At 53.7% G+C, this 111999-nt stretch carries 128 protein-coding genes, 2 pseudogenes and 1 riboswitch (2 of these 131 running past the window's edge); of the genes and pseudogenes, 60 read left to right on the top strand and 70 right to left on the bottom strand.

What is annotated here, in order from left to right:
* Both dadX and O9K67_RS10675 read right to left on the bottom strand, forming a co-directional pair.
* Nucleotides 1-599: the 5' portion of a catabolic alanine racemase DadX gene (dadX, locus tag O9K67_RS10680; RefSeq protein ID WP_061496548.1), read on the bottom strand. It extends 472 nt beyond the left edge of the window; only the first 599 of its 1071 coding nucleotides appear in the window; its start codon is at nt 597-599; its stop codon lies off the left edge, out of view.
* A 14-nt stretch (nt 600-613) separates the two neighbouring features.
* Complete coding sequence (locus O9K67_RS10675; RefSeq protein ID WP_061496550.1) at nt 614-1912, bottom strand: D-amino acid dehydrogenase; 1299 nt, start codon at nt 1910-1912, stop codon at nt 614-616.
* A gap of 319 nt (nt 1913-2231) precedes the next feature.
* Between O9K67_RS10675 and O9K67_RS10670 the strand changes: the two genes are divergently transcribed.
* A complete protein-coding gene (locus O9K67_RS10670) occupies nt 2232-3764 on the top strand; it encodes a SpoVR family protein (RefSeq protein ID WP_061496551.1) in 1533 nt (510 codons plus the stop codon).
* Between the two features lie 39 nt (nt 3765-3803).
* Here the strand turns inward: O9K67_RS10670 and fadR are convergent, their stop codons facing one another.
* Nucleotides 3804-4523, bottom strand: a complete 720-nt coding sequence (gene fadR / locus O9K67_RS10665; RefSeq protein WP_061496553.1) for a fatty acid metabolism transcriptional regulator FadR — start codon at nt 4521-4523, stop codon at nt 3804-3806.
* A 333-nt stretch (nt 4524-4856) separates the two neighbouring features.
* Here fadR and dsbB point away from each other — a divergent pair, with 333 nt between their 5' ends.
* Together dsbB and O9K67_RS10655 are read left to right on the top strand one after the other, a co-directional pair.
* On the top strand, nt 4857-5387 hold the full coding sequence (dsbB, locus tag O9K67_RS10660) for a disulfide bond formation protein DsbB (protein WP_061496555.1): 531 nt from the start codon (nt 4857-4859) through the stop codon (nt 5385-5387).
* A 194-nt stretch (nt 5388-5581) separates the two neighbouring features.
* Nucleotides 5582-5869: a hypothetical protein gene (locus O9K67_RS10655; protein WP_061496557.1), complete on the top strand. Its 288-nt coding sequence runs from the start codon at nt 5582-5584 to the stop codon at nt 5867-5869.
* Between the two features lie 3 nt (nt 5870-5872).
* Here O9K67_RS10655 and O9K67_RS10650 read toward each other — a convergent pair whose 3' ends face one another.
* From O9K67_RS10650 to O9K67_RS10640, 3 genes are all read right to left on the bottom strand, one after another.
* Complete coding sequence (locus O9K67_RS10650; RefSeq protein WP_061500079.1) at nt 5873-6319, bottom strand: YcgN family cysteine cluster protein; 447 nt, start codon at nt 6317-6319, stop codon at nt 5873-5875.
* Nucleotides 6320-6412: 93 nt separating this feature from the next.
* Nucleotides 6413-7072: a fumarylacetoacetate hydrolase family protein gene (locus O9K67_RS10645; RefSeq protein WP_061496559.1), complete on the bottom strand. Its 660-nt coding sequence runs from the start codon at nt 7070-7072 to the stop codon at nt 6413-6415.
* A 147-nt stretch (nt 7073-7219) separates the two neighbouring features.
* Nucleotides 7220-7495, bottom strand: a complete 276-nt coding sequence (locus tag O9K67_RS10640) for a YcgL domain-containing protein (RefSeq protein WP_061496561.1) — start codon at nt 7493-7495, stop codon at nt 7220-7222.
* 123 nt (nt 7496-7618) lie between these two features.
* Between O9K67_RS10640 and minC the strand changes: the two genes are divergently transcribed.
* The 3 genes from minC to minE are packed head-to-tail and all read left to right on the top strand — an operon-like array spanning nt 7619 to nt 9416.
* Nucleotides 7619-8311, top strand: coding sequence for a septum site-determining protein MinC (gene minC / locus O9K67_RS10635; RefSeq protein WP_061496564.1), 693 nt, complete (start codon nt 7619-7621; stop codon nt 8309-8311).
* A gap of 22 nt (nt 8312-8333) precedes the next feature.
* Nucleotides 8334-9146 carry a septum site-determining protein MinD gene (minD, locus tag O9K67_RS10630; protein ID WP_061496565.1) on the top strand — a complete coding sequence of 271 codons (813 nt, stop codon included), beginning with the start codon at nt 8334-8336 and terminating at the stop codon, nt 9144-9146.
* A 3-nt stretch (nt 9147-9149) separates the two neighbouring features.
* A complete protein-coding gene (gene minE, locus O9K67_RS10625; protein WP_004384978.1) occupies nt 9150-9416 on the top strand; it encodes a cell division topological specificity factor MinE in 267 nt (88 codons plus the stop codon).
* An 88-nt stretch (nt 9417-9504) separates the two neighbouring features.
* Here minE and rnd read toward each other — a convergent pair whose 3' ends face one another.
* From rnd to O9K67_RS10600, 5 genes are all read right to left on the bottom strand, one after another.
* A complete protein-coding gene (gene rnd / locus O9K67_RS10620; protein WP_134318041.1) occupies nt 9505-10632 on the bottom strand; it encodes a ribonuclease D in 1128 nt (375 codons plus the stop codon).
* A 71-nt stretch (nt 10633-10703) separates the two neighbouring features.
* Nucleotides 10704-12389: a long-chain-fatty-acid--CoA ligase FadD gene (gene fadD, locus O9K67_RS10615; RefSeq protein WP_134318039.1), complete on the bottom strand. Its 1686-nt coding sequence runs from the start codon at nt 12387-12389 to the stop codon at nt 10704-10706.
* Between the two features lie 205 nt (nt 12390-12594).
* Nucleotides 12595-13182, bottom strand: coding sequence for a Slp family lipoprotein (locus O9K67_RS10610; protein WP_061496570.1), 588 nt, complete (start codon nt 13180-13182; stop codon nt 12595-12597).
* 36 nt (nt 13183-13218) lie between these two features.
* Complete coding sequence (tsaB, locus tag O9K67_RS10605; RefSeq protein ID WP_061496572.1) at nt 13219-13914, bottom strand: tRNA (adenosine(37)-N6)-threonylcarbamoyltransferase complex dimerization subunit type 1 TsaB; 696 nt, start codon at nt 13912-13914, stop codon at nt 13219-13221.
* A gap of 58 nt (nt 13915-13972) precedes the next feature.
* Nucleotides 13973-15883, bottom strand: a complete 1911-nt coding sequence (locus tag O9K67_RS10600; RefSeq protein ID WP_061496574.1) for an ATP-dependent DNA helicase — start codon at nt 15881-15883, stop codon at nt 13973-13975.
* Between the two features lie 112 nt (nt 15884-15995).
* Here O9K67_RS10600 and O9K67_RS10595 point away from each other — a divergent pair, with 112 nt between their 5' ends.
* Complete coding sequence (locus tag O9K67_RS10595; protein WP_061496576.1) at nt 15996-16340, top strand: RidA family protein; 345 nt, start codon at nt 15996-15998, stop codon at nt 16338-16340.
* Here O9K67_RS10595 and O9K67_RS10590 read toward each other — a convergent pair whose 3' ends face one another.
* Nucleotides 16341-16520: a YoaH family protein gene (locus O9K67_RS10590; RefSeq protein ID WP_061496578.1), complete on the bottom strand. Its 180-nt coding sequence runs from the start codon at nt 16518-16520 to the stop codon at nt 16341-16343.
* A gap of 84 nt (nt 16521-16604) precedes the next feature.
* On the opposite strand from O9K67_RS10590, the gene pabB reads away from it, so the two are divergent.
* The 4 genes from pabB (at nt 16605) to O9K67_RS10570 (ending at nt 21853) form a co-directional block, all read left to right on the top strand.
* Nucleotides 16605-17957 carry an aminodeoxychorismate synthase component 1 gene (gene pabB / locus O9K67_RS10585; protein ID WP_061496581.1) on the top strand — a complete coding sequence of 451 codons (1353 nt, stop codon included), beginning with the start codon at nt 16605-16607 and terminating at the stop codon, nt 17955-17957.
* A gap of 3 nt (nt 17958-17960) precedes the next feature.
* Nucleotides 17961-18539 (top strand): CoA pyrophosphatase, encoded by a 579-nt coding sequence (locus O9K67_RS10580; protein ID WP_061496583.1) that lies wholly within the window; start codon nt 17961-17963, stop codon nt 18537-18539.
* A 185-nt stretch (nt 18540-18724) separates the two neighbouring features.
* Entirely contained in the window at nt 18725-20089 is a 1365-nt protein-coding gene (gene sdaA, locus O9K67_RS10575) for an L-serine ammonia-lyase (RefSeq protein ID WP_061496586.1), read from the top strand.
* Between the two features lie 168 nt (nt 20090-20257).
* Nucleotides 20258-21853, top strand: a complete 1596-nt coding sequence (locus tag O9K67_RS10570) for an EAL domain-containing protein (protein WP_061496588.1) — start codon at nt 20258-20260, stop codon at nt 21851-21853.
* 3 nt (nt 21854-21856) lie between these two features.
* Here O9K67_RS10570 and yoaE read toward each other — a convergent pair whose 3' ends face one another.
* Complete coding sequence (yoaE, locus tag O9K67_RS10565) at nt 21857-23419, bottom strand: CNNM family cation transport protein YoaE (RefSeq protein WP_061496590.1); 1563 nt, start codon at nt 23417-23419, stop codon at nt 21857-21859.
* Nucleotides 23407-23520 carry a hypothetical protein gene (locus tag O9K67_RS24745; protein ID WP_408612870.1) on the bottom strand — a complete coding sequence of 38 codons (114 nt, stop codon included), beginning with the start codon at nt 23518-23520 and terminating at the stop codon, nt 23407-23409. Before O9K67_RS24745 ends, yoaE begins: the two co-directional genes overlap by 13 nt.
* A gap of 353 nt (nt 23521-23873) precedes the next feature.
* Here O9K67_RS24745 and manX point away from each other — a divergent pair, with 353 nt between their 5' ends.
* The 5 genes from manX (at nt 23874) to mntP (ending at nt 28027) form a co-directional block, all read left to right on the top strand.
* The gene (gene manX / locus O9K67_RS10560; protein WP_061496592.1) at nt 23874-24839 is read left to right on the top strand and encodes a PTS mannose transporter subunit IIAB; all 966 of its coding nucleotides are present in this window, start codon (nt 23874-23876) and stop codon (nt 24837-24839) included.
* Nucleotides 24840-24902: 63 nt separating this feature from the next.
* The gene (locus O9K67_RS10555) at nt 24903-25703 is read left to right on the top strand and encodes a PTS mannose/fructose/sorbose transporter subunit IIC (protein ID WP_061496594.1); all 801 of its coding nucleotides are present in this window, start codon (nt 24903-24905) and stop codon (nt 25701-25703) included.
* Nucleotides 25704-25715: 12 nt separating this feature from the next.
* Entirely contained in the window at nt 25716-26567 is an 852-nt protein-coding gene (locus tag O9K67_RS10550) for a PTS mannose transporter subunit IID (protein WP_061496596.1), read from the top strand.
* Nucleotides 26568-26624: 57 nt separating this feature from the next.
* A complete protein-coding gene (locus O9K67_RS10545) occupies nt 26625-27083 on the top strand; it encodes a DUF986 family protein (RefSeq protein ID WP_061496598.1) in 459 nt (152 codons plus the stop codon).
* Between the two features lie 196 nt (nt 27084-27279).
* Nucleotides 27280-27458, top strand: a riboswitch (yybP-ykoY riboswitch).
* Nucleotides 27459-27460: 2 nt separating this feature from the next.
* Nucleotides 27461-28027 (top strand): manganese efflux pump MntP, encoded by a 567-nt coding sequence (gene mntP / locus O9K67_RS10540; protein WP_061496600.1) that lies wholly within the window; start codon nt 27461-27463, stop codon nt 28025-28027.
* Here the strand turns inward: mntP and rlmA are convergent.
* The 6 genes and pseudogenes from rlmA to mgrB all read right to left on the bottom strand — a co-directional run bounded on the left by rlmA (nt 28024) and on the right by mgrB (nt 31380).
* The gene (rlmA, locus tag O9K67_RS10535; RefSeq protein WP_061496602.1) at nt 28024-28839 is read right to left on the bottom strand and encodes a 23S rRNA (guanine(745)-N(1))-methyltransferase; all 816 of its coding nucleotides are present in this window, start codon (nt 28837-28839) and stop codon (nt 28024-28026) included. The genes mntP and rlmA overlap by 4 nt on opposite strands.
* Before the next feature lie 144 nt (nt 28840-28983).
* Nucleotides 28984-29193: a transcription antiterminator/RNA stability regulator CspE gene (gene cspE / locus O9K67_RS10530; protein ID WP_001062678.1), complete on the bottom strand. Its 210-nt coding sequence runs from the start codon at nt 29191-29193 to the stop codon at nt 28984-28986.
* 12 nt (nt 29194-29205) lie between these two features.
* Nucleotides 29206-29347: pseudogene (locus O9K67_RS10525) on the bottom strand (DUF2627 domain-containing protein).
* 487 nt (nt 29348-29834) lie between these two features.
* On the bottom strand, nt 29835-30854 hold the full coding sequence (locus O9K67_RS10520; protein ID WP_061496604.1) for an MBL fold metallo-hydrolase: 1020 nt from the start codon (nt 30852-30854) through the stop codon (nt 29835-29837).
* 17 nt (nt 30855-30871) lie between these two features.
* The gene (locus O9K67_RS10515) at nt 30872-31162 is read right to left on the bottom strand and encodes a YebO family protein (RefSeq protein ID WP_061496607.1); all 291 of its coding nucleotides are present in this window, start codon (nt 31160-31162) and stop codon (nt 30872-30874) included.
* 74 nt (nt 31163-31236) lie between these two features.
* On the bottom strand, nt 31237-31380 hold the full coding sequence (mgrB, locus tag O9K67_RS10510; RefSeq protein WP_061496610.1) for a PhoP/PhoQ regulator MgrB: 144 nt from the start codon (nt 31378-31380) through the stop codon (nt 31237-31239).
* Between the two features lie 161 nt (nt 31381-31541).
* Between mgrB and O9K67_RS10505 the strand changes: the two genes are divergently transcribed.
* The gene (locus tag O9K67_RS10505; protein ID WP_061496613.1) at nt 31542-31781 is read left to right on the top strand and encodes a YobH family protein; all 240 of its coding nucleotides are present in this window, start codon (nt 31542-31544) and stop codon (nt 31779-31781) included.
* Nucleotides 31782-31820: 39 nt separating this feature from the next.
* On the opposite strand, the gene kdgR is transcribed toward O9K67_RS10505, so the two are convergent.
* The gene (gene kdgR, locus O9K67_RS10500; RefSeq protein ID WP_061496615.1) at nt 31821-32612 is read right to left on the bottom strand and encodes a DNA-binding transcriptional regulator KdgR; all 792 of its coding nucleotides are present in this window, start codon (nt 32610-32612) and stop codon (nt 31821-31823) included.
* Between the two features lie 177 nt (nt 32613-32789).
* Here kdgR and O9K67_RS10495 point away from each other — a divergent pair, with 177 nt between their 5' ends.
* Nucleotides 32790-34160, top strand: a complete 1371-nt coding sequence (locus O9K67_RS10495; protein WP_061496618.1) for an MFS transporter — start codon at nt 32790-32792, stop codon at nt 34158-34160.
* 45 nt (nt 34161-34205) lie between these two features.
* On the opposite strand, the gene htpX is transcribed toward O9K67_RS10495, so the two are convergent.
* The 4 genes from htpX to O9K67_RS10475 form a co-directional block, all read right to left on the bottom strand.
* Nucleotides 34206-35087, bottom strand: a complete 882-nt coding sequence (gene htpX, locus O9K67_RS10490) for a protease HtpX (RefSeq protein ID WP_061496621.1) — start codon at nt 35085-35087, stop codon at nt 34206-34208.
* Nucleotides 35088-35280: 193 nt separating this feature from the next.
* Complete coding sequence (gene prc / locus O9K67_RS10485; protein WP_061496625.1) at nt 35281-37329, bottom strand: carboxy terminal-processing peptidase; 2049 nt, start codon at nt 37327-37329, stop codon at nt 35281-35283.
* A 19-nt stretch (nt 37330-37348) separates the two neighbouring features.
* On the bottom strand, nt 37349-38035 hold the full coding sequence (gene proQ / locus O9K67_RS10480; protein ID WP_061496629.1) for an RNA chaperone ProQ: 687 nt from the start codon (nt 38033-38035) through the stop codon (nt 37349-37351).
* Nucleotides 38036-38131: 96 nt separating this feature from the next.
* A complete protein-coding gene (locus tag O9K67_RS10475) occupies nt 38132-38629 on the bottom strand; it encodes a GAF domain-containing protein (protein WP_061496631.1) in 498 nt (165 codons plus the stop codon).
* Between the two features lie 132 nt (nt 38630-38761).
* Between O9K67_RS10475 and yebS the strand changes: the two genes are divergently transcribed.
* The 5 genes from yebS to O9K67_RS10450 all read left to right on the top strand — a co-directional run bounded on the left by yebS (nt 38762) and on the right by O9K67_RS10450 (nt 44817).
* The gene (gene yebS / locus O9K67_RS10470; protein WP_061496633.1) at nt 38762-40045 is read left to right on the top strand and encodes a membrane integrity lipid transport subunit YebS; all 1284 of its coding nucleotides are present in this window, start codon (nt 38762-38764) and stop codon (nt 40043-40045) included.
* A complete protein-coding gene (locus tag O9K67_RS10465) occupies nt 40014-42647 on the top strand; it encodes a PqiB family protein (protein ID WP_061496636.1) in 2634 nt (877 codons plus the stop codon). The genes yebS and O9K67_RS10465 overlap by 32 nt, the downstream gene beginning before the upstream one ends.
* 78 nt (nt 42648-42725) lie before the next feature.
* Complete coding sequence (rsmF, locus tag O9K67_RS10460; protein ID WP_148654716.1) at nt 42726-44165, top strand: 16S rRNA (cytosine(1407)-C(5))-methyltransferase RsmF; 1440 nt, start codon at nt 42726-42728, stop codon at nt 44163-44165.
* Between the two features lie 115 nt (nt 44166-44280).
* On the top strand, nt 44281-44520 hold the full coding sequence (locus O9K67_RS10455) for a YebV family protein (RefSeq protein ID WP_061496641.1): 240 nt from the start codon (nt 44281-44283) through the stop codon (nt 44518-44520).
* A 105-nt stretch (nt 44521-44625) separates the two neighbouring features.
* Nucleotides 44626-44817: a YdfD/YebW family protein gene (locus O9K67_RS10450; protein ID WP_061496644.1), complete on the top strand. Its 192-nt coding sequence runs from the start codon at nt 44626-44628 to the stop codon at nt 44815-44817.
* On the opposite strand, the gene pphA is transcribed toward O9K67_RS10450, so the two are convergent.
* A complete protein-coding gene (gene pphA, locus O9K67_RS10445; protein WP_061496647.1) occupies nt 44818-45462 on the bottom strand; it encodes a protein-serine/threonine phosphatase in 645 nt (214 codons plus the stop codon).
* Between the two features lie 174 nt (nt 45463-45636).
* On the opposite strand from pphA, the gene O9K67_RS10440 reads away from it, so the two are divergent.
* Nucleotides 45637-46584 carry a VirK/YbjX family protein gene (locus O9K67_RS10440; protein ID WP_061496649.1) on the top strand — a complete coding sequence of 316 codons (948 nt, stop codon included), beginning with the start codon at nt 45637-45639 and terminating at the stop codon, nt 46582-46584.
* Between the two features lie 773 nt (nt 46585-47357).
* Here the strand turns inward: O9K67_RS10440 and O9K67_RS10435 are convergent.
* The 3 genes from O9K67_RS10435 to yobA are packed head-to-tail and all read right to left on the bottom strand — an operon-like array spanning nt 47358 to nt 48961.
* Entirely contained in the window at nt 47358-47696 is a 339-nt protein-coding gene (locus O9K67_RS10435; RefSeq protein WP_061496654.1) for a YebY family protein, read from the bottom strand.
* An 18-nt stretch (nt 47697-47714) separates the two neighbouring features.
* Nucleotides 47715-48584, bottom strand: coding sequence for a copper homeostasis membrane protein CopD (gene copD, locus O9K67_RS10430; protein WP_061496656.1), 870 nt, complete (start codon nt 48582-48584; stop codon nt 47715-47717).
* Nucleotides 48585-48586: 2 nt separating this feature from the next.
* On the bottom strand, nt 48587-48961 hold the full coding sequence (gene yobA / locus O9K67_RS10425; RefSeq protein WP_061496658.1) for a CopC domain-containing protein YobA: 375 nt from the start codon (nt 48959-48961) through the stop codon (nt 48587-48589).
* 137 nt (nt 48962-49098) lie between these two features.
* Between yobA and O9K67_RS10420 the strand changes: the two genes are divergently transcribed.
* Nucleotides 49099-49329 (top strand): DNA polymerase III subunit theta, encoded by a 231-nt coding sequence (locus O9K67_RS10420; RefSeq protein ID WP_061496660.1) that lies wholly within the window; start codon nt 49099-49101, stop codon nt 49327-49329.
* Between the two features lie 11 nt (nt 49330-49340).
* Nucleotides 49341-50003, top strand: coding sequence for an exodeoxyribonuclease X (exoX, locus tag O9K67_RS10415; protein WP_061496662.1), 663 nt, complete (start codon nt 49341-49343; stop codon nt 50001-50003).
* Here the strand turns inward: exoX and ptrB are convergent.
* The 4 genes from ptrB to O9K67_RS10395 form a co-directional block, all read right to left on the bottom strand.
* On the bottom strand, nt 49985-52060 hold the full coding sequence (ptrB, locus tag O9K67_RS10410) for an oligopeptidase B (protein ID WP_061496664.1): 2076 nt from the start codon (nt 52058-52060) through the stop codon (nt 49985-49987). The two genes, exoX and ptrB, sit on opposite strands and share 19 nt — an antisense overlap.
* A gap of 77 nt (nt 52061-52137) precedes the next feature.
* Nucleotides 52138-52800: a tellurite resistance TerB family protein gene (locus O9K67_RS10405; protein WP_061496667.1), complete on the bottom strand. Its 663-nt coding sequence runs from the start codon at nt 52798-52800 to the stop codon at nt 52138-52140.
* An 87-nt stretch (nt 52801-52887) separates the two neighbouring features.
* Complete coding sequence (gene yebF, locus O9K67_RS10400; RefSeq protein ID WP_061496668.1) at nt 52888-53241, bottom strand: protein YebF; 354 nt, start codon at nt 53239-53241, stop codon at nt 52888-52890.
* Between the two features lie 58 nt (nt 53242-53299).
* Nucleotides 53300-53641, bottom strand: coding sequence for a YebG family protein (locus O9K67_RS10395; protein WP_061496670.1), 342 nt, complete (start codon nt 53639-53641; stop codon nt 53300-53302).
* A gap of 132 nt (nt 53642-53773) precedes the next feature.
* Here O9K67_RS10395 and purT point away from each other — a divergent pair, with 132 nt between their 5' ends.
* Nucleotides 53774-54952, top strand: a complete 1179-nt coding sequence (purT, locus tag O9K67_RS10390; protein ID WP_061496672.1) for a formate-dependent phosphoribosylglycinamide formyltransferase — start codon at nt 53774-53776, stop codon at nt 54950-54952.
* A 65-nt stretch (nt 54953-55017) separates the two neighbouring features.
* On the opposite strand, the gene kdgA is transcribed toward purT, so the two are convergent.
* The 3 genes from kdgA to zwf all read right to left on the bottom strand — a co-directional run bounded on the left by kdgA (nt 55018) and on the right by zwf (nt 59217).
* A complete protein-coding gene (gene kdgA / locus O9K67_RS10385) occupies nt 55018-55659 on the bottom strand; it encodes a bifunctional 4-hydroxy-2-oxoglutarate aldolase/2-dehydro-3-deoxy-phosphogluconate aldolase (RefSeq protein WP_061496675.1) in 642 nt (213 codons plus the stop codon).
* Between the two features lie 37 nt (nt 55660-55696).
* Complete coding sequence (edd, locus tag O9K67_RS10380; RefSeq protein WP_061496679.1) at nt 55697-57508, bottom strand: phosphogluconate dehydratase; 1812 nt, start codon at nt 57506-57508, stop codon at nt 55697-55699.
* Between the two features lie 233 nt (nt 57509-57741).
* Nucleotides 57742-59217 (bottom strand): glucose-6-phosphate dehydrogenase, encoded by a 1476-nt coding sequence (zwf, locus tag O9K67_RS10375; protein ID WP_061496682.1) that lies wholly within the window; start codon nt 59215-59217, stop codon nt 57742-57744.
* Nucleotides 59218-59558: 341 nt separating this feature from the next.
* Here zwf and O9K67_RS10370 point away from each other — a divergent pair, with 341 nt between their 5' ends.
* Complete coding sequence (locus O9K67_RS10370; protein ID WP_061496684.1) at nt 59559-60428, top strand: MurR/RpiR family transcriptional regulator; 870 nt, start codon at nt 59559-59561, stop codon at nt 60426-60428.
* Between the two features lie 126 nt (nt 60429-60554).
* The gene (gene pyk / locus O9K67_RS10365; RefSeq protein ID WP_061496686.1) at nt 60555-61997 is read left to right on the top strand and encodes a pyruvate kinase; all 1443 of its coding nucleotides are present in this window, start codon (nt 60555-60557) and stop codon (nt 61995-61997) included.
* 52 nt (nt 61998-62049) lie between these two features.
* Here the strand turns inward: pyk and lpxM are convergent, their stop codons facing one another.
* The 3 genes from lpxM to znuA all read right to left on the bottom strand — a co-directional run bounded on the left by lpxM (nt 62050) and on the right by znuA (nt 65443).
* Entirely contained in the window at nt 62050-63021 is a 972-nt protein-coding gene (gene lpxM / locus O9K67_RS10360; protein WP_061496688.1) for a lauroyl-Kdo(2)-lipid IV(A) myristoyltransferase, read from the bottom strand.
* A 130-nt stretch (nt 63022-63151) separates the two neighbouring features.
* The gene (gene mepM, locus O9K67_RS10355; RefSeq protein ID WP_061496690.1) at nt 63152-64483 is read right to left on the bottom strand and encodes a murein DD-endopeptidase MepM; all 1332 of its coding nucleotides are present in this window, start codon (nt 64481-64483) and stop codon (nt 63152-63154) included.
* Between the two features lie 15 nt (nt 64484-64498).
* Nucleotides 64499-65443, bottom strand: coding sequence for a zinc ABC transporter substrate-binding protein ZnuA (gene znuA / locus O9K67_RS10350; protein ID WP_061496691.1), 945 nt, complete (start codon nt 65441-65443; stop codon nt 64499-64501).
* 78 nt (nt 65444-65521) lie between these two features.
* Here znuA and znuC point away from each other — a divergent pair, with 78 nt between their 5' ends.
* Both znuC and znuB read left to right on the top strand, forming a co-directional pair.
* Complete coding sequence (znuC, locus tag O9K67_RS10345) at nt 65522-66277, top strand: zinc ABC transporter ATP-binding protein ZnuC (protein ID WP_061496694.1); 756 nt, start codon at nt 65522-65524, stop codon at nt 66275-66277.
* On the top strand, nt 66274-67059 hold the full coding sequence (gene znuB, locus O9K67_RS10340) for a zinc ABC transporter permease subunit ZnuB (protein ID WP_061496696.1): 786 nt from the start codon (nt 66274-66276) through the stop codon (nt 67057-67059). Before znuC ends, znuB begins: the two co-directional genes overlap by 4 nt.
* Nucleotides 67060-67102: 43 nt before the next feature.
* Here the strand turns inward: znuB and ruvB are convergent, their stop codons facing one another.
* From ruvB to O9K67_RS10325, 3 genes are all read right to left on the bottom strand, one after another.
* Nucleotides 67103-68113 (bottom strand): Holliday junction branch migration DNA helicase RuvB, encoded by a 1011-nt coding sequence (gene ruvB / locus O9K67_RS10335; protein ID WP_061496699.1) that lies wholly within the window; start codon nt 68111-68113, stop codon nt 67103-67105.
* Nucleotides 68114-68121: 8 nt separating this feature from the next.
* Nucleotides 68122-68733 (bottom strand): Holliday junction branch migration protein RuvA, encoded by a 612-nt coding sequence (ruvA, locus tag O9K67_RS10330; RefSeq protein ID WP_061496701.1) that lies wholly within the window; start codon nt 68731-68733, stop codon nt 68122-68124.
* Between the two features lie 99 nt (nt 68734-68832).
* On the bottom strand, nt 68833-69714 hold the full coding sequence (locus tag O9K67_RS10325) for an SDR family oxidoreductase (RefSeq protein ID WP_061496703.1): 882 nt from the start codon (nt 69712-69714) through the stop codon (nt 68833-68835).
* Nucleotides 69715-69809: 95 nt separating this feature from the next.
* Between O9K67_RS10325 and O9K67_RS10320 the strand changes: the two genes are divergently transcribed.
* Entirely contained in the window at nt 69810-70628 is an 819-nt protein-coding gene (locus tag O9K67_RS10320) for a helix-turn-helix transcriptional regulator (protein WP_061496705.1), read from the top strand.
* Between the two features lie 25 nt (nt 70629-70653).
* Here the strand turns inward: O9K67_RS10320 and ruvC are convergent, their stop codons facing one another.
* From ruvC to aspS, 4 genes are read right to left on the bottom strand one after another with little or no spacing between them, the layout of a single operon-like run.
* Entirely contained in the window at nt 70654-71175 is a 522-nt protein-coding gene (ruvC, locus tag O9K67_RS10315; RefSeq protein ID WP_061496707.1) for a crossover junction endodeoxyribonuclease RuvC, read from the bottom strand.
* 34 nt (nt 71176-71209) lie between these two features.
* On the bottom strand, nt 71210-71950 hold the full coding sequence (locus O9K67_RS10310; protein ID WP_045511314.1) for a YebC/PmpR family DNA-binding transcriptional regulator: 741 nt from the start codon (nt 71948-71950) through the stop codon (nt 71210-71212).
* Nucleotides 71951-71976: 26 nt separating this feature from the next.
* Nucleotides 71977-72420 carry a dihydroneopterin triphosphate diphosphatase gene (nudB, locus tag O9K67_RS10305; protein ID WP_061496709.1) on the bottom strand — a complete coding sequence of 148 codons (444 nt, stop codon included), beginning with the start codon at nt 72418-72420 and terminating at the stop codon, nt 71977-71979.
* A 1-nt stretch (nt 72421) separates the two neighbouring features.
* On the bottom strand, nt 72422-74200 hold the full coding sequence (gene aspS, locus O9K67_RS10300) for an aspartate--tRNA ligase (protein ID WP_061496711.1): 1779 nt from the start codon (nt 74198-74200) through the stop codon (nt 72422-72424).
* Nucleotides 74201-74466: 266 nt separating this feature from the next.
* Between aspS and O9K67_RS10295 the strand changes: the two genes are divergently transcribed.
* Genes O9K67_RS10295 through cmoB form a run of 5 tightly spaced genes read left to right on the top strand, consistent with a single transcriptional unit; the run spans nt 74467 to nt 78043 of the window.
* Entirely contained in the window at nt 74467-75033 is a 567-nt protein-coding gene (locus O9K67_RS10295) for a hydrolase (RefSeq protein WP_061496713.1), read from the top strand.
* The gene (locus O9K67_RS10290; RefSeq protein WP_061496715.1) at nt 75030-75848 is read left to right on the top strand and encodes a DUF72 domain-containing protein; all 819 of its coding nucleotides are present in this window, start codon (nt 75030-75032) and stop codon (nt 75846-75848) included. Before O9K67_RS10295 ends, O9K67_RS10290 begins: the two co-directional genes overlap by 4 nt.
* Nucleotides 75849-75899: 51 nt before the next feature.
* Nucleotides 75900-76295, top strand: a complete 396-nt coding sequence (locus tag O9K67_RS10285) for an MAPEG family protein (RefSeq protein ID WP_061496717.1) — start codon at nt 75900-75902, stop codon at nt 76293-76295.
* 39 nt (nt 76296-76334) lie between these two features.
* On the top strand, nt 76335-77075 hold the full coding sequence (gene cmoA, locus O9K67_RS10280) for a carboxy-S-adenosyl-L-methionine synthase CmoA (protein ID WP_061496718.1): 741 nt from the start codon (nt 76335-76337) through the stop codon (nt 77073-77075).
* Nucleotides 77072-78043 (top strand): tRNA 5-methoxyuridine(34)/uridine 5-oxyacetic acid(34) synthase CmoB, encoded by a 972-nt coding sequence (gene cmoB / locus O9K67_RS10275; RefSeq protein WP_061496720.1) that lies wholly within the window; start codon nt 77072-77074, stop codon nt 78041-78043. The genes cmoA and cmoB overlap by 4 nt, the downstream gene beginning before the upstream one ends.
* 85 nt (nt 78044-78128) lie before the next feature.
* Here the strand turns inward: cmoB and cutC are convergent, their stop codons facing one another.
* The gene (gene cutC, locus O9K67_RS10270) at nt 78129-78872 is read right to left on the bottom strand and encodes a copper homeostasis protein CutC (protein WP_061496722.1); all 744 of its coding nucleotides are present in this window, start codon (nt 78870-78872) and stop codon (nt 78129-78131) included.
* A 77-nt stretch (nt 78873-78949) separates the two neighbouring features.
* Nucleotides 78950-79510, bottom strand: coding sequence for a VOC family protein (locus O9K67_RS10265; RefSeq protein WP_061496724.1), 561 nt, complete (start codon nt 79508-79510; stop codon nt 78950-78952).
* 146 nt (nt 79511-79656) lie between these two features.
* Between O9K67_RS10265 and argS the strand changes: the two genes are divergently transcribed.
* Entirely contained in the window at nt 79657-81390 is a 1734-nt protein-coding gene (gene argS / locus O9K67_RS10260) for an arginine--tRNA ligase (protein WP_061496726.1), read from the top strand.
* A 111-nt stretch (nt 81391-81501) separates the two neighbouring features.
* Here the strand turns inward: argS and bglB are convergent, their stop codons facing one another.
* The 19 genes and pseudogenes from bglB to O9K67_RS10165 form a co-directional block, all read right to left on the bottom strand.
* Nucleotides 81502-82641, bottom strand: coding sequence for a beta-galactosidase BglB (gene bglB / locus O9K67_RS10255; RefSeq protein ID WP_061496728.1), 1140 nt, complete (start codon nt 82639-82641; stop codon nt 81502-81504).
* A 10-nt stretch (nt 82642-82651) separates the two neighbouring features.
* On the bottom strand, nt 82652-84229 hold the full coding sequence (locus O9K67_RS10250; RefSeq protein WP_061496729.1) for an MFS transporter: 1578 nt from the start codon (nt 84227-84229) through the stop codon (nt 82652-82654).
* A 299-nt stretch (nt 84230-84528) separates the two neighbouring features.
* A complete protein-coding gene (gene flhE, locus O9K67_RS10245) occupies nt 84529-84939 on the bottom strand; it encodes a flagellar protein FlhE (protein ID WP_061496730.1) in 411 nt (136 codons plus the stop codon).
* Nucleotides 84939-87017, bottom strand: a complete 2079-nt coding sequence (flhA, locus tag O9K67_RS10240; RefSeq protein ID WP_061496731.1) for a flagellar biosynthesis protein FlhA — start codon at nt 87015-87017, stop codon at nt 84939-84941. The genes flhE and flhA overlap by 1 nt, the downstream gene beginning before the upstream one ends.
* Nucleotides 87010-87576, bottom strand: a pseudogene (locus O9K67_RS10235) (EscU/YscU/HrcU family type III secretion system export apparatus switch protein); the annotation flags it as partial. The pseudogene O9K67_RS10235 and the gene flhA, both read right to left, overlap by 8 nt.
* 155 nt (nt 87577-87731) lie before the next feature.
* Nucleotides 87732-88121, bottom strand: coding sequence for a Mor transcription activator family protein (locus O9K67_RS10230; RefSeq protein WP_061496732.1), 390 nt, complete (start codon nt 88119-88121; stop codon nt 87732-87734).
* Complete coding sequence (locus O9K67_RS10225) at nt 88118-88546, bottom strand: gp16 family protein (protein WP_061496734.1); 429 nt, start codon at nt 88544-88546, stop codon at nt 88118-88120. Before O9K67_RS10225 ends, O9K67_RS10230 begins: the two co-directional genes overlap by 4 nt.
* A complete protein-coding gene (locus O9K67_RS10220; RefSeq protein WP_071890037.1) occupies nt 88536-88751 on the bottom strand; it encodes a hypothetical protein in 216 nt (71 codons plus the stop codon). The genes O9K67_RS10225 and O9K67_RS10220 overlap by 11 nt, the downstream gene beginning before the upstream one ends.
* A complete protein-coding gene (locus tag O9K67_RS10215) occupies nt 88748-89434 on the bottom strand; it encodes a DUF2786 domain-containing protein (RefSeq protein WP_408612869.1) in 687 nt (228 codons plus the stop codon). Before O9K67_RS10215 ends, O9K67_RS10220 begins: the two co-directional genes overlap by 4 nt.
* Before the next feature lie 182 nt (nt 89435-89616).
* The gene (locus tag O9K67_RS10210) at nt 89617-89820 is read right to left on the bottom strand and encodes a hypothetical protein (RefSeq protein ID WP_061496738.1); all 204 of its coding nucleotides are present in this window, start codon (nt 89818-89820) and stop codon (nt 89617-89619) included.
* A complete protein-coding gene (locus O9K67_RS10205; RefSeq protein WP_061496740.1) occupies nt 89810-90022 on the bottom strand; it encodes a hypothetical protein in 213 nt (70 codons plus the stop codon). The genes O9K67_RS10210 and O9K67_RS10205 overlap by 11 nt, the downstream gene beginning before the upstream one ends.
* 78 nt (nt 90023-90100) lie before the next feature.
* Nucleotides 90101-90712: a DUF3164 family protein gene (locus O9K67_RS10200; RefSeq protein ID WP_061496742.1), complete on the bottom strand. Its 612-nt coding sequence runs from the start codon at nt 90710-90712 to the stop codon at nt 90101-90103.
* Between the two features lies 1 nt (nt 90713).
* A complete protein-coding gene (locus O9K67_RS10195; RefSeq protein WP_061496744.1) occupies nt 90714-90977 on the bottom strand; it encodes a hypothetical protein in 264 nt (87 codons plus the stop codon).
* Nucleotides 90978-91001: 24 nt separating this feature from the next.
* The gene (locus O9K67_RS10190; RefSeq protein ID WP_000835317.1) at nt 91002-91271 is read right to left on the bottom strand and encodes a hypothetical protein; all 270 of its coding nucleotides are present in this window, start codon (nt 91269-91271) and stop codon (nt 91002-91004) included.
* 2 nt (nt 91272-91273) lie between these two features.
* Nucleotides 91274-92440: an ExeA family protein gene (locus O9K67_RS10185; protein ID WP_061496746.1), complete on the bottom strand. Its 1167-nt coding sequence runs from the start codon at nt 92438-92440 to the stop codon at nt 91274-91276.
* A gap of 10 nt (nt 92441-92450) precedes the next feature.
* Nucleotides 92451-94220: a DDE-type integrase/transposase/recombinase gene (locus tag O9K67_RS10180; RefSeq protein WP_061496748.1), complete on the bottom strand. Its 1770-nt coding sequence runs from the start codon at nt 94218-94220 to the stop codon at nt 92451-92453.
* A 3-nt stretch (nt 94221-94223) separates the two neighbouring features.
* On the bottom strand, nt 94224-95132 hold the full coding sequence (locus O9K67_RS10175) for a DUF3102 domain-containing protein (protein ID WP_061496750.1): 909 nt from the start codon (nt 95130-95132) through the stop codon (nt 94224-94226).
* 9 nt (nt 95133-95141) lie between these two features.
* Nucleotides 95142-95447, bottom strand: coding sequence for a helix-turn-helix domain-containing protein (locus O9K67_RS10170; RefSeq protein ID WP_020803508.1), 306 nt, complete (start codon nt 95445-95447; stop codon nt 95142-95144).
* A 52-nt stretch (nt 95448-95499) separates the two neighbouring features.
* A complete protein-coding gene (locus tag O9K67_RS10165; RefSeq protein WP_045285382.1) occupies nt 95500-95688 on the bottom strand; it encodes a DNA-binding protein in 189 nt (62 codons plus the stop codon).
* Nucleotides 95689-95777: 89 nt separating this feature from the next.
* Here O9K67_RS10165 and O9K67_RS10160 point away from each other — a divergent pair, with 89 nt between their 5' ends.
* A complete protein-coding gene (locus tag O9K67_RS10160; RefSeq protein ID WP_054181123.1) occupies nt 95778-96143 on the top strand; it encodes a helix-turn-helix domain-containing protein in 366 nt (121 codons plus the stop codon).
* Nucleotides 96144-96263: 120 nt separating this feature from the next.
* Here O9K67_RS10160 and O9K67_RS10155 read toward each other — a convergent pair whose 3' ends face one another.
* Complete coding sequence (locus tag O9K67_RS10155) at nt 96264-96530, bottom strand: hypothetical protein (RefSeq protein WP_061496751.1); 267 nt, start codon at nt 96528-96530, stop codon at nt 96264-96266.
* Nucleotides 96531-96587: 57 nt separating this feature from the next.
* Nucleotides 96588-97358, bottom strand: a complete 771-nt coding sequence (locus tag O9K67_RS10150; RefSeq protein WP_061496753.1) for a DNA adenine methylase — start codon at nt 97356-97358, stop codon at nt 96588-96590.
* A gap of 249 nt (nt 97359-97607) precedes the next feature.
* Here O9K67_RS10150 and O9K67_RS10145 point away from each other — a divergent pair, with 249 nt between their 5' ends.
* Nucleotides 97608-98168, top strand: a complete 561-nt coding sequence (locus O9K67_RS10145) for a DUF2441 domain-containing protein (RefSeq protein WP_128299330.1) — start codon at nt 97608-97610, stop codon at nt 98166-98168.
* A 20-nt stretch (nt 98169-98188) separates the two neighbouring features.
* Here O9K67_RS10145 and O9K67_RS10140 read toward each other — a convergent pair whose 3' ends face one another.
* Nucleotides 98189-98530, bottom strand: coding sequence for a hypothetical protein (locus O9K67_RS10140; protein WP_148654717.1), 342 nt, complete (start codon nt 98528-98530; stop codon nt 98189-98191).
* A 94-nt stretch (nt 98531-98624) separates the two neighbouring features.
* Here O9K67_RS10140 and O9K67_RS10135 point away from each other — a divergent pair, with 94 nt between their 5' ends.
* The 20 genes from O9K67_RS10135 to O9K67_RS10040 form a co-directional block, all read left to right on the top strand.
* Nucleotides 98625-98975: a putative holin gene (locus tag O9K67_RS10135; RefSeq protein ID WP_054622930.1), complete on the top strand. Its 351-nt coding sequence runs from the start codon at nt 98625-98627 to the stop codon at nt 98973-98975.
* Nucleotides 98975-99712 carry a transglycosylase SLT domain-containing protein gene (locus O9K67_RS10130; protein ID WP_061496761.1) on the top strand — a complete coding sequence of 246 codons (738 nt, stop codon included), beginning with the start codon at nt 98975-98977 and terminating at the stop codon, nt 99710-99712. Before O9K67_RS10135 ends, O9K67_RS10130 begins: the two co-directional genes overlap by 1 nt.
* Nucleotides 99702-100355: a hypothetical protein gene (locus O9K67_RS10125; RefSeq protein WP_061496762.1), complete on the top strand. Its 654-nt coding sequence runs from the start codon at nt 99702-99704 to the stop codon at nt 100353-100355. Before O9K67_RS10130 ends, O9K67_RS10125 begins: the two co-directional genes overlap by 11 nt.
* On the top strand, nt 100352-100684 hold the full coding sequence (locus tag O9K67_RS10120) for a hypothetical protein (RefSeq protein WP_000175096.1): 333 nt from the start codon (nt 100352-100354) through the stop codon (nt 100682-100684). Before O9K67_RS10125 ends, O9K67_RS10120 begins: the two co-directional genes overlap by 4 nt.
* Nucleotides 100677-100988, top strand: coding sequence for a hypothetical protein (locus tag O9K67_RS10115; protein ID WP_061494381.1), 312 nt, complete (start codon nt 100677-100679; stop codon nt 100986-100988). The genes O9K67_RS10120 and O9K67_RS10115 overlap by 8 nt, the downstream gene beginning before the upstream one ends.
* On the top strand, nt 100988-101533 hold the full coding sequence (locus tag O9K67_RS10110) for a DUF3486 family protein (RefSeq protein WP_011410682.1): 546 nt from the start codon (nt 100988-100990) through the stop codon (nt 101531-101533). Before O9K67_RS10115 ends, O9K67_RS10110 begins: the two co-directional genes overlap by 1 nt.
* A complete protein-coding gene (locus O9K67_RS10105) occupies nt 101530-103053 on the top strand; it encodes a hypothetical protein (RefSeq protein ID WP_061494380.1) in 1524 nt (507 codons plus the stop codon). Before O9K67_RS10110 ends, O9K67_RS10105 begins: the two co-directional genes overlap by 4 nt.
* Nucleotides 103053-104549, top strand: coding sequence for a DUF935 domain-containing protein (locus O9K67_RS10100; protein WP_061494379.1), 1497 nt, complete (start codon nt 103053-103055; stop codon nt 104547-104549). Before O9K67_RS10105 ends, O9K67_RS10100 begins: the two co-directional genes overlap by 1 nt.
* A complete protein-coding gene (locus O9K67_RS10095) occupies nt 104530-105351 on the top strand; it encodes a phage head morphogenesis protein (protein WP_061494378.1) in 822 nt (273 codons plus the stop codon). Before O9K67_RS10100 ends, O9K67_RS10095 begins: the two co-directional genes overlap by 20 nt.
* A gap of 2 nt (nt 105352-105353) precedes the next feature.
* Nucleotides 105354-105812 carry a phage virion morphogenesis protein gene (locus tag O9K67_RS10090; protein ID WP_061494377.1) on the top strand — a complete coding sequence of 153 codons (459 nt, stop codon included), beginning with the start codon at nt 105354-105356 and terminating at the stop codon, nt 105810-105812.
* A 214-nt stretch (nt 105813-106026) separates the two neighbouring features.
* Nucleotides 106027-107124, top strand: a complete 1098-nt coding sequence (locus O9K67_RS10085) for a hypothetical protein (protein WP_032438842.1) — start codon at nt 106027-106029, stop codon at nt 107122-107124.
* 13 nt (nt 107125-107137) lie between these two features.
* Nucleotides 107138-108091 carry a hypothetical protein gene (locus O9K67_RS10080; RefSeq protein WP_061494376.1) on the top strand — a complete coding sequence of 318 codons (954 nt, stop codon included), beginning with the start codon at nt 107138-107140 and terminating at the stop codon, nt 108089-108091.
* Between the two features lie 10 nt (nt 108092-108101).
* Nucleotides 108102-108458, top strand: a complete 357-nt coding sequence (locus O9K67_RS10075) for a DUF2190 family protein (protein WP_055311821.1) — start codon at nt 108102-108104, stop codon at nt 108456-108458.
* A gap of 1 nt (nt 108459) precedes the next feature.
* Complete coding sequence (locus O9K67_RS10070) at nt 108460-108906, top strand: gp436 family protein (RefSeq protein ID WP_061494375.1); 447 nt, start codon at nt 108460-108462, stop codon at nt 108904-108906.
* A complete protein-coding gene (locus O9K67_RS10065) occupies nt 108906-109370 on the top strand; it encodes a Gp37 family protein (protein WP_023304058.1) in 465 nt (154 codons plus the stop codon). Before O9K67_RS10070 ends, O9K67_RS10065 begins: the two co-directional genes overlap by 1 nt.
* A gap of 45 nt (nt 109371-109415) precedes the next feature.
* Nucleotides 109416-109625, top strand: a complete 210-nt coding sequence (locus O9K67_RS10060; protein ID WP_271044667.1) for a hypothetical protein — start codon at nt 109416-109418, stop codon at nt 109623-109625.
* Nucleotides 109615-111042: a phage tail sheath subtilisin-like domain-containing protein gene (locus O9K67_RS10055; protein ID WP_061494373.1), complete on the top strand. Its 1428-nt coding sequence runs from the start codon at nt 109615-109617 to the stop codon at nt 111040-111042. Before O9K67_RS10060 ends, O9K67_RS10055 begins: the two co-directional genes overlap by 11 nt.
* Nucleotides 111039-111563, top strand: a complete 525-nt coding sequence (locus O9K67_RS10050; RefSeq protein ID WP_164965982.1) for a phage major tail tube protein — start codon at nt 111039-111041, stop codon at nt 111561-111563. Before O9K67_RS10055 ends, O9K67_RS10050 begins: the two co-directional genes overlap by 4 nt.
* A 50-nt stretch (nt 111564-111613) precedes the next feature.
* Nucleotides 111614-111847, top strand: coding sequence for a hypothetical protein (locus tag O9K67_RS10045; protein ID WP_290428372.1), 234 nt, complete (start codon nt 111614-111616; stop codon nt 111845-111847).
* Nucleotides 111848-111945: 98 nt separating this feature from the next.
* On the top strand, nt 111946-111999 hold the beginning of the coding sequence (locus O9K67_RS10040) for a phage tail assembly protein (RefSeq protein ID WP_000084225.1). It continues 261 nt past the right edge of the window; only the first 54 of its 315 coding nucleotides appear in the window; it begins with the start codon at nt 111946-111948; the stop codon falls past the right edge of the window.

Raw genomic sequence — 111999 nt, 5'->3', positions numbered from 1 at the left:
TCCGGGTGCCAGAGCGTGGCGGCCGAGTTTGCCAGCGAGCGCGGTGCAGCAATGCCTTCAGCCGCCTGCGCAATACGCGCCATCGGCGCGATAATGCCCTGCGGGTGTTCCGCCGCCGCAAAATGGGACATCAGCGTGATCTCACCCACGTTTGCCAACCCACGCAACTGCTGCCAGACGCCATGCACACGCTCGGGCAGAAAACCAAGGCGGTTCATTCCACTGTTAATTTTCAGGTAGATATCCAGCGGCGCTTGCAGGCGGGCAGTTTGCAATGCGTTAATTTGCCAGTTGCTGTGCAGGCTGGTGGTCAGACGGTATTTGTCAAAGAGCGGCAGCTCATCCGCATGGAAAAATCCCTCCAGCATCAGAATCGGCCCTTTCCAACCGCGTTCACGCAGCAGGATGGCTTCTTCCAGATTCAGCATGGCAAAGCCATCTGTGGTATGGAGTGCGCGCCAGACACGATCGATACCGTGCCCGTACGCGTTTGCCTTAACAACCGACCAGATTTTTGCGGATGGCGCTGCGCGGCGAACAACCTGCAAGTTATTGGCCAGCGCCTGTAAATCCAGGGTGGCCAGAACCGGACGAGACATCACTATTCCTTATATCAGTTATGAACGCCGTGTAAGTGCTGCGCACGCGCAGGTGTAAAACCCGGCAGATAGCGCGCCACACCAAGATCATCAGACGGAATCGCGGGTGTCGTGCCGGAAATCAGATCGCTTATCAACTGACCGGAACCGCAGGCCATTGTCCAGCCCAGCGTACCGTGTCCGGTATTGAGCCACAGATTTTTAAACGGAGTACGCCCGACAACAGGTGTGCCGTCCGGCGTCATAGGACGCAAACCCGTCCAGAAGGTAGCCTGCTCAACGTGGCCACCGCGTGGAAACAGGTCACGTACCACCATCTCCAGTGTTTCACGACGCGGCTTCAGCAGTTCGGTGTTATAACCCACAATTTCCGCCATTCCGCCGACGCGGATGCGTTGGTCAAAACGGGTAATGGCAATTTTGTAAGTCTCATCGAGAATGGTCGATACCGGTGCGCCATCTTCTTGTGCAATCGGGATAGTCAAAGAGTAGCCTTTCAGCGGATAGACCGGAATATCAACAATCCCTTTCAGTAAACCGGTGGACCAGGATCCAAACGCCATCACGTAGGCATCGGCTTTGATCACCTCGTCGCCGCATTTCACGCCGTAGATTTTCTCCCCTTCATACAGCAGGCGATCCACCGGTGTGTTAAAGCGGAACACCACTCCTGCCTGAGCGGCCATCTGCGCCAGATGTTGGGTAAAGAGCTGGCAGTCGCCAGTTTCATCATTGGGCAAGCGCAGCCCACCCGTCAGTTTCCCCGCCACTTCCGCCAACGCAGGTTCAACCTCCGCCAGACGTGCCGCCTCCAGCAATTGGTAGGGCACACCGGCATCCTGCAAAACAGCGATATCGCGGGTCGCATTTTCATACTGTTCAGCAGTGCGAAACAGTTGCAATGTACCGCCCTGCCGCCCTTCGTACTGAATCCCGGTGGTTTCCCGTAGCAGTTTCAGACAGTCGCGACTGTATTCCGCCAGACGCACCATACGTCCTTTGTTTTCCATGTAGTGGCGAGTGTCGCAGTTACGCAACATTTGCCACATCCATTTTAACTGTGATGATGTGCCGTCCAGACTGATGGCCAGCGGCGCATGACGCTGAAACATCCATTTTATGGCTTTCAGCGGCACGCCAGGCGCAGCCCAGGGCGCGGCATAGCCGGGTGAAATTTGCCCTGCATTCGCGGCGCTGGTCTCCTGCGCAGGGCCAGGCTGCCGATCTATCACCGTCACGTCATGACCCGCCTGACGCAGATACCATGCGCTGGTGACGCCCACGACGCCGCTTCCTAAGACAACAACTTGCATATCCCTCTCCCATGAGTAAAGCACAATCATCTAATTACAAATTGATAACCCAGATGAAAATATTATTCAACATATGCCTTTTTTATGGTGACACCCCTCACAGGTTCGCCCTATTACAAGGGTTGAACGTATTTAGCATCTCCTGCTGAACGCCTTTTAAGCACAGAATAAAAAACTACAAAATAGTCTTTCTACGTCACCTCAAGAAGAAAAAATCGCGAAGAAAAACCTATGGCTTAGCCACATATTTTATTGCGTGTTCTATGCTTGAAATGAGACGCTCCATACAGAGAGTGTTGTTAACAACGAGGGCGCGCTAATGGCTACGATTGACTCAATGAATAAGGATTCTATTCGTCTGAGCGATGGACCCGATTGGACTTTCGATCTGCTGGATGTTTACCTGGCAGAGATCGACCGGGTGGCGAAACTCTACCGGCTGGATACCTATCCGCATCAAATCGAAGTGATCACCTCAGAACAAATGATGGATGCCTACTCAAGCGTAGGTATGCCAATTAACTACCCTCACTGGTCGTTCGGTAAGAAATTCATCGAGACGGAACGCCTTTACAAACATGGTCAGCAAGGTCTGGCTTATGAAATTGTCATCAACTCGAATCCCTGCATCGCTTACCTGATGGAAGAGAACACCATTACCATGCAGGCACTGGTGATGGCGCATGCCTGCTACGGGCATAACTCGTTTTTCAAAAATAACTATCTGTTCCGCAGCTGGACCGACGCCAGTTCGATTGTCGATTACCTGATCTTTGCCCGTAAATACATTACCGATTGCGAAGAGCGTTATGGCGTGGACGAAGTCGAAAAATTGCTCGACTCCTGTCATGCACTAATGAACTACGGCGTGGATCGCTATAAACGCCCGCAGAAAATCTCCTTGCAGGAGGAGAAAGCGCGCCAGAAAAGCCGCGAGGAGTATCTGCAAAGCCAGGTGAATATGCTGTGGCGTACGTTGCCGAAACGCGACGAAGAGGTGGCGGTGGCCCAGGCGCGTCGCTACCCGGCAGAGCCGCAGGAAAACCTGCTCTACTTTATGGAGAAAAACGCCCCGCTACTGGAGCCGTGGCAGCGCGAAATCCTGCGCATTGTGCGCAAAGTCAGCCAGTATTTTTACCCGCAGAAACAGACTCAGGTGATGAACGAAGGATGGGCGACGTTCTGGCACTATACCATCCTTAACCACTTGTATGACGAAGGCAAAGTCACCGACCGCTTTATGCTGGAGTTCCTGCACAGCCATACCAATGTGGTGTTCCAGCCACCGTATAACAGCCCGTGGTATAGCGGCATCAACCCTTATGCGCTGGGCTTTGCCATGTTCCAGGACATCAAACGAATCTGCCAGTCGCCGACCGATGAAGATAAGTACTGGTTCCCGGATATTGCCGGTTCAGACTGGCTGGAGACGTTGCATTTCGCAATGCGCGACTTCAAGGACGAAAGCTTTATCAGCCAGTTTATGTCGCCAAAAGTGATGCGGGATTTCCGCTTCTTTACCGTACTGGATGACGATCGCAACAACTATCTGGAGATAGCGGCCATTCATAACGAAGAGGGCTATCGGGAGATCCGCAACAAACTGTCGTCGCAGTACAATCTGAGCAACCTGGAGCCGAATATTCAGGTCTGGAACGTGGATTTACGCGGCGATCGCTCGTTGACACTGCGTTACATTCCGCACAATCGCGCGCCGCTGGATAAAGGTCGTCGCGAAGTTCTGAAGCATGTGCATCGGCTGTGGGGATTTGATGTGCTGCTGGAGCAGCAAAACGAAGACGGTAGCGTGGAACTGTTAGAGCGCTGCCCGCAACGCTCTAACACGCTGTAACGGAAATCCCCTCTGCGCGCCGCAGAGGGGTATCTTTGCTTATCGCCCTTGTAAGGCCAAATCGCCTGGCATCGTTTTTTGCATCCGGTGCCAGATTTCACCGCTCTCATGGCCGTAGCGACGCACCAGCTCATAAACCTGATCGTGCTGCGCGTGCTCACACACTTCCGCCAGCTTATGATAGAAACCCAGCGCCAGATTACGTGCTTCCGGACTGGAGAAGTAATGGCGGCCAATGCGCGTGTACAACCCTTTCATGCCGTTAAGGATCAACCCGTAAATCGGATTACCGGAGGCAAAAGCCAGCCCGCGGAAAACGTTGTAATCCAGTTCAGCAAACGCGTCAGCGTGGTCTTCCACCTCGCGCGCACTGGCCAGCACTTTCAACGCGTCATCAGGATGCTGACGGAAAGCAGTACGAATAAAAATAGTGGAAATGTTGGTACGCACTGACAACAAGTTGTCGATCAATTGTGGAACACTTTCGTGATCGAGACGCGCCAGCGTTTCCAGAATATTCAGACCCGATGTTTCCCAGAAGTTATTCACTTTGGTGGGTTTGCCATGCTGAATAGTGAGCCAGCCATCACGGGCCAGTCGCTGTAAAACTTCACGCAATGTGGTACGGGTGACGCCAATCAGTTCAGAGAGCTCGCGTTCAGCAGGAAGAATGGATCCCGGAGGGAAGCGATTATTCCAGATACTTTCAATGATATACTCTTCCGCGAAACCCGCCGGGCTCTGCGCCTTAATGACCATAGTGAGATTTCCATTACACAGCATTAGCAAAGAGCACTCATCATACCAGACCCCGCCGGGGGCAGGTAGCATGCGAAAAGAAGAAAAAAGGGGATCGGTACGCCATTTTGACTATTTAGCTGCGCTTAACCTCATAAGTCATATGGCTTTCATCCGAAACTGATACAGCAAGTAATGTTGGTTATTTTTTACCGGATATAACATCGCTTCGTGGTCTGGTTTGACTTTTCGCATGATAAACATTCAATTACGTATTATTTTGCCTGCCGCTAGTGGCCTGTACATAGATTTCGTTTACACTGCCTCTTCAAAGCATCTCCCAGGGAAATGATTATGTTGCGATACTTGAACAAGTGCTCGCGCGGGCGCGGCGCATGGTTATTAATGGCGCTGACGGCGTTTGCACTTGAAATGGTCGCGCTGTGGTTCCAGCATGTCATGCTGCTGAAACCTTGCGTACTCTGTATTTATGAACGCAGCGCGTTATTTGGCGTGATGGGTGCCGGCATTGTCGGCGCGATCGCGCCAAAAACGCCGCTGCGTTACGTCGCTCTGGCAATCTGGATCTACAGCGCGTGGCGCGGCATCCAGCTTGCCTGGGAACATACGATGATTCAGTTGCACCCTTCCCCGTTTATGACCTGCGATTTTGCTGCCCGTTTTCCGACGTGGCTGCCGCTGGATAAATGGCTCCCGCAAGTGTTTGTCGCATCCGGCGACTGCGCTGAGCGTCAATGGTCGTTTCTGACGCTGGAGATGCCGCAGTGGCTGCTGGGCATTTTTGTCGCTTACCTGGTCGTTGCGCTGTTGGTACTGATTGCCCAACCGTTCAAACCGAAAAAACGCGATCTCTTCGGTCGCTAACAGAACGCTCCCTCGGGAGCGTTTTTTTGATTACCTTCCCGATGCCAGTCCATAGCGTAGTGGCTCAAGTTCATCGAGCGGACATCGCTGCGCTTTTACAACCCACACGACCCCATACGCACGCAAAAGGTTGCCTGCTCTCGTAGACGGCGTGTAAGGTAACGGCCCTGATCCATCGGGTAAAAGGGAAATGCATGACCGCCGGGATAATCGCGCTGATTTACTTTGCGTTGGGTACGCTACTGTTTATAAAGAAAATCAGACTCTATACCATCACGTCCTCTTTTCTTCTCTTTGTCGCGCTGCATATTGTCGCGCCCAGCCAGCTCCTCACGGCAATCTGGATCGCGGTGCTGCTATTGACGTTTGCTGGCCTGCTGATAATCAAAAGCAGCCGTGACAAGCGAGGCGTTTTTTACTTTTCTCTGCCCTGCTGGCTGCTTATCGCATCGGTGATTATCGACCTGTTCTGGGGTGTCTGAGCGTCAATCCGCCCACTCAGGTTTGTTTAAAATGTGCTCCTGCCAGTCGCGAACTTCAGACTCTTTTACGGCAATATGGCGCACGGAAATGCGTTCGGCGTGCATTGCCGCTTTGGAGCCGGTGCGCAACGGGTGCCACAGCGGTAACGCTTTCCCCTCGGCCAGTAGACGGTAAGCGCAGCTCGGCGGCAGCCATTCAAAAGTCGGGAGATTTTCGCGAGTCAGTTTGATGCAGTCAGGTTCATACTCGAACCGGCGCTCATAGTTACGACACTGACAGGTTTTGATATTCAACTGACGACAGGCGACATTGGTAAAGTAGATCTCGTCGGTGTCTTCATCCATCAGCTTATGCAGACAGCACTGCCCGCAGCCATCACATAACGACTCCCACTCCGCGTCCGTCATTTGGTCGAGAGTCTTGCTTTGCCAGAAAGGAGTGTCGTTCATGATAAAATCCGCCATTGAAATCCAGGGAGCACCTTATAACCAGTCTGGCATGCGGATGCAAGTTTTGCCGCCCGTTCCAGGCGGCAAACTGTATCACAGTACGCGGGTCGTCAGTGAAAGACCGTCAAAGCTTACATCCAGCTCATCACCGCTTTGCAGCGGGCCGACGCCCTCAGGTGTTCCTGTCAGGATCACATCGCCTGCTTTCAGCGTGAAAAAGCGGCTCATATACGCAATCAGTGGCACGATTTTGTGGATCATATCGGCAGTGGTGCCTTGCTGACGAACCTGGCCATTCACTTTCAGGCCAAGCGTCGTGTTTTGCGGGTCGCTGGCAAACTCCGCCGCCGGGATAAAGCCCGAAATCGGGCATGAATTATCAAAACCTTTGGCTTTTTCCCACGGTTGCCCGGCTTTCTTCATTTTACTTTGCAGATCGCGAAGCGTGAGATCCAGCGCCACACCGTATCCGGCTATAGCCTTACGGACATGTTCTTCCGTGGCCTGACGCAGCGTTGCACCAATCAGCACCGCCAGTTCCACTTCATGATGCACAGAACCAAAATCCTGCGGCAGGGCCAGCGGCTGGCGGATATCGCACAACGCCGTTTCGGGTTTAATAAACAGGACCGGCTCTTCCGGGGTAGCGCTCCCCATTTCCTTAATATGTTTCGCATAGTTACTGCCAACACAAACCACTTTACTCACCGGGTAATCCAGCAGAGCGCCCTGCCAGTTGTGATGCTGATACATTTATTCCACCTCCGGTAACACATTGAACATGAGCGAAAAATGACTATCCGCGCCACCCGGCTGTTTGTCAAATCCCCAGGCATTGCTGCCTGTATCGAAGGTCCAAATAAGAAACGGCTCAAAGAGCCGTCCTTTCCCGTATCGGATTTATTGTTTACCTAAACCTGCGAGATGTTCCTTCAATAAATTTTCCTGCGGTGGCGGCAACTGCAAATAATAGCCTTGCGTGACCAATGCTTCTTTTACTTTATCCAAATCCGCGCCAGCCAATTTTTTACGTCCGTCGAGCGGAAAAAGCATCGTCAACTGCGGTGGACCAAAACTCTGCATTAATGCTTCCGGTACACGGGAAAAATCGTCTTTTTTTTCGACATAAAGATAAGTCTGTTCACGACGGGCACTTCGATAGATCACACAAAACATACTTATTACTCGGAATTAGCGGGTGGTTACTTGCCTGAATATAATAGTGACTATAACATGCCTGATAGTCTTCGGAATATCACTCAACGATCGAGTGATAATAGCAAAATGAGTAAGGTCAGGATGTCAAACACGCCCATCGAGCTAAAAGGCAGTAGTTTTACCTTATCAGTGGTTCATTTGCATGATGCAAAACCCGAGGTTATTCGTCAGGCGTTAGAAGACAAAATCGCTCAGGCTCCTGCTTTTTTGCAGCATGCTCCCGTTGTCATCAATGTCTCCACGCTGGAAGGTCCGGTTAATTGGCCCCGGCTGCAGCAGAGTATTACCGAAACCGGCTTGCGCATCGTGGGTATTAGCGGCTGTAAAGACAGCGAATTGAAAGCGGAAATCGAGCGTGCCGGGCTACCCATACTGACAGAAGGTAAAGAGAAAGCGCCACGTAAGGCCATCGATCCTGAACCCGCTCCGATTGTTACACCGGTCACAAAAACACGTTTGATTGACGCCCCGGTTCGTTCCGGTCAGCGGATTTATGCACCACACTGTGATCTGATTGTCACCAGCCACGTCAGCGCAGGCGCTGAACTAATTGCCGATGGCAATATTCATGTCTATGGCATGATGCGCGGGCGAGCGCTGGCGGGAGCAAGCGGCGATCGCGAGGCACAAATTTTTTGCACCCACCTCACGCCGGAGCTGGTTTCCATCGCGGGAGAATACTGGCTGAGCGATCAAATCCCGGCCGATTATTATGGCAAAGCGGCACGTTTGCGGTTAGCGGACAACGCTTTGACAATTCAACCCTTAAATTAAGCCCTTTTAACAAGGAACTCCTATGGCACGCATTATTGTTGTTACTTCGGGTAAAGGGGGCGTTGGCAAGACAACCTCCAGCGCGGCCATCGCTACTGGTTTAGCCCAGAAGGGCAAGAAAACCGTCGTTATCGATTTCGATATTGGACTGCGCAACCTGGATCTCATCATGGGCTGCGAACGCCGTGTCGTGTACGATTTCGTCAACGTCATCCAGGGTGATGCAACGCTGAACCAGGCGTTGATCAAAGATAAACGCACCGAAAATCTCTATATTCTTCCGGCATCGCAGACCCGCGACAAAGATGCGCTGACCCGTGAAGGCGTAGCACAAGTACTCGAAGACCTGAAGAAAATGGATTTCGATTTCATTGTCTGCGACTCCCCTGCGGGTATCGAAACCGGCGCACTGATGGCGCTCTATTTCGCCGATGAAGCCATTATCACCACCAACCCGGAAGTGTCGTCAGTACGTGACTCTGACCGCATTCTCGGTATTCTTGCGTCGAAGTCACGCCGCGCCGAAAATGGTGAAGAACCGATTAAAGAGCACTTGCTGTTGACCCGTTATAACCCCGGGAGGGTTAACCGCGGTGACATGCTGAGCATGGAAGATGTGCTGGAAATCCTGCGAATCAAACTGGTTGGCGTGATCCCGGAAGATCAGTCCGTGTTACGCGCGTCGAACCAGGGCGAGCCGGTTATCCTGGATGCTAACGCAGACGCCGGTAAAGCTTATGCGGATGCCGTGGAACGTCTGTTAGGAGAAGATCGTCCTTTCCGCTTCATTGAAGAAGAGAAGAAAGGTTTCCTCAAACGCTTGTTCGGAGGATAAGTTATGGCATTACTTGACTTTTTTCTCTCCAGAAAAAAGAACACTGCCAGCATTGCTAAAGAACGCCTGCAAATTATTGTTGCAGAACGTCGCCGCAGCGACGCTGAACCCCATTATTTACCGCAGCTCAAGCGGGATATTCTGGAAGTGATTTGTAAGTATGTACAAATCGATCCAGAGATGGTGACGGTTCAACTGGAACAAAAAGGGGATGATATTTCCATTCTGGAACTTAACGTCACCCTACCGGAAGCAGAAGAAACGAAATAAATGACGTTTCATGCAGGCATTAAAAAAGGCAGATGATTTCTGCCTTTTTTGTTTATTATCCGAAATACACTGTAATTATTTACAGTTATTATCGTGGATATTCATCCAGTAATTTTTTCAGCTGATCGGCCATCATTTCTCCCCGCCAACCGCTAATTAATTCCGGTGCTGTTGTCTGCGGTTTCAATTTCCAGTGCCAGTTCAACAGTTGATTAATCTGACGACGCGAAGCCAGCAGTTCAACGCTCACTTTCTCGCTTTCGCCAATGGCTTGCACCAGCGCTTTAATGGCCTTGAATGCCTTGCGATAACCCGGCATGTCCATCAGATTCAACAGCGGCTCCGGCAATTCCTCTTCCGGCAGAGCCTGCGCTTGTGCGACCAGCGCCAGCAGCGTCTTACCATGAAAACGAATTTCACTGCCGGAAAGACCAATGCTGTCCAGCTCGCCCATGCTGGCCGGCATGTAACGTGCAACCGCCCACAGGTTCTCTTCCCGAACGACAAAATTCACAGCAAGGTCGCGCTCACGCGCCTTACGCAACCGCCAGTCCGCAAGCAAGCGCAGGCAGGCAAGCTGGCGTGTACGCAACTGCCAGGCGTTGGTGATATCGCGCCATGCCTCTTCCGGCGCCAGCACGTCCTGGCGACGCTGCATCATCAACCGGCATTCGTCCAGCGCGGCGTCCAGTCGACCGGCCTGTTCCGTTTCAGCCATGAGCTTGCTGGCGATCGGCAGCAGGTACCACACATCCGCAGCAGCATAGTCGCACTGGCGTTCCGTCAGCGGACGTGCCAGCCAGTCGGTACGTGACTCGCTCTTATCGATAACCAGACCAGTAAATTCCTCCACCATGGCGGCAAAACCCCATGACAGCGGACGACCGCAAAATGCAGCCAGGATTTGGGTATCAATCATCGGCTGTGGCTGGACGCCGAAGGCGTTCAGGAATACCTCCAGATCTTCGCTCCCCGCGTGCAGGTATTTGGTCACCTGCGTATTGATCAACAGGTTGCGAAACGGCGTCCAGTCGGTAATAGACAGCGGATCAATCAGCGCCACATGCTCACCGTCATAGAGCTGAATCAGCCCCAATTGCGGGTAGTAAGTACGGGTGCGAACAAATTCGGTGTCCAGGGCAATGGCCGGAAACGCACTGGCGGCTTCACACAACGCCGCCAGTGCATCGTTCGTCGTGATCATCTGGTAATTCAAATCATTATCTCTTTAGTTTGCACCCATAAAAAACGCCGGCTTAACCGGCGTTAGGGCGATTAATGCATAGCTCAGGCTTTATTGTCCACTTTGCCACGCGCTTCGTCACGTAATTCTCGTCGTAAAATCTTACCGACGTTTGATTTTGGCAATTCACTGCGGAATTCCACCAGCTTCGGCACCTTATAGCCCGTCAGTTGGCGGCGACAGAAGGCTATCAGCGCATCTTCCGTCAGGCTTTCCTCTTTCTTGACGACAAAGATCTTCACCGCTTCACCGCTGTTTTCAGACGGGACGCCCACAGCAGCCACTTCACGCACCCCAGAATGCTGCATAACAACGTCTTCAATCTCGTTCGGGTAGACATTAAAACCCGAGACCAGAATCATGTCTTTTTTGCGATCGACAATACGCAGGAAACCTTCGTCGTCCATCACGGCAATGTCACCGGTGTACAGCCAGCCGTCACGCAGAATTTCATCCGTCGCATCCGGTCGCTGCCAGTAACCCAGCATCACCTGCGGCCCTTTCACACACAACTCCCCGGGTTCGCCTGGCGCAACTTCATTCCCCTCATCATCCACCAGTTTGGCCTCAGTGGACGGCACCGGCAGACCAATACTGCCGCTGTGATAATCGATGTCATGCGGGTTTACGCTCACCAGCGGCGAGCATTCAGTCAGGCCATAACCCTCCAGCAGATACTGCCCGGTCAGTTTAACCCAGCGATCCGCCACTGCTTGCTGCACCGGCATCCCCCCGCCTGCGGACAAGTGAAGCGAGGAGAAATCCAGTTTGCGGAACTCATCATTATTGAGCAGCGCGTTAAACAGCGTATTTACCCCTGTCATCGAGGTGAATGGGTATTTCGCCAGCTCTTTGACCAGCCCCGGGATATCACGTGGGTTGGTGATCAGCAGGTTTTGCCCGCCCAGTTCAATAAACAGCAGGCAGTTCATGGTCAGTGCAAAAATGTGATACAGCGGAAGCGCCGTCACTACCAGCTCTTTGCCGCGGTGCAACAACGGCCCGTAAGTCGCGTTCACCTGTTCAAGATTTGCCAGCATGTTGCGATGAGTCAGCATCGCCCCTTTCGCTACTCCGGTGGTTCCACCGGTGTATTGCAGGAAGGCGAGGTCGTCTGCAATCACCTCTGGTTTGACGTACTGCATACGATAACCGCTTTGCAATGCGCGACGGAACGAAATGGCATCCGGAAGATGGTATTTCGGTACCAGGCGTTTAACATATTTGACGACAAAGTTCACCAGCGTGCCTTTTGCCGACGACAGCTGATCGCCCATGCGGGTCAGGATCACATGGCGCACCTGGGTTTTATCAACCACTTTCTCCAGGGTATGGGCGAAGTTCGAGACAATCACAATCGCGGACGCACCGCTATCATTCAGTTGGTGTTCAAGTTCGCGCGGGGTATACAGAGGGTTCACGTTCACCACAATCATCCCGGCACGCAAAATGCCAAATAACGCAACCGGATATTGCAGCAGGTTTGGCATCATCAACGCGACGCGATCGCCTTTTTTCAGCCCCAAGCCTTGCTGAAGATAGGCAGCAAATGCACGGCTGCGCTCTTCCAGCTTCCGGTATGTCATCACCTCGCCCATATTTATAAATGCGGGCTGATCGGCATAACGTGCTGTGGAGTGTTCGAATAATTCAACCAGGGATTGATAACGGTCGGGATTGATCTCCGCAGGAACATCTGCGGGATAACGGTTAAGCCAAACCTTCTTCAATGCATCACCTCTGAAATGAGTATTTTTGGTCATCACAACCCCATTTAATAAACAAGCCGTTAACATAATATTAACTCAGCGTACCAGTTTATTAATTAAGCGAACCGAAGGTTGCGAAGCGCGTCACTAATTATTTTTCTTATACACCGCTAAAGACAGAAACAGCGGCCAGGCCGCTGTCTCTTTCTCTTGTAAGAACAAGGGATTACTCTGTCACGACAGTCTCAACACGGGCCGGCTCGGGCGGGTACCAACCCCAGCCCCCTAACCCGGAGTGCCAGGGGCGTGGCCCCGGTCCCCAAAACCAGGGATCGACAGGCTGCGGCGGCATCACAACCTGCTGGGTCAAACGCCAGCGTTTGTAGCCGTTGGCCTGCATCACCATATATTTATAGGGCGCGTCGCCCACTTTCCCTTCAGCAGTACCGGTGATAGGACCGACGACGGTCACTAACTGATTGCGGAAGTCGACAGGATCAAGAAAACCGTTCACGTCGGCATAAATACGGCCTACCGAAGGCTCGCCAAGCACCGGGCGCGCGCCGCTATCCAGAGGTACGGCAGCGATCTCCAGCCGGGTTTTCCCTTGCTGGTTCTTAATATCAACAACCTTGCCGCCAAAACGCCCTTCCTGACCGACATACAGCGTGGGCGCATTCATCACCCGCACCAAATCTTCCTGCGGCGTTGGACTGGTTCCTTTAATCGCGTCAGGCACAGAAACACAACCGCTAAACACTGCCGTTGCCAGACCGGCCAGCAACCAGCGCATACCTCTTTTTTGACCCGCCATGATGCGACTCCTCAACTCAGTTTGTACTACTGAGATTCATTCACGGCCCGGAAGTTTCTTCCACGCCACTTCGTTACGCAAATAAACTGGTTCAGCCTGCTCAACAGCTACAGTGCGTTGCTCAGTAAATAAGCGACGGGCAATCGGCAGCATATCTTCGGCGGCAGGCAGCGTGGTTTGACCATCGATGAGCGACAGCGCACAGGTACTGGCCATCTCCGGCCAGGCAGCCCACCCTGTGCCCACGGTGGCCCATTGCCCATCAAGCTGTTGCAGACGCGCCATCACGGCATGCGGATTGAGCACCGCTTCGCTCTCTTCCCCCTGCCAAACGCCCTGCTCATCACGCTGATACTCAGCCCAGTACACTTCCCCCATACGTGCGTCGATGGCCGCCAGCACGCGGGTTGCGCCGGTTTTACGCCATGCACCTTCCGCCATGGTCGCCAGCGTTGAAACACCAATCATCGGCAGTTCCGCCCCCAACGCCAGTCCCTGCGCAATGCCAATGCCAATGCGTACACCGGTAAAGCTGCCTGGACCGCGACCAAACGCCAGCGCGTCGAGTTGCGTAAGGGATATTTTTGCATCGTGCAGGACATCCTGAACCAGCGGCAGGATGCGTTGTGTGTGTTCGCGAGGGCAAAGTTCGAAGTGAGCGAAGGTCGTACCATCGTTCCACAGTGCGACAGAACACGCTTCCGTGGCGGTATCAATAGCCAGAATTCGCATGGGTATAACAGTCCACTATCAACAAAATGGCGCGCATCTTACCACAGTCCGTAGCAAATTACTGCGCCGGCGGCGATGCGAGAAAGTCGACTGCGCGGCGAATGTCCCGAGTGCGGGGGGCAGGCGGAAGACTCGACAAGAACACCGCACCATACGGGCGCATCACCAGCCGGTTATCACAAATCACCAGCACGCCACGATCGTCCACGTCACGGATCAGTCGCCCGACGCCTTGTTTCAGCGTAATCACGGCTTCCGGTAACTGCACTTCGTCAAAGGGATCGCCGCCGCGCAGGCGACAATCTTCCATGCGCGCTTTCAGCAACGGATCGTCCGGCGAGGTAAACGGCAGTTTGTCGATGATCACCAGCGACAGGGTATCGCCGCGCACGTCCACCCCTTCCCAGAAACTGCTGGTTGCCACCAACAGCGCATTGCCAGCACTAACGAACTGTTGCAATAGCTGGCCTTTACTGGTTTCGCCTTGCAACAGCACCGGCAAGGTCAGGGTGGCGCGGAACTGTTCCGCAAGATCGCGCATCATGGCGTGCGACGTACAGAGCATAAAGCAGCGGCCATTGTTCGCTTCAATCAAGGGCCGCAACATGGCGGCAAGCTGGCGCGCAGCCCCCGGTTGATTGGTCTGCGGCAAATTCCGCGGGACGCACAATAACGCCTGGCGTTGGTAATCAAAAGGACTGGGTAACAGTAACGACTCCGCACTTTCAATACCTAACCGCGCTGTAAAATGATGCAAATCGTCATTCACCGACAGCGTTGCAGACGTAAAAATCCAGCTGCCTTTTTTCTGCGCCATCACTTCGGTGAATTTATCTGACACCGTCAGCGGCGTGAGCGCCAGTGTAAAATGCCGGGATGTGCATTCGTACCAGTAGCTGTAACCCGGCTGGTTGATCTCTTTCAGCCGTTTCAGGCGCGCGCGATAGAGCGTAGCGCGTTCAAAAGCGGCATCCAGCAATGCGGAACGCCCGAGGGAGAGTTTTGCCACGTCGTAACAGAGTTCAAGCGCATCATCGAGTAGTAACAATGCGCGCTGAATGTTCGCATCCGCCAGCAGTTCGCGCAGATTGCCGCGATAACCCGGTTCACCCAGTTGCAGGCGAAAATCCTGCGCGCTCTGCGCCAGCCGGTCGGCGCACTTCTGCAACTGAGCGGTGTCTTTCAGTTCAGTCCGGTAAGCGATGGTGAAATCTTTTGCCAGATCCTGTAGCTGACGACTGGAGAGTGACTGCCCAAAATACTGGCTGGCGATATCCGGAAGCTGATGCGCTTCGTCAAAGATCATCACCTCTGCTTCCGGGATAAGTTCACCGAATCCACTCTCTTTCACCACCATATCGGCGAGAAACAGATGGTGGTTAACCACTACCACATCGGCGTCCATCGCTTTCTTACGCGCTTTTACCACAAAACAGTCTTTATACATTGGGCAATCGCTGCCAAGACAGTTGTCATTGGTGCTGGTGACCAGGGGCCAGGCTTGCGAATCCTCCGCCACGCTGACGCAGGTGCTGATGTCACCATCGGTCGTTTGGTTCGACCATGAACGCAGCAGGATCACATCACTAAGCGTCTGTACCGGCAGATCACCCCCCGCCAGCGCTTGTTGTTCCAGACGCTCAATGCACAGGTAGTTGGAGCGGCCTTTCAGTAACGCGGTGCGCCCGCTAAAGGCCAGTGCTTTAGCAACGGTGGGTAAATCGCGGCTGTAGAGCTGGTCCTGCAACGCTTTGGAGCCGGTAGAGATGATCACTTTTTTCCCGGAACGTAGCGCCGGGGCCAGGTAGGCGTAGGTTTTACCGGTGCCGGTTCCGGCTTCGACCACCAGCGGTTGAGCCTGGCGAATCGCCTCTGTCACCGCGTGCGCCATCTGGCGCTGCGGCTCGCGCGGTTTGAATCCCGGAATCGCATTGGCCAGTTGGCCGTCTGTTGCAAAATCGTCCGTCACACTACCCCCTGGTTAAATCGACAGTGATTATGTCAGGGTGTGCGGATTTACGCCAGCCAGGTTTATGTGGCACTCTTGCGTGCCCGCTATGGAGAATCAGAAGGAAAAGGTTATGACAATTGTGCGAATTGACGCAGCAGCCCGCTGGTCAGATGTAGTGATCCACAATCAAACGTTGTACTACACCGGCGTGCCGGAAAATCTGGACGCCGATGCGTTTGAGCAGACTGCTAACACACTGGCGCAAATCGACGCAGTGCTGGCAAAGCAAGGTAGCGATAAAACGCGTATCCTCGACGCCACCCTTTTTCTTGCCGACAGCAATGATTTCGCCGCGATGAATAAAGCCTGGGATGAGTGGGTTGTGGCAGGCCATGCGCCAGTTCGCTGCACCGTGCAAGCGAAACTGATGAACCCGCGCTACAAAGTGGAAATTAAAATTATCGCTGCGGTGTAATTACTCGTCTTCGTCTTCAAAGCGCGCCACGATCCGCTCGCCGGTATGGGTGGCGCGCAACTCTTCTGCAACCTGCGCAATCGCCTGTCCGCTGCTCATGCCGCCGGCCATTAACTCCTGAATACGTTCCACTGCTTTTTGCTGTTGCTCGTGGCTAAGGGAAGGTAAACCTGCAAACATCGTGAACTCCTGCTAAATTGTTGACGCTAATTATTTCACGCGGTCGCGCTATTCACCAGCAAAGACGCACATGAGTCAGGTTCAATGAAGACGTTATCCCCCGCCGTAATCTCTCTGCCGTGGCGCCCCGACGCTGCCGAATACTACTTTGCCCCAATCAGCCATCAGCCGTGGGCCATGCTGCTGCATTCGGGCCATGCCGAACATCCGCACAATCGCTTTGATATTCTGGTGGCCGACCCCTTGACGACGCTCACCACGCGCGGCGAGATCACGACCTTTAACGATACAGAAAAATACAGTGATGATCCGTTGGCGCTGTTACAACACGCCCTCGACGAGTATGGCTTACGTAACACTTCTGACCCGGAGTTGCCGTTTCAGGGCGGTGCGTTAGGCCTGTTTGGTTATGATTTAGGCCGGCGTTTTGAAAAACTACCCTGCCATGCCGAACAGGATATCACCTTGCCAGAAATGGCAGTGGGAATTTATGACTGGGCTCTGGTGGTGGATCATCAACGTCAGCGGGTGACGCTGCTGAGCCATGGCGATGTTAATGCACGTCTGGACTGGCTGAGCACACAAACTGCGCCGGAACGGGAAGATTTCCGCTTAACGTCTGCCTGGCAGGCGAACATGAGCCGGGAAGAGTACGGGGAAAAATTCCGCCAGGTACAGGCCTGGTTGCACAGTGGCGACTGTTACCAGGTCAATCTCGCGCAGCGTTTTCAGGCGAATTATCAAGGGGATGAATGGCTGGCCTTTTGCCGCTTAAACCGTGAAAATCGCGCCCCCTTCAGTGCCTTCCTGCGCTTGCAACAAGGGGCGATACTTAGTCTATCGCCGGAGCGTTTTATCCGCCTTGAGGGCAACAACATCGAAACACGGCCGATCAAAGGCACCCTTCCACGGCTTGCCGACCCGCAGGCTGATGCGGAACAGGCGAAGAGACTGGCCTCGTCGCCAAAAGATCGCGCAGAGAATCTGATGATTGTCGATTTAATGCGTAATGATATTGGCCGCGTGGCGCTACCGGGTTCGGTGCGGGTGCCGGAACTGTTTGTGGTGGAACCTTTTCCGGCTGTCCATCACCTGGTCAGTACCGTTACAGCAACACTCCCGGCTGGCCGGCAAGCTTGCGATCTGTTACGCGCGGCTTTTCCTGGCGGCTCGATTACGGGCGCACCCAAAGTCCGCGCGATGGAAATTATTGATCAACTGGAGCCACAGCGTCGCAATGCCTGGTGCGGCAGCATTGGCTATATCAGCTTTTGCGGCAATATGGATACCAGCATCACGATCCGCACGCTGACTGCCTGCGACGGGCAGATTTACTGTTCCGCGGGCGGTGGCATTGTCGCCGATAGTCAGGAAGAAGCGGAATATCAGGAAACCTTTGATAAAGTTAATCGTATTCTGCGGCAACTGGAGAAATGATTCGTGGAGCAACCGGCTTTGACCCTGGATGATTTTTTATCGCGCTTTCAACTTTTACGGCCACAGCTTAGCCCGCAAACCCTTCACTCGCGCCAGGCGGCTGTGCTGGTGCCTATCGTCCGGCGCAAACAGCCTGGTTTGCTGTTAACGCAACGCTCGCCGCTGCTGCGTAAACATGCGGGCCAGGTCGCCTTCCCCGGCGGCGCGGTCGACAGTAGCGACGCCTCATTGATTGCCGCCGCGCTGCGGGAAGCGCAGGAAGAGGTTGCCATCCCACCCAATGCTGTAGACGTGATCGGCGTGCTGCCACCCGTGGATAGCGTCACCGGTTTTCAGGTCACGCCAGTGGTTGGCATTATTCCGCCGGATTTGCACTACCACGCCAGTGAAGATGAAGTCTCCGCCGTGTTTGAAATGCCGCTGGCGGAGGCGCTGCGCCTGGGCCGTTATCATCCGCTGGATGTGCATCGTCACGGCAACGCGCATCGCGTGTGGTTATCCTGGTATGAGCATTATTTTGTTTGGGGCATGACGGCGGGCATTATTCGTGCGCTGGCGCTGCAGATTGGGCGCAAGCCATAGACTATACTTTGCACAACGCCTCTTTTTGACAGACTGAGATCAACTTCGCGTTATTAGTTTAATCAGGGTTACGCATTAGTTTAATTCATGTGAATAGTTAAGCTGACAGTGACCTTCCCTCTTACACTATGCGCAGTTATTACATCGTTACTGGAACCTCCGGTAACCCTGTCAGGAGTGTTAATGTGATTAGTATATTCGACATGTTTAAGGTGGGGATTGGTCCCTCATCTTCCCACACTGTTGGCCCGATGAAAGCCGGTAAGCAGTTCGTCGATGACCTGGTCGAAAAAGGATTGCTGGACGATGTCACCCGCGTCGTGGTGGACGTTTACGGCTCACTGTCCCTTACCGGGAAAGGCCACCATACCGATATTGCCATTATTATGGGACTGGCCGGGAATGAACCCGCCACTGTGGATATCGACGCCATTCCTGCCTTTATTCGCGACGTAGAAACCCGGGGGCGCCTGCTGCTGGCACAGGGCCGCCATGAAGTGGATTTCCCACAGAATGATGGCATGCGCTTTCATAGCGATAACCTGTCATTACACGAAAACGGCATGCGCATTACCGCCTTAAACGGCGATCGGGTTACGTACAGCAAAACCTATTACTCCATCGGCGGCGGTTTTATCGTCGACGAAGAGCATTTCGGTAAAGAAACCCTTGATACCATCAGCGTTCCCTACCCGTTCAATTCCGCGACGCAAATGCTGGAATATTGCAAAGAGACGGGTCTGTCGATTTCCGGCATGGTGATGCAAAACGAACTGGCGCTGCACAGCAAAAAAGAGATCGAAGAGTACTTTGCACATGTGTGGGCGACCATGCGCGCCTGTATCGATCGCGGCATGAATACCGAAGGCGTTTTGCCAGGGCCGCTACGTGTTCCACGCCGTGCTTCTGCACTGCGTCGTATGCTGGTGTCGAGCGACAAGCTCTCCAACGACCCGATGAATGTGGTCGACTGGGTGAATATGTTCGCGCTGGCGGTCAACGAAGAGAATGCCGCCGGTGGTCGCGTTGTTACCGCACCGACCAATGGTGCATGCGGGATCGTGCCTGCTGTGCTGGCGTATTACGATCACTTTATCGAGTCTGTCAGCCCGGATATATATATCCGTTATTTCCTCGCCGCCGGGGCAATTGGTGCCCTGTATAAGATGAATGCCTCTATTTCCGGCGCGGAAGTGGGTTGCCAGGGTGAAGTGGGCGTTGCCTGCTCCATGGCGGCGGCAGGACTGGCTGAACTACTGGGTGCCAGCCCGGAACAGGTGTGCGTTGCTGCGGAAATCGGCATGGAACATAACCTTGGTTTAACGTGCGACCCGGTTGCAGGGCAAGTTCAGGTGCCATGTATTGAGCGTAACGCGATTGCTTCCGTAAAAGCGATTAACGCCTCGCGCATGGCGATGCGTCGCACCAGCGCGCCGCGAGTCTCTCTCGATAAAGTTATTGAGACCATGTATGAAACGGGCAAAGACATGAATGCCAAATACCGTGAAACTTCCCGCGGTGGGTTAGCCATCAAGGTTCAGTGCGATTAACCATTATGCCCATCAATAACGCCGTTCAGCCGAACGGCGTTTTTTTTCGCTCTTCTGCCACAGACCGATCATATATCGCCGGTATTCTCGTTGTTTATTGATTTCCCCACTACACTTTGAGTGTGCTGGCATGGAACTCACGCCAGGGATTCCACAGGCGACAATGGCATGCAGACGGCTCAACGGATCATTCAAAGCTACCGACATAAACGGGCCATTTTTAGCGTGGTCGTGGCTGCTGTCGCCCTTATTTTAACGCTGGCGTTTCGCTTTATTTCGGAGCGAAACATAAATCAACAACATATTGTCGCCTATACCAGCCACGCCGTGCAGACGCTCGACAAGCTTATACAACCGTTAGTTGCCGGGCGGGATGTCATCACCCCGCTCGTTGGTATGTCCTGCGACGATGCCCACCAGACCTTACGGAAACAGGCCGCCACGCTGCAAACCATTCGTGCCATTGCGCTGATTGAAAATGGCATATTGTATTGCTCCAGTATTTTTGGTCATCGAAATGTGCCTGTTCATCAGCTACAGCCCTCATTACCGGCCCCTCAACCGTTGATGGTACTCACCACCGATCAATCACTGCTGAAAGATCAACCCATTCTCATTCTCTGGTACCCCACCCGTGAAGATGGACAGAATGGTGTGCTGGAAGTGGTGAATATTGAGTTGTTGAGTAATTTAATGCTTGAACCGCAAGAGCCTTTGATTACGCGTGTCAACCTAAGTGTTAATGGCCGACATCTGGTACAGGGTAAAGGTGTCATGGAGCATTTGCCGCCGCATCAGGATGAGAAACACTATCAACAATCCTCCACACAGTTTCCCTTTGCCATCAGTGTGAGCGGCCCTGGCGCAGATCAGCTGGCGCTACAACATTTGCCTTCCCAGCTACCGCTGGCCTTGATGATGAGTTTTTTGACCGGTTTTATTGCCTGGTTTGCGACCGCCAGTCGCATGAGTTTTTCCTGGGAGATCAACCTAGGACTGGCCGCCCATGAGTTTGAACTGTTTTGCCAACCGGTGATAAGCACCGGTAACCTACAGTGTACCGGGGTGGAAATCTTGTTGCGCTGGTATAACCCGCGTCAGGGATGGATTTCACCGGAGGTGTTCATCCCGATTGCAGAAGATCACCACCTTATCGCCCCTCTCACCCGCTATGTCATTACGGAAACAGCACGCCAACGGGAACTGTTCCCCGACGATCCGCAATTTCATATTGGTATCAATGTCGCACCCAGTCATTTACGCCATGGCGAGTTATTAAAAGATTTGCACAACCTCTGGTACAACATGCATCCCACGCAGCAGCTAGTGATTGAGTTGACCGAACGCGATGCGCTGCTGGATGCAGATTCCCGTATGATGCGCGAACTGCGCCGCAAAGGGACAAAGATCGCGATTGACGATTTTGGTACCGGCAACAGCGCCCTGGCCTGGTTGGAAAAACTCCACCCGGACATTCTCAAGATTGATAAATCCTACACCACGGCAATTGGTACCGATGCGGTGAACTCAACGGTCATCGACATGATTATCGCCCTCGGGCAACGTTTACATATTGAACTGGTGGCAGAAGGAGTGGAGCAGCCGCAGCAGGCGTTCTATTTGCGCCAGCAGGGTGTGCAGTTGTTACAGGGATTTTTGTTTGCCAGGCCGATGCCCATTAACGACTTTCCAGCCTGGCTGGCGGAAAACAACTCACCACCAGCCAGGCATAACAGTCACGAATTACCGCTGATACAGGGGTAACCATTACTCTTCTTCGTCGTGATCCACCTGCTCTTTAACAACACGAACCAGATCAACACGGTAGTCGTTGGCTTCGACAACGGTGATATGCAGCGGCGCGATTTCCAGTACCTCGCCGGGCTGCGGGATCTGACCTTTTGCCGAGATAACAAGACCTGCAACGGTGGCAATGTCTTCATCGTCATTGACCAGACTATTCAGACCCAACGTATGCTGCAGCGCATGCAAATCGGTGGTCCCTTTGACTAACCAACCATCACCATCGGTGATAATCTCCGGCGTTTCATCGGCGTCCGGGAACTCACCGGCGATGGCTTCCAGCACGTCCAGTGGAGTGACGAGACCCTGTACCACACCAAACTCGTTAGTCACGATAACAAAGCTGCCGCGTGCACGGCGCAGAACCGCCAGCAATTTGATCGGATCCAGCGTTTCCGGCACGACAATCGCAGGGGTGGCCGATGCGATAGCAGCGACATCCGTCCCCTCTTCCAGTGCCACCAGCATCTCTTTGGCACGCACGATACCGATCACTTCATCCAGTTCACCGCGACAAACCGGGAACAGGCTGTGCGGCGAAGAGAGCAATTGCTGGCGAATCTGATCGACGCTCAGATTCGCGTCCACCCAACTGATATCCCCGCGCGGCGTCATGATGCTACGCAGCGAGCGGGAAGCCAGCGTCAACACACCGTTGATCATATAGCGTTCTTCTTCCGCAAAAGCGCCTTCAGGTACGGGCACTTGCGCCTGGCTGTCTGCTTCAATCTGCGGATTTGTCTGGCGCTGGCGACCGCCCATCAGACGCAAAATGGCATCCGCAGTGCGGGCGCGCAGCGGCAGATGAGACTGGTTGCGGATAAAGTTACGGCGCGCAATCTGGTTGAAGAACTCAATGATGATGGAGAAACCGATCGCGGCGTAGAGGTAACCTTTCGGAATATGGAAGCCGAAACCTTCCGCCACCAGACTTAAACCAATCATCAGCAGGAAACTCAGACAGAGCACCACCACGGTTGGATGCTGATTGACGAAACGCGTCAATGGTTTGGATGCCAGCAGCATCATGGCCATGGCGATGACCACCGCCGCCATCATCACCGGTAAGTGGTTCACCATGCCCACCGCGGTGATCACCGCATCGAGGGAAAAGACGGCGTCCAGAATAACGATTTGCACCACCACCACCCAGAAGCTGGCGTAGCCTTTTCCGTGCCCGCTATCATGCTCACGGTTTTCCAGCCGTTCGTGCAGTTCAGTTGTGGCTTTGAACAACAGGAAGACACCACCGAACAGCATGATTAAATCACGACCGGAGAAGGTGAAGTCCCAGACGGAAAACAGCGGTTTAGTCAGCGTCACCATCCACGAGATCAGCGACAGCAGTCCCAGTCGCATCACCAGCGCCAGCGATAAGCCAATCAGGCGCGCTTTATCGCGCTGCTTTGGCGGCAGTTTATCGGCGAGGATGGCAATAAATACCAGGTTATCAATACCCAGTACAATTTCCAGAACAACCAGTGTCAACAATCCCGCCCAGATAGAGGGATCCATCAGGAATTCCATAACAAGCTCCAGCTTAAGGAATGGCTAAACGGCGTGCGGAAACGCACAGGCGTGATGACATCGAACGTAATTGGAAAATGGCGGAAAACGCCGGAATGCATGGCACGGGAAGGCCAAAAGGTGAACTGACGTCGGTGACGGTCCATACGGTGGGCTGCTGCCCTTTACTCCTGACAAATTCAACGGAGGATAAACATATCAGACAGACTTTACATTTTGCAAAGATTTACCAGACTTTGCAGTTTATGGGGATATTTCGCGGTTCGAAATTTCCAAAAGCAGTAAACCTAAATTACGGATCTTCATCACATAAATTATTTTTTCGCTCTCTAAAATAATTCTCGAAAGTCATAGGTGTTCTCTTAAACCCTTATCTGAATCGATTCGGTCAGTCAGGCCGATTCACAATACATCGAGTCGCGATGTGTTTACGACAAGAAGAAGGAGGTAGCAAGTGACCATTGCTATTGTACTAGGCACACATGGTTGGGCTGCGGAACAGCTGCTCAAAACCGCCGAGATGCTGCTAGGCGAGCAGGAGAACGTCGGTTGGATAGATTTCGTTCCCGGGGAAAATGCGGAAACGTTAATCGAAAAATACAACGCGCAACTGGAGAAACTGGAAACCAGCAAGGGCGTGCTATTTCTCGTTGATACATGGGGCGGCAGCCCGTTTAATGCTGCCAGTCGCATTGTCGTCGATAAAGAGCATTACGAAGTGATTGCCGGCGTCAATATTCCCATGCTGGTAGAGACACTGATGGCCAGGGACGATAACCCCACCTTCGACGAGCTGGTGGCGCTAGCGGTTGAAACCGGACGCGAAGGCGTGAAAGCGCTGAAGGCACAACCGGTGGAAAAACCCGCTCCAACCCCTGCCCCGGCAGCAAAAGCCGCTGCTCCCGCAAGACCGATGGGGCCTAATGACTACATGCTGATTGGCCTCGCGCGTATCGATGACCGTCTTATCCATGGTCAGGTGGCGACACGCTGGACCAAAGAGACGAACGTGACACGCATTATCGTTGTTAGCGACGAAGTGGCGGCGGACAACGTGCGTAAAACACTCCTGACTCAGGTAGCGCCTCCAGGCGTGACGGCGCATGTGGTGGATGTGGCGAAAATGGGCCGCGTCTACAACAACCCTAAATATGCGGGTGAGCGCGTGATGCTGTTGTTCACCAATCCGACCGATGTGCTGCGTGTCGTTGAAGATGGGGTCAAAATTACCTCCGTCAACATCGGTGGCATGGCCTATCGTCAGGGTAAAACCCAGGTGAACAACGCCGTTTCGGTGGACGAAAAAGATATCGCTGCGTTTAAGAAACTGAATGAGCGCGGTATTGAGCTGGAAGTCCGTAAAGTTTCAAACGACCCGAAACTGAAAATGATGGATTTGATCAGCAAAGTGGCGAAATAACCGCGGCGGCCTGATTGACTCAGTTTTCACACTTACGTCTGATTTAGCTATAGGAGAAGTACAATGGAGATTACCACTCTTCAGATTGTGCTGGTGTTCGTTGTCGCATGTATTGCCGGTATGGAGTCGATACTCGACGAATTCCAGTTCCACCGTCCGTTGGTGGCATGTACGCTGGTGGGTATCGTCCTGGGTGATATGAAAACCGGTATCATCATCGGCGGTACGCTGGAAATGATCGCGCTGGGCTGGATGAATATCGGTGCGGCGGTTGCGCCGGATGCGGCGCTGGCGTCCATTATCTCAACCATTCTGGTTATTGGCGGGCATCAGAGCATTGGCGCGGGTATTGCGCTGGCGATTCCACTGGCAGCAGCAGGCCAGGTGCTGACCATTATCGTTCGTACTATCACCGTTGGTTTCCAGCATGCGGCGGATAAAGCTGCGGAAACCGGCAACCTGACGGCGCTTTCTTGGATCCACGTTTCATCGCTGTTCCTGCAAGCCATGCGTATCGCTATCCCGGCGGTGATCGTGGCTATCTCTGTCGGAACCAGCGAAGTTCAGAGCATGTTGAACGCCATTCCGGAAGTGGTGACCAGCGGTCTGAACATCGCCGGCGGCATGATTGTCGTAGTCGGTTATGCGATGGTCATCAACATGATGCGCGCAGGCTACCTGATGCCGTTCTTCTATCTCGGCTTCGTAACCGCGGCCTTCACCAACTTTAACCTTGTGTCACTGGGGGTCATTGGCGCGGTGATGGCGATTCTCTACATTCAGGTTAGCCCGAAATATAACCGCGCGGCAGGCGGTCCTGCTCAGGCGGCTGCATCTAACGATCTCGACAACGAACTGGATTAACAGGTGAGCGACATGGTTGATATGACTAAAGCAACGACTGAGAAAAAACTCACTCCTGGTGATATTCGCGGCGTGTTCATCCGTTCTAACCTGTTCCAGGGTTCATGGAACTTCGAACGTATGCAGGCGCTGGGGTTCTGCTTCTCCATGGTGCCGGCGATTAAACGTCTGTATCCGGAAAATAACGAAGCACGCCGTCAGGCGATCAAACGTCATCTGGAATTCTTTAACACCCATCCTTACGTTGCCGCTCCAGTGTTGGGCGTGACGCTGGCGATGGAAGAGCAGCGCGCAAACGGTGCAGAGATCGACGACGGTGCCATTAACGGTATCAAAGTAGGTCTGATGGGGCCGTTAGCCGGTGTTGGCGACCCGATTTTCTGGGGGACTGTCCGCCCGGTTTTCGCCGCACTGGGCGCAGGGATCGCCATGAGCGGCAGTCTGCTTGGCCCATTATTGTTCTTTTTCCTGTTTAATATTGTTCGTCTGGCAACACGCTACTACGGTGTAGCGTATGGCTATCGTAAAGGTATCGATATCGTTAAAGATATGGGCGGTGGCTTTCTGCAGAAACTGACTGAGGGTGCATCCATCCTTGGGCTGTTTGTCATGGGGGCGCTGGTCAACAAATGGACGCATGTGAACATTCCACTGGTGGTGTCGCAAATCACCGATCAGACTGGTAAAACGAATGTCACGACCGTGCAAACCATTCTTGATCAGTTAATGCCCGGCCTGGTGCCCCTGCTGCTGACCTTCGCCTGTATGTGGCTGCTGCGTAAGAAAGTGAACCCGCTGTGGATCATTGTTGGGTTCTTTATCATCGGGATTGTCGGCTACGCCATTGGTTTACTGGGGCTGTAATTCATGATGCTGTAACCGGGGGCTTATGCCCCCGTTTTTTTATGTACCGGAGGAAGAATGACGATTACGGATATCGTGCTGATACTGTTTGTTGCCGCTCTACTGGCTTTCGCACTGTATGATGAATTCATTATGCCGCGACGCAAAGGCCCTTCTCTGCTCACCATCCCCTTACTGCGCCGAAGCCGCACCGACGGCGCTATCTTTGTCGGTCTGCTTGTCATTCTTATCTATAACAATACGATAAATGGCGGTGCATCATTAAGCATGTGGTTATTATTTGCGCTGGCGTTACTTGGTGTTTATCTCTTTTGGATCCGCACACCGAAGATCATCTTTAAGGAGCGTGGTTTTTTCTTCGCCAATGTCTGGATTGAATATAACCGCATTAAAGAGATGAATTTATCGGAAGACGGCGTACTGGTGATGCAATTAGAACAGCGGCGATTGCTTATTCGCGTGCGGAATATAGATGACCTGGAGAAAATATATAACATTTTCCTTAAAACTCAATAAATTAAGTTATAGCAATGACTATATTTTTGCGTACAAAAAACACACAGCATTATAGCCTTTGCTATATTTAGATTTATAGATGCTTATATTATTTAACGTTATTTTCACGCATAAATCTAAATGACAATCGTTATCAATTGGCAAAATGAATTATATTCCCCTACTGTTGTTTTATATTCTCAAAATATGTTAATGTGCGTCCGTCGTTGGGGAGTAGCCGATTTCCACCACCCGGAAATGTACGTGTCAACATACTCGTTGCAAAACGTGGCGCGTACGGACTGTATATCAGCAGTCAGGCGAGACCATTGACACACCAACTGCTGTTTACTGGGGGCAGTGGTGTGTTATATGGAACTCCCGGTCTGGACGCTCGAATGAACTTATCTGCAACTATCCTTCTCGCTTTTGGCATGTCCATGGATGCATTTGCTGCTTCTATCGGTAAAGGCGCCACACTTCACAAACCCAGATTCTCAGAAGCCCTGCGTACTGGCCTAATCTTTGGCGTAATCGAAACCCTGACGCCCTTAATCGGCTGGGGACTTGGCATGCTGGCGACCCAATTCGTGCTTGAATGGAATCACTGGCTAGCCTTTGTCCTGCTGGTCTTTCTTGGTGGACGCATGATACTGGAAGGCTTCAGCGGCGATGATGGCGAAACGACAGAAATCCCCCAACGCCACGGTTTCTGGTTGCTGGTCACCACCGCCATCGCTACCAGCCTGGATGCTATGGCCGTCGGTGTCGGACTGGCTTTCCTGCAGGTCAATATTCTGGCCACTGCGCTGGCAATTGGCTGCGCCACACTCATCATGTCCACGCTGGGGATGATGATTGGCCGTTTTATTGGCCCGTTGCTGGGCAAACGCGCCGAGATCCTCGGCGGGATCGTACTGATTGGTATCGGCGCGCAGATCCTGTGGAGCCACTTCGCCGGTTAATTGTCCCGCTGTAAGCAGTGAATACTGAAATCTGTCTGGCAGCGGAAATCTTCCGTTGCCGCTAATGTTTCCCACACTTCTGCTTTCGCACGCCAGGCAAACGGGGTCATCTGCAATAACGCGACGGCCTGCTGACCGGTTAACGTCATATCATAAGCCAATGATTGCTGGCCAATGACGGTAAAACCCGCGATCTCACCTGCACTCTCCGCGTGCAACTGCACCTCATCATAGATAAGCCCCTTAAGCTCCATCAGATGACGCGGGCCGGGTGCGGCAGTGATCACCACGCCACCGGGTTTAACGACACGCGCCAGCTCCTCGGCTTTGCAGGGTGCGTAAATACGCACCAACGCATCGATACTGTTATCTTCAAACGGCAAACGATGACTGGACGCTACACAGAACATCACCTGCGAGTAGCGTTTCGCCGCAGCACGAATCGCAGCTTTCGAAACATCCAGGCCAAATGTGCATGCCCCGTGCTGTTCAGCAATCGCCGCAAAAGCCTGCGTGTAATACCCTTCTCCACAGCCAATATCCATCACAGCATCCGCCTGCTCTGGCAATCTCGCCTGCAGCAGGGCACTAATGGCATCACGCAACGGTTGGTAGTGCCCGGCATCAAGAAATGCACGCCGCGCCTGCATCATCTCAGCGCTATCTCCAGGATCGCGTGAACGTTTGTGCTGCACAGGCAGCAGGTTCACATAGCCTTCCTTTGCAATGTCAAACTGGTGTCGTTGAGGACAAACAAAGGCATTCTCACGACGGTTTAACGGCGCGTGACACAGTGGGCAACTGAAAGGCATAAAAGCTCCGGAGGGGATTTCTCAAAAGGCGAAAGTGTACCGCCATTTGCCGTACCGGGGAAATTAAAAAGCCCCGCACAATGGCGAGGCTTTTATCGCTGACATTGATGCGCGCAAGGCGCTTCAAGCTCAGAGGTGTCGAAATCAGATAGCAGTTACGTTAACTGCAGCCGGGCCTTTCTGACCGTCCTGAATTTCAAACTCAACGTTCTGGCCTTCGGCCAGAGTTTTGAAACCGTTACCCTGGATTGCAGAGAAGTGTACGAACACATCTTTGCTGCCATCAGCAGGAGTAATGAAACCAAAACCTTTGGACTCGTTGAACCACTTAACTTGACCTTTAATCTTTGCCATTTGCTAAATTCCTTAATGTATATACTTCGCCCGCAGGCATTGACTGAGAAAACTGAGACATTACTGCTTGAGGCACTAATATAAGGTTCGGCAGAGAAGCTGTATTCAACGAAACGTGTTTACTCAGGACTTCTTTACTGAAAATGCCACACATAAACAGAACTGTACCTCGTTTGACCCAAAACGTGTTATCACACAATACGTAATTTAAGGCAAGCCATTTTTAAACATGTCTGGATCCGCCGCACAAATTCTAAGGTTATCAAAGTATCAAGCGCACTTTTATGCATTACTTTGAACGTTATAGCAGACGATTCAATGCGTCGGATCTACGCCCCGTATTGGGTGTTTTTTTACCATAGCTCAATAAGTTCCATACGTCCACGTCCGCTACGAAAAAGCTATGCATATACCGTATATCGTCAGTACTTTTTTAGCATAGTTATGCTTGCTCACTTGTCCAGGACGATTCTTAAAACAATTATGACCAGAGAAGAAACTATCCCCCGGGTTTACTATCGAATATTTGTTGTGCAAATAAGTTAATGCTTGCACCAAAATAATGAAATTATGATGACAATGCCTCACAAAAAGGCAATAAAAACGTTTCGACAAATAAAACAGTGCAATTTTATAACAGCTCACATCTTTTTAAGTGAAGCTGTATAATTTGTGAGGGATAAATACCCACCGATTTTCAGGATTCTGAAGTTAACAATATCTTTTGCCGTTTCGTTTAATGCGCATTGCAATTCATTTACCGGCTCATCCAGTGACTCATCAGCAAGTTCAAACACGCCCCAATGCACGGGAAAAGCCAGCGGCATCCCAAGTTGTTGCCACAGTGTAACGGCATCTTGCGGATCCATATGATGTTTTGACATGAACCAGCGTGGCGCAAACGCACCCACTGGTAGCGCCGCAACATTCAGGACACCTAATTTTTCTGGAATCTGTAACAGCTCCGGCGTATAGGCCGTATCACCTGCAAACCAGAAGCGAAGAGTGTCAGAAGCAACGACCCACCCACACCAGAGTGAACGATTACGATCCCAAAATGTTCGCATACTCCAGTGCCTGGCAGGCACAGCCGTCAGCGACAACCCTTTGAACACCACCGATTGCCACCAGTCCAGCTCAACAACATAGCGTGCGCCAAGTCGACGAACCCAATGACCTAAACCCAGCGGCACAAAAAAGTGCACCTCGGGAAAACGCCGGAGCACCTGCCGCAACGTCCCTTTATCCAGGTGATCATAATGATTATGTGAAATCAGGATAGCGTCGAGTTGTACAAGGTCAGCAACATCAAGCGCAGGAGGGGTACGTCGCTGTGGGCCAGCAAAACGGACGGGTGATGCGCGGTGAGAAAAGACCGGATCGGTCAGCAGATAACGTCCTTGCAACCGCAAAAGAATGCTGGCATGTCCCAGCCACCACAGACCATCAGTTTGTTCTCGATCCAGCACCGCTTTTTGCCACCACTTCTCAGTGAAGCACTCATAGCCATTAGCGGGAGGTTTAGGAAGCCCGGCGGCTTTGCGCTCATTGCGCCAGCGTTTTAGATCACCAGGCTGGTTGACGACGGGCGTCGTGTTGGTGAACCCTTCAGGAGTGTGATGCGGGAGAGCAGGATTATACCAGGGATTCTTCCAGGCCATCTCGCCCTCCAGCGCGGTTAGCGTTCTGCCACCAGGCGGATGAAATCCTCGTCATCCTCTTTTGCCTGCGCTTTTACCGGTTCAGGCGTCTCTTCTTTCTCCGGCTCGTTAGATTCACACAGACGGCGCAACAGCACATTTTGTCTTTTTTGCTGATCTAACAGCGCTTCAAGCAGTTCAATCTGCTCGTTTGTACGGGAACTGGCGCGATTGATAAAAAACCACAACACCAGACCAACAACCAAAACCACCAAAGAAACCACGAGGGACGCAAAATTAAGCGCACCCGAATTCATTACTTCGTTCATTTCACCACCTCAATGTAGACGCGGCATTTTACCACTGACGTCAAGGAAGGAAATCTCTCACTGAAAAAATGCCATTACCAGGGGATGAATTTGTTGATGACGCAGATGCCGCTGAAGAATTGTACATCCTGATCGCACATCACGTTAATCATTTGAGTCCAGAGCAGCAGGCAGACCACCAAAACGGCAGCCAGAATCAGCCATCTAAATTTTCTCACTCCACTCTCCGCAACGTTACAAGGTACAACCAGGTTAACATGGCCTCCCTAAACCGCGACTAACTGTATCCCCTTTCGCTTTTTTTAGGAATGCTCGACTTGTTTCACAAGGTAAACTTAGTAGCCTAAGCGTAACGTTTTCCACTATGCAAGGAGCTAATATGCGTACACTTATCCGGGGCGTAATCCTTATCGCACTCGTGTGGATTGGGCTTTTGCTGAGCGGCTACGGGGTACTGATTGGAAGTCATGAGAACGCGGCAGGGTTAGGTCTGCAATGTAAATATGTAACCGCGCGCGGCACCAGTACCGCACAATATGTTCATTCTGATAACGGTTTTTTCGGGCTGGCAAACTGCCCGTTGCTTCGCAAGAGCGATACCGTGATTGATAACGGTTAACGCAGAAACAAAAAAAGCCGCCTGATGGCGGCTTTTTTATCAGAACGGGTAGTCGTTATATCCCATCTGCTCAGAGATTTTCCGCGCTGCGTGATGCAGCATCTCCACGTATTCGTGCAGACGCTCTTCAGAGAAACGCAGTGTCGGGAAAGAGATACTCAAGCCAGCAATCACCACGCCAAAACGGTCAAATACCGGCACACCGATACAGCGTAAACCTTCTTCTTGCTCTTCGTTATCTTCGCCATAGCCCTGCTGACGCACAATATCCAGCATCGGCAACAGATCTTCCGTACTGGTAATGGTGCGATCGGTGCTGCGTTTGTATTCCACGCCGTCCAGAATTTGCAGTACTTCTTCCTTGTCACGCCACGCCAGCAGAACTTTACCAATCGCAGTGCTGTACAGCGGGTTACGACGACCAATGCGTGAGTACATACGCAAGTTATACATTGAATCAATCTTGTGGATGTAAACAATGCTGTCTTCATCCAGCGCACCCAAGTGGATGGTCTCTTTCGTCAGACGGGAGAGTTCACGCATCTGAATGTCCGCACTGCGGATCAAATCAACGTTTTGTAACGCACGGGCGCCCAGTTCGAACAATTTCAGGGTCAGAGAATATTTTTCAGACTCCCCTTCCTGCGCAACATAGCCCAAAGACTTCATTGTTTGCAAAAAGCGATAAACGGTGCTTTTTGACATCATGACACGCTGCGAAAGCTCGGTGATACCGATCTCACGCTCTTCGCCGAGCGCCTGCAGAATGCCAAATACCTTCAATACAGAAGAGACAGAATCTGGCTGCTTATCCAAATCTGCGATTGCCATTAATCACCTCATCGCCTGTGTTTTATAAAAATCAGAATCGGTTTTTATTATAAATTCGTCGACCTACCGCCGCAATGCGCGTTTGCTAACTTCGTTACAAATCTGCGACATAAAGCCGGAATACCAATGATAGAATCATTATACAAATAACTCTGTGATTATAGCCCTGAAATCTGTATGGATAAAAGTTCCACAGACGGTCTCCCCGTGCCGCTGCGCTATGGCGCAATTCTGACGATCGTCATCGGCATCGCTATGGCAGTGCTGGACGGTGCCATCGCCAACGTCGCCCTGCCGACTATCGCCCGCGATCTGCATGCCTCCCCGGCCAGTTCCATCTGGATCGTTAACGCTTATCAGATTGCTATTGTCGTCTCGTTGCTGACGCTCTCTTTCCTTGGCGACATGTTCGGCTATCGCCGTGTTTATCAATGTGGGCTGGTATTATTCACTTTAACCTCGCTGCTTTGCGCACTGTCAGACTCGCTTCTTACGCTAACATTGGCACGCGTGGCACAAGGTTTCGGCGGTGCTGCGCTCATGAGCGTTAACACGGCGTTGATACGCCTTATCTACCCTCAGCGCAGCCTGGGGCGCGGGATGGGCATTAACTCGTTTGTTGTCGCGGTTTCTTCTGCCGCCGGGCCAACGCTTGCCTCAGCAATACTCTCTGTCGCTTCCTGGCAATGGTTATTTTTGGTTAATGTGCCGTTGGGCATTATTGCCTTGTTACTGGCCATCAAATTTCTGCCGCCCAACGGGGCACGCAGCACCATGCCAAAATTTGATTTACCCAGCGCCGTGATGAATGCCCTCACATTTGGGCTTTTGATTACTGCACTCAGCGGTTTTGCACAGGGGCAATCTGTTAGCGTGGTCGGTGTGGAAATCATTGCATTGTTGATAACGGGCTGGTTGTTTGTTCGCAGACAACTCCGGCTGCCTGTACCGCTCCTGCCGGTTGATCTGTTGCGCATTCCATTGTTTTCGCTCTCTATCTGCACCTCGGTTTGCTCATTCTGCGCCCAGATGTTGGCGCTGGTTTCTCTGCCCTTTTTCCTGCAAACCACGCTTGGGCGTAGTGAAGTGGAAAGTGGCATATTGTTAACGCCCTGGCCGCTGGCCACCATGGTAATGGCGCCGCTGGCAGGTTATCTGATTGAGCGGGTACATGCAGGGATGCTCGGCGCATTGGGCCTGGCGATGATGGCTGTGGGGTTGTTCGCACTCGCAATACTCCCGGCTGCGCCTGCTGATATCGATATTGTCTGGCGCATGGCGCTGTGCGGCGCTGGCTTTGGCCTGTTCCAATCGCCTAATAACCATACGATTATTACCGCAGCCCCCCGGCAGCGCAGTGGTGGGGCCAGCGGTATGCTGGGTACGGCCCGTTTACTGGGGCAAAGTTCCGGCGCTGCACTGGTAGCGCTGATGTTTAACCTGTTTGATACCACCGGAACACACGTTTCACTGCTGCTGGCCGGATTACTGGCCTTGCTGGCTGCGGTGATCAGTGGGTTACGCGTTACGCAGCCGCGTTCGACATAAAAAAAGCGCGTCGGTAGACGCGCTTTTTTACTTTCCACAAGCAGCTTATTTCAGATATTCGCCAGTGCGTAAAGCCTCAATACGTTTGTCCAGCGGCGGGTGAGTCATAAACAGTTCACTCAGTGATTTAGACTTACCGTTGATGCAAAACGCCATCATGCTGCTGGCTTCCTGCGGCTCATAGCTGGTTTTAAGGCGTTGCAGGGCTGCAATCATCTTCTCGCGCCCCACCAGTTTCGCCGAACCGGCGTCCGCATGGAATTCGCGATGGCGGGAGAACCACATGGTAATGATGCTCGCCAGAATACCGAATACCAGCTCCAGCACGGTCGCCACGGCGAAATAGATCAACGGGTTGCCATTGCTCTCTTCACCATCATCACGGTTGCCACTCAGGAAACCTGCAGCAATCTGCGCAATGATGCGGGAAATAAAGATAACGAAGGTGTTCACGATGCCCTGGATCAGCGTCATAGTCACCATATCGCCGTTCGCCACATGGCTGATTTCATGCGCGATAACTGCTTCGGCTTCATCACGGCTCATGTTTTGTAACAGTCCGGTACTCACAGCAACCAGAGAAGCATCCCGGCGCGCGCCGGTTGCAAATGCGTTGATATCCGGCGCATGGTAAATGGCCACCTGTGGCATAGCGATGCCTGCCTGGCGGGACTGCTGTGCCACCGTATCCATCAACCAGCGTTCCATTTCGTTGCGCGGTTGCTCAATGACTTCCCCACCTACAGATTTCAGCGCCATCCATTTGGACATCAACAGGGAAATGAATGAGCCACCAAAACCAAACAGCAGCGCCATGATTAGCAAGCCCTGAACGCTGCTCGACTGAATGCCCGTCAGGCTAAGCACCAGACCGAACACCAACATAACGGCCAGGTTAGTCAACAGGAAGAGCGCGATTCGCATCATAATTTTCTTTTAACCTCGATTTAACAAAACGCACTATGCGATTACCCACATCGTATGGGTATAAACTGTATTTTCAAGCATCGGGACAGCGTAAGTCACCAGAAAGACACAACTTTACATTTTGTAGCACAATGCTTACGCCAACGGAGGATTGTTAAAAAAAACAGGCACAATTTCTTGTGCCTGCTTGCTTTTACTTCGCGGGAGCGGGTTGTTCCGCCGGTTTGTCTTTATCCAGATGCGCAAGGTCAAGCGCAATATGAACCGTCTCATCAAGGTATGGGTCCGGCTCCTGGTAATCCTTCGGCAAATCATCCAGCTTTTTCAATAACGGCTTGCCTTCACGTTTAAAGCGATCGTTGAGACGGGAGAGACGAATAGCATCATCTTCCGCATTCTCTTTTTCACGCTGCGCCAGATTCAGCGATACGAGATTGCGTTTATCTTTCAGGGCATTAAAGCGGGCAATGTCCTTCATGATGTACTGGAACTCAGGATCCTTCGCGATACGCTCCTCATGATCTTTAAGGAGTTCCGCGCCAAACGGTTTCAAATCGCCCGATTTCACAAAGGTGGCTGCATTAATGCTGTCCCACGGCAGTGCGTTGTCTTCAAATTTTTCACCGGTTTCCGTCACCTGCGTCCCGGTCGGCATAATAATGTCCGGCGTGACGCCTTTGCGCTGGGTACTGCCGCCGTTCACACGATAGAATTTCTGGATGGTGTACTGCACCGAACCCAGCGCTGGCCACTCAGGACGCAGCATCTGATCGTAGATACGATTAAGCGAGCGATACTGCTGAACGGTTCCTTTACCGAAGGTTGGCTCACCAACAATCAGTGCACGCCCGTAATCCTGCATTGCCGCAGCGAAGATTTCCGATGCCGAGGCGCTAAAACGGTCAACCAGCACCACCAGCGGCCCTTTGTAATAGACGACACCATCGGTATCGCTGTCTTCACGCACCTTGCCGTTATTATCACGAACCTGAACAACCGGACCGGACGGAATAAACAGACCGGAAAGCGAAACCGCTTCCGTCAGCGCACCGCCACCGTTAGTACGTAAATCAATAACCACACTGCTGACATTTTGTTTTTCCAGTTTTTGCAACTGAACTTTCACATCGTCAGTCAGGCCGACATAAAAACCCGGAATATCCAGCACGCCGACTTTTTCTTTGCCGACGGTTTTCACGGACATTTTCACGGCCCGATCTTCAAGGCGGATCCGTTCACGCGTCAGCGTCACAATACGTGTTTTCGTGCCCTTACCCGCAGGGAGGACTTCGAGACGCACTTTGCTACCTTTTGGCCCTTTGATCAGCGCAACAACGTCGTCAAGACGCCAGCCGATGACGTCCACCATATTCTGGCCAGTCTGCCCAACGCCGACGATGCGATCGCCCACACTGATAGCTTTACTTTTCGCCGCCGGGCCGCCTGCAACCATTGAATTGATCACGGTGTAGTCGTCGTCCATCTGCAATACCGCGCCAATACCTTCGAGTGAGAGACTCATTTCAGTATTGAATTGCTCAGTATTACGTGGAGAAAGGTAATTAGTATGAGGATCGATCTCGCGGGCAAACGCCGTCATGGCCAGAGAGAACACGTCTTCACTGTTGGTCTGCGCCAGGCGACGAATAGCAAACTTATAACGACGGGCCAGGGTTTCGCGCACTTCTTTTTCGTCTTTCCCTGTGAGCTTAAGACTCAACTCGTCATACTTTACTTTGCTGTCCCACAGCGCATTCAACTCTGCTTCATTTTTCGGCCAGGGCGCCTTACCGCGATCCAGATTGAACGTGTCATTACCGGTGAAGTCCATCGGACGCTCTAACACTTTAAGAGCGTACTGGTAACGTTCAAAACGGCGCTTTTGCGCCAGGTTATACAGGTCATAAAAGACGTCGAGCTTGCCGCTGCGCAATTCGTCGCCAAGTTGACCTTTCTTCTGCGAAAATTGATCGACATCGCCAGCCAACAACACATTGTGGCTGTAATCCAGCAGATTCAGATAACGGTCGAAAATCTTCGCAGAGAACGCCTGATCGAGATCGAACTGGCGGTAATGAGAGCGGGTGAAACGCGAGGTTACGCGTTCGCTCACTGTCGCGTGCTGCGTCTCTTCCTTCAACACCGGGATTTGATCGGCACGGGTGATATCTTCCACAGCCAGGGCGTGGCCTGTTACAAGTAACAGACCAACCAACGCTGTGCGCTTAAACAAAGTGTTCATGCCAGGCCAGGCCTCCGTTTCAGAACAAGAGATGTTCTGCGCGTACAATCATCGACATACCCGAACTAAGCTGTACGCGAACGCCATCTTTGGTGATTTCCAGTACGGTGGCATCCATCGCATTGTTCCCCGCCTTCACTTTCAGGTTCTGTCCTACGCTCAGCGCAGATAAATCTGAAACTGGCGTATGACGCTCTTCCTGCTGTGGCGCACGTTGGGTTTTCGCGACAGGTTTGTCAGCACGAGGTTTGCGCTCGCCGCCTTCTTTACGACGCGGAGCCGGACGAGGTTTACGCTCACGACGCGGCGCCTCTTCCTGACCGGCAGCAGCTGCGGCTTCTCGTTTTTTTGCTTGCTGTTCAGCACGCTGTGCCTGAACGCGAGCTTTGGCTTCTTCAAGCTGTTTACGTGCATGTTCTACATGCTGCTCATCCAGCACGCCGCACGGGTTGCCGTCGAGATCCACACGAGCAGCGCCCGCTTTGATGCCGTACAAGTAACGCCAGCTTGAAGTATAAAGACGTAAAGCGGAACGAAGTTGGGTTTTACTGAGACTCATCTCACCCTCAACACGCTCAACTAAGTCCTGAAAAATGCCGATTTTCAGGGGGCGTGCTTCGCCTTCAGCACTGAAACAGTGAGGGAAACGTTCGGCCAAAAAAGCGATAACTTCTTTACTGCTATTCAACTTAGGTTGATTTTCCATGAAATTTCCTGATTACAACGGACGTTGCCAACAAGCGCAGGCATGAACAGGCGTCATTATAATGACGCTATCCGTAAATGCTACGTTATCCGTTGATTATCCTGCGACGGGCGCAAAGATTTTTTTAAAGTCAGTCCCCGCGAGGACATTTTCCAGATGCAACACGAGCTCGCGCAGCCCTTGTTCGTCCTCAGCCGTGAAACGCGAGAAGACAACGCTGTCGATATCCAACACGCCAATTATCTGATTATTCACCGACAGCGGTAATACGATTTCAGAATTACTGGCGGCATCACAGGCAATATGTCCATCAAACTGATGCACATCTTCCACACGCTGAACGCGGTTCTGCGCCACAGCCGTACCACACACGCCGCGACCGACGGGAATACGCACACAGGCAATTTTTCCCTGGAACGGTCCTAACACCAGCGTATCACCTTCGAGCAGGTAAAAACCGGCCCAGTTCACCCCATCAAGACGCTCAAACAGTAATGCGCTGGTGTTCGCCAGCGTCGCTAAAAAACTGGTTTCGCCTGCCATTAACGCCTGAAAATCGCGGTTAAGGTCCGCGTAAAATTCTGTTTTGTTCATTATCCAACCACTTTGGTGTCTTACTTTGAAAAACTGCGTAGCCTATTAAAATAAGCATTAAATGCGTTGATGCTCAAGATGTTCCCGACATGAGTTAAGATAGATTTATTCCAACCTTTCCTGACGTACGCAATGGCACTGAAGATTCGACAACTCGCGGCTACGCAAAAACTCGCCATTCACCGGGTAGGTGAAGCATTGCCCCGCGCACATTATCAGCGCTGCCCGCAATGCGATACGCTTTTTGCGTTACCGGTTATGAAATCGCACCAAAGTGCATTCTGCCCCTGCTGCGACGCTAAAGTCCGCGATGGTCGCGACTGGTCGCTAACCCGGCTTGGGGCCATGGCGGTGACGATGATTTTGCTGATGCCCTTCGCCTGGGGCGAGCCGTTGTTGCACTTGTATCTGTTAGGTGTGCGTATCGATGCCAATCTGTTGCAAGGGATCTGGCAAATGACCGCTCAGGGCTCGCCGCTCACCGGTGCCATGGTCCTGTTTTGCACCGTAGGCGCACCGTTGGTTTTGGTTACCGCGATTGCCTATTTATGGCTTGGCAATATTATCGGCATGAATCTTCGCCCGGTACTGTTAATGCTGGAGAAACTCAAAGAGTGGGTGATGCTGGACATTTACCTGGTGGGCATCGGCGTTGCATCGATTAAAGTCCAGGATTACGCCTTCTTGCAGCCGGGTGTGGGTTTGTTTGCCTTTACCGCGTTGGTGATCCTGAGCGTAATGACGCTTGTCCACCTGAATGTTGAGCAATTATGGGAGCGATTTTATCCGCAACGTCCGGCGAAACGTCCCGATCCACAGTTGCGTATTTGCCTCGGGTGTCACTTTACGGGCATTCCCGATGTGCGTGGTCGCTGCCCTCGCTGCCATATTCCGCTCCCCTTGCGGCGTAAGCAAAGCCTGCAAAAGTGCTGGGCATCGCTAATTGCATCATTCATTCTGCTTTTTCCGGCCAACCTGATGCCAATTTCAATTATCTACGTTAATGGCACGCGACAGGAAGACACCATTCTCTCTGGTATTGTTTCACTTGCACACAGCAATATCGCTGTAGCAGGAGTCGTCTTTATCGCCAGTATTCTGGTGCCGTTTACCAAAGTGATTGTGCTGTTTACACTGCTTCTCAGCATACATTCCAAATTTGAACAGGGGTTACGCACTCGCCTTCTGCTTTTGCGCTTTGTGACCTGGATCGGGCGTTGGTCGATGCTCGATCTGTTTGTCATTTCACTGATGATGTCACTGATTAATCGCGACCAGCTACTCGCTTTTACAATGGGACCGGCCGCGTTTTATTTCGGCGCGGCGGTAATTTTGACTATTCTTGCTGTGGAATGGCTGGACAGTCGCTTACTTTGGGATGCACATGAGTCAGGAAACCCCCGCTTCGCCGACTGAAGCGCGTATAAAATCAAAACGGCGCATTTCGCCGTTCTGGCTGTTACCGGTGATTGCCTTGTTGATCGCAAGCTGGCTTATCTGGAGCAGCTATGAAGACCGGGGTAATACCATCACGATCGATTTTATGTCCGCCGATGGCATCGTTGCCGGGCGCACCCCCGTGCGGTATCAAGGTGTGGAAGTCGGTACCGTGCAGGATATTCGCCTGAGTGACGATCTGAAAAAAATTGAAGTTCGCGCCAGTATCAAAGCCAATATGAAAGATGCCCTGCGCAGCGAAACCCAGTTCTGGTTGGTCACGCCGAAAGCGTCGCTGGCCGGTGTCTCCGGGCTGGATGCGCTGGTTGGCGGTAACTATATCGGCATGATGCCAGGAAAAGGCGATCCGCAAGAGCACTTCACAGCGCTCGATACCCAGCCGAAATATCGTCTGAATAATGGCGAATTGATGATCCATCTGCATGCCCCGGATTTAGGCGCGCTAAACAGTGGATCGCTGGTCTATTTTCGCAAAATTCCCGTAGGGCGCGTCTACGATTACGCCATCAATGCCAACAAACAAGGTGTGACCATCGATGTGCTGATCGAGCGTCGTTTCACAAACCTGGTCAAGAAAGGCAGCCGTTTCTGGAATGTGTCCGGCGTGAAAGCGGACGTGAATCTCAGTGGCGCGAAGGTAGAACTTGAAAGCCTGGCGGCGTTGGTTAATGGCGCTATCGCTTTTGATTCACCGGATGACTCACAAGCGGCCGCACAAGATGATGAGTATGGGTTATATGAAGATTTAGCCCATAGCCAGCGCGGTGTGCTGGTGAAACTGGATCTCCCTAGCGGACAGGGGCTGAAGGCCGGTTCGACGCCACTGATGTACCAGGGGCTGGAAGTGGGCGAACTGACAAAAATCAATCTCAATCCTGGCGGTAACGTCACGGGCGAGTTGACCGTTGATCCGGGTGTCGTCAACTTGCTGCGCGATACCACCCGCATTGAGATGCGTAGTCCCAAAATATCCCTTGATAACCCTAATATCAGTTCGCTGTTAACCGGCAATACGCTTGAGCTGGTGCCGGGCGAAGGTCAACCGCGTAATCAGTTCCCGGTGTTGCCGGCAGACAAAACTTTATTGCAAGCACCGGGAGTACTGACGCTAACGCTAACCGCACCGGAAAGTTATGGTATCGACGCCGGACAACCTCTGGTATTGCATGGCGTACAAATAGGCCAGGTGCTGGAACGCACCCTCACAAATGACGGTGTCTCTTTTGCCGTGGCTATCGATCCGCAATACCGCTCGCTGGTGCACGGTGACAGCAAATTTGTGGTCAACAGCCGCATCGACGTGAAAATGGGTCTGGACGGCGTTGAGTTCCTCGCTGCCAGCGCCAGCGAGTGGGTCAGCGGCGGGATCCGCATTCTGCCCGGCGATAAAGGGGAGATGAAAAAAAGTTACCCGCTGTTCGCCAACCTCGATAAAGCGCTCGAAAACAGTCTGAGCGATCTGCCAACCACTACCCTGACGCTGACGGCAGAAACCTTGCCAGATGTTCAAACCGGTTCCGTGGTGCTCTACCGCAAATTCGAAGTAGGTCAGGTGATAACCGTTCGCCCGCGTGCGAATGCATTCGACATTGATTTGCATATTAAACCGGAATATCGCGACCTGCTGACCACCAACAGTGTGTTCTGGGCTGAGGGGGGCGCGAAAGTGCAACTCAATGGCAGCGGTCTGACCGTGCAGGCGTCTCCACTTTCCCGGGCGATTAAAGGCGCAATCAGTTTTGATAACCTCAGCGGCGCCAGCGGGCGCGTGCGCAAAGGCGATAAACGCGTGCTTTATGCCTCGGAAACCGCAGCGCGCGCAGTGGGCGGTCAAATCACCCTGCATACATTCGATGCCGGTAAACTGGCCGCGGGAATGCCGATCCGCTATCTGGGTATTGATATCGGGCAGATCCAGAACTTACAGTTGCTCACGGATAAGAACGAAGTGCAGGCAAGCGCCGTGCTCTATCCGGAATATGTGCAAACCTTCGCCCGTGCCGGTACACGTTTCTCGGTAATCACACCGCAAATTTCTGCCGCTGGCGTTGAGCACCTTGATACGCTGTTGCAGCCTTACATCAATGTTGAACCGGGCCGCGGTGAGATGCGACGTGATTTTGAAATTTCCGAAGCCACCATTACCGACTCCCGTTACCTTGATGGGCTAAATATTGTGGTTGAAGCACCGGAAGTGGGTTCGATGAACATCGGCACGCCAGTGCTGTTCCGCGGTATCGAAGTTGGCACCGTGACAGGATTGACACTGGGTACATTGTCAGATCGTGTGATGGTGGCGATGCGCATCAGCAAGCGTTATCAGCACCTGGTGCGCAACAACTCAGTATTCTGGCTGGCGTCAGGTTACACGCTGGACTTTGGTTTGACCGGCGGGGTAGTGAAAACCGGCACCTTTAATCAGTTCATTCGCGGTGGCATTGCCTTCGCAACACCACCCGATACGCCATTAGCGCCAAAAGCTCAGCCGGGTAAACACTTCTTGTTGCTGGAAAGCGAGCCTAAAGAGTGGCGTCAATGGGGGACGGCCCTTCCGCGTTAAACCTGCTGGCTCCGGCGTGCCTGCGCCGGAGCCTTTATGCTACACTGCGCGCCTGTTTTACTCCTTGTGGGGCGCTCTGTGGCTCAAAACGCTGTCTACTTTCCTGAAGAATTCCTGGCGCAAATGCGCCTCGCAATGCCGGAACATCTCTCTTTCGACGAATTCATCGCTGCCTGTCAGCGCCCGCTGCGTCGCAGTATCCGCGTGAATACGCTAAAAATCACCGTGACAGATTTTCTGGCGCTGGTGTCACCCTATGGCTGGCAACTGACGCCTGTTCCGTGGTGTGCAGAAGGCTTCTGGATCGAGCGGGATGATGAGGAGACACTGCCGCTGGGCAGTACCGCGGAACACTTAAGCGGCTTATTTTACATTCAGGAAGCCAGTTCCATGTTGCCTGTTGCCGCACTGTTTGCCGACGGTGAGATGCCGCAACGGGTGATGGATGTCGCGGCCGCGCCAGGGTCGAAAACCACGCAAATCGCCGCAAAGATGGAAAACAAAGGCGCTATTCTTGCTAACGAGTTCTCCGCCAGTCGGGTGAAAGTACTGCATGCCAATATCAGTCGTAACGGTATCCGTAATGTTGCGTTGACCCATTTCGATGGTCGCGTATTTGGCCCCGCGCTACCGGGGATGTTTGATGCGATTTTGCTTGATGCCCCCTGCTCCGGGGAAGGCGTAGTGCGTAAAGATGCCGATGCCCTGAAAAACTGGTCGGTCGCCAGCAATCGGGAGATAGCTGCCACCCAGCGCGAACTGATCATGAGCGCCTTTCACGCATTACGTCCCGGCGGAGTCCTGGTTTATTCCACCTGTACACTCAACCGTGATGAAAACGAAGCCATCTGTCATTGGTTACGAGATCAATATCCACATGCCGTTGAGTTTCTACCACTGGGTGAACTTTTCCCCGATGCTGGACGCGCGCTCACTGCCGACGGTTTTCTGCACGTTTTTCCACAAATTTATGACTGCGAAGGCTTCTTTGTCGCCAGACTGCGTAAAACTGCCGATGTCGACGCCCTGCCCGCCCCCACCTATAAAGTGGGAACTTTCCCCTTCACCCCGCTGAAACCGCGTGAAGCCGCATTGGTTGAAACAGCAGCAATGGCCGTGGGACTGAGCTGGGGTGAGGAACTGCATCTGTGGCAGCGGGATAAAGAAATCTGGCTTTTTCCGGCCGATATCGAACCGCTGATCGGAAAAGTCCGTTTTTCCCGCATCGGTATCCGCCTCGCCGAAACACACAATAAAGGTTATCGCTGGCAACATGAAGCCATCATTGCACTGGCGGGCCATGATAATCCTCTTGCCTTCCCACTGACGCAAGCAGAAGCCGAAGAGTGGTATCGCGGACGGGACATCTACCCTCACACCGCGCCACCGCGCGATGATGTGATTGTGACGTTCCAGGGCCAACCGCTGGGGCTGGCCAAAAAAGTCGGTTCACGGCTGAAAAACAGTTACCCCCGCGAACTGGTGCGTGATGGGCGCTTATTTGCCGGGAATGCGTGACGGCGCGCAAAAAAATAGCACGATCTGACTGGCAACTTGCTCTGTGTTGTACCAGGCTGAATTTTGGATGGCCTTACTGGTCGTACCACAATATCAGCGATCAATGGAGAGCATTATGACGAAGACCAGCGTGCGCATTGGCGCATTCGAAATCGATGATGCCGAGCTGCAGGGGGATAATCAGGGGGAGCGAACGTTACGTATCCCGTGCGATTCTGACCCGGATTTATGTATGCAACTTGATGCCTGGGATGCGGATACCAGCATACCGGCAATTCTCAACGGCGAACATTCGGTCCTGTACCGGGAACATTACGATCAGAAATCTGATACCTGGGTTATGCGTCTTGCCTGATCCAAAGGGAACCCGTCCGTAAGACGGGTTATTTACCCTTCTGCTTTCCCCTGTCCTCATTCATCCCCTACACTTATCGTTACGTTGTACTGTACCGAGGATGGAATGTTCGCTCTGGTCTTATTCGTTTGCTACCTGGACGGTGGGTGTGACGATATCGTCATTGATGTGTTCAATACCGAGCAACAGTGCCTGCGAGCCATGGACGATCAGCGTTTGCGCCACGGAGGCTGCTACCCCGTTGAAGGGTTTATTGACGGTTTCTGGCGTCCGGCCAATGAATTCAGCGATTTTTAATCACTGCACCTGCACCAGTGTTAATGCACCGCCAAACACCGCTCCCGTGTCGATATAGTGCAAATTATACGCATCATAACGCTGCTTTAGCGGCGTATGTCCGAACCAGAAATGGTCAGCCCCGGCAATTTTGCCGCCTTTGCCGGATAAAAGCTGATTCAGCCTGTCGCGTCGCCACAGCACTGACTCGCCGTCTACCGCTTTATCCCACTGGTACTCTTCTGCCGGATAATCGGCGTGCGCAATGACATTGATGCCGCTGTCACAGCGTACTTCAAGGATATAGGGCAGCGCTGCACAGGAGTGCAATGCGGCCAACGCCCGCTGCTGCTCTGCATGATCAAGTTCTGCAAACCATCGCCCACCATTACGTTGCCACATCGCCATATCACCGTAACGCAATGCATCAATCGCCATCTGCTCATGATTACCACGTACGGTTTTAAACCATCTTTTATGCAATAACCCAAGGCACTGAAGGCTTTGCGGTCCCCGATCAATCAGGTCGCCGACGCAAATAAGCAAATCCTGATAAGGGTCAAAGCGGCGTTCACGCAATGCTTGCATAAGTTGCGGGTGACAACCATGCAGATCGCCCACAATCCAGATGTGTCGCCAAAGCGTACCGTCAATACATTTATACATATTTCCCCCCCTTATTTTTAGTATAGAAAACCCCCTTGACGAAGGGAGGGAAATTCAAAATGCACGATTAATCTAAATCATTCCTAAACGAAGCGTAAATAAAACACCCGGCAGCGTTAATTTGTATTTTGCGGATCTCTAAAATGGGCGGTGAAACAATAAGAGGTCCTCATCGTGTCAAATATCAGCCTGCGTACAGAACTTAACACAAATAACAATCGGCATATTATTTCCGATTTAGTCACCGGCCGTCTTATTCCGGGACCGATCTGGAAAAAGACTGATTATCGAATTAAGTTTCTGCTACGTTCGTTGCTTTTCTGGTCGCCAACGAACCGCATGCTGAACAATCTGTCGTGTCGCCCGGAATTTGACCGTCTGCTTAGCGCTCAGGTAACACTGCCGAGTAAGACGCACCGCCAGTATCTGACCCGCGGTTTAAATGCGGCCCAGCGTGCTGATGCTATTATTGCGCATTACACCTGGCTCGACGAGCAGGTTCCTCCTGTGCTGGCAGATGCGCTGAGTGCGGCAGAATCGTGCCAGATCATTGAATTTACAGGCAAAGATGATAGCCGTTTTTGTCTATACGCTTCCTGTGCCAGTAAAGCAGAACGTGAGGGCGAAAGTACATTGTGGCTACGTGATGCTGATAATATCTTGCTGGCCAGTGCAACATTCAGCGTAGTGAGCGAAAACGGTCAGCGCGCGCTGGTCATTGGCGGATTGCAAGGGCCGCGTAAAAGCGTTAATCATGATGTCATTAAAGTCGCTACCCGCGCCTGCCACGGCGTGTTCCCGAAAAAGATGTTGCTGGAGGTGTTGAGCCAGTTAGCTGCACAAACGGGCGTAACGGCGCTGTATGGAGTCAGTGATAACGGTCACGTATTTCGCGCGCTGCGTTATCGTTTAAGCAAAGGTCGTCATTTCCACGCCAGTTACGATGAATTCTGGGCTTCAATCGAAGGCGAAAAAGAGAATACCTGGCGCTGGCGTTTACCCACGCAATTTACCCGCAAACCATTGGAAGCGATTGCCAGTAAAAAACGTGCCGAATATCGCCGCCGTTTTGAATTGCTGGATGATGTGGCGGCGAAACTTAATCAACTGTTTCTCTCATAAACAGTAAAAGGCAGAGTATTACACTCTGCCTTTTAATAGAACCAACCGCTGGTCATATTTCAGCTTGCCATCTTTCAGAAAATCCCCCTCCGTGCTTCACGTATCGCCTCACAATTTAATCACAATTTTTTAAGATTTAACTTAAGTTAACCCCATGAATTACTGATAAATTGGCGCTCCCTGTCGAGGAGTTTATATGAAAAAAGTCATTTTTCTGGTTATCACACTCAGTGCATCGCTTTCTCTTTCTGGATGTATCGGTCCCTTTTGGGGACCGGGCCCAGGCGGCGGACACGGTGGGGGGCGCGGTGGAGCTCCAATGCAAGGTCCAGGTGGCGGTGGACCGGGAGGCTGGTAAGGAAAGAAGGCCTGCGCACGGCGCCAAGAAATAGATAGACAGAGTGCGCGGTCATAACTGCGCGTTTCCTTTTAATGGCCTTTCCGACGCCAGTACAACAGTCGCGTGATAACCGCTTGAATTCGCGCTGCCGGGCTGGTATTACTGGAGTGCCCAAAAAAAAGACCGAACACGATTCCTGTATTCGGTCCAGGGAAATGGCTCTTGGGAGAGAGCCGTGCGCTAAAAGTTGGCATTAATGCAGGCTAAGTCGCCTGGCACTTTAAGAATAGATGACGACGCCAGGTTTTCCAGTCCGCGACAAAAGTGGTCAAAAAAATCAGGTTATCGTCACGCTTCAAAATGTCAAAACCGCAAGAGTTGTTAATACAGCCTTGCGGTTTTTTATTTTAAATCAGTGCGTTAATGACAGACTTTAACAAAGCGTCTCGGCCCGGGTGATAAAGGGTGCAAGACTCATTTTTTCACCTGGCCGGTTGGGATCGTCAATCTGGATAATGCTAATCGGCTGGCCGCTGCTTTTGCCGCTGGCAACCTGTTGTTGTGCAATATCGTTGAGCGGATACTGCACCAACGTGCTCGGGTTAATCGCGTACAATGCCTTACCCGGACGGCAGGTGAGCATCACTTCTTCGCGATTAAACGCCCACTTGTCTTTACCAATTTCAAAACGGCTAACAGTGATCACTTGCGGCGTCGCCAGCGCAGCGCCCGAACAGGCCAACAGCAACAACATCAATATACTTTTTTTCATTCTTTCCGCCAGGTTCAGTCAAAAAGGTTCCCAGGTTGCAAATACACTTACCGCCGCCAGCACCAGCGCGCCCAGCCCCACTTCAACCCATGTCATGCGGATAAACTGCTGCCGGGCAGTGTCATTTTTCAGGCTCAGCCGTGGCACCAGAACATACCGATTCACAAGGGCAATTACCACCATCAACGCGACAAGCGCACATTTCAGCAACAGCATCCGCCCCCATGCGCTGTTCCACGGTAAAACGTTCCCCTGAACCATCAGGGTATTAATAATACCGGTCAGAACAACCCCGGCGACGGCAAAATGCCCGTAGCGAGAAAAACGCATCATTGTCGCTATCGCGGCGGCATGCCAGCGTCCACGCGCCAGTTGCATGCAAAACAGCACCGGAAGCAATCCGCCAAGCCAGACAGCCGCGCAGAGCAAATGCAAAAGATGATTACCACGTTGCAATACTCCCACTACGCCTTCTCGCGTCGCAGCGTGACCAACGCCTGCCGCCAGCAAAAACTGGATAGCCACCAGCAACAGCAGTCGTTGCTGATTCTGCGGTTGCAACAGGGCAACAATCAGGGTTAACGAGGCCATCAGGATTTGTAGCGTCCAAACCGAACCGAACTGCGTGCTGGTTAGCGCCAGCCAGATTTCCGGTCGCCAAACATCCTGCCAGCCATTCCCCATTATTCCACCCTGAACGCCGAATAGCAGCACGGTACTCACCGCATTCAGCCACAGGCAGAGGTGTTGCAATGCGTGAAAACGATGCGTCAGCAAACGGCGCAGGTTACGCGGAGCCAGCCACGCGCTGAACAGCGCGCTGCCGAGAATCAGCATCAGTGCTGCAAAATGAAGGAATCGCAGCGCAACATATCCCGTTGCCAACATGGTTACTTCACGGAAAATTGATACTGACCGTGGGTTTTGTGCCCGTCGACGGACACCACATGCCAGTTAACAGTATATTGGCCCGGGGTGAGCGGCTGCTCCAGCGGTACGATCATTTGCATTTTGTCATTCTCATTGCGTTTGATCGCGCCGGTCGGGATAATTTGCTGCTGACTCCCTGTTACGCTGATACCACTGAACTGCGCTTCGATGCCTTCAGAAAAGGTGAGCGTTAGCGCCTGCGGTGCAGCGGTAACCTCCGCCCCCGCGGCCGGATACTGGTTTTTCAAATGCGCATGCGCCAGCGCGGCAGGAGTGGCAAAAAGGGCGGTGATCAGCGCGATCATGCGCCAGCGGCGAACAGCAGATGTGAGCATATTGTTCATTCCTTTTTGTTATACATATGGGACAGAGAATAGCCCTGTATAATAATCGCGTCGAGTATCATTGTCGGCGTGCTTGTCTGTATGCGGCAGGTTGCGTAACTTTTGCCGCGTGAACCCAGGAGAAAATCATGACAACGAACCTTGCACAGCTTGGGCAGGATGAAATGGATAAGATCAATGTCGATCTTGCCGCAGCTGGCGTCGCATTTAAAGAACGCTATAACATGCCCGTGGTTGCTGAAGCCATTGAGCGTGAACAGCCAGAGCACCTGCGAGCCTGGTTTCGCGAGCGTTTGATTGCGCATCGGCTGGCCTCAGTGTCGCTTTCCCGCTTACCTTATGAGCCTAAAGCGAAATAATGGAGTTGGGTATGTTGCGTGTTATCGATACCGAAACCTGCGATCTGCAAGGGGGGATTGTCGAAATTGCCTCCGTTGACGTCGTGGACGGGCAAATCGTCAACCCGATGAGCCATCTGGTTCGCCCTGACCGCCCCATCAGTTCACAAGCCATGGCGATACATCGGATCACCGAATCGATGGTAGCCAATCAGCCATGGATTGAAGAGATTGTGCCGAATTATTACGGCAGTAACTGGTATGTCGCCCACAATGCCAGCTTTGATCGCCGCGTCCTGCCGGAAATGCCCGGCGAGTGGATTTGTACCATGAAACTGGCGCGTCGCCTGTGGCCGGGAATCAAATACAGTAATATGGCGTTGTATAAATCCCGCAAGCTCAGCGTACAAACGCCGCCAGGTCTGCACCACCACCGGGCACTTTACGACTGCTATATTACCGCCGCGTTACTGATAGATATCATGCAGGTCTCAGGCTGGACAGCAGATGAAATGGTGACAATTACCGGCCGCCCCGCACTGCTGACAACCTTTACGTTCGGTAAATACCGGGGCAAACCGGTCGCCGAAATTGCCGATCGCGATCCGGGCTACCTGCGGTGGTTATTCAATAACCTTGAGCGCATGAGCCCGGAACTGCGTCTGACGCTGAAACACTATTTGGGTGAAGAGTAGTCCGCGTTTTGCCCCGGCAACGTCCCCTGCGCCAGGGCTATCAGGAAGGCATATTCCAGCGCTACGCCTTCATAGGATTTAAATCGCCCTGATTTCCCACCGTGCCCGGAATCCATGTCCGTACAGAGCAACAGTACGTTGTCGTCGGTTTTATACTCCCGTAGCTTGGCAACCCATTTGGCCGGTTCCCAGTATTGCACCTGCGAGTCATGCAGGCCGGTAGTGACCAACATGTGCGGATAATCGTGCGCGCCGATGTTGTCGTAGGGACTGTAGCTTTTCATGTACCGGTAGTAGGTTTCATCCTGGGGGTTCCCCCACTCCTCAAACTCGCCAGTGGTAAGAGGGATCGACTCATCCAACATGGTGGTGACCACATCAACAAAAGGCACCTGGGCAATCACACCGTGAAATAAGGACGGGCGTTCGTTAATTACCGCACCAATTAACAGTCCGCCCGCACTTCCGCCCATGCCATAGCAGAACAGCGGCGAACCGTAACCCTGCGCGAGCAAACTGTCCGTAACGTCAATGAAATCGTTGAACGTGTTTTTCTTGTTGAGGAATTTGCCTTCTTCATACCATGCCTGCCCCAATTCTCCCCCGCCACGCACATGCGCAATCGCGCATACAAAACCGCGATCCAACAGGCTCAAACGGCTACTGCTAAAATCGGCATCCATACTGGCACCGTAAGATCCGTAACCATAGACCAGCAATGGATTTTGCCCGGCGCGAAAATGATTTTTGTTGTACACCAGCGATACCGGCACTTCGACACCATCCCGCGCGTGGATCCATAAATGCTCGCTTTGGTACTGACTGGCGTCAAAACCTGCCACATTAATCTGCTTGATGACACGCCGTTCACCGCTGTCCATATCCAGCTCAAACAGTGTGTCCGGCGTGGTCATCGATGAGTAACCGTAGCGCAGCCGCGACGTTTCTGGCTCAGGGTTATAAGCAAGCCACGTGACATACGCCGGATCATCAAATGCAATACCAACAACTTCGCGGGTTTTCCGGTTAATTTGCCGTAGACTGGTCAATCCGCGCTGCCGTTCTTCAACCACCAACCAGTCGGTAAACAGGGTAAATCCTTCTAACATCACCTGGTCTCGTGCCGGGATCAGCACTTCCCAGCGCTTTTCATCACGTACTTTAGTGCGATAAAGACCAAAGTTTTTACCGTCCCGATTCGATCGTAGATAGAAGGTGTGCTGGTAGTGATCGAGGCTGTATTCATGGTCTTTACGCCGGGGTAAAAAACGTAGCGGTTGGGCATCCGGCAATTCCGCATCAAGAAGCAAAACTTCGCTGGTAGTGGCACTGGCCAGATGGATGGTGATGTAGTGCTGCGAGGTGGTTTTGCTCAATCCGACGTAGAACGCTTCATCCTGCTCTTCATAGACCAGTTCATCATGTTGCGCGGGCGTACCAACAGTATGTCGCCACACCTGATACGGTAACAACGTTGTCGCATGTTTGCGCACATAGTAGAGCGTTTCAGAATCGTTGACCCAGACGAACTCTGGCGAGACGTTATCAAGCATCTCCGGATACCAGTTCCCGGTTTCAAGGTTGCGAAACCGCAGGCCATATTGCCGACGCGACAGGTAATCTTCCGCAATGGCCATAATGGTATTATCGGGCGACACGGACATGCCGCCGAGGGTATAGAATTCACTATGCGCCGCGCGTTGGTTCGCATCCAGAAGCACCTGCCATTCATCCCATTCGGCACTCAGCACGGACTGACGCTGATAGATAGCATATTCGTTGCCGGGTTCGTAGATATGGCGATAGCGGTAGCCATTTTTGATATAAGGTGCAGAAATCTCACGCTGCGGAATGCGCGAGATAATCTCCCCCAGCACTCGGTCCTGAAGCGCCTGTTGCGACGCCATCACCTCATGCCCATAGCGGTTTTCTTGTTGAAGATAGTCCAGAACGTCTGGCTGGGAACGCGAGTCGTCCCGCAGCCAGTAATAATCATCGATACGTGTATCACCATGCACAGTCAGGGCATGGGGGATTCTTTTCGCTTTCGGCGGCATAGCACTGTTCTTTTTAGTTTTACATACCTATAAGGGTGGCAAAACCCGCGCGCGATGCAAGCGAAACGTAGCAGTTGTTATTGCGGGAGAGCATGTTTTTGTTGCTTAAGATCCTCTTCAATCCCTTCACGCACATCGGCAGGGATTTTTAGCGCATCGCCCAACGCGTTAAGGTAACTGCGCTCCATAAAGTGATCGATATCGATAACAGCGCAACTGAGGAAATAGATTTCCAACGCTTCTTCTTCGTTTTTGACACCCCGCGCCAGCCGTTCAGGCTCAAGAGGCTGCTCAATGGCCTGCGCGATTAGCGCCCGTCCCTGCTCTTCCACGCCTGCTTCTCGAAGTTGTTGTTCGATAGCCGCGCGTTCCTTGTCATCGATATGACCATCACTTTTGGCTGCAAAGACCAGTGCCAGGATCAGGCGTTCTGTGCGCACATCCAACGGTGAATGGTGTTGACCAAACTGGGGCTCACCCTGGTGAGCATCACGGATACGATCTTTGTATTTATTCCACAGCACGCTGCCGGCTACCGCACCACCGCCAACCAGCAAGGCGCTGGTACCGTATTTGGCCAGAAGTTTACGCGATGATTTACTGGCAACCAGCAGTCCGGCAAGACCACCCAGCGCACCGGGTACCAGCAGTTTGCTTAACCCCTGCGCGTCTGAGGAAGAAGATACTGCTCCGCCTTTCTGACCAAGCAGCGACTGTAATTGATTTAACCAACTCATGATGTCCCTCGCCTACTGATAATGGTGCGCTCAGAGTAAGCGAGGGGATGTCAGGAAATGTCTGACTCTGCAAAAGATGGGAAAATTGTGTCAGTCAGGTTGTGGTTGATAGTCCGCCGTACCGGCCTTGCAGTCGATCACCACTTTATAGTGGATATCAGTGCTTTTCCCGCGTACGGTTAACGGTACAGCCCATTTATCGCCCTTGCCGACAATATCCTTGGTGCTGATCCAGGCCACAGGATCAGCCTGTCCAAGTTTTTTTTGATCGTCTGCCCAACGAACAATGCGATTTTGCAAATAGTCACGCTTAACGCTGGCGGCAATGCCTTCAGCGTTAAGCCCCTCGCACGAGGGAAACTTCACCGACTTATCGTTAGCGGCATGCGCCGCTGCACTGCCCGCCAGCAAAAGAAAGCTGGCGAAAACCCCTGCTATTTTCATGCTTATCTCCTGGTTTTTACCCCTTCAAAGCATGGTACAAATTACAGGCAGTGCAAGATCAGGCAACTTTCGCGCGTTTGGCTGCGCTTTTAATGTCGACGGTGTCTGTCGGCTCACTCTCCACATCCGCCGCCGGTGACATTTCAGGTTCCTGTGCCTCTGTTCCAGGCAATTTGCCGGACTTAAGGATGCTGCTAAGTGCGTCTTTTTGTTCGGCAAGCCACAGCGCCATTTGGTCACGTGTTTCGTCTTCCAGTGTGACCGGACCTGCGCCTAACCAGTCACCCAGAACTTCCGCCAGATCAAGCATCTTATCGTAAGCATCCGCTTCCTTTTTGCTGGCAAAAGACATTTTTTCCTCACCTTCTCTAATGACTACGTATTTAACTTCTACCGCCATGATGCAGCCTCATTTAACTGTTTATTTATACAGTATAGTAGCGCGATGAAAAAACCATCGCAAGTGATAAAAGACAGACGCAAACGTTTTCGTTTATACTGCGCGCAGATTTTTTCCCAACGGTAAGCTGCTATGACTCTTTTAGGTACTGCGCTGCGCCCTGCAGCAACTCGCGTGATGTTACTCGGTTCCGGCGAACTGGGCAAAGAAGTGGCCATTGAGTGCCAACGTCTCGGCATCGAAGTGATTGCCGTTGACCGCTATGCCGATGCCCCGGCAATGCATGTCGCCCACCGTTCGCATGTTATTAATATGCTGGATGGAGAGGCGCTGAAAGCGCTGGTAGCGCAAGAAAAACCCCATTTCATTGTGCCGGAAATCGAAGCCATCGCCACCGATACGCTGATTGAACTGGAAGCACAAGGCCAGCACGTTGTCCCCTGTGCGCGTGCTGCAAAGCTGACAATGAACCGTGAGGGCATTCGTCGTCTCGCGGCGGAAGAACTCCAGCTTCCGACGTCCAGTTACCGTTTTGCTGACAGTGAAGCCGCATTCCATCAGGCGGTTGAAGAGATTGGGTTGCCGTGTATTGTTAAGCCGGTTATGAGTTCATCTGGCAAAGGCCAGAGCTTTATTAAAAGTACTGACCAGTTAGCTAAAGCCTGGGAATATGCACAACAAGGCGGCCGTGCCGGAGCCGGTCGCGTGATTGTCGAAGGCGTGGTCCACTTTGATTTTGAAATCACGCTTTTGACAGTCAGCGCGGTGGATGGCGTGCATTTTTGCGCTCCCATTGGCCACCGTCAGGAAGACGGGGATTATCGTGAATCCTGGCAGCCGCAGCAGATGTCCACCGTCGCGCTGCAACGCGCGGAAGAGATTGCCCGCAAAGTCGTCCTGGCGCTCGGTGGTCACGGTCTGTTTGGCGTGGAGTTATTCGTGTGTGGCGATGAAGTCATCTTCAGCGAAGTCTCTCCGCGACCGCATGATACCGGTATGGTTACGCTGATTTCGCAGGATCTCTCCGAGTTCGCGCTGCACGTGCGCGCCTTCCTCGGCTTGCCTGTTGGCGACATCCGCCAGTATGGCCCGTCTGCTTCGGCGGTCATCCTGCCGCGTTTGAGCAGCCGGAATGTGACCTTCGATAACGTGCATGAAGCGGTGGGCGCTGGTGTGCAGTTGCGCCTGTTCGGCAAACCGGAAATCGACGGCTCCCGTCGACTGGGCGTCGCGCTGGCGACGGGCGAGAATGTCGAAACCGCCGTACAACGGGCGATTACGGCAGCGAAGACCGTTAACGTTCAGGGATAAAAAAAGCCCGCCAGCAGTAACGCTGAGCGGGCTTTATGGCTGGCGGGGTTAGACCCGCCGCACGGTTACTGCTTCGCGCCTTCTACCGCTTCACGTGCCAGTTTAGTGATGCGGTCATAATCACCTGCTTCCAGCGCATCTGCCGGCACCAACCAGGAACCGCCGATGCACAGCACACTTTTCAGCGCCAGGTAGTCACGGTAGTTTGCCGGAGAAATCCCGCCAGTCGGGCAGAAACGCACATGCGCAAACGGACCGGCAATGGCTTGCAGCGCTTTGGTGCCGCCATTCGCTTCAGCCGGGAAAAATTTAAACTCTTTCAGACCGTAGTCCATGCCCAGCATCAGTTCGGAAACGGTGCTGATACCCGGGATCAGCGGGATTGAGCCTTCCGTTGCGGCCTTCAGCAGCGGTTCGGTCAGACCCGGGCTGATGGCGAACTGCGCACCCGCAGCGGTCACTTCCGCCAGTTGCTGCGGGTTCAGCACGGTGCCCGCACCAACAATCGCGTCCGGCACTTCTTTAGCAATCGCACGGATAGCGTCTATGGCACAAGCGGTGCGCAGAGTCACTTCCAGAACGCGAACGCCTCCGGCAACCAGCGCTTTCGCCATCGGCACCGCGTGTTCCAGTTTGTTCACTACGATCACCGGCACAACCGGGCCAGTTTTCAGGATTGTTTCTGCACTCGTTTTCCAGTTTTTCATCAGGTTTTTCTCTCGCCAGAACTAAAATCGTGTCGTCTTAAAAAGTGATACAGGTTGCGCCCTGCTCCGCCCCGGAAAGTTTCTCCCGCAGTGCGCCGAACATTTCGCGCCCTGTGCCCACGCGCATCGCGCTCAGGTCAGGAATATGTGGTTGACGTGCGGCAAGTTCGTTTTCATCCACCAGCAGCGTTAATTCTCCCGTCTGCCCGTTGACCCGGATGATATCGCCATCACGCACTTTCGCCAGCAATCCACCATCATAAGCCTCTGGTGTTACGTGGATCGCCGACGGCACTTTACCCGATGCACCTGAGAGCCGTCCATCGGTTACTAAAGCTATTTTGAAACGGCGGTCCAATAATACACCAAGTGGCGGCATGAGTTTATGTAATTCTGGCATTCCGTTCGCTTTTGGCCCCTGATGACGTACAACAACCACGCAGTCACGGTCCAGCAAACCTGCATCGAAGGCCGGCAACACGTCATGCTGGCTTTCAAAAACAATCGCCGGCGCTTCAATAATCTGATTTTCCACCGGCACGGCGGAGGTCTTCATGACAGCACGGCCAAGGTTACCACTCAGTACCTTGGTGCCGCCGTGTTTGGAGAACGGTTTATCAAAGGTGGCAATGACATCGGCATCGAGCGAGACCTCAGCGCCAGGACGCCAGTCAAGCTCACCATTATTCAGCCACGGTTCGTTGGTGTAGCGAGTCAGACCAAAGCCCGCCACCGTATTGACGTCTTCATGCAGCAGGCCGCCTTTGAGCAGCTCGCGCATCAGAACCGGAACGCCACCTGCCGCCTGGAAGTGGTTAATGTCGGCCGGGCCATTCGGATAGAGGCGTGCCAGCAACGGCACTACATCAGAAAGGTCAGAGAAATCATCCCAGTTGATAATAATGCCCGCCGCGCGAGCCATCGCCACCAGGTGCATGGTGTGGTTGGTTGAGCCGCCCGTTGCCAGCAGCGAAACGATGCCATTTACCACCACTTTTTCGTCAATCATCTTGCCAAGCGGCATCCATTCGTTGCCATTGCCGGTGAGACGCGTTACCTGACGTGCAGCCGCTTCGGTTAAAGCCTGTCGCAGCGGGGCATCCGGATGCACAAAAGAGGAACCGGGTAACTGCATGCCCATAAATTCAATCACCATCTGATTGGTGTTGGCAGTGCCATAGAAAGTACAGGTGCCCGGTGCATGATAAGACGCAGCTTCAGATTCCAGCAGCGCCATGCGATCGACTTTACCTTCAGCATAAAGCTGGCGGATACGTACTTTTTCTTTGTTCGCCAGACCGCTGGCCATTGGGCCTGACGGCACGAACAGCGCGGGTAAATGACCAAATGAGAGCGCCGCCATCGCAAGGCCGGGGACAATTTTGTCGCACACACCGAGATATAACGCGCCATCAAACATATTGTGTGACAGGCCTACCGCAGCCGACATGGCGATAATTTCACGGCTAAGCAGTGAAAGCTCCATACCGTCCTGCCCTTGGGTAACGCCATCACACATCGCCGGAACACCGCCGGCAACCTGCCCCACCGCATTAACGGAATGCAGCGCTTTGCGCAGGATAGTCGGGTAGGTTTCATAGGGCTGGTGCGCAGACAGCATATCATTGTAGGAAGTGATGATGGCGATGTTGTTGCGCAACATACTTTTGAGTGAGGCTTTATCCTCGGGCTGGCAGGCAGCGAATCCGTGCGCCAGATTGCCGCATGCTAGTGATGAGCGGCGTACCGTGCTGCTTTTCGCCTGTTCGATGCGGGCAAGGTAGGCTGAGCGGGTTTCGCGCGAACGTTCAATAATACGATTTGTTACGCGTAACATTGTCGGGTTCATAGAGGCTCCTGAAATTTATCTGTCCGGGGAAACAATATGCGCGGTATAAACGGTTTTTCCTGCCAGCCCGAAACACCGGATTACTGTGCCCCAAAGGCAAAATCGCTTCAGCCAGTGTAATAAAAAAAGCCCCGCTGGTGAATCCAGTCGGGGCCTGAAAGATGAAAAATTGTCCTGATTTCTGTGTTAGATCATGTTACCGGTAAAATAGCATCATCAGAACAGCAGCAAGGTTACTCAAACTCGTTCCAGGAACGGCCATCGCGGGTGATCATTGCCACGGAAGCAACAGGCCCCCAGGTGCCCGCCTGATACGGTTTCGGTGAGTCATTATCCGCAGCCCAGGCTTCAGTAATGGAGTCCACCCATTTCCACGCCTCTTCTACTTCATCACGGCGCACAAACAGCGCCTGGATGCCGCGCATGGTCTCCAGAAGCAGACGCTCGTAAGCATCTGCAAGGTGCGTCTGGTTAAACGTTTCAGAGTAGCTGAGGTCGAGTTTGGTGATCTGCAGATTATGCTTGTGATCCAGACCCGGCACTTTGTTAAGAACCTGGATATCCACGCCCTCATCGGGTTGCAGACGGATAGTCAGCTTGTTCTGTGGCAGATCCTGCCAGGACTCTTTGAACAGATTCAGTTCTGGCGTTTTGAAATACACTACGACTTCAGAACATTTCGCCGGCAGACGTTTACCGGTGCGCAGGTAGAACGGCACACCCGCCCAGCGCCAGTTGTCAATATCCACGCGGATAGCAACAAACGTTTCGGTATTACTGGACTTGTTAGCGCCCTCTTCTTCCAGGTAACCCGGCACTTTTTTGCCTTGAGCAAAACCGGCGGTGTACTGACCGCGTACAGTTTTTTCACGCACGTTGGTACGGTCGATGCGACGCAATGACTTCAGCACTTTCACTTTTTCATCGCGAATGCTGTCCGCACTCAGGTCTGACGGCGGCGACATCGCAATCATGCACAGGATTTGCAGCAGGTGGTTCTGGATCATGTCGCGCATTTGACCTGCCTGGTCAAAATAGCCCCAGCGACCTTCAATACCCACCTCTTCCGCCACGGTGATTTCCACGTGATCGATAGTGCGATTATCCCAGTTGTTCACAAACAGAGAGTTGGCAAAACGCAGCGCCAGCAGGTTAAGCACCGTCTCTTTACCCAGGTAGTGGTCGATACGGTAAACCTGGCACTCTTCGAAATATTCACCCACCTGGTCGTTGATCTCACGCGAAGTCGCTAGTGAGGTTCCCAGCGGTTTTTCCATCACCACGCGCGCCGGTTTGGCGTTCAGTTTGGCTTCGCCCAGCCCCTTACAGATGGCACCAAAGGTGCTCGGCGGCATCGCAAAATAGTTGATGGTAGTGCGATTTTTTTGATCCAGCATATCGCCAAGGCGTTTAAACGCAGCGGTGTCGTTAACGTCGAGATTGCAGAAATCAAGACGACCGCTTAGCTTGTCCCACAAGCTCTCGTCGATCTTCTCCTTCATAAAGGTTTCGAGCGCTTCACGGATCACCTGAGTGTAAGCTTCTTTATCCCAGTCGGCGCGTCCAACGCCCAGGATACGCGTATCCGGGTGGATCTGACCCGCTTTTTCCAGTTGATACAGGGAAGGCAGCAATTTCCGGCGTGCGAGGTCGCCTTTCGCGCCGAAAATGACCAGGTCACACGCCTGGGCTGTTTGTATTACCGCCATGTCATTCTCCTCAGTTGGCTATCCTGGTACTCTAGCCAGGTCTTAGTTGTAATTTTATTACAGTACAATGTACTGCTTTTACGTCATTCCCGAAACTGTTAAGCCTTGTCAGGAAGTGCGTTATTTTGTTGTGACGAAAAATACGTTTTTTCGCCCTGAAAATGCTGGATGTTTGCCCAGGACGCAGCCAATAAAATCCGACGTTGATCAAGTAATGAAAAAAAACAACATCGTTTTTCACAACCGCTTACTTTTCTGCGACGCGCAGGGGTAATATCAAATTCAATCGCATCACGATTTCCCCTTTGTGGAATCGTTTTACCATGAGCGCTTTATCACCCATGAATATGCTGGAAAAAATCCAGTCGCGACTGGAAAACCTTAGCAAATCCGAACGTAAAGTGGCGGAAGTGATCCTCGCAACGCCGGAGCAGGCCATTCACTCCAGTATCGCCGCGCTTGCGCAAGAAGCGGGGGTCAGCGAACCGACGGTGAACCGTTTCTGCCGCAGCCTCGATACGCGCGGTTTCCCTGATTTTAAACTGCATCTGGCGCAAAGTCTTGCCAACGGCACGCCTTATGTTAATCGCAATGTCGATGAAGATGACAGTGTCGAAGCCTACACCGGCAAAATCTTCGAATCGGCGATGGCCAGTCTCGATCATGTGCGTCAGTCGCTGGATATGGCGTCGGTAAACCGCGCGGTGGATTTACTGACCCAGGCGAAAAAAATTGCCTTCTTCGGTCTTGGCTCGTCCGCCGCCGTGGCGCACGATGCCATGAATAAATTTTTCCGTTTTAATGTTCCGGTGGTCTATTCCGACGACATTGTCCTGCAACGCATGAGTTGTATGAATTGTAGCGACGATGACGTAGTCGTGCTGATTTCGCATACCGGGCGAACCAAAAATCTGGTTGAACTTGCGCAACTGGCGCGTGAAAACGATGCCATGGTGATTGCGCTAACCTCCGCAGGTACCCCGCTTGCGCGCGAAGCGACGCTTGCGATCACGCTGGATGTTCCGGAAGATACCGACATTTACATGCCCATGGTTTCCCGCCTTGCGCAACTGACGGTTATCGACGTACTGGCAACCGGGTTCACGTTGCGCAGAGGAGCAAAATTCAGGGATAACTTGAAGCGAGTCAAAGAAGCACTGAAAGAATCGCGCTTTGATAAGGAGCTGCTTGTCAAAAGCGATAACCATTAATAGTTAATAATAAAGCGGTAACCTCTTACGCTGTTCGGCCAGACAAATTGCTCTTCACAGCAGGGCGATACATGACCGAATTCATGTTCACGCAACACCAAGTTGTTTCAGTCAACGGAGTATTACATGTCCAGAAGGCTTCGCAGAACCAAAATCGTTACCACCTTAGGTCCGGCAACCGATCGCGATAACAACCTTGAGAAAGTTATTGCTGCCGGCGCTAACGTGGTGCGGATGAACTTCTCACACGGAACACCGGAAGATCATAAATTACGTGCCGACAAGGTACGTGAGATTGCGGCAAAACTGGGACGTCATGTTGCTATCCTCGGCGACTTACAAGGGCCAAAAATTCGCGTTTCCACCTTTAAGGAAGGCAAAGTCTTCCTGAACATCGGTGATAAATTCCTGCTTGACGCCAACCTGGGTAAAGGCGAAGGCGACAAAGAAAAGGTCGGCATCGACTATAAAGGTCTGCCGGCTGATGTCGTTCCCGGCGATATCCTGCTGCTGGATGATGGTCGCGTACAGCTAAAAGTGCTGGAAGTTCAGGGCATGAAAGTGTTCACCGAAGTCACCGTCGGCGGCCCGTTGTCCAACAATAAAGGCATCAACAAACTCGGTGGTGGTCTGTCTGCAGAAGCGCTGACGGATAAAGACAAAGCGGATATCGTTACCGCTGCAATGATTGGCGTTGATTACCTGGCTGTCTCCTTCCCGCGCTGCGGCGAAGATCTGAACTATGCGCGCCGACTTGCGCGCGACGCAGGCTGTGACGCAAAAATCGTGGCAAAAGTTGAGCGTGCGGAAGCCGTTTGCAATCAGGAAGCGATGGATGATGTGATCCTCGCGTCCGATGTAGTGATGGTTGCCCGTGGCGACCTCGGCGTTGAGATTGGCGACCCGGAGCTGGTGGGTATCCAGAAAGCGCTTATCCGCCGCGCCCGTCAGCTAAACCGCGCGGTGATCACCGCAACCCAGATGATGGAATCAATGATCACCAACCCGATGCCAACCCGCGCAGAAGTGATGGACGTCGCTAACGCCGTCCTGGACGGCACCGATGCAGTCATGTTGTCTGCGGAAACCGCCGCTGGTCAGTATCCTTCTGAAACCGTTGCTGCGATGGCGCGCGTTTGCCTGGGCGCCGAGAAGATCCCCAGCATCAACGTCTCCAAACACCGACTGGATATTCAGTTTGACAACGTGGAAGAGGCCATCGCGATGTCGGCGATGTATGCCGCGAACCACCTGAAGGGTGTAACCGCTATCATCACCATGACTGAATCAGGGCGTACGGCGCTAATGACGTCACGTATCAGTTCGGGTCTGCCGATTTTTGCCCTCTCCCGACATGAGCGCACACTGAACCTGACCGCGTTGTACCGTGGTGTTACGCCGGTCTATTTCGATAGCTATACCGATGGCGTTGCCGCAGCCAATGATGCAGTTATCTTGCTGCGTGATAAAGGCTATCTGCTCTCCGGCGACCTGGTCATTGTGACTCAGGGCGACGTGATGGGCACCATCGGCACCACCAACACCACGCGTATTCTGACCGTCGAATAATGACTGTGTAGAATGCAAAAGGCCTCCCTGTTCAGGAGGCCTTTTTTATGCATTATTTTTTTGGATACAGCTCGTCGCGCCTGTACGGCTCGGTTTCTCCGGGTTTGCGCGTTTTGAGCAATTTCAGGATCCAGGTGTATTGCTCCGGATGCGGGCCAACAAACACCTCCACCTCTTCATTCATCCGACGCGCAATCGTGTTATCGTCCGCGGTCAGTAGATCGTCCATCGGCGGGCGCACCTGCACAATCAGCCGATGCGTGCTGGCATCATACACCGGGAAAAGGGGTACCACGCGTGCACGGCAGACTTTCATCAGGCGGCCAATCGCCGGCAGCGTTGCTTTATAGGTGGCAAAGAAATCGACAAACTCACTCTGTTCCGGGCCGTGATCCTGGTCCGGAAGATAGTAGCCCCAGTACCCCTGGCGCACGGACTGGATAAAAGGTTTGATGCCGTCATTACGTGCGTGTAAACGCCCACCAAAACGACGACGCACCGTGTTCCACACGTAGTCATACACTTTATTTCCCTGGTTGTGGAACATCGCCGCCATTTTCTGCCCCTGTGATGCCAGAAGCATTGCAGGAATATCCACACCCCAGCCATGCGGAACCAGGAAAATCACATTTTCACCGTTGCGACGCAACTCATCAATGATCTCATTTCCCTGCCACTCCACACGCGGCAAGATTTTTTCCGGGCCACGAATCGCCAGCTCGGCCATCAGTACCATTGCCTGCGGCGCGGTAGCGAACATCTCGTCGATGATTGCTTCCCTTTCGGCTTCGCTTTTTTCCGGAAAGCAGTAAAACAAATTGATTTGTGCACGACGACGCGCGCTTTTACCGAATTTCCCCGCCAGGCGCCCCAGCTTACCCAGCAACGGATCGCGCACTGAGGGGGGGAGCATCGCCACGCCAGCAAAGGCCAACACGCCCAACCACGCGCCCCAGTTACGCGGGTGACGGAATTCAGGTTCGAACTCCGGAATGTATTCACTGTTATTTTTTTTCGTTTCCATGCATCTTCCGCAGGCCAGACATCAAGTCAGAAAAGATAATCTGATAGTGTAGCGAGCCGTTATCTTTCACACAAAAGAAAAAGCCGACGCGGCTAAGGCATCGGCTTTATACGCATATTTCTTGAACGAATCAGTCGAGAGTGAGCTGCGGTACGACCTCTTTCACCTGGGCAAGGTAATCTTTACGATCCGACCCTGTCAGCCCTTCCGTTCTTGGCAACTTCGCCGTTAACGGGTTCACCGCCTGTTGGTTGATCCACACTTCATAATGCAGATGCGGCCCCGTAGAGCGCCCGGTGTTACCAGAGAGCGCAATGCGATCGCCACGTTTCACTTTCTGCCCCTCTTTCACCAGCAATTTACGCAGGTGCATATAACGTGTGGTGTAGGTGCGACCATGACGGATAGCGACATAATAGCCTGCCGCGCCGCTACGCTTCGCCACAACCACTTCACCGTCACCCACAGAAAGCACGGGCGTCCCCTGCGGCATGGCAAAATCGACACCTTTATGTGGTGCAACGCGACCGGTCACCGGATTCAGACGGCGCGGGTTAAAATTCGACGACACCCGGAACTGTTTTGACGTCGGGAAGCGCATGAAACCTTTCGCCAGCCCGGTGCCGTTGCGGTCGTAAAACTTACCGTCTTCGGCCCGAATGGCATAATAATCCTTACCGTCTGAGCGCAAACGCACACCCAGAAGCTGACTCTGCTCCTGCTTACCCTCCAGCATCTCACGGGACATCAGCACAGAGAACTCATCCCCTTTTTTCAGCTTGCGGAAATCCATTTGCCACTGCATCGCTTTGATTACTGAGCTAATTTCGCTATTAGTCAGCCCGGCCTCGCGTGCGCTGCCAACAAAACTCCCGCCAACGGTGCCTTTCATGGCCGTGTTCACCCAGTCGCCCTGTTGCAGCTCACTGCTCATTTTGAACGCACCGCTTTCGGTACGATCATAAGTGCGGGTTTCACGACGGGACATCTCCCAGGTCAGGCGTTGCAGATCGCCATCCGCGGTTAATGTCCAGGAAAGCTGCTGACCAATTTTAAGGTTGCGCAACTCCTTATCTGCATCGGCGAGCTGACTGATATCGCCCATATCGATGCCGTATTGATTGAGGATGCTGCTCAGGGTATCGCCTGTAGAAACCACATATTCATGTACGCCCGCTTCGCTGGCGGTTTTGTCATCCAGGTCATCCTGCGGGATATCTTCCACTTCGTCAGGCAGGGTCTGATCAATAGGTTCGCTGGCTTCAGGCAGTAAAGAACGGATTTCGTTCTTTTTGAGCTCGATGGTTTTGACGATCGGCGCGGAAGTCGATTCCGGGTGATACACATAAGGCCGCCAGACGGCGACCGTAAGAGTGAGAACGGTAAGCGACCCCAGCATGACGCGATGGGGCCGCGGTAAACTGTTAAATGCCAGGGCGACAGAGCGGGCTATCTGTTGCACGTATTCACTTCCTCGTTATTCTCCTTTCAGGCAGCTCGCATACTGGTTAGACAATTGGGCAAGGAACTGCGGGTAGCTCTCTTTACCTAACTTGATACTGATCCCGAGTGGATCCAACGTCCCCATTCGAACGGATGTCCCTCTGGCAACAGCTTCAACGACCGCTGGCCTGAACTGTGGCTCAGCAAAAACGCAGGTTGCTTTTTGCTCAACCAACTGTGTTCTGATTTCATGTAAACGCTGCGCACCGGGTTGAATTTCAGGGTTGACGGTAAAATGGCCGAGGGGCGTCAGCCCGTAGTGTTTTTCAAAGTAGCCATAGGCGTCATGAAAAACGAAATACCCCTTCCCTTTCAGCGGTGCCAGCTCGTCTCCGACCTGTTTATCGGCCCGGGCTAATGATGCCTCAAATGCCTGCAGGTTGGCGTCCAGCTTTGCTCGACTTTGCGGCATAACTTCCACTAATTTATCGTGGATTGCAACCGCTGACAGCCGCGCTATCTCTGGCGAGAGCCACAGATGCATGTTGTAATCGCCATGATGGTGATGTTCGTCACTTTTTTCTTCTTCATGGGAAGGACCTTCGTGATCATGCTCGTCGTCATCAGCCCCTTTCATGAGCAGCGTTTTCACGCCATCAAGTTCCGCCATTGTCACCCTTTTATCCGCCGGGATTTGCTGCGCGGATTTCGCCATAAACGCTTCCATATCCGGTCCGACCCAAAAGACTAAGTCCGCGTTCTGTAAGCGTTTTACATCAGACGGGCGAAGTGAATAATCATGCTCAGAAGCACCATCAGGCAGCAACACGTCCGTCGGGGTAACGCCATCTGCAATGGCCGACGCAATAAAACCCAGCGGCTTTAATGAGGTTACAACGGCAGCGTTAGCAGTTTGTGCTGCCCCACCGAGGAGAGCAGCGGATAACGCTGCGCAAAGAAGCGTATTTTTATGTAACATAATGCGACTACTGATCGTAATGAGTGTGTGGGATGTGATATTATAACATTCGACAACTTGTGCAACCCCTTAAATGCTATGACGAATCTTGTAACGCTCGAAAAAGTCACCGTCGCGTTTGGCCAACGACGCGTTTTATCTGACATTTCGCTTAAATTATGCCCCGGTAAAATCCTTACTCTGCTCGGTCCGAATGGCGCGGGCAAATCCACGCTGGTGCGTGTGGTGCTTGGGCTGGTAGCACCGGATGCCGGGATGATCAAACGCGGCAGCAACCTGCGTATCGGCTATGTGCCACAAAAATTGCAACTGGACACGACCCTGCCGCTGACCGTGGGGCGCTTTCTGCGCCTGCGTCCAGGCACGCGCAAAGACGAGATCATTCCGGCCCTGAAACGAGTACAGGCAGCCCATCTGGTGGATGCACCCATGCAAAAACTTTCCGGCGGGGAAACTCAGCGTGTATTGCTTGCACGTGCATTGCTTAACCGCCCGCAATTGCTGGTGCTCGATGAACCTACTCAGGGCGTTGACGTCAATGGTCAGGTCGCGCTGTACGATCTGATCGACCAGCTTCGTAAAGAGCTGGATTGTGCCGTACTTATGGTCTCACACGACCTGCATCTGGTAATGGCGAAAACCGATGAAGTGCTGTGCCTGAATCATCACATCTGTTGTTCCGGTACGCCGGAAGTTGTCTCCATGCATCCGGAGTTTATCTCCATGTTTGGCCAACGCGGTGCAGAACAACTCGGCATCTACCGCCATAATCATAACCACCGCCACGATTTACAGGGACGCATCGTACTGCGCCAAGGTAATGGACGCTCATGATTGAACTATTACTGCCCGGCTGGTTTGCCGGGATTATGCTGGCCTGCGCCGCCGGGCCGCTGGGATCATTTGTCGTCTGGCGTCGGATGTCCTATTTCGGCGATACGCTGGCACACGCCTCCCTGCTGGGAGTGGCATTTGGTTTTCTGCTCGATGTAAATCCGTTTTATGCCGTTATCGCCGTGACGTTGTTACTGGCAGCCGGTCTGGTTTGGCTGGAGAAACGTCCTCAACTGGCGATCGACACACTCCTCGGTATCATGGCACACAGCGCGCTGTCACTGGGTCTGGTCGTGGTCAGTCTGATGTCAAATATTCGCGTTGATCTGATGGCGTATCTGTTCGGTGATCTGCTGGCAGTCACACCGGAGGATTTACTGGCTATCGCACTGGGCGTGGCGATTGTTCTGGGAATTTTACTCTGGCAGTGGCGCAACTTGCTGTCGATGACCATCAGCCCCGAACTGGCATTTGTCGATGGTGTAAAACTGCAACGCGTAAAACTGTTGCTCATGCTGGTTACCGCTCTGACCATCGGTGTGGCAATGAAATTTGTCGGCGCGCTGATTATTACATCGCTGCTGATTATTCCCGCCGCAACCGCCCGCCGTTTTGCCCGTACGCCGGAACAAATGGCAGGCGTGGCTGTTGGCATCGGAATGATTGCAGTGACAGGAGGGCTGGCCTTCTCCGCGCTGTATGATACACCGGCGGGTCCGTCCGTGGTGCTGTGCGCTGCGCTGCTGTTTATCTTCAGCATGTTCAAGAAAACCACCAATTGAATGGTGTACCGGGAGCGATGCGAGATGCTCCCGGTATTCTGCTTTACGGCATTTCCGGCGGCGTTATACCGAAGTGATTCCACGCTCTGACCGTTGCCATTCTTCCGCGCGGAGTTCGCTGTAAAAAGCCCTGCTGAATAAGGTACGGCTCCAGCACATCTTCGATAGTTTCCCGCTCTTCACCAATGGCCGCCGCCAGATTATCCAGACCAACCGGCCCACCGAAGAACTTATCTATCACCGCCAGCAGCAGTTTGCGATCCATATAGTCAAACCCTTCGGCATCCACATTCAGCATGTCGAGTGCCTGGGCGGCAATGTCAGCCGAAATATCGCCGTTATGCTTCACCTCAGCAAAGTCACGCACCCGACGCAGAAGGCGGTTAGCGATACGCGGCGTACCACGCGAGCGACGCGCCACTTCCAGCGCACCTTCGTCACTCATTTCCAGCCCCATAAACCGCGCGCTACGGCCCACAATGTGCTGCAAATCCGCCACCTGGTAAAACTCCAGGCGCTGCACAATACCGAAACGATCGCGTAGCGGAGAGGTTAGCGAACCCGCACGGGTTGTCGCGCCAATCAGGGTAAACGGTGGCAAATCAATTTTGATTGAGCGCGCCGCCGGGCCTTCGCCAATCATAATATCCAGCTGATAATCCTCCATCGCCGGATAGAGCACCTCTTCCACAACGGGTGAAAGGCGGTGGATTTCATCAATAAACAGTACGTCGTGAGGCTCAAGATTCGTCAGCATCGCCGCCAGATCGCCCGCTTTTTCCAGCACCGGACCGGACGTTGTGCGCAGATTGACGCCCATTTCGTTCGCCACAATATTGGCCAACGTGGTTTTCCCCAACCCGGGGGGGCCGAAGATCAGCAGATGGTCGAGTGCGTCACCACGCAGTTTAGCCGCCTGGATAAAGATCTCCATTTGCGAACGCACCTGCGGTTGACCAATGTACTCCGCGAGCATTTTCGGACGAATAGCGCGATCCGCAATCTCTTCCACATTGCTACTGGCAGGCGCCACCAGACGGTCTGCTTCAATCATCCTCTACCTCACAACGCTGCGCGTAGCGCTTCACGGATCAGGGTTTCACTGTTTACGTCCGGACGGGCGATTTTGCTGATCATCCGGCTGGCTTCCTGTGGTTTATAGCCCAGCGCCACCAGCGCAGCAACCGCTTCTTGCTCCGCATCGTCCGATACCGGGCTTGCTGGCGAAGCCAGCACCAGATCAGCAGCAGGAGTGAACAGGTCGCCATGCAGACCTTTAAAGCGATCTTTCATCTCTACAATCAGGCGCTCAGCCGTTTTCTTGCCAATACCGGGCAACTTGATCAGCGCCGCGGGATCTTCACGCTCGACCGCATTGACAAACTGCTGCGCCGACATGCCGGAGAGGATCGCCAGCGCCAGTTTCGGCCCGACGCCGTTGGTTTTTATCAGTTCGCGAAACAGCATCCGTTCCTGTTTATTGTTAAAGCCGAACAGCAGTTGCGCATCTTCACGCACCACGAAATGGGTAAAGACAATGGCCTCTTTACCGGCATCCGGTAGCTCGTAAAAACAGGTCATTGGCATATGGACTTCATACCCCACCCCTCCTGCTTCCAGCACCACTAACGGGGGTTGTTTTTCGACAATAATGCCTCTGAGTCTGCCTATCACGTGACGCTCCTGCGCTAAGGGCTGAAGTTGTAATGCTGTATCATAAAAAAAGGCTGGATAGATATCCAGCCGAATATACAGGAAAAGCGCGAGGGTGATTCAGGAATTCGCGTAATATGCAGCGTCTGCAAGATCCGTAAGCAAATCACGCTGCCCTGGTTGCCAGCCCAGAACTTTACGGGTGCGCTCGCTGGACGCCGCCATTTCCGTAGCAGCAAAGGTGGCAAACCATCCAAAGTGTTCCGCGTCGCGTGATTCCGCAGGAACCCCAAGCATATTGCCTATTGCGATAGCAATGTCGCGCATCGGGATCCCTTCTTCCGCCACGGCATGGTAAACCGGCTGTGTAACACCCGTTTCCAGCGCCAACCGGTACACCTTTGCCGCATCCAGCCGGTGAACTGCTGCCCAGCGGTTTTCCCCGTTTCCAGGCCAGGCGGCAACACCCGTTTTTTTCGCCAGTGCAATCAGGTTCGGCACAAAACCATGATCGCCAATGCCATGAACCGTTGGGGCGAGACGAATGCTGGCGGTGCGTACGCCTTTTTCTGCCAGCGTCTGTGCGGCTTGTTCCGAACGACGCAGGTATTCTGGTCCCGTGCCCGGTTTATCGTCTTCCGTCGCCAGACGCCCTTGGACCAGCCTCGCAAAGCCGGAAGTGACCAGCAACGGGCGTTCACTCCCCAGTAACGCGTTACCCAGTACCTCAATGGCATGCTGGTCCTGCGCGCAGTTATCCGCAAAACGGGAGAAGTCATGATTAAAAGCCGTGTGGATCACCGCATCCGCCTTTGCTGCGGCATCAAACAGCAGTTGATGATCGTCCAGCGTCCCGTATACCGCATTCCCCCCTGCGTTCAGCAACGCCTGCGCTTTGCCCGGGTTCCGGGCCAGTCCACTCACCTGATGCCCGGCGGCCAGTAATTCCGCCGCCACTGTTGCGCCTACCCAACCGGTCGCGCCCGTCAGAAAAACATGCATGCGTGTGTCTCCTTATGTTGACTCGCGCAGTTATCCTGATGAATATCCATAACAGAGAAAAGTAGTGACATTATCGTGGTATAAGGACTAACAGGATGCAAAGCGTGACTCAGCCGAAAGATCTCGGTCAGTACCTGAAATCCCGCCGCGCGCAGCTCGATCCTCTCGCGCTGGGTTTTCACACCGCGCGCAGGCGCACGCCAGGGCTGCGTCGGGAGGAAGTGGCACATCTGGCCTGTATCAGCGCAACCTGGTACACATGGCTTGAGCAAGGGCGTGGCGGTACGCCTTCTGCTGAAGTACTTGAACGGATTTGCCAGGCGCTACGCCTCTCTGAGCGCGAGCGCGAACATGTGTTTCACCTCGGGCTGGGGCGTGCGCCTGGCGTGCATTACAGCCCAACCGGAACCGTAAGCGAACGTCTGCAAAAGGTGCTGGATCATATGCCGCTCAGCCCGGCGATGATCCGTAACGCCACCTGGGATGTGGTGGCCTGGAATAAAGCGGCCACTGTGGTGATGGCAGATTACCCCTCCCTCCCCCCACAGCAGCGCAATATCTTGCGGCGCATGTTTCTTAATCCTCAGGTACGCGCTATGCAAACGGACTGGCATGGGCTGACGCGTTTTCTGGTGGCAGCCTTTCGCGCCGATGCAACCCGTGCCGGCGCTTCCGCTGAGATCCGCCCGTTAGTCGAGGAACTGAGCGCCGCTTCACCCGAGTTTGCCCGGCTATGGCAGAGCAATGATATCGAGGGGATGGCCGAAGGGACAAAGATCCTGCTGCACGGTCATGTCGGCAGGCTGTCGCTTGAGTACTCGAGTTTTTCTGTTGAGGGGCAACCTGATCTGACGATGGTGGTCTATAACCCTTCAACCGAGGAAGATGCGGAAAAAATCAGTTCGCTGTTATAAAAAAAGCGCCAGCATGTGGCGCTTTTCACCGTAATCTTCCGCGCGCCAAGTTAAGCCGGGAACTGCTGACTTGCAGGGCGTTCTGGCTAACATGGCAGTGGGTGATGGCGATCGCCAGTGCATCGGCGGCATCCGCCTGTGGGTTAGCGGGAAGTTTCAGCAAGGTACGCACCATATGCTGCACCTGACTTTTTTCCGCGCTACCAATGCCAACCACCGTCTGTTTCACCTGACGGGCGGCATATTCGAATACCGGTAACGCCTGATTCACCGCGGCAACAATCGCCACGCCGCGTGCCTGTCCCAGCTTGAGCGCCGAATCGGCATTTTTCGCCATGAATACCTGTTCGATAGCAAAAAAATCGGGCTGAAACTGGGTGATGATTTCCGTCACGCCTGCATAAATCAGCTTCAGGCGCGACGGTAAATCGTCCACTTTTGTCCGGATACAGCCGCTACCAAGATAGGTTAACTGCCGCCCGGTCTGGCGGATCACACCATAACCGGTGACGCGTGACCCCGGGTCAATACCGAGAATAATCGCCATCATGCGTCTCCGGTTCTATGCAGATTAAGCGACATCAGAGCGTCGCTGCGACCTCATCTGAGATCTCACCGTTATGGTAAACTTCCTGCACGTCGTCACAATCTTCCAGCATGTCGATCAGACGCAGCAGTTTCGGTGCCGTTTCTGCGTCCATGTCCGCTTTGGTGGACGGGATCATAGACACTTCTGCGTTGTCGGCTTTCAGACCGGCTGCTTCCAGCGCATCGCGCACAGCACCCATCTCTTCCCACGCGGTGTAAACGTCAATTGCGCCGTCATCAAAGGTCACCACATCTTCTGCACCGGCTTCCAGCGCCGCTTCCATAATGGTGTCTTCATCACCAGCATCAAAAGAGATCACCCCTTTTTTGCTGAACAGGTAAGCCACAGAGCCGTCGGTGCCCAGGTTACCACCGCATTTGCTGAACGCATGACGCACTTCGGCAACGGTACGGTTACGGTTGTCACTCAGACACTCCACCATCACCGCGGTGCCGCCAGGGCCGTAACCTTCGTAAATGATGGTTTCCATGTTCGCATCGTCATCGCCACCGACACCGCGTGCAATTGCGCGATTCAGGGTGTCGCGGGTCATGTTGTTCGACAGCGCTTTATCCACTGCTGCGCGCAGACGCGGGTTGGAGCCGATATCGCCGCCGCCCAGACGCGCTGCCGTGACCAGCTCACGAATGATTTTGGTGAAGATCTTACCGCGCTTGGCATCCTGTGCTGCTTTGCGGTGTTTGGTGTTGGCCCATTTACTATGACCTGCCATAAAAAACTCTCCAAGAAACCGCCCGATCAGGCGGTATGAATTACAAACTCTTCAATCGCCTCCCGGTTGCTCCACGACTTGGTTAATGCAGCCGCTTGCGGCGCATCAACCCAGCGGTAGGCCAGATGTTCGCTAAAAACAATCTGCCGCTCGTGTGGCAACGCGAGACAAAACCAGGACTCGCTGTTATGCGTAATGCCCGGTGCGTAGCGATGACGTAAATGACTAAAAATTTCATACTCCACCGTGCGCTGACAGTCGACTAAGGTCAGTTGCTCAAGAGCAATATCAATGTCGACCTCTTCCTTTACTTCACGCATGGCGGCCTGCAACGCGGTTTCCCCTGCTTCCAGGCTGCCGGTAACCGACTGCCAGAAATCAGGATCGTCGCGTCGCTGCAGCATTAGCACCCGTTTCGTATCCTGTGCGTAGATCACGACCAGCACCGAAACGGGATGCTTAAATGGCATGTTACTTGTTCTCCGCAGACTCTTTTTTCAACACCGCAATACCCAATTCAGCCAGTGCCGCCGGGTTGGCGAAGCTCGGTGCTTCAGTCATCAGACAGGCGGCTGCCGTCGTTTTCGGGAAAGCGATAACGTCGCGGATATTGTCTGTACCGGTCAGCAACATGGTCAGGCGATCCAGACCAAACGCCAGGCCAGCATGCGGCGGTGTACCGTATTTCAGTGCGTCCAGCAGGAAGCCAAACTTCTCACGCTGTTCCTGCTCGTTAATGCCCAGAATACCAAACACGGTCTGCTGCATTTCACCGTTGTGAATACGCACCGAACCACCGCCCACTTCATAACCGTTAATGACCATATCGTAGGCGTTGGCAACGGCATCTTCCGGCGCGGCTTTCAGCTCTGCGGCAGACATGTCTTTCGGCGAGGTGAACGGATGATGCATTGCCGTCAGACCGCCTTCACCGTCATCTTCAAACATCGGGAAGTCGATCACCCACAGCGGCGCCCATTTGGCTTCGTCGGTCAGGTTCAGATCTTTACCCAGTTTCAGACGCAGCGCGCCCAGCGCATCGGCAACGACTTTTTTGTTGTCCGCGCCAAAGAAAATCATATCGCCATCTTGTGCGCCAGTGCGTGTCAGGATCGCGCTGACGATATCAGCGTTGAGGAATTTCGCCACCGGGCTGGTGATGCCTTCCAGGCCTTTTGCTGCTTCATTGACCTTAATATAGGCCAGACCTTTCGCGCCGTAGATTTCGATGAATTTGCCGTAGTCGTCAATCTGTTTACGGCTGATCTGTGCGCCGCCTGGCACACGCAGCGCAGCAACACGCCCTTTGGCGTCGTTGGCCGGGCCGGAGAAAACTTTGAACTCAACGTCTTTGAGCAGGTCAGCAACGTCCACCAGCTCCATCGGGTTACGCAGATCCGGTTTATCGGAACCGTAACGGCGTTCGGCTTCAGCAAAGGTCATGATCGGGAAATCACCCAGATCCACGCCTTTAATCTCCAGCCACAGCTGACGTACCATCGCTTCCATCACTTCACGCACCTGCGGCGCGGTCATGAAGGAGGTTTCCACATCAATCTGGGTGAATTCCGGCTGACGGTCAGCACGCAGGTCTTCGTCGCGGAAACATTTTACGATCTGATAGTAGCGGTCAAAACCGGACATCATCAGCAGCTGTTTGAACAACTGCGGGGACTGCGGCAACGCGTAGAATTTACCTTTATGCACACGGCTTGGCACGAGGTAGTCGCGCGCGCCTTCCGGCGTGGCTTTGGTCAGCATTGGGGTTTCAATGTCGAGGAAGCCGTGGTCATCCATAAAGCGACGGACAAAGCTGGTGATTTTCGCACGCGTTTTCAGGCGCTGAGCCATTTCTGGACGACGTAAATCGAGATAGCGGTATTTCAGACGCGCTTCTTCGGTGTTGACGTGGTTGGAATCCAGCGGCAAGGCTTCAGCGCGGTTGATAATGTTCAGCGCAGTCGCGAACACTTCCACTTCGCCGGTAGCCATATCTTTGTTGACGTTTTTCGCATCACGGGCGCGTACGGTGCCGGTAATCTGAATGCAGAACTCATTACGCAGTTCGGAAGCGAGCTGGAACGCATCCTGATGGTCCGGGTCGAAAAACACCTGCACGATGCCTTCACGATCGCGCATATCAATAAAGATAAGGCTACCGAGGTCACGACGACGATTGACCCACCCACAAAGCGTTACTTGCTGTCCCACATGGGACTGATTGAGCTGCCCGCAATATACTGTACGCATGAGATATCCCTTAATTAGCTGCGTGCGACCCGTCACCTGCGGTGCAGGTGCTTAGGTAGCAGCTATTTTCGTATGTCACAACTGGATGAAAAAAGGGGGCTATTATACTGGAAATTCTGCCTGACGATAAGCCCGCGACTGACTGTACGCGCGTTTGCTGCGCGCTTATTGCGCATTCTCACAAAATTTAACAAAAATTGTAAACCGCGCGCGACGCCACAACGCGTAAGGTAGCTACCGACGTCATTCATTTTTCAGGAGTTAATATGCTGGAACTCAACGCTGAGAAAACCGCGCTGGTCGTGATCGATTTGCAGGAAGGCATCCTGCCTTTCGCCGGTGGCCCGCATACGGCGCAGGAGGTGGTTCAACGTGCCGCTGCGTTGGCGGACACATTTCGCGCCAAAAGTGCGCCGGTCGTGCTGGTGCGCGTCGGCTGGTCAGTGGATTTCGCTGAAGCGCTGAAACAGCCGGTAGATGCTCCGGTCGGTGGTCATGCTCTACCTGCAAACTGGTGGGATTACCCGGTCGCGCTGGGTAAAAAAGCGAGCGACATCGAAGTGACAAAACGCCAATGGGGCGCGTTCTACGGTACCGACCTGGAGTTGCAATTACGCCGTCGCGGCATTGACACCATTGTGCTGTGCGGTATTTCGACCAATATTGGCGTCGAATCCACCGCCCGTAATGCCTGGGAGCTCGGCTTCTCGCTGGTGATCGCAGAAGATGCTTGCAGCGCGGGCAGTAACGAACAACATCAAGGCAGTATGACTTACATTTTTCCACGTATTGGCCGTGTTCGCAGCACGGATGAGATCATCAACGCATTATGATTTATATCGGCCTGCCGCAGTGGTCGCACCCGAAATGGGTGCGCCTTGGCATCACCAGTCTCGAAGAGTATGCCCGGCATTTTAATTGCGTCGAAGGCAATACCACGCTCTATGCTCTGCCCAAAGCAGAGGTAGTAAGCCGCTGGCGCGATCAAACCACCGACGATTTTCGCTTCTGCTTTAAATTCCCTGCGACCATTTCCCACCAGGCGGCGCTGCGCAACTGCGCTGACCTGACCACGGAATTTTTTACCCGCCTGTCACCGCTGGCAAACCGTATTGGTCAGTACTGGATCCAGTTGCCTGCCACGTTCGGACCGCAGGATTTACCTGCGCTGTGGGCTTTTATTGACAGTTTGCCGCCAGCGTTTACTTATGGTGTTGAAGTCCGGCATCCAACTTTTTTTGCCAAAGGCGAGGAAGAAAAAGCGCTGAATCAGGGGCTTCATGCCCGCGGCGTTAATCGGGTGATCCTGGATAGCCGTCCGGTGCACAGTGCCGTCGCACACAGTGAAGCCGTTAAAGAAGCACAGCGTAAAAAACCCAAAGTCCCGGTACATGCGCTGGTCACCGCTAACAACCCGCTGGTGCGTTTTATCGGCAGCGATAATATGCAACAAAACCGGGAATTGTTTGCCGTATGGCTCAGTAAATTGCCGCTTTGGGAGCAAACCACCACGCCCTATCTCTTTTTACACACGCCGGATATTGCCCAGGCACCGGAACTGGTAGAAACGCTATGGCAGGATTTATATACAGTACTGCCCTGCATTGGCGACGCGCCCGCCATTCCCCGGCAATCTTCTCTTTTCTGACTGAACCCCCTATCATTGTAAAGCGGTCACCAAGCCTTAAAGGGAGTTAGTATGGTTAGCGCGCTTTATGCCGTGTTGGGTGCGTTGTTGCTGCTGAAGTTTTCATATGATGTGGTACGTCTGCGTATGCAGTATCGCGTAAGCTATGGGGATGGCGGATTTAGCGAGCTACAAAGCGCGATTCGTATCCATGGCAACGCGGTAGAATACATACCCATTGCGCTCATCCTGCTGCTCTTTATGGAGATGGACGGCGCGCAAACCTGGATGGTTCATGTTTGCGGGTTGCTGCTGATCGCAGGTCGCCTGATGCATTATTACGGCTACTATCATCGGCTGTTTCGCTGGCGTCGTTCCGGCATGAGTGCCACCTGGTGTTCGCTGGTGCTGATGGTGCTGGCAAACCTGTGGTATATGCCCTGGGAGTTGGTTTTCTCCCTGCATTAGCGCACAATACGCCCCTTTGTTTTCCCGGATATTTACACTATGTCTCACCGCGACACGCTTTTTTCCGCGCCTATCGCCAGCCTGGGTGACTGGACTTTTGATGAACGGGTAGCCGAAGTCTTCCCGGATATGATCCAGCGTTCCGTACCGGGTTACTCCAATATTATTTCGATGATCGGCATGCTGGCGGAGCGCTTCGTGCAGCCCGCTACGCAGGTCTACGATCTGGGATGTTCGCTGGGCGCCGCTACGCTCTCCGTGCGCCGTAACATTGCACACCCGGCGTGCAAAATTATCGCGGTGGACAACTCCCCGGCGATGGTTGAACGTTGCCGCCGCCACATCGATGCTTATAAAGCCCCAACGCCGGTTAGCGTTATTGAAGGCGATATCCGCGATGTTCCCATCGAAAACGCCTCAATGGTCGTGCTCAATTTTACCCTGCAATTTCTCGAACCCGACGATCGTCTGGCGCTATTGAAGAAGATCCACCAAGGGCTGAACCCCGGTGGCGCGTTGGTACTGTCGGAGAAATTCAGTTTTGAAGACAGCGTCGTCGGCGAACTGTTATTCAACATGCACCATGACTTCAAACGTGCGAACGGTTACAGCGAGCTGGAAATCAGTCAGAAACGCAGCATGCTGGAAAACGTCATGTTAACGGATTCCGTTGAAACGCATAAAGCCCGTCTGCGCGCCGCCGGTTTTGAACACAGCGAGCTGTGGTTCCAGTGCTTTAACTTTGGCTCTCTGGTAGCCCTGAAGGCGGATGCTGCATGATTGAGTTTGGTCGTTTTTATCAGCAAATTGCCGTGGGCCCCTTAGCTCACTGGCTGGATACCCTGCCCGCCCAACTCTCCGCCTGGCAACGTGAAGCACTGCACGGACAGTTTAAACAGTGGAACAACGCTGTTGAGTTTTTGCCTCTTATCACACCAGCGGAACTGGATTTGGTTCATGGCGTAAGTGCGTCCAGCGCTGAACCGCTGAGTGCGGGGCAACTAAAAGGGATGGAAACCCTGCTGCGCAATCTGATGCCATGGCGTAAAGGACCCTTTTCACTCTACGGTATTGATATCGATACCGAATGGCGTTCCGACTGGAAGTGGGAACGTGTTCTGCCGCATCTCTCTGATTTGACCGGGCGCACAATCCTCGATGTTGGATGCGGTAGCGGTTATCACCTGTGGCGCATGATTGGCGCAGGCGCGCAGCTCGCTGTTGGGATTGATCCAACACAGCTTTTTTTGTGTCAATTCGAAGCCGTGCGTAAGTTACTGGGCGACGATCGTCGCGCCCATTTGTTGCCACTGGGAATCGAACAACTACCGGCGCTCAATGCCTTTGACACCGTCTTTTCGATGGGTGTGCTCTATCATCGCCGCTCACCGCTGGAACATCTGTGGCAGTTAAAAGATCAACTGGTTAAAGAGGGTGAACTGGTGCTGGAAACACTGGTGATCGAAGGTGATGAACATGCCGTTCTGGTGCCCGGCGATCGCTATGCGCAGATGCGCAACGTCTATTTTATTCCTTCCGCGTTGGCGCTGAAAAACTGGCTGGAGAAATGCGGTTTTGTCGATGTGCGTATCGTCGATATGAGTGTTACCAGTAGCAACGAGCAACGGCGCACGTCATGGATGACCAGCGAGTCGCTGGCGGATTTCCTCGACCCGACAGACACCACAAAAACCATTGAAGGCTATCCCGCGCCACTGCGTGCTGTGCTGATTGCCCGTAAACCGTAAGATAAAAAAAGGCCCCTGTTAATGGCAGGGGCCTGGTACAAGCAAACATCACATTGGGCGACATGATGCGCGGTAAAAACTGGTTTCAGGGGTGATAAGCAACCATCATCTGCTTCATCAACGCCACTGTATTTCCGTCAACGCCATAGCGGGCATATTCATCCGCACTGGCATCTGAAGACATCGACAACCCCTTATTGCGATAACGCATCGGCGACGCTGTCCAATTGCCTGCCGAGCTATGTACCTCTTTTACGCCTGCAGAAAGGAACAGTGAGAGGTTATCCGGACGCACACCTGCGCCTGCCATAATGATTGGAACACCGGACCGGGCATTAAGTTCCCTGATTAATGAAAGTCCTTTTTCCGCCGACGCCTGTTGCCCTGACGTCAGAATGCGCGAAACGCCTAACTCCGCTAATGAATCAAGGGCTTGCACAGGATCGGCGCACATATCGAAAGCCCGATGAAAAGTAACCGCCATTCCCTGCGCCGCGCTCATCACGTCACGCATTCGCGCCAAATCAACATCGCCGTCCTCATTAAGAATACCGGTGACCAGGCCGGGAAAGCCGAGCTTATGGAGAAAGTGAATATCATCAAGCATGGTGGCAAATTCATCTTTGCGATAGCAAAAATCACCGCCGCGCGGGCGCACTATCGGATGCACCGGAATCGTCACCGCCTGGCGAATGCTTCTCAGCGCGCCATAGGACGGGGTTAAGCCCCCTTCTTTCGGTGCTGCGCAAAATTCAATGCGATCTGCACCGGACTGCTGAGCGATTACCGCGTCTTCGACGCCATAACAACAAATTTCCAGTATGCTCATCACTCCTCCCTTTTCTTTATCATGGCTTGTGGCTTGTTTCGTTCAGCCGGTTTTTGCTCACCTTCACAGGCGGTGTGTCACCCCTCGCTGGCGACGATGTCTTCAATCGTCCAGGGGTGAAATTTCACCGTCACCCTGCCATCTGTCACCGCCAGCGTTGGGTTTGGCAGACGCTCACGCTCGCCTTTGGGTGAACTGGTTTTTACTGACACCCCCGGCTGGCTCAGGCCTTCGTCCGCCAAAAGCGCCAGCGCGCGCGCATTCAATGTCTCCGGCGCCCCCGGCAATACGATCTCGATATGTTCCCAGCCTTCGTGGGGATACCGTTTTTCACCTGGCCATGGCAGCTCAATGACGGTGAATTGCCAGTGCGCAACACACAGCGGTTCATGCAGTTTAAACAGGCAAATCGGTCGACCATTAATCCTGTTCTCCGAGAGCAGTTCACCACACCGTTCAAAACCGCGCCGCCAGCGCTCTGCGGTGGTATTTTGATGACAACGTAGCGAAATATGGTCGGCGTTTAATGGTGCAATATTCAGTCCAAGACGGGTAGTAAATTTCTGCAAGTCGTCAGTGAAACGCGGCAAATCTTCCACGATATCCTGCAACTCTTCGATAGTTTGCCAATTACTCATAACAGTGCCCGTAAGTCATAACAAAGCGCATAATCTACCGTGTTATGCAGTGCTGACGCCACCGGGCATTTGCAGTATACTCCCGCCTTTATTAAACACCCGGACGCCGCCCCTGTTACGCGGCGTCCTAAATGTAAGGTATCCCGGTGAATATTCAGGCTCTTCTCTCAGAAAAAGTCAGTCAGGCCATGATTGATGCAGGCGCCCCCGCAGATTGCGAAGCGCAGGTACGTCAGTCCGCAAAAGTTCAGTTTGGCGACTATCAGGCTAATGGCGTGATGGCAGTTGCAAAAAAACTGGGCATGGCGCCGCGACAACTGGCCGAGCAGGTCCTGACGCACCTCTCTCTGGACGGGATTGCCAGCAAAGTTGAAATTGCCGGTCCTGGCTTTATCAATATTTTTCTTGCGCCGGAATTTCTTGCGCAACAGGTCACCCTGGCGCTGGCATCGGATCGTCTGGGCGTCACTCGTCCGCAGCCACAAACCATCGTTATCGATTACTCTGCACCGAACGTGGCAAAAGAGATGCACGTTGGTCACCTGCGTTCCACCATTATCGGTGATGCATCCGTACGTACGCTTGAATTTCTCGGTCATAACGTGATTCGCGCGAACCACGTCGGCGACTGGGGTACCCAGTTCGGTATGCTGATCGCCTACCTGGAGCTGCAACAGCAGGAAAATGCAGGTGAAATGGCGTTGGCCGACCTGGAGGGCTTCTACCGTGAAGCCAAAAAGCATTATGACGAAGATGCCGCCTTTGCCGAACGCGCGCGCGGATATGTGGTAAAACTGCAGGGCGGCGACGAGTACTGCCGCGAAATGTGGCGCAAGCTGGTTGACATCACCATGAGTCAGAACCAGAAAACCTATGAACGCTTAAACGTCACCCTGACCCGTAAAGATGTGATGGGTGAAAGTCTGTATAACCCGATGCTGCCAGGTATTGTTGCCGATCTGCGAGCGAAAGGCCTGGCGGTAGAGAGTGAAGGTGCGACGGTGGTATTCCTCAACGAGTACCAGAATAAAGAAGGCGAGCCGATGGGCGTCATCATTCAGAAAAAAGATGGCGGCTACCTTTACACCACCACGGATATCGCCTGCGCCAAGTACCGTTATGAAACGCTGCATGCCGATCGCGTGCTTTATTACATCGACTCCCGCCAGCACCAACACCTGATGCAGGCGTGGACGATTGTCCGCAAAGCAGGCTATGTGCCGGATTCCGTTCCGCTGGAGCACCATATGTTCGGCATGATGCTGGGCAAAGATGGCAAACCGTTCAAAACCCGCGCGGGCGGCACGGTTAAACTTGCCGATCTGCTGGATGAAGCGCTGGAGCGCGCCCGTCGCCTGGTGGCGGAGAAAAATCCGGATATGCCTGCCGATGAGCTGGAAAAACTGGCGAATGCTGTCGGTATTGGCGCCGTGAAATATGCCGATCTGTCGAAAAACCGTACCACTGACTACGTGTTTGATTGGGACAATATGCTGGCCTTCGAAGGCAACACCGCGCCTTATATGCAATATGCATACACCCGTGTGTTGTCTGTGTTCCGCAAAGCGGGCATTGAAGAGAGCGTGCTGGAAAACGCCCCGGTGATGATTAGCGAAGAGCGTGAATCACAGTTGGCCGCACGTCTGTTGCAGTTTGAAGAAACCCTGAGCGTGGTTGCCCGCGAAGGCACACCGCATGTGATGTGTGCTTATCTGTATGATCTTGCAGGTCTGTTCTCCGGTTTCTATGAGCATTGCCCGATCCTCAGCGCGGACAGCGACGAAATCCGCCTTAGCCGCCTGAAACTGGCCCTGCTGACCGCGAAAACGCTGAAGCTGGGTCTGGATACGCTGGGGATCGAGACTGTCGAGCGTATGTAAGCGCTAATGCCGGGTGGCTGACACACATTACCCGCCCTGCACAATCGCATTTGCCCTCATTGTCAGGCATAAAAAACCCCGGCGTTCCGGGGTTTTTCTTTTGCCGTATTGTCAGAAATATTTGCGCAAATACTCCGTCAAACAGAGCATCGCCATCGCCTGGCCATACGGCATGGACGTCAGTGGGATCTGGCGATAAAACGCCAGATTACTGCCCATCCCGGTACCAAACGATACCTGCAACAACTCCCCTTCCGGCGAAATGTGACCCACAATTGCCTTCACTGCTTTCTCTGCCACTTCCGCGTAATCCGCGCTGATATAGCGCTTACGCAACGCTTTTAATATGCCGTACGCAAACCCGGCGGTAGCGGAGGCCTCCAGATAAGAGTCGGCATCATCCAACAGCGTGTGCCACAACCCACTCTCGTGCTGGCAGCTGGCAAGGGCAGCGATCTGCGCATTCAGCACCTGCACCAGATAGCGGCGTACCGCGTTATTTTTCGGCAGATCCACCAGTTCGAGGAAATCCGGGATCACAATAGTCAGCCAGCTATTGCCGCGCGCCCAGCGGGCGCGGGCGAAGTTGTGCTGCCCGTCGTAATTCCAGCCGTGAAACCACAAGCCGGTTTCTCTGTCCATCAGGTTCTGCACATGGAGCAGGAACTGATATACCGCTTCCTCAACATACTCTGCCCGGTTAAGCAGCTTACCGATTTTTGCCAGCGGCAGGACCGTCATCATCAGGGTGTCGTCCCACATCTGCTGGTGGTTTTCCTCCGCCAGTGTGATGTGCTGCATACCGCCATGCTCAGTGCGTGGCATCTCATACATCGCCCACTCAGCCCAGCTTTCAAGCCATGGCAGATAGCTCGGGTTGCCGGTTTCCTCATAGCGATACGCCAGCGTCAGAAAGGGGGCCATGGTGTTGACGTTCTTCGTGGTAGCACCTTCAGCAAAGCGCTCGGCGAACCAGTTATCAATCAGCTCACGGACGGTTTCATCCCCTGTCTGGCGATAATACTGATACATGCCGTACAAACCGACACCATGAGTCCACTCCCAGCCAGCCCAGCCTTTGGTATCAATCACACGCCCATCGTCGAGCCGCAATAAAAACTCGCCGGTGTTATCATGTATATTCACGAGGTTATGCGTGATCTTGCGAATCAATGCCTTCAGTTCATCACGGGCGATAAACCGCTCTGGCTGACGCAATAACGGACTGTGTTTGACAGGCCAAACCTTCATATTTCTCACCTCAGTTATAAGTCGATTTCAGTGACGCGCCTTTCTTCAGGGAGGGTGCGGCTGGTTTATTCCGATTCAGGTAGCCGATATTGTTATTGCCCCACAGCGATTCGTATGGCATACCCGCCAGCATCTCCACGGTTTCACGTGCCTGTGGCGTGATGCTTTCTGGCATTGCGCGACCGCTTTGGCGCATTTTGGCCGTCTCTTCGCGCAACACGCTGTGCGTTTTCAGGTTCAGCTTAAAGCGCAGCGAGACAAGGAAGCCGCAGCACAGCACCGCAATGGTGCCAAAGCACATGATCATCAGGATGGTATGGCTCACTTCCGGTACCTGCGTTTTTTGCCCGGAAACAAAGCCCGACGCCTGCATCACAATCCCTACCAGCATCACCGCACCCGCCTGCGAGGCTTTGCGTGTCAGGGTCATAATGCCGGCGAAAATACCTTCGCGACGCTGGCCGGTTACCACTTCGTCAATATCGGCGATGTAGGTGTAGGTATTCCACGGAACATAGTTGATGCCGCCCCGGCCCAGACCCGCAACGGCAGAAACCAGCAGCAGTAACGCGTAAATGTCGCTTAATCCCGCCCAATAAAGGATGCCGTAAGAGGCAGCACTCAGACCAAACAACACCACAACCATACGGTACGACGGCGCAGGCCCGAAACGGATGCACAGCGGGATCATGGCGATAACAGCGATAAACTGGAAAATTGCCATCGTGCCAAGCAGGTTAGACGCGAGAGAGGCTTCTTGCATCAGCACAAACACCACGTAATAGGTGAACACCGCGTTAAATACGTCTTGTGCGATATAACCACCGAGGTACATACCGAGGTGCTGACGGAAAATTTTAATACGCAGCGTTGAACTAAGTTCAACAAACAGGCGGCGCAGACTCTGCCCCAGGGTGAGGCTCTTTTTCTCTTCCTCTGCACGCAGAGCCGCTTCGGTCCACTCTTCACGCGGGCGTTCCCAGGTGAAACACCAGACAAACGTCAGCATCAATGCGCACAGTACCGAGAACACCAGGCTTGCATAGAAGAAGGAGATCGGGTTTTCTTTACCGAAGTGTGTCAGCAGAACTCCAGGCAGGAAAGAGGCCAGAATCGCCGACATTTGCGCCATAGAAATGCGCGCCCCGGAGAATTTAGTTTTCTGTTTAAAGTCATCCGTCATTTCCGGTACCAGCGTTTCGTACGGCACCAGAATCATGGTGTAAACCACATCGAACAACAGATAGGTCAGCAGGTAATACCAGAAACTCATCTCCCCTATCCACATCATCGAATAGCTGAAAACGCAGGGAATACCGAGCAGGATAAAGAACTTACGACGACCAAAGCGTTTACCCAGCCAGGTCGTGCCGAAGTTATCGGTTAAAAAGCCCATCAGCGGACTGACGACAGCATCCAGCACCCTCGCGGCTGCAAAGATAAATGTCGCTTCGATAGGCGTCAGGCCACAGAAGGTTGTGTAGAAATAAAGTAACCATGCTGCGGTCAACGCGGTCGTACCCGCCCCCAGAAAGTCGCCTGAACCGTAGGCGAGGTAATTAGCCAATCCAATTTTTCGTGTTTTCATTGCCGTCAACCCTATTCATTATTGGGGACCCCTGGCATTACGGCTGGCCAAAGGAAATGCTTACACGGCTAAAGTAAGAGGATGCGCCATGGGAAACCTTTCTGTTTCTGCCAGTAAACGGGCGGCCCTGGCAAAAATGCAAAGAGAGCCATTACACGCTTCACTGATTTATAAAACAGCGTTTCTCTTGCTTCAAAAGAGGGGGTCAAAAATGAGATGTCGACAGCAAAATCCTGCCAGACGGCAGGATTTAAGCGGCGAAAAAGACTAACTGATTGCGCAAGTTAACAACGAAACGGTTACCCGTTATTGGCAGGTTGGCGGTAATTGACGATCACCTGATTACTCTGTACTTGCAACGCAGGTATCAGGCGCCCGCCACCCGGGACTTCCCAGACAAAACGCAGAGGTTCAATAGCCGGAACACCGGTAAAGCCGGTGGTAGTCCCATTCTGACCATCAAGTTCAACACAACGTGTTTGAGAACAGAGGCGAACGACTAAGCCCGCCGGGGTCGGCCCATTGAGTTCATAACGCCAGGCAACCAGCGTCATTAATCCATTCACCGGTTGTGATGAAGCCAGCGGCGCTGAAGAGGCGGACACACCACGATTATTCAGCGTAATGCCAATACTGCTGGCCTGCCACGCGCCTTCTCCGACAGCGTGAGCAAACAACGGTAACGCAATTAACCAGGCGAGATAACGCATTACTTCCCTCCGATAGTAGCCGTCATACGAATATTGCGGTTATCCGACATTTCCATATTCGACAACACAACCAGTTGTGGCAGGCTGCGACGTAAGAAGCGGGCCAGCAACGGACGCAACGCATGGTTAACCAGCAGCACCGGCGGCGCGCCCAACATTTCCTGGCGTACCAGCGCTTCCTGAGTCTGTTCGAGCAGACGGTCGGCCAGTCCTGGCTCCAGGCCGCCACCGCCCTGAAGGGCTTGTAATAGCAAACGCTCCAGCGGCGTATCAAGACCAATCACCTGAACTTCATCATTACCCGGGAACCACTGTTGGGTGATAGCCCGACCCAGCGCCACGCGCACCACAGAAGTGAGTTCGTGCGGATCGTTCTGCACCGGCGCGTGCTCTGCCAGCGTTTCCAGAATCGTACGCATATCGCGAATAGCCACTTTCTCGGCAAGCAGGTTTTGCAGCACTTTATGCAGAGTGGTCAGCGTGATCACACCCGGCACCAGATCCTCGGTCAGCTTCGGCATTTCCTGGCTTACACGGTCAAGCAACTGTTGTGCTTCCTGGCGGCCAAACAATTCCGATGAAAACTGACCAATTAAATGGTTGAGGTGCGTCGCTACCACGGTACTGGCTTCGACCACCGTAAAGCCCTGGATCTGCGCCTGCTCTTTCAGCGCACTCTCGATCCAGATAGCTGCCAGGCCAAAAGCAGGGTCGACGGTCTGTTCGCCGGGCAACGTGCCGGCTGCGGTGCCTGGGTTAATCGCCAGCCAGCGGCCCGGATACGCCTCACCGCTACCGATTTCAACCCCTTTCATCAGAATACGATAACGGGCCGGTGGTAAATCCATATTGTCGCGGATATGCACCACTGGCGGCAGAAAGCCCATGTCCTGCGCGAATTTCTTACGAATACTGCGAATACGTCCCAGCAATTCACCATCCTGTTGGAAGTCTACCATCGGTATCAGACGATAGCCGACCTCCATACCCAGCGAGTCTTCAAGCTGTACATCGCTCCAGGTGGCTTCCACCGCTTGCGTGTTTTCTGGTAATTTGACCGGCGCGGCCTCTACTGGCGCTTTCTGTTCTTTACCACGCAACCACCAGGCAAGGCCGAGCAACGCACCGGTAAACAGCAAGAACACAAGGTTCGGCATGCCAGGCACCAGGCCTAACAGACCCAGTACACCTGCACTCAGCATCATTACGCGCGGGTTAGAGAAGAGTTGCCCCACCATTTGCTGGCCGACGTCTTCATCAGTGCTGACGCGTGTGACAATAACGCCCGCTGCCGTGGAGATAACCAGCGCAGGGATCTGCGCAACCAGGCCATCACCGATGGTCAGAAGGGTATAACTTTCAGCCGCGTCGCCCATCGACAGGCCATGCTGCAAAACCCCTACCAGCAGACCACCGATGATGTTGATCACCATAATCAGGATACCGGCGACGGCATCCCCGCGAACAAATTTACTCGCACCGTCCATTGAACCGTAGAAGTCCGCTTCTTGCGTCACTTCTGAACGGCGGCGTTTTGCTTCGTCTTCACCAATGATCCCGGCGTTAAGGTCCGCGTCGATCGCCATCTGTTTACCCGGCATCCCGTCGAGCACGAAACGCGCGCCCACTTCAGCGATACGTCCGGCACCCTTGGTGATAACCATGAAGTTGATGATGACGAGGATCACAAACACCACAATACCGATAGCGAAGTTACCGCCAACGAGGAAGTGGCCGAAAGCTTCTACCACTCGCCCTGCTGCTGCAGAACCGGTATGCCCTTCCATCAGAATGATACGGGTCGATGCAACGTTCAGCGCCAGGCGTAGCAAGGTTGTGAACAGCAGGATGGTCGGGAACGCGGCGAATTCCAGGGTACGCTGGGTGAACATGGCCACCAACAGCACCATGATCGACAGCGCGATGTTAAAGGTAAACAGCAGATCGAGGACAAACGCTGGCAGCGGCAGCACCATCATCGACAGAATAAGCATGATGAGCACCGGCCCGGCAAGGATCTGCCATTGGGTCGATTTCAGATTGCTGGGCAGACGCAGCATTGCTACCAGATTAGCCATCAGTATCCTTCTCGTTCAAAAAGTCCAGCGCCTCTGGCACCGGAAGATTCTCAGGTTTAACGGGTCGTTGTCCGCCTGACAAACGCCAGCGTTTCAACTGCCATACCCACGCCAGCACTTCGGCAACTGCCGCATAGAGCTGACCGGGGATTTGCTGACCGATCTCAGCGTGGCGATAGAGTGCGCGCGCCAGCGGCGGTGCTTCCAAAATGGGTACGCGATTTTCAGTGCCCAGTTCGCGAATGCGTAATGCCACCAGACCCTGCCCTTTCGCCACCACTTTAGGCGCGCTCATTTTATTCTCGTCATACTGCAACGCCACGGCGTAGTGCGTCGGGTTGGTAACAATCACGTCGGCTTTTGGCACATCGGCCATCATCCGGCGGCGCGCCGCCGCACGCTGCATCTGGCGAATACGGCCCTTCACATGCGGGTCGCCTTCACTCTGTTTAAATTCGTCGCGGATATCCTGACGAGACATGCGCAGTTTTTTCAAATGACTGTAGATCTGCCAGAAGACGTCAAATCCCACCATCGGGATAATGCTCAACGTGATTAGACTTGAGATAAATGACAGGGAATAAGTGAGATAATTATGGGAAGAACTGGGTCAACATGGGAAGAGACTGGATGGAATATGCAATAACCTTACAGTATGTGAAAATCAGACCGGCCCGAAAAAAAACAGAACTCGCACCAGCCTGATTACAGATATTACTCCTTTTTCCCCGTATCGGCATCGGGTTCACCATCAAACAGTTTGCCCTGCATCCGATCCAGTTCTTCTTTTCTGATCCGCTTCACCACGCTGTACACCCACTGTATCGAAACACCAAATTTACGGGCCAGTTCGTGATGGTTGCGCCCGTCAAACTCCAGGAAAATTTCACGGTCGCGCTGGCTGACCTTCCAGACCATGCCCATCGGGAAATAGACGTTTTGCCCGCCCCAGACCTGCATCATGCGGTTCGCGACGGCCTGACCAATCTGGTCGGCAACTGCTGGTTCGATATCAATAATCTCGCGGACGGTCTCAGAGGTGTGCTGTGCCAGTTCCACCAACAGTTCCGGCCCTTTACTACGAAACTGATTCAGGTCGCTCATTGCTTCACTCCCGCAGCTCTGCGCTGCCACTTTTTCAGTTTCTCAATAACGCTACTTGCCTGCTCATTGCTGAGCCAGCGTAATGCGCTGATGCCCGTTTCCCGTTTAACCCATAGCGCCAGCGCCTGCTCTGAACTGTCACGGACGACACCTGCCGCAGCCATTTCAAGCCATAGTGCACGGATTTTCTTTGACTGAGGATGGCTATCCAGCGGTAAACCGGACCTGGATTTCCCGGCAGGCTTAACGCGAAAACCTTTCTTTTTCATGGATTCCAGCACGCTGTTTAGCTGTGTGATATCCATCCCTTTGGTCGAGGCTTTGCCGGTCAGCCCCTGCAGCATCTGGCGGTAGGTATCCTCATCCATATGGAGGTCGCTGCGGGCAATATGAATAAGTTGAATGAGGCGCTGTTTAGTCATCATCGACCTCACCTTTTGATTTTCCCCTGACATAGTCAACATATAAAGGAAGGGCTACAGGCCAGCAAAGGAGCATTACCGCCCAGCTAATCCAGTATTTAGCACCGCTGTATCTTGAACAAAAACCTGAATGGCGGTGCAGCTCAGCATTACACCACCCCACGAGGCAGTACCAGAACAGGGCGCATACAATATATTCAGCCATCATAAGCCACTCCCCAGCTTCCGCTGCTCATGCCCGCTGACAGGCTGATGCAGGCGGACGTTTTCCCCTTCTCTGTAACCGATATGGCGCGACATATCCGCGTCACGTGATTTTCCAGCTTCACGGCCCGTAGTTGTGCCTGAATCCGGGTATTTCTGTTCGAGCCAGAGTTGAGCCAGCTCCCGTTCCTCACGGGTCATAGCAAACAATTGCACTTCACTACGCACGGCCAGTACCCAGCCTTCGGCAAATTTGTCGCCACGGCTGGTCTTTGTCGTGCTTTTGATTCTTTTATTCTGCTGCCCGATGTGGTTTTTTCGCGCCGTAATAAGCTGTCGGGCGAGAACATCCCAGGTATAAGACGCCAGCTCAACGCGGTCTTTATTACCGTAAAAGCCAACGCTGGGTTTATGACCTGAATGAATAATAGATTCCACACCAAAGGCAGCCTGGATGATGCCCAGCAGACCCAGCATGTATCGTGGTGGATTAACGCTGCCTGCAGCCCAGTAGTTGCTAATGCTTTCGTCTATATCACTGAGTGCGATATCGTCACGGGTAATGCCGTATGCCTGCATCAGTTTCTGAACACGCTGCAGTGCCAGTGAGGCTTCATGGGGATTATCAGATTTTGACAGCGCCAGAAGTTTTTTTAACTTTTCCAGCACTTTCTCTTTATCAGTCATTGGCATGATTTAGTCCTTTGGTGTGCATACACCGCGTAGATAAATTTCACCGGCATTGACGCGTTTAACTTCCTGGAATGCTGCCCTGCAGGCACTCTCAGTGGTAAATTCCGGAGATGTTATGACAAGGCCTTCGCCTTCAGTACCTGATGTGAACATCCACAAAATAAGTACCCACATGATTACCGGCCCTCCTTAATCGCGTGGTCTAACGCATGGAGCACCATATCGGTCATGACGCCTTTTCCGTTTATCGCAACATGGGCCAGGATTTCACTGCGAGCCACTTTAAGTACACCGAGATTAACCCTGACCGAACGCTGGTTATCAGCGTTCAAAGTCTTTATTCGTTGTAAACAAGTCGTCGCTGCCGGATTAATTTTCATCGGATGCCTCCTGTCGTTGCTTCATTTCACAGGGGATGAATTCCATTGCCGGGACTTCTGTGTAGTAGTGCTGACTGCAGTGAGGGCATACCAGCGTGATGAGGACGGCTGGTACATGGTATTTGACTGAGGTAATGACGCTGGCGTCGCTGAACTTCAGGGTAGTGATACCTTTCTTACAGTTGGAACATTTGATGGACATGATTTATTCCTTAATGCTGTTTTCGGCGTGCAGAAGCCCACGGCGCTGACGCCGAAATAAAAAGAAAGTGAATTAAAATTAAATAGCAGCGATATCTAACGAAATATTTACCAGCCGCCCGTCTTTATCCTTTTCGCGGAAATTAATATAGGTTTTCGATACTGCAACCAGTAAGGATTCCGCTACGGCATCCATGGCTTTACGCCACCGCTCGTCGTCAATCTTGATGCGGCGAAGGGACAGGATGCGGTAAATATTAAGCTTGCCTTCCTGGTCAACCTGAAACGCATCTTTAATAATGGCCACGAGATTGGCGTTAGCGCCTTCAGACCATTCCATCATGCACTCATCCATCAGGTCTTTGGCGATCTGCATTTCAGGGCCATACGTCAGGGAGTCCTGCACACGGATGGTGATCTGCTGTTTGCCATCGAAGCTGCTGAAGGTCACGTTGCCCTTGGCTCCGCCGCGCTTTCTGCCATATTTTTCCGCAGCCAGGTCAAGCCAGGCATAGCAGTCATCAAACGTGCGATTTTTGAAGGCGCTAAGTTCATCGCGTTTAACCTTCGCGGCAGCGACCTGTTCCCGGACAAAGGAATCCATCGCAAGGTCATAGTCAGACACCTGGTCAACTGGCACCAGACGCCCCTTGCGGTCTTTCATATATTCAGCCTGATTTATATTTGACATATTATTTATCCTCGACAGTAATTTCTTTTTTGGCTAGAACCGGTTCGAATTCAACATTTTCCGGGTCATCAATATCTTCGATGTCCTCATTTTCGGCAAAAAAGCCATATTCCACTGCTATCTCAGCAATTTTATCTTCGGTATCACCTGACCATTCTTCACATATGGAAAGATACTTTTCGTAATCTTCCCGCTTCATATTGACTCGCTTTTTGTAGCGAACCTTAGCCTCAGCGCTTATATCAACAAGAATAAAATCACTCATACTGCCTCCTGAGTTTTATCGCGGTTAATGTAATGACTCTGACCAGGTAATGCGGCAGCCATGCAGTTCAAAGACGCCCTGACGAAAGCGCCCTGAGCCGTCATGGCCAACATGGGTATAACTCGCTTTGCCCTGCTCCAGCAGGCGGGCACAGTGCCCGTTGCGGGCGATACGGATAACCGGCTTACTGCCAGCAATCATGACGCTCTGCACGGTAGTGTTCATGGCGTTGAGCGCCATAATGGCGGACTGCACCTTGTTCATCTGCTGGTTGATATCGGCGATGGATTTCATGATTAAACCCCTTTAACGACGTCGGCGTTGACCTGCGGAACCCCGATTTCAGCAGCCAGATTCATGGCGGCTATCACCAGGTTGCTGACGGCCAGCGGATACAGCAGGCTGACCATGCTTTTACGGTTACTGCCCAGATTGCTCAGACGGGCGCGGATGGCTTCCACTGCGCTGGCATCCATTATGTCGGCCAGCTGCTTACCGGCGCGTTGCAGTTTGAACGTCAGAAACTCTTCCAGGCTGTTGTCCAGCGGCAGCAGTTCAACCACCTCACAGCGCTGGACGACCTCACGGACTTCCATGTTGCGTTCGGACAGTTTGTCCGCCAGCTCAGGCTGGCCAATCAGCACGATGGACAGCAGTTTTTTGAAGCCGGACTCCAGTTCGAAGAAGCGTTTAAGGTGCTTCAGCGTCGGAATGGGCAGGCTGTGGGCCTCCTCAATCACCAGAACATGGCTGAAACCCGCCTGACTGCTGTCCTTCAGGACGCGGTGCAACTGGCGGAAACGGGCGTCCTGGCTGCGTTTGATACTCTCCAGCGGTGCGATGGTGCTGATGATGGCCTCGGCGATCGCAGCGGCCTTGAGGGTTTTGCCCTTCACGTCGTTGTCTTCCATGGCGATGATGTATGGCTCGATAACAATCACCGGCGCGTTCTCGCGGTTGACGCGTTCAATCAAGTCGCGGCGCAGCGTGGATTTACCCGCGCCGGACTCGCCGATAACCGCCAGAAAGCCACCGTGGCGGGCGGTCTGGAACAGTGCCTCACGCACGTAGCGGATATCCGGCGTGGTGAACACATCGTCCGCGCCCTGCATGGCTTCATCGGCGAACGGGTCACGGAAAAGGCCAAACGCTTTTTTGGTTGCTGGAAATAACACCTGCTTTTTGAGTAACATGTTCTCTTCCTCACTGAGGTTGGTTTTATCGGTAGTACCCGCTGTACGGGGCGTGGCTGCGCCCTGTGCAGCATCAAAACTCTTCGCTGTATCAATCCCCTGACTTTCCAGCCAGGACGCCAGACGCTGGCGCACCTCTTCGGGGCTGGTGCGGGGCCACTCGTTATGGTTCACAATCTGGGCCAGCGTGGCCTCGGAAACGGCGACGGCTCTTGCCACCGCCGCCTGCGGGATGCGGGCCTCTTTCAGTTGTTGCTTCAGTACCAGCATGCCTTCCTCCTCAGTTACCGTTAACGATGCTGATAACGCTGTTGCGGGCCGGAGTGGTCAGGGTGACCATGACCTCATCCAGCACGGCTTCCGGTACGCCGTCCGGGTACTGTGCCGCTAACTGGCGGTAATGTTCCGACGTCCAGGTATGGCCGTTAGCGCCAAACTTCTCGCGCAGGGCTTTCGCCGCCTCCACATGGGTCATGGGACGCTGCTCAATACGCGGCCCGCGCACGTCTGAAGCCTGACCGCGCTTCGGCATATAGGCCGGAAGCGTGGTGTCGTCGATATGTTTGTACGGGTCAAGTTGCCCGCCGAACGGCAGCGCCTTCGCCTTGCGTGCAGCAGCTGCATCGGCAGCGTTATCGGTGCCGGTGACCAGCTCTTCGATTTCTTTTGCCGCCGTCTGCGCCGGGGTCTCCGGCAGGGCTTTGTAGCTTTCGCCAAATACCGCCGCGCTTTCGGCAAAGCCGAACTCGTTCTTTCTGACCTCTTCGACCAGGAAGAACGTCTCGTGGCCGTCCTCACCGGTCAGTACCACCTGCGCCACATCGCTGCGCCACGGGTTACGGGTAATCATCAGTTTTTCGCCGACCAGTACGCCCGGTACCGTCGAAACGTCAAACTCATTGCCCCGGAACGAGACGCGCAGTTTTGGCGTGACCTTACGGAGTTCCGGTGCGGCCACCGCCAGTTCGCGGCAAACCTCAACGGATGGCGCTTTTTTCAGCTGGTCAGCAGTAATTTTCAGCCAGATATCCGTGCGGGTTTTACCGTGGCGGCTGTGAACAGCCGTGGCGTTAAAGTGGCTGCGCCATTTCACGGCCAGCGCGTTCAGCTCTTCCAGACTGTGAACCGGCTGGAACTTGAGACCCGGCTCCAGCTTGCGCTCGATAATGTCACGCGCCTTTTCCACCTGCCCGGTGGCGCGGGCGTTATGCGGTTTGTGCGCTATCAGGTTGATACCCAGTGAGCGGCACATGTTTTTCGTCATGCCAGCGGTGTTCGCCGAGCCGGGGTCAAGGTAGAGTATTTTCGGCACGCCGTGCAGCACGTCCGCGCCGCCGCGTTCCTGCATGGCGTTAATAAGAACAGAACAGAGGTTCTCACCGGACTCCGCACCCATCACGTACTCAATGTAGATCCAGCCGCTGGTATGGTCGGTAATCTCATAACTCCACACGCGGTCACTGGCGATGCGGGCGATGTTGGCAGGCTTGTTTTTGTAGAACTTCGCGCTGTCCATCACCTGCAGCCCCTTATGGCCGTTGCTCAGGTAGTAAAGCGTACAAAGTGAGGCATCAATCTCCCAGACGTGATTGGGATGCAGGCTGGCCATCTCGGATGACGGGGCCGGTGCGTCAAGCTGTTCCGGGTGCAGACCATAGTTCCGCAGGGCGCGGCTGATGGTGTCCTCGGACAGCGGGAAAAACTCGCCGGTGGCCTCGTCCGTTCTGCCAGCAGTGATAAAGCCGTTTGACCGCAGGGTCTCCACCGCATCCGCGATGGAATACAGGCGCTTACCGTTTTTACGGGTGGCCTCGCGCAACGTGGCAGATATCAGCGCGGCTTCGTCGCGGCTCAGGGCACTGCGCCCGGCATCGGCGCGTTTTTTACGTTTGTCAGTCACTGATACCTCCTTCAGCTTGCGCAGCAGGGTGGCGCGGGACATGCCCAGTTCAGCGCAGGCGGCATCATATATCGCACCACGCTTACCATGCCCCGCGTCACGTGCCGCGCGGGCAACATAAACCAGTCGTTCAGTCAGGGCGGCACTCATGGGTTATGCCTCCTGCCCGTTAATCTCTGGCGTCGGGTCAGTCAGCCATGAAGGGGCGGCGTTGCCTGTCGGCTCGTCCGGCAGGTCAAATGTGGAGCGCAGGCTACGCGCGGTGCTTTCCAGCTGGCAGACCAGACCCGCCATAAAGTCTCTGGGGGTGTCAATCATGTTTTCAGCGCAGTATGCGCACAGGGTCTCAAAGGCGCTGGACAGTCGAACGGCGATGGCAGATTCCGCCTCAACCGCTAACGCCGTCACTTCCGCGCGCAGCTTCTTCACCTCTTCGTCAGGTTTGGGTGGCTGAATACGGGATTTCTTCTCCAGTTTTGTGGAAAGCGAGTCGATTTTTTCGTTTTTGTCGGCCAGTACGCGCTGTTGTGCTGCGTTGGTTTCGCGCGCTTCGCGCAGGGCCGCTTTCAGTTCGCGGCTTGTCATGCGATCAATATCATCAAGACTCATACCAGCAATCGTACCGCCATCGGCTAATTCGACCAGGTCTCCATCATCTTCGGTCATCAACTCAAACAGCTTTGTTTTCCCCAAAACGGCAAGCGCTTGCCGTTTTGGTTCTAATTCCGGTGAGCAATATTTAACTGCAGCTTGCATGACCAACCTTGCAGTTCTTTCTGCAAGACCCAGCTGTTCAGTGATGATGCGAGAGAAATCGCCATGCGGTTCGCATTCCTTAAGAATAATCAGCCGTTTACCAGCCTCTAACATGGCTTCGGCTGATTGAGCCATATAGAACTTTGTCTCATGGACAATGCGATCACGTTCGTAAGGCAGACCTTCTCCAAACTGTTGCATTATTTCCAGGCGATGTTCAGTCATGGCATTAAGACTAACGTTGAGGCCATCACTCAGCGGTGCATCTTCCATTAGTTCAACTGGTTGTGATTTTGTGCGTCCCATTTCAACTCCTTAGCGACTGCCAGCCATAACACGCTGGTTGATTTCATTAATACGATCCTGCGCCCGCGCCATCTCGGTGCTGTGCGCCATGGCGATTTGTAAGAGCTGGACTCCAGGGGCGAAGCGCCCGTTATCCAGTTTCAGGGCCAGTCCCTCTTCGATAAGGGTATTGAGTGCCCGATTGATATTCGCCGGGGACTCGCCCAGAGCCGATGCCAGTTCACCGTTAGAAACACCGTTCAGGGCGTGGCCACGCAGTGCTTTAAGAACGCGCAGAATGCGGGAGCCAGAACTGGATACATTTGCCTTACTCATGTCACATTCCCCTTTTTGCGATATGTGATAATCTGTTACACGGGCTAAAACGTTACGCCGCATTCGAATCTGATTTCAGACCCAGCTTCACTGCAATTTCGTGTGATTTGCCGTAACGAGCTTTGGTGAAGCCGTTAAGAACACGGTAGACCTCATTGCGGCTGTAGCCGTTTTCTTCAGCCCAGCGGGTGAAAGTGACCCCGCGCTGGCGGAAGAGTGATTTGACTTGTTCTGCAGTCATCGTTGTCTCCTTTGTTGATGCAATGATGTTTGCCTTATGTGTGATAGATTATATACACAAACGTGTATAAAGCAACGAAAGAGACGCAAATGTGTATAGCTGAGCGATTGAAAGAAGTACTAAAACAAAAGAAAATCAGCTCAATCAAAGAGTTCGCTGAGATTTGCGAGCTACCTTACCGTACCGCTCAAAGCTATTTGAATGGCGACAGGGAACCTAATATTGCAGGCCTAACGAAGCTATGCACACAGTTGGGTATAAACCTCAATTGGCTTCTCACAGGTGTTGGCGAACAATTTATCTTGGGAGATGGGACTTCATCAGTGCAGGGTATATCAACGGAGAAACAGGCTCTGATGGATGCGTTTGATGATATGAGTCCTGAGCAGCGGAGGGCTATTCTTGAGGTCGGCAAAGTCCTCACTCAACCAAAACCAAGCAAGTTTGCTGGGTAGGGAGAGGGCTTATAAGGATTTCACGGTAAAGGGAATGTGGTTGAGTTAGCGGCTTATCGGGAAAGGCTTATCAAAAAAAAGTAAGGTGGCAAGGCCTAAGCTCTTGCCACGACAAAACTGTCAATCTTTGACCATAAACCAACCTTCAAAGTAAGTGCCTTTAGACCCTGTCTCTTTCTTTTCGCAGGCGAACATTTTCTCGTTTGGCAATCGTCCAGTCACCATATCTGGCTTATCCTGAATGATTTTGAGTGGTTCGCCACCATTTGCCTTTATAGCTGACAGACATTCTTGTATTGAATGAAATTCAGCTTTCATGACGCTATCAGCCATAGTATTTCCAGCGACTAAAAAGGTAGAAATCAGAACAGCGATCTTAAATTTCATAGCGTTATCCATTGTAAGTTGGTTCAAATTCGGCGACCTATTAACGATTCTATTTAATTAAAAATTACAAATCACTAATTCTTTCTGTGGCGTAGCTTTACCTGTGACCTTCAGGTTGTAGCTGATATCAACTGTCTGAATGTTCAGTCCGTTGAACGCCTGCCGCATTTCAGGGATATCGTTCACCGATATAATCATTTTCCCTTTGATGTTCCGCGCCAGTTCCGACATGTGGATGTAGTTCCCTATCGGAAAATCCACACCATAGCCCTCTGTTCCCCAGTATGGCGGGTCACAGTAAAACAGCGTATGCGGGCGATCATATCGCTCTATGCACTGGTGCCAGTCCAGATGTTCTATCAGCGTTCTCGACAGGCGCAGATGTGCCATCGACAGTTCTTCCTCAATACGCAGCAGATTGAAGCGCGGCGCACTGGTTGTAGAGGTACCGAATGTGTGATCGGCGACCTTGCCTCCAAATGCCTGTTTCTGCAGGTAGTAGAACCGGGCCGCCCGCTGAATGTCGGTGAGTGTCTCTTCCGGCGTATCCTGTAGCCATTTGTAAATTTGACGGCTGACCAGTGCCCATTTGAACTGGCGGACAAACTCTTCCAGGTGATGTTTTACCACCCGATACAGATTCACCAGCTCACCGTTGATATCGTTAATGACTTCGATCTTGCTGGGTGTCTTAAGAAAATAAAGTGCAGCTGCTCCGCAGAACGGCTCCACATAGCAGGTATGGGCCGGAAACAGCGGTAAAATATGCTTCGCCAGACGACGTTTTCCGCCAATCCAGGGAACGATGGGCAAAGATTGTTCTTTCATTATCCGTAAGCCTTTTGCAATCAGTGAAAATATGGCAGGCTAGTCTGGTCTCGCGAGACTGACTGAACCCTGGTCGGCTCACAGTGCATACCTGTGGGTTGATGGCCAGCCCGGTGTTCGAGCACCGGGCTGGTCGTTCTTTCACTGCCAGGATGCGGTTTTGGGATGTTCGGCGGCTATTAATGCGGTTTACTGGATGGCGGCATAAGAGCACGTCATTTAGCTGATTTGATAAGGATGTACCTTCCGTTGGAAAAGTATTACACGCTCGATTCTGCAAATAGTCTGTTTCCATTTCATGAGATAACGCTGCGTCACCACACCCCCAAACAGCCAGAGCTGGCTGAATTTCTTAATCAAATACATCCCGATGGGTTGTCGAAGCACGGCCATAACTATCTCTATAATCCTGCGCTTTTCGATGAAGACCATCAAAGGGACAACGCCTTACTGATTGGTCTCATCCTTGAACTTGTACGGCGTAGCGACTTTCCTGATAAACCGTCCCGATATCAGTCGCTGTTTGCCTGTCAGGAAATCAGTGAGGTTAAACAATTCAGGGAATTGCTGGCCAACGAACGTGGTGATGATGGAATACGGACAGCGCCGATATATGAAGTAAGGAACCAGAACCCTGTTCACCGTGGTGATATGAGACTGCTTAACAGTGATGGTCCGATTCTGGATATATATCGTCGGGCGCATCTGTACTGGTCAGGTGAAAGTCTTACACATGCAAATGGTGAAGATCCATTCTGGGAGATACTGATCCCACTTCCGGCATCAACAGGCAGGCGGGTAACGGAATGAGCAATATGACGGGCAGGTAGTTAGCAAGCCGATTTGCTTTTTGGATTGGCGCTGATGGTCAGCCTTATCTGTCCAATGAGTATTCCTTTCAGCTTATTTTCAGGGAGCATTCGTGGCGTTTTCTCCACCTGCTCAAGCGCGGCCTGCATCTCTCTTATTGCCTCTGCAAGATTGTCAGCATTGACGCTGAGGGTGTAAATTTTTGCCGCAGTTTCATACTCATCGCAGGTGATCCCCATCAGACAGAGTGAGCTGGATTTAGCAGTAGCCGAAGTCATACGTTTCCCCTTCAAAGAAATATCTGTGGTTGTTGGCCAGTCAGGTATTGGTGTATCAGCCTTGTCGTTTTTCAAAGTAATCATGCGTTTTGCCCCAACGCATCACTATTAACGCTGTTTAAAATCCCTTTCCCCTGACATTTGTGATGCTGTCTCCCACACAACAAGGAGACGCACCATGAAAAACCTGAAAAAACTCATTCCCCCTGTTAAAAAGCCACGTCTCAGCGGCTGGCTGCTGACCGCAGTGCTGTTGCTCGGCACCATCGGTCTTGTATCGCCCCAGCAGCTTCCGGTGGTTGTCTACAAGTTGTCACTCATCACGCTGGCGGCAGTATTGGGCTACTGGCTTGACCGTTCGCTTTTCCCCAAAGCCAGGCCAGGTCAGTACCTGAAGCATGACGACAGGCTGATGGCCGACGGGCGTTACCCGGTACAGACAGGACTTCACCTGGTCTTTTCCGCTGCGCTAATCCGCCGTGCGCTGATTGTTGCCGCAGTCTGTCTGGCCGTAGCGACGGGGCTTTAATGATGACCCTCTATATGTACTGGCCTCAGGTTGTCTGGGCCGTGCTGGTACTGCTGGGGCTGGGCATCGAACTGGCCCGCCACGGGCAGGCCCGCACGGGTAAGCACAGTTTCTGGTGGCAGCTCTTTGGTTCAGTAACGGTGGCCTGGTTGCTCTGGTGTGGCGGCTTCTTCAGTCAGGCCCGCGCAGCCCAGCCACCGCAGGCCGCGCTGCAGTATCGCGACGATGTGATCCGTAATGCCCGGCTTGAATGGGGAATGTCTGCGCCGGTGGCTGACTTCGGCGCACAGCTGCATCAGGAAAGCGGCTGGCGACCTGATGCGGTCTCGCCGGTTGGCGCTCAGGGGCTGGCGCAGTTTATGCCCGCCACCGCTGACTGGATAAGCCAACTGATGCCGGGGCTGAACAGCCGTGAGCCGTTTAACCCGGCGTGGGCCATCCGGGCGCTGGTCAGCTATGACCGCTGGCTGTGGCAGCGCGTCAGCGCCGCCAACGGCTGCGAACGTATGGCCATGACGCTGTCGGGCTATAACGGAGGTCTGGGCTGGGTACAGCGGGACAAGCGGCTGGCCACGCAGCAGGGGCTGGACAGCACCCGCTGGTTTGGTCATGTCGCCACGGTGAATGCCGGGCGCAGCGCTGCCAACTGGCGGGAGAACCGCCACTACCCGCAGCGCATCCTTCGGGAGCTGGCCCCCCGTTATCTGACATGGGGGGGCGGCAGCTGTGTGGACTAACCTGCTAAAAAATCTGCCGTGGCGCAGTCTGCTGCTGGCAGTGCTCATAAATGCTTTTCTGATTGGACTTTATTACCTGGGCTACAAAAGCGGGCATGAAAACGCCACGCGCGACGGCGATAAGGCGATCAGTGAGTTGCAGTCAGCATTCGACACATACAAAACGGAGCAGGCAACGCTTGAGAACGCTGCGTTGCGAGCATGGGCAAAACGGTATCAGGAGCAGGTTGCCGCCGGGCAGCAGGCTGAAGCCAGTTACCTTGAGCAGATTGCTCAGCTTGAGAGCCAGAACAAACAACTACAGGGGCAAATTAACGATGTCACACAGCGCTGGATTGATGAAAAAGGCAAGAGCCATCCCATTGAGTGCGTGTTTACTCGCGGTTTCGTGCGCCAGTACAACGCCTCGCTCGGATATGACAACGCATCCGTCGGCACCGGTCATTCAGACACAACTGCCGCCTCTGGCACCGGCACTGGCGCAGCGTCCGGGCAACCTGAAGCCGCTGACGCCTGGCTACGCGACTCAGGCGTCTCCCAGCGTGATGTCCTCGCCAACATCATCGACAACGCGAAGCAGTGCCGCATCTGGCGCAGCCAGATAAACCAACTGCTGGACGAACGGGAAGGATTACAGAAATGACGTTGCAGGTTGAATTCTGGACGGTGGTGGGCTTTCTCATCACCTTCATGAGCTTTGTCGGCGGTATGGCCAAGTGGCTGTTCAGTAAAGCGGAAGAGCGTCAGGCGGCGCGGTTCGCCTCCCTTGAGCAGTCGTTACAACAGTCCGCCTCCAACTGGGGCGAGCTGGAAAAAGAATTTATGCGGTTTAAGGCGGATTTACCGCTGAACTACGTCCGCCGCGAGGATTACATCCGTGGCCAGACGGTCATCGAGGCCAAGCTGGACGCACTCTACAACAAGCTGGAAGTGGTACAGCAGTACCGTCATACAGGAGGTCACCATGGTTGATATCGCCCGCGTGCGCCGGGAATCCCTGCGCTGGAGTCTGCTGGTTGCTCTGAACAAAACCCGCCCGTACACCGCCAGCGAGACGCTGCTGCTGGACGTGTCCCGCGCCATCTACCAGGACACCACGCCGCTGGAGCTGCGCCGTGAGCTGGATTATCTGGCTGACCGCAAGATGGTTGATCTGGAGAAAAAAACCTCCGGCGACTGGTTTGCCGACCTGACCCGCCTCGGCGTTGACCTGGTGGAATACACCGTGGAATGCGGCCCCGGTATCGCCCGCCCGGAAAAGTACTGGAGTGAATGATGGCCAGACGCAGCACGATAGAAAAGCTGCCGGAAGACGTGCGTCGCTGGCTTGAGCGGGCGCTGACTGAATCCGGCTTCAGTGGGTATAACGAGCTGGAGTCACTGCTGCGTGAGCAGGGTTACGTCATCAGCAAATCGGCTATCCATCGCTATGGCCAGAAGATTGAGCGCCGCTATGGCGCTATCCGTGCGGCCACCGAAGCGGCCCGGATGCTGACCGAAGGTGCGGCTGACGATCAGGATGCACGTTCGGAGGCGGTGATCGCCCTGATTCAGACCGAGCTGTTCGAGAGCATCGTCCAGCTGCAGGAAGCGGAAGAAGGCGAAGTCGACCCTAAAGAGCGGGTGGCGCTGCTGTCGAAGGTGGCGAAGAACGTGGCCACGCTGTCCCGCGCGTCCGTCAACCTCAAGAAGTTCCAGTCTGAAGTCCGGGCCAGAGCGCAGCAGGCGGCCAGCAACGCCGAGAAAATTGCCCGTAAGGGGGGACTGTCAACCGATGCGGTACAGGCGCTGCGTCGTGAAATTCTGGGGATTGCCACATGAGCCAGCTTGCTCCCATTTTGCCTGATACCTCGGCGCTGGATATCCCCGCCGTTCTGATGCCCTACCAGCAGCGCTGGGTGGCTGACACGTCTCCGCTTAAGGTGATTGAGAAGAGCCGCCGTACCGGTATCACCTGGGCTGAGGCGTCCGATGATGTGCTGACCGCTGCCTCTTCAGCGCCTGCGGGCGGGATGAACGTGTATTACATCGCCTATAACCAGGACATGACCGTCGAATATATCCAGGCGTGTGCGATGTGGGCGCGGGCATTCAACTATGCCGCCAGTGAAATCGAAGAGGGTTTCTGGGAGGAGGACGAAGACGACAAGCACATCAAGACCTACACCATCAAATTCCCTGACTCCGGCTTCCGCGTTGTCGCGCTCTCAAGTCGCCCGTCTAACCTGCGTGGCCGTCAGGGCATCATCGTTATCGACGAAGCGGCGTTCCATGAGCAACTGGACGAACTGCTGAAGGCGGCGCTGGCGATGCTTATCTGGGGCGGTAAAGTGCGCGTTATTTCCACCCATGACGGTGACGATAACCCGTTCAATACGCTTATCGGTGATATCCGGGCCGGGCGTCAGGGGGGCAGCGTACATCGCATTACTTTTCAGGAGGCTGTGTCCGAGGGACTGTTCCACCGCGTCTGCCTGCGTACCGGGAAAGAATGGTCGGAAGCGTCCGAGCAGGCGTGGATGGCATCGGTATACAAATTCTACGGTGCCGGTGCATCGGAGGAGCTTGACTGTGTTCCGGCCAACGGTGGCGGAGCCTGGCTGTCCCGCGCCCTGATTGAGTCCCGTATGTCAGCTGGCACGCCGGTGTTGCGCCTGACCTGCCCGGAGGGTTACGAGCTGAAGCCCGATGATGTCCGCTGGAGCGAGACGCAGGAGTGGCTTGATACACATCTGAAACCGTTGCTGGAGGCGCTGCCTGCTGACGCACGTTCTTTCCTGGGGCGCGACTTTGGCCGCAGCGGTGACCTGTCGGTGGACTATCCCCTGCTGCAGGAGAAGAACCTGGTTCGCCGCGTGCCGTTCGTGCTGGAGCTGCGTAACGTGCCGTTCAAACAGCAGGAGCAAATCGCCTGGTACCTGATGGATGGCCTGCCAAACCTGATGGGCGCGGCGCTTGATGCCCGTGGTAACGGCTCTTACCTCGCCGAATACGCCATGCAGCGCTACGGCTCCAGCCGGGTTAAGCAGGTGATGCCAACTGAAAACTGGTATCGCGAGCATATGCCGCCGGTCAAAGCTGCGCTGGAAGATGGCAACCTGGTGGATTTACCGAAGGATGAAGACACGCTGGATGACCTGCGGGCCGTTCAGGTGGTAAACGGCGTTCCCCGCGTGCCGGAACAGCGCTCAAAAGCGAAGTCTGACAGTGGCAAACGTCACGGGGATTCAGCCATCGCGCTGGCGCTGGCGTACTTCGCCAGCCGTGAAATTAACAAAGGGCCGGTGAAGGCAAGCTCACGCCGTCGTCGTCAGGCGGCCCGTATGCTGGAGGATTACTGATGGCCCGTGGACTCTGGGTTTCACCCAGTGAGTTCGTCAAATTTGCCGAACCCAATAAAACGCTGACGGAGCAGATCGCCTCGCGCAGCCGCTCCATCGACTTCTTCGGGCTGGGGATGTACCTGCCTAACCCTGACCCCATTCTGAAATCTCAGGGCCGGGATATCCGCATCTATCGCGAGCTGCGTACCGACCCGCTGGTCGGCGGCTGCATCCGCAGGCGTAAGGCGGCGGTCAAGTCGCTGGAGCGTGGTCTTGAGCGCGGTCATGCCCCGGCGCGGGTATTCAGCTTCATCCGGGATATGCTCGATGATCTGGATTTGTCCCGCATCATCGGCGAGATGACCGACGCCGTTCTCTACGGGTATCAGCCCTGTGAGGTCATGTGGGGGCGTTCTGTTAAATCCTGGGCCATTGCCGATATTGTGGGCAAGCCGCCAGAGTGGTTCCAGTTCGATAATGACAACCTGCTGCGCTTTCGCGCCAAGGACTCCGGGCTGGAAGGCGAGCCGGTACCGCTGAACAAGTTCGTGGTACCGCGTCAGGATGCGACCTACGACAACCCGTATGGCTTCCCTGATTTGTCGATGTGCTTCTGGCCCGTGACCTTCAAAAAAGGCGGCATGAAATTCTGGGTGCGTTTTGCCGAGAAGTACGGCTCACCGTGGGTCATCGGCAAGCATCCGCGCGGGACGGCCCAGGGCGAGATTGACCTGCTGCTGGATTCCATGGAGGCAATGGTGGAAGACGCGGTGGCCGCTATCCCTGACGATTCCTCCATTGAAATTAAGGAGGCCGCAGGCAAGGCCGACAGCAGCGATATTTATCAGAACCTGATAACGCTTGCCCGCAGTGAAATCTCCATCGCCCTGCTGGGGCAGAACCAGACCACCGAGGCCAACAGTAACCGCGCCTCCGCGCAGGCCGGACTGGAGGTTACCGATGATATCCGTGACGCTGATGCTGATATCGTGGAAAGCGCGGTGAATCAGGCCATCAGGATGGCGGTATCAATGAACTTTGGCGATGTGGCCAGCCCCGTCTGGAAGATGTGGGAACAGGGAACGGTCGACGATACCCAGGCAACCCGCGACGAGAAACTCAGCCGCGCCGGTGTGGTCTTCACCCCGCAATACTTCAAGCGTGAGTACCAGCTGCAGGACGGCGATATTGACGAGGCACCACCGTCAGAACGCCAGAAGAACATGCTGCCGCTGTCATTTGCCGAGGCCATTGATGCCGATATTCAGGCACAGCAGGCCCTGGACGACGCGCTGGATATTCTGATGAACGGAGGCGCGTTAAATGGCACGCTGGAACCCGTACTGGCTCCTCTGTTTAAGCGGGTTGAAGATGGCGTCAACCCGTCTGAGCTGCTGGGCGAACTGGCCGAGCTGTACCCTCAGATGAACGCTGAAGACCTGCAGGAACGGCTGGCACGGATTATGTTTGTTGCAACTGTCTGGGGGCGTCTGCATGAGCGTGACAACGGCTGAACTGGGGTACTGCATGACGTTGCCCCCCAAACGGGCTATCAGTTACCTGAAGTCCAAAGGGTATAGCTTCACGTGGGACTGGGAGGAGATGTGGCAGGATGCCCATGCCCGCGCCTTTACCGTCGCCAAAGTGACCCGCCTTGATATCCTGGAAGATATTCGCGGGGCACTGCAGCAGGCTGTCGATGAAGGAAAAACAGGCCGCTGGTTCCGGCAGGAGCTGGAGCCGGAGCTGCAGCGTAAGGGATGGTGGGGGCCACGTGACACCACCGACCCGGTAACGGGCGAGCCGGTCACCATCCAGCAGGGCAGCCCGTGGCGGCTCGACACCATCTTTCGCACCAATATGTCCGTACTCTACAGCGCCGGTCGCTGGGCTGAGCAGATGGAGAACGTCGACGACAGGCCGTACTGGATGTATACCGGCATCAACGACAGCCATACCCGCAAGAGCCATCTGGCGCTGCATGGTCTGGTACTGCGCTATGATGACCCGTTCTGGCAGGCGTTCTACCCACCGAACGGCTGGCGCTGCCGCTGTGGTGTGATTGCCCTGAGCGCGGCGGATGTGCGTGCCCGTGGCCTGAAGGTGTCAGGTTCTGGCTCAGCCATGGGATGGGAGCTGAAGCTGGTTTCAGAGAAAACAGGCGAGATGCAGAACGTCGCCACCTTCAATACCGGCACCACGAAGGTGGCCACCGACGTCGGCTGGTCTTATGCGCCGGGGGCTGCATACCGTCCCGACCTTGCCCGCTATCAGGGTACGCTTCAACCGCTGGCACAGCAGGAACTGAGAGGATAACGATGGCTTCCGATAACCTGGTCAATGTCACCATTAACGATGAATCCCTGCGCCGGAGCCTTCGTGCGCTGGACCTTGCAGCCACAGACCTGGAACCCGCGATGCGCAAAATCGCCGGAACCCTGCTGGCGGAAACGCAGTTTAACTTTCTCGATGAGGGGCGTCCGGGGTGGACTCCCTCACTGGCAGCGCAGGAGCGCGACGGGCAAACGCTGCAGGATACCGGGCGTCTGATGGGGTCGGTATCAACCGACCATGACGACCGGCAGGCAGAGGTTGGCACTAATGTCGTTTATGGGCCGATTCACCAGTTCGGTGGTAAAACGGGACATAATGAGTCCGTTGAACTTCCTGCCCGTCCGTTCCTGCCGCTGACGGGGGACGGTGAACTGCAGCCTGAAGTGGTTGTCCCCATCCTCGATACGATTGTCCGCCATCTTGAAGCAGCGGCCCGTCGCTGAGTTTTGTCTCTACAGGCGGGTGATTTATCATTGCCAGCCGCTGAGGGGCTGTATTACCTTTATAAAGGCTTTACAGCCCCCGCTTTGCACCACTATTCGCCTGCAGCATGACATTCCCCGTACTGATACCCCCGATTTTTTCTAAAGCAGATTAAAAGCGCTGCTGATGCTTTTTCCACAGACTGTCCCCGACAACGTAACGCGGGACAGCAAAATGCCAGCCATTCACATTTTTAAAGCCGGTACTCATACCGATATGCACGGCACGAAACTGCCGTTCACGCAAAGCGATCTTGCCGCCTGCGTGAAAGCCTATGACCCGTCCGTCCATGAAGCGCCTCTCGTTATTGGCCACCCCAAAACGGAAGACCCGGCGTGGGGCTGGGTGAAATCCCTGTCGCTTAACGGCGGCGATCTGCTCGCTGAGCCTGACCAGCTCGACCCGCAGTTTGCCGAACTGGTGGGCAACGGACGCTTCAAGAAGGTCTCCGCCTCATTCTATCTCCCTGACTCACCGAACAACCCGAAGCCCGGCACGCTTTACCTGCGTCATGTCGGCTTTCTGGGCGCGCAGCCACCTTCCATTAAGGGGCTGAAGCAGGTCTCGTTTGGTGAGAAAGAAGAAGGCGTCGTGGAGTTTGCCGACTGGAGTGATATCACCAATGCCTCTTTATGGGGCCGTCTGCGCGATTTTCTGATTGCTCAGTTCGGGCTGGACGAGACCGACAAGGTGCTTCCTTCATGGCAGGTTGACTCCCTGCGTGAAGAGGCTTACCGCGACACCGGGAAGTCTGAACCGGACTTCAGTGAACACAATCCCAACCCTCAACAAGAGAACAGCACCATGACTGAAGAAGAAATCAAAGCGCTTCAGGCGGAAAACACACGTCTGAAAGCGGAAGCCACCCAGCGGGCAGAACAGGAAGCGAAGAGCAAGCAGGACAAACTGCACGCGGAGAACGTCTCCTTTGCCGAGAAGCTGGTTGGCGATGGCCGACTGGCCCCCAAAGCGAAGTCGGTAGTCGTGGCCATCCTGGACGCGGTCTCTGCAGGTGACAAGCCGGTTGAGTTTGCTGAAGGCGATACCCGCACCCCGCTGGCCACGGCGTTTAAGACGCTGCTGGACAGCACTGATCCGGTACTGAATTTCAGTGAGCATGCGACCAAAGACCGCGTGAACACGGATATCAAAACGACGTCAGCGGAGTTCGCTGAAGCCGACCCGGAACGTCTGGCGCTGCATCAGAAAGCGCTGGAACTGTCGAAAAAAGAAGGCATCAGCTACGACGCTGCTGTCTCCCGCTGCCTGTAATTAAGGAGAGAACATGTCTGACTATTTAAAGGGTAAGCGCGTCGTTGACCCGGTGCTGACCAGCATCGCTCGCGGTTATAAAAATGCCGCGTTCATCGGTGAGCGCATTTTCCCCATTGTCCTTACCGATAAGGAAGGTGTGACCGTGCCGACCTTCGGTAAATCCGCTTTTGTGGAGTACGACACCGAGCGTGCCGTGGGGGCTGACAGTAACGTTCTGGTGCGCGAGAAAACCGGCAAGCTGGACCTGGTTCTCAACGAGCACGATCTGGCCGCGCCGGTGGACTATCGCGAGCAGGCAGAGTCGATGTTCAACGAAGAGGCCAAAGCCATTCGCCGTGTGACGAGCGGCGTCAACCTCAAGCGAGAACTGTATGCGGCCCGTCTGGCCCAGGACAAGAACGTCTATCGCGCGGCTAACGTCAAAGCGCTGGCCGCTGCCGACCGCTGGGGTGGTGGCAAGGGTGACCCGATTGGCATCATTGAAGGCGGGATCGAAGCGGTGCGTAGAGCCACCGGCCTGCGTCCGAACCTGATGACCATGGGGGCCAGCGTGATGTCGCTGCTGAAGTTCCACCCGGCGATTCAGGCCGCGATTGGTGCCAACGAACGCAAGCGTATCACCATCGAAATTCTGAAAGACCTTTTCCAGCTGGAAGATGTGGTGGTCGGCGAGCCGGTCTCCATGGCCTCCATGAAAGACGCGCAGAGCAAGGACAAAGTCCCGGCTGATATCTGGGGCGACAACCTGATGCTGCATTACGTCGGTAAACCCCAGCCGGGCACTGACAGCGCCGACGAAAACGAGCCGTCATTCGGTTACACCCTGCGCCGTAAAGGGATGCCGGTGGCGGATAAATACGATGGCGTCGGCGGCAAGGTGAAGTACTGCCGTTATACCGATATCTACAAAGTCGCCGTGGTCGGTGGCGATGCCGGGTATCTCGTCACCAACATCGTGAAATAAGGAGACGTTCATGGGTACAACTCAGCAGGTCATTCTGACCACTACCGTGACGGCCAGCGCGGCGCTGACGCAACAGCGCTTTGTCGGTGCCGATAACGCACCCTGTCAGGCCGGAGCCGTCGCGCTCGGTGTGGCGGAGGTGGATGCCGCTGCCGGTGATGTAACGCCGGTCAACGTACTGGGTATTGTTGCGGTCGAGGCCGGTGCCGCGATTGCTAAGGGGCAGAACGTCCAGTCGGATGCAAACGCCTGCGCCGTTCCCCAGACAGCCGCCACGGAAGATACCCCTGCGGGAATCTCTGCCGGGATTGCGCTGGATGAGGCACTGGCCGAAGGTGACGTTATCCGCATCCTGCGCGGGGTGTGACATGTACTGCACCCTGGCGGATTTACAGGAACAAGTGCCTGAGTCAACGCTGATTCAGCTCACTAACGAGGTCGTGGATTTCGACACCCCTGCCACGGTGAATGTGACGGTTGTGGACAGCTGTATTCGCTACGCCGGGGAGTTGATTGATGCGCACCTTCGTGGCCGCTATACCCTGCCGCTGGCAGAAGTGCCTACCGTTCTGCGGGATATTGCCATCACGCTGGTGCGTTACCGCCTGTATATCCGTCGTCCTGAAGGTGATCTGCCTGACACCGTCAAAGACGACAACAAAGAGGCCCGGCGTCAGCTTGAGGCCATCCGCGACGGGAAGCTTACGCTGGGGCTGCAGTCCACTCAGAAGGATGTGCCTGAGTCCGGTGAAATCCGGGCGTGGGCACGCCGCCCCACCTTTGGCGGGCGCGATGGCTTACTGGAGAAATACTGATGAACGTTCTGCCCGTCCTCGATGCGGTGCTGGCCCGGTTGCGCGAGAAGCTGCCGCAGCTGCAGGTGGAGTACTTCCCGGAAAAGCCGTCCGAATACCGTCTGAATCATCCTGTCGGGGCGTTGCTGCTGAGCTATGCCGGTTCGCGCTTCGACAAACCCGATGATATTGGTGCGGTGATCCAGCCTCAGACTATCCAGCTCTGCGTCTCGGTGGTCTTCCGCCAGCTCAACGGTAAAAGAGGTGCGATTGACGTTCTGGATGCAGTCCGCCGCATCCTCGGTGGCTACACCCCGCCGAATTGCCGCCGTCGTATCTGGCTGACCCGTGAAGTGTTTATCGGTGAGGTCAAGGGGCTGTGGCAGTACGCTCTCGACTTCGCAACCGAAAGCGTCTTTATCGAAGACAGCGATTTACCGTCCGGCCCGCTGTTAACCGAAGTGAACTATGAGGAAAGCGAGTGATGAAAGAAAGAATACCGCTATTCCGGCCCGGCCAGCGGCGTCACGCTGTCGGACGGAACCGAAATCCTGCTCTGGCCGGGGAAGAATGTTTCCCTGCCGGAGGAGCATGACTATGTGAAGGTACTGGTGGCGCTGAAGCATCTGACACCGGTATCTGAAGAGACTAAACCCGCCAGCACACCGGCTATGCAGTCACCAAAGCGCAGGAACGGCGGCGACAACGATGTGAAAACGGAGGACTCCCATGGCAGCTAACTATCTGCATGGCGTCGAAACCATTGAGGTGGAAAACGGTGCTCGCCCGGTTAAAACGGTGAAGTCTGCCGTCATTGGCCTGATTGGTACTGCCCCGATGGGGGACGTCAATACGCTGGTGCAGTGCCTGTCTGAGAAAGATGCAGCGGCGTTTGGCAGCCAGCTCACCGGCTTTACCATTCCGCAGGCACTGGATGCGATCTACGACCATGGCGCAGGCACCGTTCTGGTCATTAACGTGCTTGATCCAGTTGTGCATAAAACCACTGTGGCCGATGAAGACGTAACGTTCGACAAGGCGACGGGCAAAGCGCAGCTGGCTAATCCGGTGGTCGCGCAGCTGGTGCTGAAACCGGACAGCGATGGCCAGCCTTATGTGGAAGGTCAGGACTACTCGCTTGATGCACAGACCGGGGTGATTACCAACCTCGGTAAGAGCATTGCTGCAGATGCAACGGTGAAGGCCAGCTATAACTATGCTGATCCGACCAAAGTCACCCCGGCTGATATCATCGGTGCCGTTAACGCGGCGGGCAACCGTACCGGCATGAAGCTGCTCAACGACAGCTTCAACCTGTTTGGCTACTTCGCCAAAATCCTGATTGCCCCGGTATTCTGCACCCAGAACAGCGTCTCGGTTGAGCTTATCGCCATGGCTGAGAAGCTGGGCGCGGTGACCTACATCGACGCGCCGATTGGTACCACTTTTGCGCAGGCTCTGGCGGGGCGTGGCCCGGAAGGCACCATTAACTTCAATACCAGCTCCGACCGCGTCCGTCTGTGCTACCCGCACGTCAAGGTGTACGACGCGGCCACCAACAGCGAACGGCTGGAGCCGCTGAGCCAGCGTGCTGCAGGTCTGCGTGCCAAAGTCGACCTGGACAAGGGCTACTGGTGGTCGTCCTCCAACCAGGAGATTCTGGGTATCACCGGCGTCGAGCGCCAGCTGTCGGCAATGATTGATGACCCGCAGAGCGAGGTGAACCTGCTCAACGAACAGGGCATCACTACGGTCTTCAGCAGCTACGGCAGCGGCCTGCGTCTGTGGGGGAACCGGACGGCAGCATGGCCAACGGTCACCCATATGCGCAACTTTGAGAACGTTCGCCGCACCGGTGATGTGATCAACGAGTCGCTGCGTTATTTCAGCCAGCAGTACATCGACATGCCGATTACCCAGGCGCTGATTGATGCGCTGACGGAGTCGGTCAACGCCTACGGTCGCAAGCTGATTGGCGACGGTGCGCTGCTGGGCTTCAGCTGCTGGTTTGATCCGGCCCGTAATGAAGAGACGGAGCTGGCCGCCGGTCACCTGTTGCTGAGCTACAAATACACGCCGCCACCGCCACTGGAGCGACTGACGTTTGAGACTGAGATCACCTCGGAATACCTGTTAACCCTGAAGGGGAATAGCTGATGGCAAAGATTGAGATCAACCGCATCACGAATGCCAACATCTACCTGGATGGCGCTAACCTGCTGGGCCGGGCCGAGGAGGTCAAACTGCCTGACGTCTCCATGACCATGCAGGAGCATAAGGCGCTGGGGATGGTGGGCAAGGTGGAACTCCCTGCTGGCTTCGACAAGCTTGAGGGCGAGATCAAGTGGAACAGCTTTTACCGCGACGCGATGCTGTCTGCCGCGAACCCGTATAAGTCGCTGGCGCTGCAGTGCCGTTCCAGCGTTCAGCGCTACAGTTCGCAGGGGCTGATTGACGAAATTCCGCTGGTCACTTTCCTGACGATCATGTTTAAGAAGAACCCGCTGGGGACGTTCAAACAGCATGAGAACGCCGAGTTCTCCAGTAGCTTCACCTGCACGTACATCAAGCAGGTACTGGATGGTGAAGAGTTGCTGGAGCTGGACTATCTGGCCAACATCTTCCGCGTCGGCGGCATTGACCAGTTGACCGACTACCGCATCAACATCGGGGGCTGACGGTGACCATCGAGATTGAAGATAAAGGCGGGAACTGTGGTTCGATTGGCATGGGGAATGGTACGTGGTTTACCATCCTTGATATTTCAGGGGTGGAAAACCTTTTTAATACCCAGAAAACCAATGACCCGATTGACTGCACACGCTCCAAAGCACGAAAGCTCGCTGACCTGATTGAGGCATGGGAGCCACCTGACCACTGGTTCACCGGCATCGGCAAATCTGAAGGAAAGGCACTTCTTATCGCCTTCCTGCGTAACTGCAAAGGCTTTCGCACTCACTGATATCACAGGGGCTTCGGCCCCTTTCTTCTTAATCCCCTTTAATATCTGCCAGTCCCACCACCAGACATACTGCTCTGAACTTACACAGGAGCACGATCATGTCACAAACCCAATCCGATACTTTTAAGCTGTCTTACCCCTTCACCACCGCT

Origin of the sequence: Kosakonia oryzendophytica, from assembly GCF_027886705.1 — a bacterium.
GTDB classification, from domain to species: Bacteria; Pseudomonadota; Gammaproteobacteria; order Enterobacterales; family Enterobacteriaceae; genus Kosakonia; species Kosakonia oryzendophytica.
Note: the sequence above shows the minus strand (reverse complement) of the source record. Positions and strands in the feature narration are given on the sequence as shown.

Coding starts and splice junctions, on each gene's coding strand:
- O9K67_RS10155 (WP_061496751.1), bottom strand. CDS start 96,530: ATGAAATTTAAGATCGCTGTTCTGATTTCTACCTTTTTAGTCGCTGGA.
- O9K67_RS10435 (WP_061496654.1), bottom strand. CDS start 47,696: ATGAAAAAAAGTATATTGATGTTGTTGCTGTTGGCCTGTTCGGGCGCT.
- kdgA (WP_061496675.1), bottom strand. CDS start 55,659: ATGAAAAACTGGAAAACGAGTGCAGAAACAATCCTGAAAACTGGCCCG.
- yoaE (WP_061496590.1), bottom strand. CDS start 23,419: ATGGAATTCCTGATGGATCCCTCTATCTGGGCGGGATTGTTGACACTG.
- O9K67_RS10065 (WP_023304058.1), top strand. CDS start 108,906: ATGAACGTTCTGCCCGTCCTCGATGCGGTGCTGGCCCGGTTGCGCGAG.
- O9K67_RS10590 (WP_061496578.1), bottom strand. CDS start 16,520: ATGTTTGCAGGTTTACCTTCCCTTAGCCACGAGCAACAGCAAAAAGCA.
- O9K67_RS10475 (WP_061496631.1), bottom strand. CDS start 38,629: ATGAACAAAACAGAATTTTACGCGGACCTTAACCGCGATTTTCAGGCG.
- nudB (WP_061496709.1), bottom strand. CDS start 72,420: ATGCCATTTAAGCATCCCGTTTCGGTGCTGGTCGTGATCTACGCACAG.
- O9K67_RS10095 (WP_061494378.1), top strand. CDS start 104,530: ATGAGCGTGACAACGGCTGAACTGGGGTACTGCATGACGTTGCCCCCC.
- htpX (WP_061496621.1), bottom strand. CDS start 35,087: ATGATGCGAATCGCGCTCTTCCTGTTGACTAACCTGGCCGTTATGTTG.
- O9K67_RS10090 (WP_061494377.1), top strand. CDS start 105,354: ATGGCTTCCGATAACCTGGTCAATGTCACCATTAACGATGAATCCCTG.
- edd (WP_061496679.1), bottom strand. CDS start 57,508: ATGAACCCGACAATGTTACGCGTAACAAATCGTATTATTGAACGTTCG.
- O9K67_RS10295 (WP_061496713.1), top strand. CDS start 74,467: ATGCTGGAACTCAACGCTGAGAAAACCGCGCTGGTCGTGATCGATTTG.
- O9K67_RS10675 (WP_061496550.1), bottom strand. CDS start 1,912: ATGCAAGTTGTTGTCTTAGGAAGCGGCGTCGTGGGCGTCACCAGCGCA.
- O9K67_RS10080 (WP_061494376.1), top strand. CDS start 107,138: ATGTCTGACTATTTAAAGGGTAAGCGCGTCGTTGACCCGGTGCTGACC.
- yobA (WP_061496658.1), bottom strand. CDS start 48,961: ATGCTCACATCTGCTGTTCGCCGCTGGCGCATGATCGCGCTGATCACC.
- ruvB (WP_061496699.1), bottom strand. CDS start 68,113: ATGATTGAAGCAGACCGTCTGGTGGCGCCTGCCAGTAGCAATGTGGAA.
- O9K67_RS10655 (WP_061496557.1), top strand. CDS start 5,582: ATGACCGCCGGGATAATCGCGCTGATTTACTTTGCGTTGGGTACGCTA.
- O9K67_RS10465 (WP_061496636.1), top strand. CDS start 40,014: ATGAGTCAGGAAACCCCCGCTTCGCCGACTGAAGCGCGTATAAAATCA.
- O9K67_RS10205 (WP_061496740.1), bottom strand. CDS start 90,022: ATGTCCATCAAATGTTCCAACTGTAAGAAAGGTATCACTACCCTGAAG.
- O9K67_RS10180 (WP_061496748.1), bottom strand. CDS start 94,220: ATGAGTGCCGCCCTGACTGAACGACTGGTTTATGTTGCCCGCGCGGCA.
- O9K67_RS10070 (WP_061494375.1), top strand. CDS start 108,460: ATGTACTGCACCCTGGCGGATTTACAGGAACAAGTGCCTGAGTCAACG.
- O9K67_RS10175 (WP_061496750.1), bottom strand. CDS start 95,132: ATGGGACGCACAAAATCACAACCAGTTGAACTAATGGAAGATGCACCG.
- copD (WP_061496656.1), bottom strand. CDS start 48,584: ATGTTGGCAACGGGATATGTTGCGCTGCGATTCCTTCATTTTGCAGCA.
- O9K67_RS10515 (WP_061496607.1), bottom strand. CDS start 31,162: ATGAACGAAGTAATGAATTCGGGTGCGCTTAATTTTGCGTCCCTCGTG.
- O9K67_RS10285 (WP_061496717.1), top strand. CDS start 75,900: ATGGTTAGCGCGCTTTATGCCGTGTTGGGTGCGTTGTTGCTGCTGAAG.
- znuA (WP_061496691.1), bottom strand. CDS start 65,443: ATGTTACATAAAAATACGCTTCTTTGCGCAGCGTTATCCGCTGCTCTC.
- cmoB (WP_061496720.1), top strand. CDS start 77,072: ATGATTGAGTTTGGTCGTTTTTATCAGCAAATTGCCGTGGGCCCCTTA.
- O9K67_RS10370 (WP_061496684.1), top strand. CDS start 59,559: ATGAATATGCTGGAAAAAATCCAGTCGCGACTGGAAAACCTTAGCAAA.
- exoX (WP_061496662.1), top strand. CDS start 49,341: ATGTTGCGTGTTATCGATACCGAAACCTGCGATCTGCAAGGGGGGATT.
- O9K67_RS10595 (WP_061496576.1), top strand. CDS start 15,996: ATGACAATTGTGCGAATTGACGCAGCAGCCCGCTGGTCAGATGTAGTG.
- O9K67_RS10085 (WP_032438842.1), top strand. CDS start 106,027: ATGCCAGCCATTCACATTTTTAAAGCCGGTACTCATACCGATATGCAC.
- O9K67_RS10455 (WP_061496641.1), top strand. CDS start 44,281: ATGACGAAGACCAGCGTGCGCATTGGCGCATTCGAAATCGATGATGCC.
- prc (WP_061496625.1), bottom strand. CDS start 37,329: ATGAACACTTTGTTTAAGCGCACAGCGTTGGTTGGTCTGTTACTTGTA.
- O9K67_RS10450 (WP_061496644.1), top strand. CDS start 44,626: ATGTTCGCTCTGGTCTTATTCGTTTGCTACCTGGACGGTGGGTGTGAC.
- O9K67_RS10495 (WP_061496618.1), top strand. CDS start 32,790: ATGGATAAAAGTTCCACAGACGGTCTCCCCGTGCCGCTGCGCTATGGC.
- O9K67_RS10570 (WP_061496588.1), top strand. CDS start 20,258: ATGCAGACGGCTCAACGGATCATTCAAAGCTACCGACATAAACGGGCC.
- O9K67_RS10670 (WP_061496551.1), top strand. CDS start 2,232: ATGGCTACGATTGACTCAATGAATAAGGATTCTATTCGTCTGAGCGAT.
- pyk (WP_061496686.1), top strand. CDS start 60,555: ATGTCCAGAAGGCTTCGCAGAACCAAAATCGTTACCACCTTAGGTCCG.
- O9K67_RS10075 (WP_055311821.1), top strand. CDS start 108,102: ATGGGTACAACTCAGCAGGTCATTCTGACCACTACCGTGACGGCCAGC.
- O9K67_RS10215 (WP_408612869.1), bottom strand. CDS start 89,434: ATGACTGATAAAGAGAAAGTGCTGGAAAAGTTAAAAAAACTTCTGGCG.
- minD (WP_061496565.1), top strand. CDS start 8,334: ATGGCACGCATTATTGTTGTTACTTCGGGTAAAGGGGGCGTTGGCAAG.
- tsaB (WP_061496572.1), bottom strand. CDS start 13,914: ATGCGAATTCTGGCTATTGATACCGCCACGGAAGCGTGTTCTGTCGCA.
- O9K67_RS10225 (WP_061496734.1), bottom strand. CDS start 88,546: ATGATGACTAAACAGCGCCTCATTCAACTTATTCATATTGCCCGCAGC.
- O9K67_RS10135 (WP_054622930.1), top strand. CDS start 98,625: ATGAAAAACCTGAAAAAACTCATTCCCCCTGTTAAAAAGCCACGTCTC.
- minC (WP_061496564.1), top strand. CDS start 7,619: ATGTCAAACACGCCCATCGAGCTAAAAGGCAGTAGTTTTACCTTATCA.
- O9K67_RS10640 (WP_061496561.1), bottom strand. CDS start 7,495: ATGTTTTGTGTGATCTATCGAAGTGCCCGTCGTGAACAGACTTATCTT.
- O9K67_RS10150 (WP_061496753.1), bottom strand. CDS start 97,358: ATGAAAGAACAATCTTTGCCCATCGTTCCCTGGATTGGCGGAAAACGT.
- flhA (WP_061496731.1), bottom strand. CDS start 87,017: ATGGCTAATCTGGTAGCAATGCTGCGTCTGCCCAGCAATCTGAAATCG.
- O9K67_RS10110 (WP_011410682.1), top strand. CDS start 100,988: ATGGCCAGACGCAGCACGATAGAAAAGCTGCCGGAAGACGTGCGTCGC.
- cmoA (WP_061496718.1), top strand. CDS start 76,335: ATGTCTCACCGCGACACGCTTTTTTCCGCGCCTATCGCCAGCCTGGGT.
- O9K67_RS10265 (WP_061496724.1), bottom strand. CDS start 79,510: ATGAGTAATTGGCAAACTATCGAAGAGTTGCAGGATATCGTGGAAGAT.
- zwf (WP_061496682.1), bottom strand. CDS start 59,217: ATGGCGGTAATACAAACAGCCCAGGCGTGTGACCTGGTCATTTTCGGC.
- pphA (WP_061496647.1), bottom strand. CDS start 45,462: ATGTATAAATGTATTGACGGTACGCTTTGGCGACACATCTGGATTGTG.
- O9K67_RS10220 (WP_071890037.1), bottom strand. CDS start 88,751: ATGATGGCTGAATATATTGTATGCGCCCTGTTCTGGTACTGCCTCGTG.
- flhE (WP_061496730.1), bottom strand. CDS start 84,939: ATGCGTTATCTCGCCTGGTTAATTGCGTTACCGTTGTTTGCTCACGCT.
- O9K67_RS10200 (WP_061496742.1), bottom strand. CDS start 90,712: ATGTCAAATATAAATCAGGCTGAATATATGAAAGACCGCAAGGGGCGT.
- O9K67_RS10100 (WP_061494379.1), top strand. CDS start 103,053: ATGGCCCGTGGACTCTGGGTTTCACCCAGTGAGTTCGTCAAATTTGCC.
- purT (WP_061496672.1), top strand. CDS start 53,774: ATGACTCTTTTAGGTACTGCGCTGCGCCCTGCAGCAACTCGCGTGATG.
- O9K67_RS10045 (WP_290428372.1), top strand. CDS start 111,614: ATGGGGAATGGTACGTGGTTTACCATCCTTGATATTTCAGGGGTGGAA.
- O9K67_RS10290 (WP_061496715.1), top strand. CDS start 75,030: ATGATTTATATCGGCCTGCCGCAGTGGTCGCACCCGAAATGGGTGCGC.
- O9K67_RS10395 (WP_061496670.1), bottom strand. CDS start 53,641: ATGGCGGTAGAAGTTAAATACGTAGTCATTAGAGAAGGTGAGGAAAAA.
- O9K67_RS10555 (WP_061496594.1), top strand. CDS start 24,903: ATGGAGATTACCACTCTTCAGATTGTGCTGGTGTTCGTTGTCGCATGT.
- O9K67_RS10130 (WP_061496761.1), top strand. CDS start 98,975: ATGATGACCCTCTATATGTACTGGCCTCAGGTTGTCTGGGCCGTGCTG.
- O9K67_RS10230 (WP_061496732.1), bottom strand. CDS start 88,121: ATGAGCGACCTGAATCAGTTTCGTAGTAAAGGGCCGGAACTGTTGGTG.
- ptrB (WP_061496664.1), bottom strand. CDS start 52,060: ATGCCGCCGAAAGCGAAAAGAATCCCCCATGCCCTGACTGTGCATGGT.
- ruvC (WP_061496707.1), bottom strand. CDS start 71,175: ATGGCGATTATTCTCGGTATTGACCCGGGGTCACGCGTCACCGGTTAT.
- znuB (WP_061496696.1), top strand. CDS start 66,274: ATGATTGAACTATTACTGCCCGGCTGGTTTGCCGGGATTATGCTGGCC.
- O9K67_RS10055 (WP_061494373.1), top strand. CDS start 109,615: ATGGCAGCTAACTATCTGCATGGCGTCGAAACCATTGAGGTGGAAAAC.
- bglB (WP_061496728.1), bottom strand. CDS start 82,641: ATGAAGGTTTGGCCTGTCAAACACAGTCCGTTATTGCGTCAGCCAGAG.
- O9K67_RS10310 (WP_045511314.1), bottom strand. CDS start 71,950: ATGGCAGGTCATAGTAAATGGGCCAACACCAAACACCGCAAAGCAGCA.
- O9K67_RS10250 (WP_061496729.1), bottom strand. CDS start 84,229: ATGAAAACACGAAAAATTGGATTGGCTAATTACCTCGCCTACGGTTCA.
- O9K67_RS10320 (WP_061496705.1), top strand. CDS start 69,810: ATGCAAAGCGTGACTCAGCCGAAAGATCTCGGTCAGTACCTGAAATCC.
- proQ (WP_061496629.1), bottom strand. CDS start 38,035: ATGGAAAATCAACCTAAGTTGAATAGCAGTAAAGAAGTTATCGCTTTT.
- O9K67_RS10120 (WP_000175096.1), top strand. CDS start 100,352: ATGACGTTGCAGGTTGAATTCTGGACGGTGGTGGGCTTTCTCATCACC.
- pabB (WP_061496581.1), top strand. CDS start 16,605: ATGAAGACGTTATCCCCCGCCGTAATCTCTCTGCCGTGGCGCCCCGAC.
- kdgR (WP_061496615.1), bottom strand. CDS start 32,612: ATGGCAATCGCAGATTTGGATAAGCAGCCAGATTCTGTCTCTTCTGTA.
- rlmA (WP_061496602.1), bottom strand. CDS start 28,839: ATGCCTTTCAGTTGCCCACTGTGTCACGCGCCGTTAAACCGTCGTGAG.
- cutC (WP_061496722.1), bottom strand. CDS start 78,872: ATGAGCATACTGGAAATTTGTTGTTATGGCGTCGAAGACGCGGTAATC.
- fadR (WP_061496553.1), bottom strand. CDS start 4,523: ATGGTCATTAAGGCGCAGAGCCCGGCGGGTTTCGCGGAAGAGTATATC.
- O9K67_RS10545 (WP_061496598.1), top strand. CDS start 26,625: ATGACGATTACGGATATCGTGCTGATACTGTTTGTTGCCGCTCTACTG.
- yebF (WP_061496668.1), bottom strand. CDS start 53,241: ATGAAAATAGCAGGGGTTTTCGCCAGCTTTCTTTTGCTGGCGGGCAGT.
- O9K67_RS10420 (WP_061496660.1), top strand. CDS start 49,099: ATGACAACGAACCTTGCACAGCTTGGGCAGGATGAAATGGATAAGATC.
- O9K67_RS10550 (WP_061496596.1), top strand. CDS start 25,716: ATGGTTGATATGACTAAAGCAACGACTGAGAAAAAACTCACTCCTGGT.
- O9K67_RS10210 (WP_061496738.1), bottom strand. CDS start 89,820: ATGAAAATTAATCCGGCAGCGACGACTTGTTTACAACGAATAAAGACT.
- O9K67_RS10185 (WP_061496746.1), bottom strand. CDS start 92,440: ATGCTGGTACTGAAGCAACAACTGAAAGAGGCCCGCATCCCGCAGGCG.
- O9K67_RS10195 (WP_061496744.1), bottom strand. CDS start 90,977: ATGAGTGATTTTATTCTTGTTGATATAAGCGCTGAGGCTAAGGTTCGC.
- O9K67_RS10520 (WP_061496604.1), bottom strand. CDS start 30,854: ATGGCCTGGAAGAATCCCTGGTATAATCCTGCTCTCCCGCATCACACT.
- O9K67_RS10190 (WP_000835317.1), bottom strand. CDS start 91,271: ATGAAATCCATCGCCGATATCAACCAGCAGATGAACAAGGTGCAGTCC.
- O9K67_RS10115 (WP_061494381.1), top strand. CDS start 100,677: ATGGTTGATATCGCCCGCGTGCGCCGGGAATCCCTGCGCTGGAGTCTG.
- yebS (WP_061496633.1), top strand. CDS start 38,762: ATGGCACTGAAGATTCGACAACTCGCGGCTACGCAAAAACTCGCCATT.
- znuC (WP_061496694.1), top strand. CDS start 65,522: ATGACGAATCTTGTAACGCTCGAAAAAGTCACCGTCGCGTTTGGCCAA.
- O9K67_RS10645 (WP_061496559.1), bottom strand. CDS start 7,072: ATGTATCAGCATCACAACTGGCAGGGCGCTCTGCTGGATTACCCGGTG.
- dsbB (WP_061496555.1), top strand. CDS start 4,857: ATGTTGCGATACTTGAACAAGTGCTCGCGCGGGCGCGGCGCATGGTTA.
- O9K67_RS24745 (WP_408612870.1), bottom strand. CDS start 23,520: ATGCATTCCGGCGTTTTCCGCCATTTTCCAATTACGTTCGATGTCATC.
- cspE (WP_001062678.1), bottom strand. CDS start 29,193: ATGGCAAAGATTAAAGGTCAAGTTAAGTGGTTCAACGAGTCCAAAGGT.
- aspS (WP_061496711.1), bottom strand. CDS start 74,200: ATGCGTACAGTATATTGCGGGCAGCTCAATCAGTCCCATGTGGGACAG.
- mntP (WP_061496600.1), top strand. CDS start 27,461: ATGAACTTATCTGCAACTATCCTTCTCGCTTTTGGCATGTCCATGGAT.
- O9K67_RS10610 (WP_061496570.1), bottom strand. CDS start 13,182: ATGGCGGGTCAAAAAAGAGGTATGCGCTGGTTGCTGGCCGGTCTGGCA.
- O9K67_RS10105 (WP_061494380.1), top strand. CDS start 101,530: ATGAGCCAGCTTGCTCCCATTTTGCCTGATACCTCGGCGCTGGATATC.
- O9K67_RS10140 (WP_148654717.1), bottom strand. CDS start 98,530: ATGATTACTTTGAAAAACGACAAGGCTGATACACCAATACCTGACTGG.
- O9K67_RS10160 (WP_054181123.1), top strand. CDS start 95,778: ATGTGTATAGCTGAGCGATTGAAAGAAGTACTAAAACAAAAGAAAATC.
- O9K67_RS10325 (WP_061496703.1), bottom strand. CDS start 69,714: ATGCATGTTTTTCTGACGGGCGCGACCGGTTGGGTAGGCGCAACAGTG.
- O9K67_RS10650 (WP_061500079.1), bottom strand. CDS start 6,319: ATGAACGACACTCCTTTCTGGCAAAGCAAGACTCTCGACCAAATGACG.
- lpxM (WP_061496688.1), bottom strand. CDS start 63,021: ATGGAAACGAAAAAAAATAACAGTGAATACATTCCGGAGTTCGAACCT.
- O9K67_RS10165 (WP_045285382.1), bottom strand. CDS start 95,688: ATGACTGCAGAACAAGTCAAATCACTCTTCCGCCAGCGCGGGGTCACT.
- O9K67_RS10505 (WP_061496613.1), top strand. CDS start 31,542: ATGCGTACACTTATCCGGGGCGTAATCCTTATCGCACTCGTGTGGATT.
- O9K67_RS10170 (WP_020803508.1), bottom strand. CDS start 95,447: ATGAGTAAGGCAAATGTATCCAGTTCTGGCTCCCGCATTCTGCGCGTT.
- minE (WP_004384978.1), top strand. CDS start 9,150: ATGGCATTACTTGACTTTTTTCTCTCCAGAAAAAAGAACACTGCCAGC.